This is a genomic window from Streptomyces sp. PL-29, assembly GCF_058344425.1.
This window is the reverse complement of the sequence record NZ_CP136996.1, coordinates 5,086,257-5,200,281: the sequence shown is the minus strand read 5'-3', so window position 1 is coordinate 5,200,281 and position 114,025 is coordinate 5,086,257. Positions and strand designations below refer to the sequence as shown.

Here is a 114,025-nt window from a genome sequence, read left to right as displayed (position 1 = left end):
GGGGCCAGGTGTTCGCCCAGCTTGCCGAGGTCCACCTCCCGGTCCCCGGGCACGCCCACGGCCACGATCTCGCCGTCGACCTTCACCAGGAGGTTCTTCAGGGTCGCCGAGGCGGGGACCCCCAGGTGCGCGGCGAGGGTCTCGATCGTCGGGGTGTCGGGGGTGTCCACCTCCTCCGGCGCCGGGTGCTCCCCGGAGGCGGGGGTCAGCGCGAAGGTCACGGCCTCCGTGTTGGCCGCGTAGGCGCAGGAGGGGCAGTCCACGAAGGTGTCCTCGCCCGCCTCGGCCGGGGCCAGGAACTCCTCGGACGCGGAGCCGCCCATCGCCCCCGACACCGCCGACACGATCCGGTGGTCCAGGCCCAGCCGCTCGAAGATGCGGACGTAGGCCTCGCGGTGGAGCCGGTAGGACTCCTCCAGTGCCTCGTCGGACACGTCGAAGGAGTAGGAGTCCTTCATCTGGAACTCACGGCCGCGCAGCACGCCCGACCGGGGCCGCGCCTCGTCGCGGTACTTGGTCTGGATCTGGTACAGCATGACCGGGAGGTCCTTGTAGGAGGTGCACTGGTCCTTCACCACCAGGGTGAAGATCTCCTCGTGGGTGGGGCCGAGCAGGTAGTCCGCACCCTTGCGGTCCCTGAGCCGGAACAGCAGGTCGCCGTACTCCGACCAGCGGCCGCTCACCTCGTACGGCTCCCGGGGCAGCAGGGCCGGCAGCAGCACCTCCTGGGCGCCGATGGCGTCCATCTCCTCGCGGACGATGCGGCTGACGTTGTCCAGGACCCGCTTGCCGAGCGGGAGCCACGTCCACACCCCGGCCGAGCTGCGCCGGACATATCCGGCGCGGACCAGGAGCCGGTGGCTGAGGGTCTCGGCGTCGGCCGGGTCCTCTCGGAGGGTCTTGGCCATGAGGCGGGACATGCGCTGTACGTGATGTGTGGACATCCCCGGAGCGTACCGGGGTCGCGGTGGAGCCCGATAAGCCGTTTCAGGGCCTGGTCAGCGGCAGGGTGGCACCCATGACCGCGTACGGGAGGCTCGCGCTCGGGAAGTGCACCCGGCGGGCGAGGTCGACATAGCCGAGGGACCGGTAGAGGCCGCGGGCGGGGCTCTCGGTGTCGATGGCGGAGAGGATCGAGCGGGGTTCGGCGGCGTCGTCGGTGAGGGCGGTGATCAGTGAGCGGCCGATGCCGTGGCCCTGGAAGCCGGGGTGGACGTGCAGCTCGGTGATGACGAAGGAGCCGTCGAGCCATTCCTCGTGGCCTCCGGCCCGCAGGTAGGGCTCGACGACGGTGGACCACCAGTGCGTGCGGTCGTTGGGCATCCCGTAGACGAATCCGGTGAGCGCGCCGTCCTCGGCGAAGGCCCCGAGCGCGCGGGCCCCCTTGCAGGTCATGTGGCGCTGGACGATGTAGCGCCGGATGCCGACCTCCTCCTCGCTCAGGCCGAAGGCGACGGCCTGCACGCGCAGGGCCTCGTCCACGCGGGCGGCGAGGTCGAGGGGGCCGATACGGACTCCGGAAGGCAGCATGCGGTGACCTTACTTCGCGGTAAGGGTGTGCCGGAATGCCCCGCCCCCGGTCTCCTCCCGGTTCAGAACAGCACGCTCATGAACGCACCGACCTCGCGGAAGCCCACCCGGTGGTACGCGGCCCGCGCCGCGGTGTTGAAGTCGTTGACGTAGAGGCTGACCACGGGCGCCACGTCGCGCAGCGCGTACGCGACGACGGCAGCCATTCCGGTCTCGGAATGGCCCCGGCCGCGGAACTCGGGGGCGACCCAGACGCCCTGGATCTGGCAGGCGCGGGAGGTGGCGGCGCCGATCTCCGCCTTGAAGACGATCTTGTCGTCCTCGACGCGGGCGAAGGATCGGCCGCCGGCGACGAGCTCGGCGACGCGGGCCTGGTACAGCAGGCCGCCGTCACCGGCCATCGGCGAGACGCCGACCTCCTCGGTGAACATCGCCACGCAGGCGGGCATGATCAGGTCCATCTCGTTCTTGCGGATCCGGCGGACCTGCGGATCCGGCTCGACCGTGGTGGACGGGTGCTCGATGACCATGAGGGGCTGGTGGGCGCGGACCTCGCGGGCCGGCCCCCAGCTGGGCTCCAGGAGCTGCCACAGCAGCCGGGTGGGCGCGGCGGGGCCGACGATCGAGGAGCAGCGGCGGCCGGTGCGGCGGGCCCGGTCGGCGAAGGCGCGTACCGCGTCGGGCTCGGCGCAGACGGGGACGAGGTTGGCTCCGGCGTAGCAGAGCGAGCGGAGCTCGCCGTCGGCGTACCAGCCCCACATCTCGCCTCCCAGACGCCAGGGGTCGAGTCCGGCGACCTGGACCCTGGAGGTGACGAAAGCGTTCTCCACCGGCTCGCGTCCGAGGACGTCGAGCGCAGCGTCGAGATCACTGGGTTCAAGGACCCGGGTGGTGGTCTGCGTCAACACTGGGGCCTCACCATGCAAGTCTGCTGATCTCCGCACTGTACCCGGCGGCACCGGACCGTGCCGCGTCCACGGGTCACGAAAAGGCCCCGGCCCCGCTCCCGAACTGCGGGAACGGGGCCGGGGCCGGACGACTGCGGCGCCCTCGCCGGACACCGCGGGCGGTGCGCCGGACCGGTGGTTCAGACGCCGATGGCGACGGTCGGCTCGCCGCTGGCGACGCCGTCGGCCTCCATCTGCGCCGCGATCTTCATCGCCTCTTCGATGAGGGTCTCGACGATCTTCGACTCCGGCACGGTCTTGATGACCTCGCCCTTCACGAAGATCTGGCCCTTGCCGTTGCCGGAGGCGACGCCGAGGTCGGCCTCGCGGGCCTCGCCCGGGCCGTTGACGACGCAGCCCATGACGGCGACGCGCAGCGGGACCTCCATGCCCTCCAGGCCCGCCGTGACCTCCTCGGCCAGCTTGTAGACGTCGACCTGGGCGCGGCCGCAGGACGGGCAGGAGACGATCTCCAGGCGGCGCGGCTTGAGGTTCAGCGACTCCAGGATCTGGATGCCGACCTTGACCTCCTCCGCCGGCGGGGCGGAGAGGGAGACGCGGATGGTGTCGCCGATGCCCTCGGAGAGCAGGGCGCCGAAGGCGACCGCGGACTTGATGGTGCCCTGGAAGGCGGGGCCGGCCTCCGTGACGCCCAGGTGCAGCGGGTAGTCACAGGCGGCGGCCAGCTGGCGGTAGGCGTTGACCATGACGACCGGGTCGTTGTGCTTGACCGAGATCTTGATGTCGCTGAAGCCGTGCTCCTCGAAGAGCGACGCCTCCCACAGCGCGGACTCGACGAGCGCCTCGGGGGTGGCCTTGCCGTACTTCTTCAGCAGGCGGGCGTCGAGGGAGCCGGCGTTGACGCCGATGCGGATCGGGGTACCCGCGTCGTTCGCGGCCTTCGCGATCTCCTTGACCTTGTCGTCGAACTGCTTGATGTTGCCGGGGTTCACGCGGACCGCGGCGCAGCCGGCGTCGATCGCGGCGAACACGTACTTCGGCTGGAAGTGGATGTCGGCGATCACCGGGATCTGCGACTTCTTGGCGATCACCGCGAGGGCGTCGGCGTCGTCCTGGGTCGGGCAGGCGACGCGGACGATGTTGCAGCCGGAAGCGGTGAGCTCGGCGATCTGCTGGAGCGTGGCGCCGATGTCGGAGGTGCGGGTCGTGGTCATCGACTGCACCGAGATGGGTGCGTCGCCTCCGACGGCCACGGAACCGACCTGGATCTTGCGGCTGACCCTGCGGTCGGCAAGCTTCGTCGGCACGGACGGCATTCCGAGAGAGATGGCAGTCATCTGCTGTGCAACCCCAAGGTGTGGATCGAGGTCCCGATATCGGCGGGCTCCAGGCTTCGAGATTACGCCAACCACGGCACGCCCCGTGCATCCGAGGGGGCGCACGGCCCGAACGTCGGGGGCCGGGCCCGATGTGTGCCCGGCCCCCGACGGCCCGTCGCGGTGTGCCGTGAGGGCTAGGTGATCTTGATGGGGTTCACCACGTCCGCGACCATCACCAGCAGGGTGAAGCAGATGAACAGGCCCGCGACCACGTAGGCGACGGGCATCAGCGTCGCCACGTCGAACGGGCCGGGGTCGGGGCGGCGGAAGATCCGCGCCACGCCCCGCCGGACCGACTCCCACAGCGCGCCGGCGATGTGCCCGCCGTCGAGCGGGAGCAGCGGCAGCATGTTGAAGAGGAACAGCGAGAGGTTGAAGCCGGCCAGCAGGTTCAGGAAGAACACCAGCTGGTGCTGTGCGGGAATGTCGAGGGCGAAGATCTCGCCGCTGACGCGCGCCGCACCGACGACGCCCATCGGGCTGTCCTGCTTGCGCTCGCCCCCGTTGAAGGCGGCGTTCCACAAGTCCGGGACCTTGGACGGCAGGGCGACCAGCGACTGCACACCGGCCTCCATCATCTCGCCCATGCGCTCGGCGGACTGGCCGAAGGACTGCGGTACGTAGCCGGAGGCGGGTGCGAATCCGAGGAACCCGGCGGTGACGTACTCGTCCTTGACGTACCTGCCGCTGCCGTCGGTCTTGGCGACCTTGTTCTCGATCAGGTTCGCGGTGAGGTCAAGGCGCTCCCCCGCGCGCACGACGGTGATGGTGGCAGGCCCCACGGTGGCGCGGATGTCCTTCTGCAGGGCCGACCAGTCGTCGACCGCGCGGCCGTTGAAGGCGACGATCTTGTCGCCGGCCTGGAGGCCCGCGGCCTTGGCGGGGGCGGCCGGGTCGCCGGGCCGGCAGGTGTCCCGCTTCTCGCTCTGCTGGATGACGCAGTCCGAGACGGTGGCGACCGAGGTGGTCTGGGTGTTCAGCCCGAAGGTCATCAGGGTGGTGAGGAAGATCGCCACGGCCAGGACCAGGTTCATGAACGGGCCGGCGAACATCACGATCACGCGCTTCCACGGCTTGCGCGTGTAGAAGAGCCGGGTCTCGTCGCCGGGCTGGAGCTCCTCGTACGCCGCCGAGCGCGCGTCCTCGATCATCGACCGGAACGGCGAGGTGGACCGGGCGGTGACCCTGCCGTCCTCGCCGGGCGGGAACATCCCGATCATGCGGATGTAGCCGCCCATGGGGATGGCCTTGATCCCGTACTCGGTCTCGCCCTTCCTCCGCGACCAGACGGTCGGCCCGAAGCCCACCATGTACTGCGGCACCCGAATGCCGAACATCTTGGCCGTGGAGAGGTGCCCCAGCTCGTGCCACGCGATGGAGACCAGCAGGCCGACCGCGAAGATCACGATTCCGAGCACCGTCATCAGAAGTGTCATGCGCGCGCCTCCGCGGCGGCCCGAGCCGCCATCTCCCGCGCCCGGGCCCTGGCCCAGGCCTCTGCTTCAAGGACGTCCCGCACGGTCAGGGAGGTTCCCGACTGCGGTGTCCCGTGCTCGTCGACCACGGCAGAGACCGTATCCATGATTGCTGTGAACGGCAGCCGACCGGCCAAGAATGCCTCGACGCACTCCTCGTTCGCCGCGTTGAAGACGGCCGGGGCGGTACCGCCGAGGGCGCCCACGTGCCGGGCGATGCCCACGGCGGGGAAGGCCTCGGTGTCCAGCGGGAAGAACTCCCAGGCGGAGGCCTTGGTCCAGTCGAAGGCGGGGGCGGCATCCGGGATCCGCTGGGGCCAGCCGAGGCCGATCGCGATGGGGCCGCGCATGTCCGGCGGGGTGGCCTGGGCGAGTGTGGAGCCGTCGGTGAACTCCACCATCGAGTGCACGTACGACTGCGGGTGGACCACGACCTCGATCTGCTCGAACGGGATGTCGTAGAGCAGGTGCGCCTCGATGACCTCCAGCCCCTTGTTGACCAGGGTCGCCGAGTTGACGGTGATCACCGGGCCCATGGCCCACGTGGGGTGGGCGAGCGCGTCCTCGACGGTCACCTCCGCCAGCTCGGCGCGGGTGCGGCCGCGGAAGGGGCCGCCGGAGGCGGTCACCACGAGCTTGCGCACGTCCGCGCGGGTGCCGGCGGCCAGCGCCTGGAAAAGGGCCGCGTGCTCGGAGTCCACGGGGATGATCTGGCCGGGCCCGGCCAGGGCCTTGACCAGCGGGCCGCCGACGATCAGCGACTCCTTGTTGGCCAGCGCCAGGGTGCGGCCGGCCCGCAGGGCGGCGAGGGTCGGCGCGAGGCCGATGGAGCCGGTGATGCCGTTGAGGACGGTGTGGCATTCGGAGGCGGCGAGCTCGGTCGCCGCGTCCGGCCCGGCCAGGATCTCGGGCAGTGTCTCGCCCGGGCCGTACTGGGCGCTCAGCGCCTCCTTCAGGGCCGGTACGGCGTCTTCGCGGGCGACGGCCACCTTCTCCACCCGCAGCAGCCGGGCCTGCTCGGCCAGCAGCGCCACCCGGCCGCCGGCGGCGGACAGGGCGGTGACCCGGAACCGGTCCGGGTTGCGCAGGGCGAGGTCGATGGCCTGGGTGCCGATGGAGCCGGTGGACCCGAGGATCACGATGTCCCGGCGGCCGGCCGCGGGGTCGAAGAGGAGGTGCGGGTCGGCGAGGGGGGCTGGACGGTCGCTCATGCCCCCCATTGTCGCGGCACGTCAGGGGCGGCCCGACACGGAGCCCCCTTCTGTGACGCGCAGGAGGAGGTGCGGGAGCGTTCCGGCGAAGTCGGGGAGCGTGCGGGCGGTGCGCCACCAGGCCTCCGGGTCCTCGCCGAGGGCGGCGGTGAGCAGCCGGTACGCCTCCGCGTGCGCGGCGAGGACGGCCTCCGGGTGGTCGTGCCGGTCGGGGCGGTCCACCTCGCCGAGCCAGTGGTCCTCGTCGAGGGCCCAGCAGGCCGGCAGCTTGTGCCGGATCACGTCGGTACCGGTGAGCAGGCCGCGGTCGAGGCAGTCGCGCACCCAGCGGATATCCTCCTCGGCGCTCTCCATGGGCACGGCCAGGCTCGCGAGGGCCAGTTCGCGCTCCACGTCCCCGGAGGGCTCGGCGGCCGTCGGGGCCAGGTGGCGCACGGCCCGGTCCAGCCCCGGGTCCGGCTCTCCCGTGCCGGCCGGTCCGGGCAGGGTCCCGTCGGCGACGCCCGCCACCAGGGCGGGCAGCGGTCCGCGGTACCCGGGGGCGTACCGCAGCAGCTCCGCCCACAGCCGCGGGTCGTCCCCCAGCGGGCGCAGGGCCCGCATCACGGCGGTCTGCATGCCTGCCTGTTCGGGCAGGGTCCAGCGCATGGAGCGGCGTTCGGGGAGGTGGCCGAGGAGCAGGGTGTGGCGCGCGGGGGCGACGTGGGCGACGAGTTCCTGGTGGGTGAGCCGGCCCATCCGTACGGCGCGGACGGCGGGCCGGTGCCAGGAGCCGCGGTCCGCGGGTGTCTCCGCGGCGGTGGCGAGCAGCCCGAGAACGGTCTCCCGGGGCAGGTCGGCCACGAGCAGCAGGGCCTCGACGGAGCCCACGGTCAGCGGCCGGCGGGTGTGCTCGGCGAGGAGCAGCCCGGGATCGGTCGCGTGGGGCAGCGCCAGGATGTCCAGCGGGACCCGCGGCCCGCGCCTGCCGTGCCGGCGCAGCAGGCCGGTCAGCTCGGCGGTGGCGAGGGGCCCTGCAGCGGGGTCCCGGCCGAGCTCGGCGCGCAGGACGGGCAGGAGTTCCGGCGGCGTGCGGCGGCGAGCGTAGCGGGCCGGCCCGGGCAGGCCGGGCAGCGGCCGGCCCAGGACCCGCGGGTTGCGGGCGATGTGGCCGCGGTCGTCCGCGCCGCCGTGGCGCAACAGCAGGGTGACGGTGGAACCCGCCAGCCATGCGTCGCGGCAGAGGTACTTCAGGGTCGGCCGGTCGAGGCGGCGGATCATGTCGACGACGACGTGGTCCGGTGCGTGGCGCAGGAGGTGCGCCACGCACCAGGCCAGCCGCCGGCTGGTGCGGTCCTGCTCGGCCGTCGGCATCGTTCTCGTCCGCCCTGTGCTGTGCGCGTACGCGTGCCGGATCCGCACGCGTACCCATCCTCGTACGTCTGTCCGACGTGCGGCGATGATCGCAGGTCAGCGGATGGGGCGGTGCACGTTTTTCCGGTTCGAGGGTCCGGGGGCGGCGTCCGCGATCCAGGGGCCGTCGTCCGAGGGATCGAGGACGCCCTCCTCCAGCCAGGCGTAGGTCCCGGACAGGACTCCGGCGACCACCTTGCGGTCGAGGTCGTCGGTGTTGGACCAGAGCCGCCCGAAGAGCTCCTCGACGCGCAGCCGGGACTGCTCGCAGAAGGCGTCGGCGAGCTGGTACGCCTCGCGGCCGTGCTCGCCCGAGGCGCGCAGGTGCTCGGCCCGGACGCAGGCCGCGCTCATCGCGAAGAGCTCGGCTCCGATGTCGACGATCCGGCCGAGGAAGCCCTGCTTGGTCTCCATGCGGCCCTGCCAGCGGGACATGGCGTAGAAGGTGGACCGGGCGAGTTTGCGGGCGCTGCGCTCCACGTGGCGCAGGTGGGTGGAGAGGTCGGGGTGGCCCGCGGGGTGGAAGGCCCGGTAGGTGCCGGGGACGTGGCCGGGTCCGGTGGCCAGCCGGGGCAGCCAGCGGGCGTAGAAGCCGGCGGCGCGGGCACCGGCCCTGGCCTTGTCGCCGAGTGCCTTCTCGGGGTCGATGAGGTCGCCGGCCACCGACAGGTGGGCGTCGACGGCCTCGCGGGCGATCAGCAGGTGCATGATCTCCGTCGAGCCCTCGAAGATCCGGTTGATGCGCAGGTCGCGGAGCAGCTGCTCGGCGGGGACGGCACGCTCGCCCCGGGCGGCCAGGGACTCGGCCGTCTCGAAGCCGCGTCCGCCGCGGATCTGGACCAGCTCGTCGGCCATCAGGCAGGCCATCTCGGAACCGTAGAGCTTGGCGAGGGCGGCTTCGATGCGGATGTCGTTGCGGTCCTCGTCGGCCATCTGGGAGGCGAGGTCGACGACCGCTTCGAGGGCGAAGGTGGTGGCGGCGATGAAGGAGATCTTGGCGCCGACCGCCTCGTGCCGGGCGACCGGCCGGCCCCATTGCTCGCGTACGCCGGACCATTCACGGGCGATCTTCAGGCACCACTTGCCGGCGCCGACGCACATGGCGGGCAGGGAGAGCCGGCCGGTGTTGAGCGTGGTGAGGGCGATCTTGAGCCCGGCGCCCTCGGCGCCGATGCGCTGGTCGGCGGGGACACGTACCCGGTGGAAGCGGGTGACGCCGTTCTCCAGGCCGCGCAGGCCCATGAAGGCGTTGCGATGCTCGACGGTGATGCCGGGCGAGTCCGCCTCGACGACGAAGGCGGTGATCCCGCCGCGGTGGTTCTCCGACTTCGGCACCCGGGCCATGACCACGAGCAGGTCCGCGACGACCCCGTTGGTGGTCCACAGCTTCACCCCGTCGAGGACGTAGTCGTCGCCGTCCGGGACCGCGGTGGTGGCCAGGCGCGCCGGGTCGGAACCCACGTCGGGCTCGGTGAGCAGGAAGGCGCTGATGGCGGTGGTGGCGCAGCGCGGCAGGTAGGCGTCCTTCTGCGCCTGCGTGCCGAACATCTTCAGGGGCTGGGGCACGCCGATCGACTGGTGAGCGGAGAGCAGGGCCCCGATGGCCGGGCTGACCGAGCCGACCAGAGCGAGCGCCTTGTTGTAGTACACCTGGGTGAGGCCGAGCCCCCCGTACTTGGGGTCGATCTTCATCCCGAGGGCGCCGAGCTCCTTGAGCCCTCGCACGGTCTCGTCCGGGATCTTCGCCTCGCGCTCGATGAGCGCGCCGTCGACACGGGTCTCGCAGAACTCGCGCAGCCGGGCGAGAAAGGCCTCGCCCCGGCGGACGTCCTCTTCGGCGGGGAGCGGGTGGGGATGGATCAGGTCGAGCCGGAACCGTCCCAGGAAGAGCTCCTTGGCGAAACTGGGTTTACGCCAATCCTGCTCCCGGGCCGCTTCCGCGACCTGTCGTGCCTCGCGCTCGGTCACCTTGGGCTGGGTGCCGCTGGGCTGTACGGGCTGTGTTGCGGACATGAGGGGACTCACCTCGCCGCTGGAGTCGGGGGTACCGGCCTCCTGGCCGGTGCTGCCTGTGAGTCGTACCCAAAGTGCGCGGAATGGAAAAGGGGGACGGCCGGAGCCCCCGCACAGTAGGCTCCGGCCGTCGGCTTTTCGGCGGTACGAGATCAGATGTCGAGGCCGGTCAGGACCAGGACTCGCTCGTACGTGTAGTCGTCCATCGCATAGCGGACGCCCTCGCGGCCCACACCGGACTGCTTGACGCCGCCGTACGGCATCTGGTCGGCGCGGTAGGACGGCGCGTCGCCGATGATCACGCCGCCGACCTCGAGCTCGCGGTGAGCGCGGAACGCGGTCTGGACGTCGTGCGTGAAGACACCGGCCTGCAGACCGAACTTCGAGTCATTCACCGCGGCGAAGGCCTCGTCGGTGTTCTCGACCCGCAGCAGGGTCAGGACCGGGCCGAAGACCTCCTCGGTGGCGAGCTTGACGCCGTCGGGGACGTTCGCGAGGACGGTGGGCTCGTAGGAGGCGCCTTCGCGCTTGCCGCCGGTGAGCAGCTTGGCACCGGCCGAGACGGCCTCGTCGACCCAGGACTCGACGCGCTGGGCCGCGGCCTCGGAGACGAGCGGGCCGACGTCGGTGGCGTCGTCGCCGGGGTCGCCGGTGACCTGGGCCTGGACCTTCGCAACGACCTTCTCGACGAGGCGGTCGTAGACGGAGGCGTCGGCGATGACCCGCTGTACGGAGATGCAGGACTGGCCGGCCTGGTAGTTCGAGAAGGTCGCGATACGGGTCGCGGCCCAGTCGAGGTCCGCCTCGGAGGACCAGTCGTCCAGGACCACGGCCGCGGCGTTGCCGCCGAGCTCCAGGGTGCAGTGCTTGTGGGGCACCGACTGCTGGATGGCGTACCCGACGGTGTCGGAACCGGTGAAGGAGATGACGGGGAGGCGCTCGTCCTTCACCAGGGCGGGCATCTTGTCGTTCGCGACCGGCAGGACCGACCAGGAGCCGGCCGGGAGGTCGGTCTCGGCGAGCAGCTCGCCCAGGATCAGGCCGGACAGCGGCGTGGCCGGGGCCGGCTTGAGGATGATCGGCGCGCCGACGGCGATGGCCGGGGCGACCTTGTGGGCGCACAGGTTCAGCGGGAAGTTGAACGGCGCGATGCCGAGGACCGGGCCCTTGACGAAGCGGCGGGTCAGCGCGAGGCGACCGACACCGCCGGCGTCGGTGTCCAGGCGCTGGGCCTCGCCGCCGTTGAAGCGGCGGGCCTCCTCCGCGGCGAAACGGAACACGGACACCGCACGGCCGACCTCGCCGCGGGCCCACTTGACGGGCTTGCCGTTCTCGGCGGAGATCAGCTGGGCGATCTCCTCGGTGCGCTCGATGAGCCGCTTGGAGACGTGGTCCAGGGCGGCGGCCCGTACGTGGGCGGGGGTTGCGGAGAACTCCGCCGTCACGGCGTACGCCGCGGCCACGGCCTCCTCGACCTGCTCGTCGGTGGGCACGCTGACGGCGGCGACCAGTCGACCGTCCCACGGGGAGTGGACGTCGAAGCTGTCCTCGCCGGTGGCCTGGCGGCCGGCGAGCCAGAAGGCGTGGGTGGAAGTCATGCGAATCCCGGCCCTTCGGAAGTGTGCGGTGGGTCCTGACCCCTCCACCGTAGGACTCCGCGGGGGATTCGGCGTTTGTCCGGCGTGTAGTACCGGTCGCCGGGGTCGCGCCGGTTTGTCACTGTCGCACCCGGCCGGGCTCCATGCGGGTCCTTAGCTCGGGGTGGAGGTGGCCTTGAGGGCGAGCCACAGTTCCATGCGGACGTCCGGGTCCTCCAGGGAACGGCCGAGGATCTCCTCGACCCGCTTCATCCGGTAGCGCAGGGTGTGCCGGTGCACGCCGAGGTCGGCCGCGGCCGCGTCCCACTGGCCGTGGCGGGAAAGCCAGGCCTGCAGGGAGGCCACCAGGTCCCCGCGGCCCGTCGCGTCGTGCTCCCGCAGCGCACGCAGGGTGCCGTCCGCGAAGGCCCGCACGGCGTCGTCGGCCAGTAGCGGCAGGACCGAGCCCGTCGCCATGTCCTCGTGCTCCACCAGCGGGCGGCCGCGCCGACGGGCCACCGCGAGGGCCTGGTCGGCCTGCTTCAGGGCGGCCGCGACGCCGCCCGGCCCGGCGGGTGCGGAAAGCCCGACCACCAGTTCGTCCGGCTCCGGTCCGGCCGCGTCGCGGCCGCGCCGGGCCTCCAGGGCCTCCGCGTGGACGGTGCACGCCCGTACGGCCGCGCCGGCGTCGGCGGCGAGGACCACCAGCCGCCCGGGCTCCGGTACCACCAGCAGCGCCTCCCCGGTGCGGGCGGCGGCGGACTCCACCGCGTCGGCCAGCAACGCCAGGCCCTCCGGCCGCGCCGTGCCCCCCAGCGCGGGCTCGGCCACGACCAGCCGGAACGGCGCGTCCAGCAGCGACCCGTACAGGTCGCCCGCCACCGCCCGGGCGTGGTCCGGCTCGTCGGCCAGCAGCATCCGCAGCACCGCCGCCCCCAGCCGGGACTCGGCGTCGTGCAGCGAGCGTGAGCGCTCGGTGGTGAGCGTCAGCAGCGCGACCGCGGAGTGGACGGCGTACCTCTCGGCCGTGCCCAGCGGGGCCCCCGTGCCGACGGCGAGCGCGCCCCGGGCCCGCCGGCCGGTGCCCAGGGACTGGAGCTCGACGCGGTCCTCGGAGCCTCCCACCACGGCGCTCGCGGGTGCGGGGCGTTCCCGCAGCCGCTCCACGTCCGGGGTCAGCCGGGCGGCGCGGCGCGCCGCCCAGTCGGGGGCGGCCGCCACGACCGCTCCGGAGGCGTCGTAGAGGGCCGCCCAGCCGTGCACGTGCGCGGCGAGCTTCGCGAGCAGTTCGGCGGGGCCGTCGACGGAGAGCGCGGCGCGGGTCAGTTCGCGCTGCGCCTCGAAACCGGCGGTCACCGCCCGGTACTGGTCGGCCGCGAGCGCCGCGGAGACGGCCTTGCTGATGGCGAGGAACGGCGTCCGGCGCGGCACCTCCAGCAGCGGCATGTCCTCGGCCCGCGCCGCTTCGACCAGCGCCTGGGGGACCGCCTCGTAGTTGACGCCGATCGCGAAGCCGATGCCGACCACTCCGGCCGCGGCGAGGCGGCGCACGTAGGCCCGCATCTCGTGCGGGTCGTCGGCGTCCAGCTTCATCGCCGTGATCAGGAGCAGTTCGCCGCCCTCCATATAGGGGACGGGATCGGCGAGTTCGCTGACGTGGGCCCAGCGCACGGGGGTGTCCAGGCGGTTCTCCCCCGCCCGGACGCCGAGCTTGAGCGCCGAGTGCTGGACGAGGGAGGCGAGGGTCAGCGGCATCGGTTACCAGGAGCCTTAGCGGGAGGGGACGGCGGGAACGCGGGAGCCGTCGACGCCTTTTCGCCGTGTCGTACGAACGACTCCCCTCGATTCTGCCACCTCGTACGGGTCGGGGCGCGGGTCAGGCCGTTCCGGACAGCCGGACCAGCAGCGGGGCCGCCCGCTCCCCCTGTACGGAGGTGAGCGAGAGCACCGCGTGTCCCGGTGGCACGGCGTGCGCCAGGTCCGAGGCCGACCACCGCTCCCGTTCCACCTGCCGCACGGTCACCGCGTCCGTGGTGACCGCCTTGCCGGTGACGAGCTTGCGGAAGGCGTGGATGGCCCGGGTCAGCGGCTGGTCGGCGAAGACCGTGCGGTGGGTGACGTCGCGCGTCTCCACCCACTCGGTGCCCCAGGCCTCGGCGAAGCGCTTGCCGTCCCAGGTGGTGACCCCGGAGAAGGCCATCCGGCAGCCGACCGCCCCGAGCAGGGGGGTGCGCAGCGGCTCCGGTACGTCGTCCAGCGAGCGCAGGGTGAGCAGGACGCCCGCGTGCGCCGAGCGCAGCCGCTGCACGCCGCGCACGGTCTCGGCGGTCAACGTGTGCGAGGCGTCGTCGAAGGCGAGGAACGCGAAGAGGGAGCGGTCGGCGCGGGCGGCCGCGGCGGCGTTGAACTGGGCGAGCAGCAGCCTGGCCAGCATCCGGGAGGCGTCGGCGTGCCCGCGTTCGGGCAGATCCACGCGGACCCGGATCGGGTGTTCCAGGGCGCGCAGCGAGAACGGCCGGCCGTGGCCCGTGGTGTCGAAGAAGCCGGCGAAGGCGGGCCGGTCCAGCAGCGCCACCCGGTCGGCGAGGGCCGGACCGGGGTCCCCGTGCGCCCCGTGCTGGCGGGCGCGGGCGTCGAGCTCGCGCAGCATGGTGTGCCGGGCCGCGCCGTCGGCGGCGAGCTCGCGGCGCAGCGCGTCGAAGGCGGCCGGGACCTGGTCGAGCAGCTCGCGCAGTTCGGGCACCGTCGGGAAGCGGTCGTACGCCGCGCGGAACGGCCCGAGCAGCTGGGCGAGGGCGGTCGCGGCCCGGCGTACGTCGATCCCGGGGACGTCCCCGACGAACGCCTCGGCGAGCAGGGTGGCGGCCTCGTCGGGATCGGTGGCGCCGCCGTAGAGGTCGAGGTCGTACACCGAGGCGGGGTCGCCGACCCGGACGACGACGTCGTAGGCGTCGTCGGGCCCGAGCTGGGCGCCGGCCGCGCCGACGGCGACGACGGCGGCCTGGCCGGCCAGCGCCTGGAGCGCGAGGGACTCCACGACGGGCCGCACCAGGTGCCGGGTCTTGCCGGTGCCGGACGGGCCGACGGCGAGCAGGGAGGTGCCGAGCACGTCCGGGTCGAGCGCCAGGGAGGTGCCGCGGCGGGCGTACGGGTTGCGGACCCCGTCCTCCACGGTGCCGAGCAACACCTGCCGGGCCAGCAGGTCGTGCCGGGCGGCCCGCACGGGCAGGTCCCGGTCGCCGGAGGGGTGCACGCAGGCCCCGGCGCCCTTGTCGCGGACGGAGTCGGCGAAGGCCCGCATGCGGGAAGGATCGACCCGCACGGAGTCCCAGGCCCGGCGGATGCGGGCGTAGTCCACGTCGTTCATCCGCCCGCCCCCGGCCTCCCCCTCAAGCCGGTCGGCCGCCTCCGCCAGCCCGGCGGCCCGCAGCTGCGGCCATCGCACGGGATCGTCCTCCCCGCCGGGCCGGGGGGCGTTCGGGTGCGGCCGGTCCTCGACCGCCGGTCCCGCCACGCCGCTGGCACCTGCAAGGCGGCGAATGAGGCCCACCGCGCCACCGAGGAGGGCGAAAGCCACGACGAGGACCACGTCGATCACGGTTCGGGCGGTGTCCACGAGGGCCCGGTTGGCCACCGGATCACCGTCGAAGCTGAGGAAGCCCTCCACCAGCTGCCGGACGGGCAGCTGGTAGTGGTGCACGAGGAGGATCGTCACGTAGGCGAGGGGAACCACCGCGAGGGCCCGCACGCCAGGGCCCCGCGCGACGACCAGGCGCGTCCAGACGGTCGGCCAGTTGCCCAGTCGGCCGAAGCCGTAGAGGAGCGCCGAGTCGAAGAGCAGCTCGTAGATCGGCTTGGCCTGCACGCCACCCGTCTCGGCGACGGGTTCGCCGTTCGCGGCCCACCAGCTGTCGGGCGTGAACAGTTTGAGCGGTGTGTCCCAGAAGGGGATGTAGGTGTTGCGCATGAGGGACCAGACGAGGACGCACCCCAGGAAGGAGATGAGCGCGCCGCTCACCAGGGCCCGGTCGGGCGTCCGCTCGGGCTCCACCGCCACCCGTGGGGTGTGGCCGTAGCGCCATACGCCCGCCTCGGCGGCCGGGCGCGGGGTGCTGATCCACTCGGCGAGAGCCGGCGTCCCTGCGGGGGCGCCGCCCGGGGCGTGGCGGGGTTTCGGAGGGTGTTCGGGGGATGCGGCAGGCCTCGGTACGTGACCCGCGCGGGTCACCTGTCCGTCATACGTGCCCTCGGTGTCCATGAACCCCTGCCCCCTGCCCATCCCTTGCCCTGCGGCGCTCAATCTAGTGCCCGGCCCGGGGCTTGGGGGCGTGCTGCGCCCTTACCCGGTCCCGATCCACCAGACACGTCCCGCCCCCTTCCTATGTCCGTCGCGGACAAGGACACGCCGAGATCACTACCGAACGGAGCATGCAGGACCCCCGCCCCCGGGCCTAGCCTGCGGACAAAGACACAAGTGCGTCCGAAAACACCCCCAGGAGCCCTCTATGACCGCTGTCCCGCAGGAGCGCAAGATCGTCACCGCGATCCCCGGCCCCAAGTCGCAGGAGCTGCAGGCCCGCCGCCTGCAGACGGTGGCCGGCGGCGTGGGCTCCGTGCTGCCCGTCTTCACGGCCCGCGCGGGTGGCGGCATCATCCAGGACGTCGACGGCAACCAGCTGATCGACTTCGGCTCCGGCATCGCCGTGACCTCGGTCGGCGCGTCCGCCGAGGCCGTCGTGCGCCGCGCCTCCGCGCAGCTCGCCGAATTCACCCACACCTGCTTCATGGTCACGCCCTACGAAGGCTACGTCGAGGTCTGCGAGGCCCTCGCCGAGCTGACCCCGGGCGACCACGCCAAGAAGTCGGCCCTGTTCAACTCCGGCGCCGAGGCCGTCGAGAACGCCGTCAAGATCGCCCGTTCGTACACCAAGCGCCAGGCCGTCGTCGTCTTCGACCACGGCTACCACGGCCGGACGAACCTCACCATGGCGCTGACCGCGAAGAACATGCCGTACAAGCACGGTTTCGGCCCGTTCGCCCCCGAGGTCTACCGCGTCCCGGTCGCCTACGGCTACCGCTGGCCCACCGGTGCCGAGAACTGCGGCCCCGAGGCCGCCGCCCAGGCAATCGACCAGATCACCAAGCAGATCGGCGCCGAGAACGTCGCCGCGATCATCATCGAGCCGGTCCTCGGCGAGGGCGGCTTCATCGAGCCGGCCAAGGGCTTCCTGCCGGCGATCGTGAAGTTCGCCAACGAGAACGGCATCGTCTTCGTCGCCGACGAGATCCAGTCCGGCTTCTGCCGCACCGGTCAGTGGTTCGCGTGCGAGGACGAGGGCATCGTCCCGGACCTGATCACCACCGCCAAGGGCATCGCGGGCGGCCTGCCGCTCGCCGCCGTGACCGGCCGCGCCGAGATCATGGACGCCGCCCACGCGGGCGGCCTGGGCGGCACCTACGGCGGCAACCCGGTGGCATGCGCCGGTGCGCTCGGCTCCATCGAAACCATGAAGGAGCTCGACCTCAACGCCAAGGCGAAGAAGATCGAGTCCGTCATGAAGGCCCGCCTGTCGGCCATGCAGGAGAAGTACGAGATCATCGGCGACATCCGCGGCCGCGGCGCCATGATCGCCATCGAGCTGGTCAAGGACCCGGTCTCCAAGACCCCGTTCCCGGAGGCGGCCGGCGCGCTCGCCAAGGCCTGCCACGCCGAGGGCCTGCTCGTCCTCACCTGCGGCACCTACGGCAACGTGCTCCGCTTCCTCCCGCCGCTCGTCATCGGCGAGGACCTGCTGAACGAGGGCCTGGACCTGATCGAGGCCGCGTTCGCGGCCATCGGCACGGACATCTGAGCCACGGTCGAGACGCGGCCTGCGGACCGCCCCACTCGAACGTGGGGAACGTACGAGCGCGGCGCACGCCCGAATACCGACGGTAACGGGCGGACGCTGTGAAGAAGCTGTGGGGGGCCGATGGCGGGAGCGCGTTCCCGCTGTCGGTCCCCCTTCCACTGCCGTACGGTTTCTGCAGATGAGTGAGACAGCCCGCTCCCGGGAGACCGGGGGCGATTCCGGTACCGGGCTTCCCCAGCGCCGTACCGGGCATGCGTTCGCGCACACTCCTCGCCGATCGGACGGCCGACCGCCCCAAACCCCCCGGGGCGTGCGGCAACCCGGTCCGGGCGGCCGTCCCGGAACCATCCCCCCTGTTCCGGGACGGCCGGCCACCCTTCTCGGCGTACTCGCCGCCTCCGCGCTCTGCGCGCTCCTCCTCGCCCTGGTCACCTGGCAGGTCCTGGTGCGGGGCCCCCTGCTGTCCTGGGACGCCCGCCTCAGCGGCGCGCTCGTGCGCACCGTCCCCGATCCGGTCACCGAAGCACTCTCCGACCTGGGGAACATTCCGGTCGCGCTGCCGGTACTGCTCCTCGCCGCCGGGTACGCCGCCCGGCGCGGGAACCGCCGCGGCGCCGCGGCCGCGGTGGCGGCGATGGCCCTGGTGCCGGCGCTCGTCGTCCCGCTGAAGGAGTGGACCGCCCGACCCGGGCCCCTGGAGCCGTGGGCCGCCGGCTACTTCCCCTCCGGGCACACCGCGACGGCCTTCGTGGCGTACGCGGGCGCGGCCCTGCTCCTGCGGCCGTACACGCGTCGGCGGTGGCCTGCGGCCGCCGCCCTCGTGCTGACGGGGGCGACGGCCACCGGGCTGGTGCTGCGGGGGTTCCACTGGCCGCTGGACGTCGCGGCCAGCCTGCTGCTCTGCACGCCGTTGCTGCTGGCGGTCAGCCGGTCCTGCCGTAGTACGCGTCGAAGTTCCGGCTGAACTCCCAGCCCCCGAAGCGGTCCCAGTTGACCGACCAGGTCATCAGGCCGCGCAGGCCGGGCCAGGTGCCGTGGGTCGGGTAGGTCCCGCAGTCGGTCTTCTTGGTCAGGCAGTTCAGCGCCTTGGCCACCTCGGCCGGCGGGGTGTGGCCGTTGCCCGCGTGGGTGGTGGCGGGCAGTCCGATGGCGACCTGGTCGGGGCGCAGGGCGGGGAAGAAGCGGGAGGCGTCGCCGGCGACCGGGAAGCCGGTGAGCAGCATGTCGGTCATGGCGATGTGGAAGTCCGCGCCGCCCATGGAGTGGTACTGGTTGTCGAGGCCCATGATCGGGCCGGAGTTGTAGTCCTGGACGTGGAGCAGGGTGAGGTCGTCGCGCAGGGCGTGGATGACCGGCAGGTAGGCGCCGGCGCGCGGGTCCTGGCCGCCCCAGGGGCCCGAGCCGTAGAACTGGTAGCCGAGCTGAACGAAGAAGGTCTCCGGGGCCATGGTGAGGACGAAGCCGGGGCCGTAGCGGGCCTTCAGGGCCTTGACGGCGGAGATCAGGTGGACGATCCCCGGGGTGGTGGGGTTGCGGAAGTCCGTGTCGCCGGAGGCCAGGGAGAGGGAGTGGCCCTCGAAGTCGATGTCCAGCCCGTCGAGCCCGTACTCGTCGATGATCTTGCCGACGGAGGAGACGAAGGTGTCGCGGGCGGCGACGGTCGGGAGCTGGACCTGGCCGTCCTGCCCGCCGATGGAGATCAGCACCTTCTTGCCCGCGGCTTGCTTGGCCCTGACCGCCGCCTTGAACTCCTCCGGGGATTCGACGTTCGGGCATTCCGCGACCGGGCAGAGGCGGAAGCGGATGTCGCCGGAGGTCACCGAGGTCGGTTCGCCGAAGGCGAGGTTGATGACGTCCCAGGAGGAGGGCACGTCGGCCATGCGGACATGGCCGGCGCCGTTGGCGAAGCTCGTGTGCAGGTAGCCGACGAGCGCGTGCTCGGGGAGCTCGCCGCCCCCGCCTCCGCCGCTGCCCGTCGTCACGGAGACGGGCGCGCTGAGCGGGGACTCCCCCGACGCGTTCACCGCGCGGACCCGGAAGGTGTAGGTGGTGGAGGCGGCGAGGCCGGTCACCGCCGCCGTGGCGGCGGCTGCCGGGAGGGGCGCGGCACCGTCCCGGTGGACGGTGTACGAGGTGGCGCCGGCCACCGCCGCCCAGGACAGCCGGACCGAGGTCGCCGAGGTCGCCGAGGCGGTCAGGCCGGTGGGGGCGGCCGGTGGCAGGGGCTGGCCGGGGCCTCCGGGATCGGGTCCGACCAGGGTGACGTCGTCGGTGACATGGGCGGGCTGGCCGTACCAGCCGTGGGTGTGGACGGTCACCGAGGTGGTGGACGGGCCGGTGCGGAAGGTGGCCGTCAGCTGCTTCCAGGCGCCGGGGCTCTGCGTCCAGGTCGATACGTCGGTGGTGCCGGTCCCGGTCGCGCCGAGGTAGACGTACGCGCCCTGCAGCCAGGCGCCGAGCGTGTACGTGGAGTCCGGCTTGACGGTGACGGTCTGGGAGCAGCGGGCGTTGTCCTGCCCCGTCGGGGTGGCCCGGAGGGCAGAGGTGCCGCCGTGGACGGGGGTGCTGACGGCCGTGCCGCTGCCGGCCGAGCAGTTCCAGCCGTCGAGTCCGGCTTCGAAGCCGCCGTTGCGGACGAGGTCGGCGTCCGAGGCCGCGGCCGGCGGGCCCGCGGCGAGGAAACCGGCCGCCGCGAGGGCGGCGGCCGTGAGGAAGGACCAGGCTCTGCGCACAACTGCCTCCAGAACATGGGGGGATGGAGCCAGGCTGCTGCGAACGGGAACAGCGGCACCCAACCTGGTCCAGACCAATCCCGTTGTCAACGGTTCCGGGCTTTCTCCCTCCCGCGTGCGGCCGCCTCGTGCATGGCGAGCTCCAGCAGGACCGGGTCCGTGAGGGTCCCCCGGCCGTCCGGGGGCACCGCCCAGCGCACTCCCCCGGTCGCCCGGCCCGGGTGGGGGACCACGATCCACGCCCCGTGCCCGACTCCCCGTACGCCCGTACCGATCCAGTGGGAGGCGGTGCCCGGGGGCACGAAGAAGCCCAGCCGCGATGCGCCGAAGTCGGCGAGCACCGGGCCGGGCCGTCCGGCCGCCGGATCGAGTACGCCGAGGGTGGCCCGCCCCAGCTCCCCCGGCAGGATCAGTACGTCCCAGAGCCGTCCCGCGGGCAGCAGTGCGACCCCGAGGGGGTTGCGCTCCCATGCCCTTCGGCTGGCGTCGGGATCCGGCGCCGCCGACGCCAGCCATGCCACCGCTGCCTTCTCCCCCGGGGTCGTCATCGCCCGGCCTCCGTTCCGTGTGGGTGAGGTGTCCTCACCCACAGAGAGCGGGGCCGGGGCCGGCGATGACGCGGGTTTCCCCACCCCATGGTGGTGAACCGGGTCACACGGCCGGCGGCGGCGGTGCGCTCCGGGCGCTCCGACCGGGGCGGCTCAGCTGTCGAAACCGAGGCCGAGCTTGTCCATCGCCTTCAGCCACAGGTTCCGGTGCCCGCCGCGGGCGTCCGCCCGAGCCAGCGACCACTTGGTGAGCGCGATGCCGGTCCAGGCGAACGGTTCGGGCGGGAACGGCATCGGCTTGGACCGGACCATCTCCAGCCGGGTGCGCTCGGTGGAGAGCCCGTCGAGCAGGTCGAGCATGACCTCCGCCCCGAAGCGGGTGGCGCCCACCCCGAGGCCGGTGTAGCCGGCCGCGTACGCCACCTTGCCGGAGTGCGCCGTCCCGAAGAAGGCGGAGAAGCGCGAGCAGGTGTCGATCGCACCGCCCCAGGCGTGGCTGAACTTGAGCCCCTCCAGTTGGGGGAAGGCGGTGAAGAAGTGCTCCGCCAGCCGGAGGTAGGTCTCCGGGCGGTGGTCGTACTCGGAGTCGAGCTTGCCGCGGTACGGGTAGATCGCGTCGTAGCCGCCCCACAGGATCCGGTTGTCCTTGGTGATCCGGAAGTAGTGGAACTGGTTGGCGCTGTCACCCAGGCCCTGGCGGTTCTTCCAGCCGACGGAGGCCAGCTGGGCCTCGTCCAGCGGCTCGCTCATCAGGGCGTAGTCGTAGACCGGGACGGTGAAGGGGCGGATCCGGCGGACCAGCGACGGGAAGATGTTGGTCCCCAGGGCGACCCGGCGGGCGAGGATCGTGCCGTAGGGGGTCTGCACGGTCATCCCGCGCCCGGCCGCGGCGAGCTTCAGGCCGCGCGTGTTCTCGTAGACCCGCACCCCGAGGTCCAGGCACGCCTGCTTGAGGCCCCAGGCCAGCTTCGCCGGGTTGAGCATGGCGACGCCGTCGCGGTCCCAGAGGCCGGCGAGGAAGGTCGGGGAGTCCACCTCGGCGCGCACGGCGTCCCGGTCGAGCCATTCGGAGCCGCCCGCCAGGCCCAGCCGGAGCGCCTCCTCGTGCAGTTCGCGCAGCTCCTCGACCTGGTGCGGCTCGGTGGCGACGTCGATCTCGCCGGTCCGCTCGAAGTCGCATGCGATGCCGTAGCGGGCGACCGCCTCCTCGATGGCGTCGAGGTTGCGCGCGCCCAGCTCCTCCAGCTTCGCCAGCTCGCCGGGCCAGCGGGCGATGCCGTTGCCCAGGCCATGGGTGAGGGAGGCGGCGCAGAAGCCGCCGTTGCGGCCGGAGGCGGCCCAGCCCGCCTCCTTGCTCTCGATCAGTACGACGTCCCGCTCGGGGTCGCGCTCCTTGGCGAGCAGCGCGGTCCACAGTCCGCTGTAGCCGCCGCCGATGACCAGCAGGTCGCAGCGCTCGTCGGAGGTGAGCGCCGGCTGCGGGGCGGGCTTGCCGGGGTCGTCCAGCCAGTACGAGACCGGCTTCGCTTCGGAAAGGGATTTCGCAACACTACGCATGGCGACTGGGGCCATGGCTTCCAACTCCCTACGGAACTGATGACATGCTCTTCCGAATTACTTCGGTTGTGCCTTCTTGCGGCGGTTGCCGACCGTCTGGCCGACGAGGACCACCAACACCGCGATGACGAACATCGCCGTGCCGATGACGTTGATCTGCACGGGGGTACCGCGCTGCGCCGATCCCCACACGAACATGGGGAAGGTGACGGTGTTGCCCGAGTTGAAGTTGGTGATGATGAAGTCGTCGAAGGAGAGCGCGAAGGAGAGCAGCGCGCCCGCCGCGATGCCCGGTGCCGCGATGGGCAGGGTCACCCTCAGGAAGGTCTGCACCGGCCCCGCGTAGAGGTCCCGGGCGGCCTCCTCCAGCCGCGGGTCCATGGACAGGACGCGGGCCTTGACGGCGGCGACGACGAAGCTGAGACAGAACATGATGTGGGCGATCAGGATCGTCCAGAAGCCCAGCTGGATGCCCATGTTGAGGAACAGCGCGAGCAGCGAGGCCGCCATCACGATCTCCGGCATCGCCATGGGCAGGAAGATCAGCGAGTTGACCGCGCCGCGCGCCCGGAACCGGTAGCGCACGAGCGCGAAGGCCATGGCCGTGCCCAGGGCGGTCGCCACGAGCGTGGACCACAGGGCGATCTGCAGTGAGAGCCCGAGGGAGCCGCACATGTCGGCGACGCCGCAGGGGTCCTTCCACGCGTCGAGCGAGAACTCCTGCCAGGCGTAGTTGAAACGCCCGGAGGGGTTGTTGAAGGAGAAGACGGTGACCACGACGTTCGGCAGGATCATGTACGCGAGCGTGCCGAGTCCGGCGATCACGACCAGATTGCGCCGCAGCCAGGCGAGGGGTGTGCGCATCAGACCAGGTCCTCCGTCCCCGCTCGGCGGATGTAGATGGTGACCATGATCAGCACGGTCGCCATGAGAATGAAGGACAGCGCGGCCGCCGTCGGGTAGTCGAGGATCCGCAGGTACTGCGACTGGATGACGCTGCCGATCATCCGGGTGTCTGTGGAGCCGAGCAGCTCGGCGTTCACGTAGTCGCCGCTCGCCGGGATGAAGGTGAGCAGGGTCCCGGAGACCACGCCGGGCATGGAGAGCGGGAAGGTCACCTTCCGGAAGACCGTGACGGGGCGGGCGTACAGGTCCCCGGCCGCCTCGTGGAGGCGGGTGTCGATGCGCTCCAGCGAGGAGTACAGCGGCAGGATCATGAAGGGGAGGAAGTTGTAGGTCAGGCCGCAGACGACCGCGAGCGGCGTGGCCAGCACCCGCTCCCCCTCGGTCATGCCGAGCCAGCTGGTGACGTCGAGGAAGCCGACCGCGTTGAGGCCCGCGACCACCGGACCGCCGTCGGCGAGGATCGTCTTCCAGGCCAGTGTGCGGATCAGGAAGCTGGTGAAGAACGGGGCGATGACCAGGACCAGCAGCAGGTTGCGCCAGCGGCCCGCCTTGAAGGCGATCAAGTAGGCCAGCGGGTACCCGAGCAGCAGGCACAGAGCGGTGGCGGTGCCCGCGTAGAGCAGGGAGCGCAGGAACTGCGGCAGGTACTCGGTGAAGGCGTCCCAGTACGTCCGGAAGTGCCAGGTGACCTCGAAGCCCTCTTCGAGGGAGCCGGTCTGCACCGAGGTGGAGGCCTGGTAGATCATCGGCAGCACGAAGAAAACCAGCAGCCACAGGATGCCGGGCAGCAGCAGCCAGTACGGGACCAGCCGCTTGCGCACGGCTGGCTTGTGGACCGGGGGTCCGGCGGGGGCGGGCGCCTGGGGCGGCGCGGCGGTGGCGGTCACGCGCTCTCCTCGACGGTCTCGATGCCCGCGTCGCCCATCGTCCCCGCGAGCATGGACTGGGCCGCGTCGAGTCCGAAGGTGTGCTCCGGGTTCCAGTGCAGGACCACCTCGGCGCCCGGCACCAGGCGGCTGTCGCGCTCGACGTTTTGGACGTAGACCTCGAGCTCGGGGCAGACGGGGCTGTCGACGACGAACTGCGTGGAGACCCCGATGAAGGAGGAGGCGGCTATCCGGCCGGTGATCTTGTTCCGGCCCGGCGCGACGGCGTTCTCCTCCTCGGCCGGGACCAGGGACACCTTCTCCGGGCGCACACCGACCAGCAGCTTCCCGCCGGCGCTGGGCGTGGTCGAGCATCGGGCGGCGGGCAGCCGCAGGGTGGTGCCGGAGGCCGAGACGACGACATCGGACCCGGCGGACTCCACGGCGGCCTCGATGAGGTTGGAGGTGCCCAGGAAGTTGGCGACGAAGGTGGTCCGCGGGTTCTCGTAGAGGTCGGCGGGGGCGCCGAGCTGCTCGACGCGGCCGCCGTTCATGACCGCGACCGTGTCGGCCATGGTCATGGCCTCCTCCTGGTCGTGCGTGACGTGCACGAAGGTGATGCCGACCTCGGTCTGGATCCGCTTGAGCTCCAGCTGCATCTGGCGGCGCAGCTTGAGGTCGAGGGCGCCCAGGGGCTCGTCGAGGAGCAGCACCTGGGGGTGGTTGATCAGGGCGCGGGCAACGGCGACGCGCTGCTGCTGGCCGCCGGAGAGCTGGTGGGGCTTGCGCTGGGCGAACTGGCCGAGCTGGACCAGCTCCAGCATCTCCTCGACCTGCTTCTTGACGGACGTGATGCCGCGGCGGCGCAGGCCGAAGGCGACGTTCTCGAAGATGCTCAGGTGCGGGAAGAGCGCGTAGCTCTGGAAGACCGTGTTGACCGGGCGCTTGTAGGGCGGCAGGTGGGTGACCTCGCGGTCGCCGAGGTGGACCGTGCCCGTGGAGGGCTCCTCCAGGCCCGCGATCATGCGCAGGGTGGTGGTCTTGCCGCAGCCGGAGGCGCCGAGCAGGGCGAAGAAGGAGCCCTGGGGAACGGTGAGGTCCAGCGGGTGCACGGCGGTGAAGGTGCCGTAGTGCTTGCTGATCCCGGAGAGGCGGACGTCGCCGCCTTCGGTCGTGTCAGTCATGGAGAGGTCCCGGGGTTGGGTGGGCGAAGAGGTCAGGAGGAGAAGGCGGGGCGGGCCGCGGCTCGCGGGCGCGGCGGGCAGCCGCTAGGCGCCGATGAGCTTGGCGAACTTCTCCTCGTAGGCCGTCTCTTCCTCGCTGGTGAGGGAGCGGAAGGCATGGGACTTGGCGGTCATCGCCTTGTCCGGGACGATCAGGGTGTTCTCTGCGAGCTCGGGATCAATCTTGGCGAGCTCCTCGCCCACGCCCTCGACGGGGCAGACGTAGCTGATGTACGCGGCGAGCTGCGCGGCGACCGGAAGCTCGTAGTAGTGGTCGATCAGACGCTCCGCGTTGGCCTTGTGCCGGGCCCTGACGGGGACCAGCAGGTTGTCGCTGGAGGTGATGTAGCCGGCGGCGGGGATCGCGAACTTGATGTCCGGGTTGCCGGCCTGGAGCTGGATGACGTCGCCCGCCCAGGCGAGGCAGGCCGCGAGGTCGCCCTTGTCGAGGTCGGAGGTGTAGTCGTTGCCCGTGAAGCGCCGGATCTGCTTCTTGTCGACGCCCTTCTGGAGCCGGCCCACCGCCTCGTCGAAGTCCGCGTCCGTGAAGGAGGAGGGATTCTTGCCCTGGTCGAGCATGGTCATGCCGACGCTGTCGCGCATCTCCGTCAGGAAGCCGACGCGCCCCTTGAGGGAGGGGTCGTCGAGCATCTGGGTGACGGAGTCCACCTTCTTGCCGCCGGTCGCCTTCTCGTTGTAGGCGATGACGGTGGATATGCCGGTCCAGGGGTAGCTGTACGCGCGCCCCGGGTCCCAGTCGGGGCTGCGGAACTGCGGGGACAGGTTGGCGTAGGCATGCGGCAGGTGCGAGGGGGCGAGCTTCTGGGCCCAGCCGAGGCGGATGATGCGCGCGGCGAGCCAGTCGGTGACGACGATCAGGTCGCGGCCGGTGTCCTGGCCGGCCGCGAGCTGAGGTTTGATCTTGCCGAAGAACTCGACGTTGTCGTTGATGTCCTCGGTGTACTTGACCTTGATCCCGGTCCGCTTGGTGAACTCCTCCAGTGTGGGGCGGGACTTCTCGTCCTCACTGGTGTCCATGTACTCGGTCCAGTTGGAGAAGTTGATCTCCTTTTCCCGGTCCGAGTGGTCGTCGGACGCCAGGGCTGCGTCCCCCTCCCGCTTGGCGGGCGGGATGCCGCACCCGGCGAGGGTGGCCAGGCCGCCGAGGGTGAGCGCTCCGACTCCGGATGCGCGCAGCAGCGAGCGGCGGGTGAGGGCGCCGCGCCCACTGGTGAGGCTGCGCCGCATCGCGGCGAGCTGCGCCTCGGAGAGGCGGTCGGGTTCGAACTGCTCCATGCGCTGAGGCCTTTCGGGAGGTGTACCGCTGGTCAGGCGGTGGTCGGCTGTCGGTCCCCGAAGATCGTGCGGTGCCAGTCCTTCGCGGCCACCGCAGTGTTGTCGTACATCACGTGCTTGACCTGCGTGTACTCCTCGAAGGAGTAGGCGGACATGTCCTTTCCGAAGCCGCTGGCCTTGTAGCCCCCGTGGGGCATCTCGCTGATGATCGGAATGTGGTCGTTGACCCACACGCAGCCCGCCTTGATCTCGCGGGTGGCACGGCCGGCCCGGTAGAGGTCGCGGCTCCAGGCGGAGGCGGCGAGTCCGTACGGGGTGTCGTTGGCGAGCGCGATGCCCTCGTCGTCGCTGTCGAAGGGCAGGACCACGAGGACGGGGCCGAAGATCTCCGACTGCACCACCTCGCTGTCCTGGGCGGCCCCGATGATGAGGGTGGGCCGGTAGTACGCGCCGTCGGCGAGCTCGCCACCGGGGATCTCGCCCCCGGTGACGACGGTGGCGTAGCCGCGGGCGCGCTCGACGAAGCCGGCGACGCGGTCGCGCTGGGCGTGCGAGACCAGCGGGCCGAGGTCGGTACCGGGTGCGAAGGGGTCACCGAGGCGGACGGTTTCCATCAGCTCGGCGACCCGCGCGACGAAGGCGTCGTGCAGGGGGCGCTGCACGTAGGCGCGGGTCGCCGCCGTGCAGTCCTGGCCGGTGTTGATCAGGGAGGCGGCGACGGCGCCGTGCGCGGCGGCCTCCAGGTCGGCGTCGTCGAAGACCAGGAAGGGGGCCTTGCCGCCGAGCTCCAGGTGCAGGCGCTTCACGGTGGCGGTGGCGATCTGCGCGACCCGCTTGCCGACGGCGGTGGAGCCGGTGAACGAGGTCATCACGACATCGGGGTGGCCCACCAGGTGCTCCCCCGCGTCACGGCCGGCGCCGGTCACGATGTTGATCACGCCGTCGGGCAGGCCCGCCTCCTTGGCCGCCTGGGCGAACATCAGGGAGGTCAGCGGGGTGAGCTCGGCGGGCTTGAGCACGATGGTGTTGCCCGCCGCGATCGCTGGCAGGATCTTCCAGGCAGCCATCTGGAGCGGATAGTTCCAGGGGGCGATGGAGCCGATGACGCCGATGGCCTCGCGGCGTACGTACGAGGTGTGGTCGCCCGAGTACTCGGCGGCGGCCTGCCCCTGGAGGTGCCGGGCGGCGCCCGCGAAGAAGGCGGTGTTGTCGATGGTCCCGGGGACGTCGAACTCGGTCGACAGCTTGATCGGTTTGCCGCACTGGAGCGACTCCGCGCGGGCGAAGTCCTCGGCCTGTCCGGCCAGTACGGTCGCCAGCCGGTGCAGGGCGTCCGACCGCTCGCCGGGGGTGGCACCGGCCCAGGCCGGGAAGGCGCGCTGGGCCGCGGCGACGGCCTCGTCGACGTCCGCGGTACTCGCCAGCTCGTAGGTCAGGACCTCCTCGCCGGTGGCCGGGTCGACGACGGTGTGTGACCGTCCGGAGGTTCCGGCCCGGAGCCGTCCGTCGATGTACTGCGCGCCGTCTGCGAAGCGGTCCTTGACCTGGAAGCGGTTGCCCATCACGCTCTCACGCTCTCCGTAGCTACAGTTCGAGCTAGAGCTCGAATTGAGTGCCGATCCTGGCAGAGGTGATGCCCTCGGCCAAGTGATTCCGTTGTTGCCATTTGATTACGCGACGGAATCGGTCGACCATGTGTCCAGGCACGCCGGAAATCCCGTACGAAGTGTCAGTGGCGGGTGCCAGACTCGCGTGCATGGAGATGATCGACGACCTGATCAAGCAGGTCAGCCGTGGTGAGAGGGTGAAGTACCTGCCGTTCTGGGGGCACCGGCCGCGGCCCGACGGCACGCTCGGTCCGAGCTGTCTGAGTCAGTGGTGGCCGTCTGCCTTCACTGTCGGTGACGTCCGTTATGCGACGGCCGAGCACTGGATGATGGCCGGCAAGGCCCGGCTGTTCGCGGACCCCGAGTCCGAGCGCGCCGCGGTGCGGGCCAAGAGCCCGGCCGAGGCGAAGAAGGTCGGTCGCCTCGTGCGCGGCTTCGACGACGCCGTATGGGAGCGGGAGCGGTTCGCCCTGGTCGTGGAGGGCAGCGTCCACAAGTTCGGCTCCGACCCGGCCCTGCGCGGCTACCTGCTGGGCACCGGGGACCGCGTGCTGGTGGAGGCGAGCCCCGTGGACCGGATCTGGGGCATCGGGCTGGCGGCCGACGACGAGCGCGCTCTGGACCCGGCCCGCTGGCGCGGGCTGAACCTGCTGGGCTTCGCCCTGATGGAGGCCCGGAAGCAGCTGCGCGAAGGCAGCGCGTGACGGAGCGTCGCCGGGTCGCCGCCGTGATCGTCCGGGACGGCTGCGTGCTCATGGTGCGCGAGCACGCCCTGGGGCCCGGGGGGCGCCATGACGGGGCCGAGTACTGGACGCTGCCGGGCGGCGGTCTGGAGGAGGGCGAGGAGCCCGAGGACGCGGTGCGCCGGGAGGTCGCCGAGGAGGTGGGACTGCGCGCCCTGGCGGTGCGGTTCGCCTACGCAGCCCCCTACCCCTCCGGCTGGACCTCCTGCTTCCGCGTGGAGGTCGCACCCGGCGATCCGGTCCTCGGCATCGACGCGGACCTGCAGTGCGACTGCCCCCGGATGGTCGGGCTGATCTGGGTCCCGCTGGCGCGCGGAACCGCCGAGGGCACGGCCATGGTGCCGACGCTGCTGATGGCCGCCGAGGTCTGACGCGGATGCAGCCGGACGGGCCGCCGACCGGCCCCGGCCTCAGACCCGTTCGCGAAGCCGCGAATCCGATGAGGGGGTCTCGCGTTTCGGGCTGTCGCCCCACTCGTCGTCGAAGGCCGGGGCGAACAGGGCGAACAGCATCAGCAGGCCCAGGACTATGCCGATCGCGCCCAAGATGATGCCGGCCAGCGCCACCCCGCCGTTGTCGGCCTCGCCCCGGTTGGCCTTGCCCTTGCCCAGGGCGCCGAAGACGACGGCCCCGATCCCGAGCGCCACCGCCAGGAAGCTGGTGACGCAGCCGACGACCGCGAGGATCCCCAGGACCAGCGCGGTGACGCCGAAGCCGTTGCTGGGCCGGTGCCCGTAGGCCGGGTACGCGCCGGGGTACGGGTATCCCGTCTGATGGGCGGAGTACGGGTATCCCTGCTGGGCGGCGGGGTACCCGGGATAGCCCGCGTCGCCGGGGTATCCGTAGCCGGGCGGGGCGACCGGATAGCCGTAGGCGGCCGGGGGCAGCCCGCCCGCCGGCGGGGTCGGGGGCGCCGCGTTGCCCGGCGCGGCAGCGGCCGTCCGCTCGCCGGGATGCCCGCCGGGTGTCAGCCGGTCCGGCACGGGCTGCGGGCCGGATACGCCCGGCGCGCCGTGGCCTGCCTTCGACGTGCCCAGGTCCACCGCCGGCCGCTCCGGCGGCGCCCAAGGATCCCGCGGCTCGGGACTGCTGTCGTTCATACGGAGCCCCCCTCTCTCGTACAGCCATGCTAAGCGCTGCCACGGACAGTCACGGCCGTGCCTACGATGAGGGCGACCTGCCCGCACCCCGCCCTCCGGAGGCACCCCCCATGACCGACCTGCACCCCTTCATCGCGGGGCTGCCCAAGGCCGAACTGCACGTCCACCATGTCGGCTCCGCCTCCCCGCGCATCGTGGCCGAACTCGCCTCCCGGCACCCCGACTCCAAGGTGCCCACGGACCCGGAGGCCCTCGCCGACTACTTCACCTTCACGGACTTCGCCCACTTCATCGAGGTCTACCTGTCGGTCGTCGACCTCGTGCGCACCCCGGAAGACGTCCGGCTGCTGACCTTCGAGGTCGCCCGCGACATGGCACGCCAGAACATCCGCTACGCCGAGCTGACCATCACCCCGTACTCCTCCACCCGCCGCGGCATCGAGGAGAAGGCCTTCATGGAGGCCATCGAGGACGCCCGCAAGGCCGCCGAGAAGGAACTCGGTGTGATCCTGCGCTGGTGCTTCGACATCCCCGGCGAGGCCGGCCTGGAGGCCGCCGCCGAGACCGCCCGGCTCGCCGTCGACCTGCGCCCCGAGGGGCTCGTCTCCTTCGGCCTGGGCGGCCCCGAGATCGGCGTCCCGCGCCCGCAGTTCAAGCCGTACTTCGACGCGGCCCGGGCCGCCGGCCTGCACAGCGTGCCGCACGCGGGCGAGACCACCGGCCCGGAGACCGTCTGGGACGCCATCCGCGAGCTGGGTGCCGAGCGCATCGGCCACGGCACGAGTTCCGTCAAGGACCCGGAATTGCTCGCGTACCTGGCCGAGCACCGGATCGCGCTGGAGGTCTGCCCGACCTCGAACAGCGCCACCCGCGCGGTGACCGACCTCGACCGGCACCCCGTCAAGGAGATGGTCGCGGCGGGTGTGCTCGTCACCATCAACAGCGACGACCCGCCGATGTTCGGCTCCGACCTCAACAACGAGTACGCGGTGGCCGCCCGGCTCCTCGACCTCGACGAGCGCGGGCTCGCGCAGCTCGCGAAGAACGCCGTCGAGGCCTCCTTCCTCGATGCGGAGGGCAAGGCGAAGCTCGACGCGGAGATCGACACGTACACGACGCGATGGCTCGCGCGCTGAAGTCCCCACGAGAATGGGGCCATGCGCACCCTGACTGCCGTCGGCCACCGCGGCGATCCCTACCGTGTCCGTGAGAACACCCTGCCTTCGATCCGCTCCGCCTTCGCCCGCGGGGCGGACGCGGTCGAGATCGACGTACGGCTGACCCGTGACGGGGTGCCGGTCCTGCTCCACGACGAGTCGCTCCGGCGGTTGTGGAACCACGACGTGCGCCTCGACGAGATCTCCGCGGCGCAGCTGGCGGACATGACGGAGGGCGCCGTTCCGATGCTGCGCGACGCACTGGAGGACACCGGGGCGGGCCGGCTGATGCTCGACCTCCCCGGCGCCACGCCGGAGGCGGTCCGCACCGTCGTGGGCCTGGTCCGGGAGTGCGGCGCCCGCGAGCGTACGTTCTACTGCGCGGGACCGGACTCGATGCTGGCGCTCCGCGCCGCCGACCCGGGCGCGGAGATCGCGCTGACCTGGACCACGCTGTCGCCGCCCCGCCGGGTCCTGATCGACGCGGTGGCCCCGCGCTGGCTCAACTACCGCTTCGGGCTGGTGAACCGGGAGCTGGCCGACGCCCTGCACCGGGACGGCCTGCTGGTGTCGGCCTGGACCGCCGATACCAAGCGGACGATGAAGCGGCTGATTGCCGCGGGGGTCGATGCGATCACTACGAACCGGGTGGACGCGCTGACGGCCGTGCGGGCCCGGTTCGGCCGGTGAGGGCCGCGCCGGGCCGGTGGGCCCGGCGGCTGCGCAGCGCCCCGTGCGGGTCGTGGACCCGGGCCTGACCGTGCCGGCCCCGCCGGCCGTCACCGTGCCGTTCGTGCCGCCACGGGAGCCCTGGGCCGACGATCGTCTGGCGGACGACACGGTGGCCCGGGGCAAGACCGTCGCCGTGGCGGCCTTCACGACGTAGCTGTGGCCTCCAGGCGCTTGATCATGCGGCGCAGGACCAGGAGGGGGATCACCCCGAAGACGCCGAACGACATGTCAATGACGCTCCACCAGAAGGGGATGCCCCGGATGGGCCCGCAGATCAGGGCGAGCGGAATCACTCCGGCGCAGGCGATCATGCCGGCCTCGACGATCCAGATGTTGCGGACGGGGTCTCGGTACACGCCGTAGAAGAAGACCGCGATGACGAGATGGGCAAAGGCGAGCCAGTCGTTCCCGTACAGCAGGAAGGGGTAGTCGGCATCGGCCCGGTCCAGCCCCTCGCCCACCCGTCGCAGCCAGGAGTTGTCGACCAGTGCGTTGCCCCAGCGGACTTCGCTGACCAAGGGGAAGGCCGTGATCCCGCTGAGGACGAGGCAGACGACGAAGAGGATCAGCCAGGCACGGATCCGCCGCTCAAGGGCGCTTTTCTCGCTCATGGAAGGAAGCCTACGCTTATTTTTGAACACGTTCAGCCCATGTGTTGAACCCGTTCAATCAGTGACAGGACCGTGACGACCGCGGCTCAGAGTCCGACGATCGCGTTCCACCGCCGGGCGAGGGAACGGCGCTCGGCCGAGGAGATGTCCCGGGCGACGGCGAGCCGCGCCCGCAGGTCGTCGTCGGGGAAGATCAGCGGGTTCTCGGCGAGTTCGGCGGTCTCCCGGTCGCCGGAAGCGGCCAGGACGTCCCGGGCCGCCGGCACGGGGCAGACGTAGTTGACGGAAGCGGCGAGCTGCGCGGCCACCTCCGGGTCGTAGTAGTGGTCGACCAGCGCCTCGGCATTGGCCTTGTGTCGGGCGAGGTTGGGCACGAGGAGGCTCTCGGCCCAGAGCTCACCGCCCTCCTCGGGGACGACGAATGCGATGTCCGGGTTGTCGGCCTGGAGTTGGATGGCATCGCCCGAGTACGCCTGGCAGGCCAGGACGTCTCCCTTGCTGAGGTCGGAGGTGTAGTCGTTGCCGGTGAAGCGGCGGATGTGCTTCTTCCTCACCAGAGCCTCCACGTGGTCGCACACCCGGTGGAAGTCGGATTCGGTCCAGCGCGTGATGTCGGCCCCGTTGCCCTGCATCAGCAGGGCGAAGGATTCGTCGAGCCCGGAGAAGAGCGTGACCCTGCCCGCCAGGTCGGGGCGCCACAGGTCCTGGACGGATCTGATCTCCCGCCCCAGAGCACGGCGGTTGTAGGCGATGCCGGTGATCCCCGACTGCCAGGGCACGGTGTGCAGCCGGCCCTCGTCGAAGGCGGGGGAACGCAGCTGCGGGTCGAGGTGGCCGACGACGTTGGGCTGCGCCGAACGGTCCATCTTCTGGGCCCAGCCCAGACGGACGAAGCGGGCGGCCATCCAGTCGCTGACCACGACCAGGTCGCGGCCGGTCTCCTGGCGGTTCATCAGGGCCGGGCTGACCTTGCCGAAGTACTCGTCGTTGTCGTTGATCTCCTCGGTGTAGCGGACCTCGATGCCGGTCCGCTCCGAGAAGGCCTCCAGCGTGGGGCGGCGCTCCCCGTCCTCCTCGTCGGTGTCGATGTAGAGCGGCCAGTTGGAGAAGGCGACGCTGCGGTCGCTCTCCGAGCGGTCGGGGCCCACGCGCCCTCCCTCGGGCACGTAGGCGGGGGGAACACCGCATCCGGCGAGGGCGGCCGACAGGCCCGCGGCACCGATTCCGGCGAGCGCGGCACGGCGGGAGAAGGCGAGTTGAGGCATGGGCACAGCCTCAGCGAACGCCGAAGGGGCGGGCAATAGACATGTTGTCTACTGCCCGCCCCTTCGACGCCCTGCTGTGATCGATGCTGCCGATCAGCCGTCGAGCGAGGTCATCACGTGCTTGATGCGGGTGTAGTCCTCGAAGCCGTAGGCGGACAGGTCCTTGCCGTATCCGGACTTCTTGAAACCGCCGTGCGGCATCTCGGCGACCAGCGGAATGTGGGTGTTGATCCACACGCAGCCGAAGTCGAGGTTCTTGGACATCCGCATCGCGCGGCCGTGGTCCTTGGTCCACACGGAGGAGGCGAGGGCGAACTCGACGCCGTTCGCGTACTCCAGGGCCTGGGACTCGTCCGTGAAGGACTGGACGGTGATGACGGGGCCGAAGACCTCGTTCTGGATGATCTCGTCGTCCTGCTTGAGGCCGGAGACCACGGTCGGGGCGTAGAAGTAGCCCTTCTCGCCGACCTGGTGGCCGCCCGCCTCGACCTTGGCGTGGGCCGGGAGCCGCTCGATGAAGCCCGCGACCTGCTGGAGCTGGTTCGGGTTGTTCAGCGGGCCGTACAGCACGTCCTCGTCGTCCGGCGCGCCGGTCTTCGTGTCAGCGGCGGCCTTGGCCAGCGCGGCCACGAACTCGTCGTGGATCGACTCGTGCACGAGCACGCGGGTGGCCGCGGTGCAGTCCTGGCCGGCGTTGAAGTAACCGGCGACCGCGATGTCCTCGACGGCCTTGGGGATGTCGGCGTCCTCGAAGACGACGACCGGCGCCTTGCCGCCGAGCTCCAGGTGGACGCGCTTGACGTCCTTGGAGGCGCTCTCGGCGACCTGCATGCCGGCGCGCACCGATCCGGTGATGGAGGCCATCGCCGGGGTCGCGTGCTCGACCATGGTCCGACCGGTCTCACGGTCGCCGCAGATGACGTTGAAGACGCCCTTGGGCAGGACCGAGTCGATGATCTCCGCCATCAGGACGGTGGAGGCCGGAGTGGTGTCGGACGGCTTGAGCACGACCGTGTTGCCCGCCGCGATGGCCGGGGCGAACTTCCACACGGCCATCATCATCGGGTAGTTCCACGGCGCGACCTGGGCACAGACGCCGACCGGCTCGCGGCGGATGATCGAGGTCATCCCGTCCATGTACTCGCCGGCCGAGCGACCCTCCAGCAGACGGGCCGCACCCGCGAAGAAGCGGATCTGGTCCACCATCGGCGGCAGCTCCTCGCTGGCCGTGAGGCCCAGCGGCTTGCCGGTGTTCTCCGACTCGGCGGCGACCAGCTCGTCGGCGCGCGCCTCGAAGGCGTCCGCGATCTTCAGCAGGGCCTTCTGGCGCTCGGCGGGGGTCGTGTCGCGCCAGCCGGGAAACGCGGCCGCGGCCGCGGCCATGGCGGCGTCGACATCGGCCTGGCCCGAGAGCGGGGCGGTGGCGTACACCTCGCCGGTGGCCGGGTTGACCACCTCGGTGGTCCGCCCGTCGGCGGCGTCCTTGAACTCCCCGCCGATGTAGTTGCGCAGACGACGCAGTTCGGTGGTCACTACAGCCACACTCCTGATCACATGTCCAACGATTGAGACGTTTACCAAAGCCTAGCCCCTTGGCGGAGGCTTTCGACAGACCCGGACGCCACCACCTACGAAATCAGTGAGATCAGAGTCGGAAGACAACGAATTTCATCGATTCCGTCTTGCGGAACAGACGACCCTCGTGCACAGTGAGGTCGTGGTCAGTCGAAGCGCAGATTCCAGGAACAGACAACCGTCCCCTTCGGTCGATGCTGTGTCCCTGGCGATCATCGAGCAACTGCAGGAGGACGGTCGCCGTCCCTATGCATCGATCGGCAAGGCCGTCGGCCTCTCCGAGGCGGCCGTACGCCAGCGCGTGCAGAAGCTGCTCGACCAGGGCGTCATGCAGATCGTCGCCGTCACCGACCCGCTCACCGTGGGCCTGCGGCGCCAGGCGATGGTCGGCATCAACGTCGAGGGCGACCTCGACCCGGTGGCCGACGCGCTGACCGCGATGGCCGAGTGCGAGTACGTGGTGATGACCGCCGGCTCGTTCGACCTGATGGTGGAGATCGTCTGCGAGGACGACGACCACCTGCTGGAAACGATCAACAAGAAGATCCGCACGCTCCCCGGCGTGCGGTCTACCGAAAGCTTCGTTTACCTGAAGCTGAAGAAGCAGACCTACATGTGGGGAACCCGATAACCGTGACCCAGGACCTGTCCAAGACCGCGTACGACCACTTGTGGATGCACTTCACCCGCATGTCGTCCTACGAGAACTCCCCCGTCCCGACCATCGTCCGTGGTGAGGGCACCTACATCTTCGACGACAAGGGCAAGCGCTACCTCGACGGTCTCGCCGGCCTGTTCGTGGTCAACGCCGGTCACGGCCGCAAGGAACTGGCCGAGGTCGCCTACAAGCAGGCGCAGGAACTGGCCTTCTTCCCCGTGTGGTCCTACGCCCACCCCATGGCCGTCGAGCTCGCCGAGCGCCTGGCCAACTACGCCCCGGGCGACCTGAACAAGGTCTTCTTCACCACCGGCGGCGGCGAGGCCGTCGAGACCGCCTGGAAGCTCGCCAAGCAGTTCTACAAGCTGCAGGGCAAGCCCACCAAGTACAAGGTCATCTCGCGCGCGGTCGCTTACCACGGCACCCCGCAGGGCGCCCTGTCGATCACGGGTCTGCCGGCCCTCAAGGCTCCGTTCGAGCCGCTGGTGCCCGGCGCGCACAAGGTGCCCAACACCAACATCTACCGCGCCCCGATCTACGGCGACGACCCCGAGGCCTTCGGCCGCTGGTGCGCCGACCAGATCGAGCAGCAGATCCTCTTCGAGGGCGCCGACACCGTCGCCGCCGTCTTCCTGGAGCCGGTCCAGAACGCCGGCGGCTGCTTCCCGCCGCCGCCCGGCTACTTCCAGCGGGTCCGCGAGATCTGCGACGAGTACGACGTGCTCCTCGTCTCCGACGAGACGATCTGCGCCTTCGGCCGCCTCGGCACGATGTTCGCCTGCGACAAGTTCGGCTACGTGCCGGACATGATCACCTGCGCCAAGGGCATGACCTCGGGCTACTCCCCGATCGGCGCCTGCATCGTCTCGGACCGCATCGCCGAGCCGTTCTACAAGGGCGAGAACACCTTCCTGCACGGCTACACCTTCGGCGGACACCCGGTGTCCTCCGCCGTGGCCCTCGCCAACCTCGACATCTTCGACAAGGAAGGCCTCAACCAGCACGTGCTGGACAACGAGAGCGCCTTCCTGCAGACGCTGCAGAAGCTGCACGACCTGCCGATCGTCGGCGACGTCCGCGGCAACGGCTACTTCTACGGCATCGAGCTCGTCAAGGACAAGGTCACGAAGGAGTCCTTCACGGACGAGGAGACCGAGCGCGTGCTCTACGGCTTCCTCTCCAAGGCGCTCTTCGAGAACGGCCTGTACTGCCGGGCCGACGACCGCGGCGACCCGGTCATCCAGCTGGCGCCGCCGCTGACGGCGGACCAGGGCACCTTCGACGAGATCGAGGGCATCCTGCGCTCGGTGCTCACCGAGGCCTGGACCAAGCTCTGACCGGTCCCTAGACAGCCCTCGGGCACGACCGTCGGCCAGCCCGGGGCGCGACCGTCCGAACACCCGGCCCGGATCCTCCGTTCGAGTGAGAACGCGGGGGTCCGGGCCGCGTGCTGTCAGCATTCAAGCGGTTCATCTCTTTACATCTCATTGCGGCGCCAGTGACCGGAAGGGCTCCGTTTCGTTCCCTCGGACGGAGGTGTACGCCATGGTGGCCCCACCGGAGAATGCCCCGCCGGACAACGACGTGCTCTGGGCTCGGTCCCTTCACTACGCGCACGACGGTGCGCCCGCTCTCGTCGGTGTCTCCCTCGGAGTCCGCCAGGGCGAGATCGTGGCCCTGACCGGACCCCGCGGCAGCGGCAAGACCACGCTGCTGCGCTGCCTGTCCGGGCAGCTGCTCCCCTCCGAGGGCGAGGTCTGGTTCAACAGCGTCCCCGTGCACACCCTGGGAGAGCTGTCCCGCGAGCGCCTGCGGCGCGACCGCTTCGGCTGGCTCGGTCCCGAACCGGGGCTGTTGCCCGAGCTGAAGATCTGGGAGAACGCCGCCCTGCCGCTGCTGCTCGCCGGGGCCTCCCACCGCAGCGCCAAGCACGCCGCCTGCGCCTGGCTCGACCGGCTCGACATCGGTGCCCTCGCTCGCAAGCGTCCGGCGGCCCTGACCCGGGCCGAGTGCCAGCGGGTCGCCCTGGCCCGGGCCCTGGTCCACGTGCCCTCGGTGATCTACGCGGACGAGCCCACGGCCCCGCTGCACCGGGCCGACCGGGCCCTGCTCCTGCGGGCGCTCACCACCGCGGCCCGCTCCCACGGGATCACCGTGCTGCTGGCCACCGGCGACGAGGCCACGGCGGCCGTCGCGGACCGCCGCCTGCCCCTGGTCGACGGCCACCTCACGGTGGACACCTCCGCGTCCCCGCTCCCCGACACTCCGGAGGGCCAGGCAGCGTGCTCGCTCTCCGCCTAGCCCGCGGCTCCCGGCCCCTCGTCCAGCTGCGGCGGCTGCTCGTCGCCACCGCCTCGGCCGGGACCGGGTTCCTGCTGCTCTACGTACTCGCCGGAGCCATGGCCCGGCCCGCCGGATCGTTCCCCCGCCTGCTGTGGGCGCTGGTCCCGCTGGCCGCGACGGTTCACTTCGCCGTCGCCGTCGCCCGGGCCGACCCGGCCACCCGGCCCCGCGCGGGACTGGACGCCGCCGGACTGGGACCCGTACGCCTGGCCCTGACCGCCGCGATCTCCACGGCCGTCGCCTGCGCCCTGGGCAGCGCCCTGGCCCTGGCCCTCTTCCTGCACCTGCGCGGGGACCTCTCCGGCCTGCCGTTCGACGGCTCCGGCGCCCTGCTCCTGCACGCCGAGCAGCCGCTGCCCGTCGCGTCCGCCCTGACGCTGCTGGCCCTCGTCCCGCTGACGGCGTCGGCCGCCACCGTCCTCGCGCTGCGTCCGCACCGGCAGCTGGCTCCGCAGACCGCCCTGCCCTGGGGCATCGCGCTCACCGCCTGCGGGCTCGCCACCGAGGCCTACGCCGGCCGGAACGGCGGCGGGGTCCTCGCGGGCTGGACGCTGACCGCCGCCGGGCTCGCCCTCGCGGGACCCGGTCTGGCCTACGCCTGCGGAAGCCTGGTGCAGGCCGTCCGCCCGGGCGCGCTCCGGCTACTGGCCGGACGGTCCCTGCAACGACAGGCCTCCCGCATCGGGCCGCCGCTGGGCGTGCTGTGCTCCGTGGCCGCCGGGGCCCTGACGGCCCTCGCCCTGCGGGACCGGGGCGGACTCCACGTGCCGCTCGGTCCGCTGGCCTGGCCGGCCGCCGCCTTGGTGGCGCTGTGCGCCGCAGCGACCCTTCTCACATCCGCCGTGGAAAGCCGCCGGACCGAGTCCGCCGGACGCGGGGCGATGCCCGATCCGGCAGCCCCCGCACGGGTCCTGCGTACCGCGGCGGGGCTGCGGGCCGCCGCGCTGGTGGCCGTGTGCGTACCGCTCACCTGGGGTGTGGCGCAGCTGACGTCGCTGGCGCTGACCCGCTGAGGGATCCAGCCCTTAGGGTGGGCCGAATGGTCAACGCAGACATCGAGATCGAGACGCTCGCCGAATTCGACCAGGTCGTGGCAGGCGGCTCGCTCAGCGGCTACCGGATCCAGTCGGTCAGCCTGCTGGACCGGACGTTCGCCCTGCTGGCCGCCGACACCTCGGCGGCCGTCTTCCTGGGCTGCGCGATGGAGCCCGATGCCTCGTCCAAGGTGCGCGCGGACGGCGCCCTGGTCTTCCCGCCCGTTCCCGACCTGCCCTTCAACCCGTACCGGAGCCTGCTCTACACGCCGGAGGAGCTCTTCGAGGGGCTGCCGGACGGCTACGAGGCGACCCCGGACGCCACGACGTACGCATGGTTCCAGGAGACCGCGGCCGACCGTGACGTCTTCTCCTCGATGCTGCGCTCCGTCCACGACGACGCGGTCTCCGACGCCCTCGACGAACACCTCGCCGCCGCCCGTGTGGTGGGTGTGATGGGCGGCCACGCCATGTCCCGGGGCAGTGCGGACTACCGCGACGCCGCGGAACTCGGCCGGACCCTGACCCGGTCCGGGCTGACCGTGGCCACGGGCGGCGGCCCCGGCGCGATGGAGGCCGCCAACCTGGGCGCCTACCTGGCACCGGCCCCGGACGAGGCCCTCGCGGAGTCCCTGGAACTGCTGGCCAAGGCTCCGTCCTTCGAGCCGTCGGTGTCCGACTGGGCGCGCGCGGCCTTCTCCGTACGGGAGCGCTGGCCCGGCGGCGGCGACTCGGTGGGCATCCCCACCTGGTTCTACGGACACGAGCCGCCGAACGCCTTCGCGGCGCACATCGCCAAGTACTTCGCGAACGCCACCCGGGAGGACGGGCTGCTGGCCCGGTCCACGGCGGGCGTGGTGTTCCTGCCCGGCGCGGCCGGCACCGTCCAGGAGATATTCGACGACGCGACGCCGAACTACTACGGATCCCGTGGCGAGCCGGCACCGATGGTCCTGGTCGGCCGCAGCCACTGGACCGAGCATCTGCCGGCCTGGCCCCTGCTGACGGCGCTGGCCCGGGGCCGGGCGATGGAGTCGCGGATCGCGCTCGTCGACTCGGTGGACGAGGTCCCCGACGTGCTCGCTTCGATGAGCTGAGCTCCACAGGCAACTTCCGGGCCCGTTCCCACGTCTGGCAGAGGTACCGCAAAACCTGCCAGACGTGAACGGAGCCATCGGTGCTCATAGGCTTGCTGACCGCTGTCGCGGCATCCATCTGCTACGGCACGGGATCCGTGCTGCAAGCCGTCGGATCGCGCCGTGCCGCCCGGACGTCCCCGGCCGCCGCCGGGGTGACCGCCCACGGCGGCCCGAATCTCTCGTCCACCGCGAAGGCGGCGATGACCTGGGAGTTCATCGTCGGAACCATCCTGGACTTCGTCGGCTTCGGGCTCGGTGCCCTGGCCGCCCGCCTCCTTCCGCTCTTCCTCTCCCAGACCGTGATCAGTGCCAACCTGGTCATCACGGCCGTCCTGAGCGTGAAGATGCTCGGCATCCGGCTGACCCGCCGGGAATGGGCCTCCATCGGTGTCGTGTGCACCGCGCTGGTGCTGCTGGCGACGGCGGCCGGCCACGAGGGCGGCCACCACGCGCCCATGTCCACGCACTGGTGGCTGCTGGGGATCACCGCACTGCTGATGGTGGGCGGCACGGTGGCCGTCCGCCTGTTGGGCGGCGGGGCCGCGATCCTGGCGGGCCTGCTGTCGGGGCTGGGATTCGGCGCGCTCGGCGTCGGCGTCCGCATCCTCGACGGCGTCGACCCGTTCGACCTCGGCACCCTCCTCACCGACCCGGCCCTCTACGCCATCCTGCTGGCCGGCGTCGGCGGCATGTACCTGCACACCGTCGCGCTGCAGATCGGCTCGGTGAACGGAGCCACCGCCGCCCTCGTCGTGGGCGAGACGGTCCTGCCCGGGGCGATCGGCGTGCTCTGGCTCGGTGACGCCTCGCGCCCGGGCCTGGCCTGGCTGGCGGTGGTCGGTTTCGTCATGGCCGTGACCGGCGCGGTGGCGGTGGCCTGGTACGGCAAGCACGAAGGCGCCGAGGAGCCGGCCCCGGTGCCGGAGCCGGAGCCGGTCGGCTGACGCCCGGTCCCCGCTCTCCCGGCCGGCCGTCACCCGGCCGGCCGTCCCCGGTGGTGGCACGGCAGCGTCTGCCGCTTGCTGGACCTGGGGAGAGAGTGAGGGACGTGTGGAACGCAGGACCGACCGGTTCAAGACACGGCGCGCGGCCGGAATGGCGGGAGTCGCCTTCGCCTTGCTGCTGGCGACGGCGATCGCCTTGATGCGGATCGCCATCCCCTCCGGCGGCGCCGACGCGACGATCGCCCCGGACCACCGCTGGGCCGTGCAGGTGTCGCTGGAGATCGTGCCCTTTGCGGGCATCTTCTTCTTGTGGTTCATGGGGGCCCTGCGCACGCACACCGGCGACGCGGAGGACCGTTTCGTCGCCACCGTGTTCCTCGGCAGCGGCTTCGTCTTCGTCGCCACCCTGTTCGCCGCCGCCGCGGCGGCCGGCACCGTGCTCAGCGAGGGGGCGCCCTCCGACTTCGGCCGCCATTACGCCTACACCCTCCTCGCGACCTACGCCATGCGGGTCGCGGCCGTCTTCGTCCTGGCGACCTCCACCATCGCGCGGATGCTCGGCGCCTTCCCCCGGCCGCTGACCCTGCTGGGCACGGTCATCGGGCTGGCCCTGATCGTGGTGGGTTCCGGCGTGCCCTGGTCCGAGCTGCTGTTCCCCGCCTGGGCGCTGATCGTCAGCGTGTACATCCTGCGCGCCCGCCGCGACACCGCACCCGCGGGTCCGGCCGGCCCGACAGACCGGTCGGACCCGCCCTGACCTGTGCCTGCACACCTCGGCAGGCGGCCGACGGACCCGACGTGCATGCTGGTGAAAGGGAGGGCACGGGGGGCGACGGGGACGCAGGAGCCGAGGGAAAGGCGGATCTGTCATGAGGCTTGTCGTCGACCTGAACCGCTGTCAGGGATACGCCCAGTGCGCCTTCCTCGCTCCGGACGTCTTCGCCATGCACGGCGACGAGTCGCTCCTCTACAACCCGGAGGCACCGCCCGAGCAGCGTGAGGACGTACTGCGCGCCGTGGCCGCGTGCCCGGTCCAGGCCATCCTCCTCGAACTCACGGACGAGGACATGGCGAACATGCCGGCCGCGGACGCCGCCGGTTCCAGCGCTCCCTCCGGAGGCCCGCGGTGACCACTGCCGGCGCACACGACGGCGCCCTGGAGCACCTCAAGCGCGAAGGCCGCATCGTCATCGTCGGCGCTTCGCTCGCGGGGCTCCGGGCCGCCGAGACCATGCGGGAGAAGGGGTTCGCCGGTTCGCTCACGCTGATCGGCGACGAACCCCACGAGCCCTACGACCGGCCCCCGCTGTCCAAGCAGGTCCTGCTGGGCAACGCGGTGGCGGACCACACGACGCTCCCCCGCCGCCGGGCGATCGACGCCGACTGGCGGCTCGGAGTGCCCGCGACGGGCCTGGACATGGCCGCCCGCCGGGTCCGGCTCGGCAACGGCGACGAGGTCGAGTACGACCGACTGCTGATCGCCACCGGCGTGCGCGCCCGGCCCTGGCCCAACGCGGAGGAAGCCTCCCTCGACGGGGTCTTCGTCCTGCGCACCCGCGACGACGCCGTGGGACTGCAGCGCGCCCTCACCGACAGCCCACGCCGGGTGGTCGTCATCGGAGCCGGGTTCACCGGGTCCGAGATCGCCTCCGCCTGCCGGGAACGCGGTCTGAACGTGACCGTCGCCGAACGGGGCTCCGCTCCGCTCGTCGGCGCGCTCGGCGGGGTGATCGGCGAGGTGGCGGCCGAGATGCACCGCGAGCACGAGGTCGACCTGCGCACCGGTGTCATGGTCACCGCCCTGGAGGGCGACCCCTCCGGGCGGGTCCGCGCCGCCCACCTGTCCGACGGCGCCACCGTCGAGGCGGACGTGGTGGTCGTCTCCCTCGGTGCGCAGCGCAACACCGAGTGGCTCGCCGGTTCCGGACTGGGCGCCGGCCCCCGGGGCATCGCCTGCGACGCGGGCTGCCGGGCCTTCGACGTCCGGGGCATCGTCACCGACGACATCTACGTGGCGGGAGACGTGGCACGTTCCCCGCACGCCCTGTTCGGCTACCAGTTCCTGTCCCTGGAGCACTGGGGCAACGCCGTCGCACAGGCCGACACCGCCGCGCACAACATGCTCAGCGTGAGCGCGGACCGCCGCCCCCACCTGTGGGTGCCGGCCTTCTGGTCCTCGCAGTTCGGCGTGAACATCAAGTCGGTCGGGGTGCCGCCGATGGGCACCGAGATCATGATCACGCAGGGCTCGCCGGCCGAGCGCCGGTTCGCGGCCGTCTACGGCTACCAGGGGCGGGTGATCGCGGCCGTGACCTTCGACAACTGCCGCTGGCTGCCGTTCTACGAGCACCAGATCGAAAGCACCGCGCCGTTCCCGCCGCCGTTCTCCACGGTGGACCGCAGGCCGGAGGGGAACAAGCCGGTACCGGCGGACTTCCCCGACCCCTCGGTGCCGACCCACGGCCCGACCATCACCCTCAGCGGCTACTCGCCGGCCGACCGCAAGATGACCTTCACCCCCGGGCGCTGACCGCGCCGCGACCGCCCCGAGGACCACGAGGACCCGTCATGACACAAGCCCTGCTGCGGGAGATCATCGACTACGCGAACCGGGCCGACCCGTATCCGCTCTACGAAGAGCTCCGCAAGACCCCGGTGTCCCACGATGGGGACGGTCCGTACGTGGTCAGCACCTACTACGAGATCCGGAGCCTGCTGCACGACCCGAGGATCAGCTCGGACGCACGCAACCTGAAGGCCACCGGTGACGATCCGCTGGGACAGTCGGCCGACGAGGAGGGGGCGGACCTGCCGCCCTCCTTCCTCAGGCTGGACCCGCCGGACCACGACCGCCTGCGGAGGATCACCAACCGTCCGTTCGGGCCGCCGCACGCCCCGCGCCGGGTGCACGACATGCGCGACGAACTCCACGGCCTCGTGGACGGTCTCATCGACGGCATCGGCACCTCCGGGACGCTGGACCGGGTCGACCTGGTCGACCAGTTCGCGTACCCGTTCCCGGTTTCGGTGATCTGCCGGCTGCTCGGAGTCCCGCGCGAGGACGAACCGCGCTTCCACGTCTGGGCGGACACCCTGGCCGCCAGCCTGGACCCCGATCCGGACGGGGACCCCGGCCAGCGGGCCAAGAGCATGACAGATGCCCGCATGGAGCTGGGCATGTACCTGGCCGGGCTGATCGAGGAGCGGCGCAAGAACCCCGGCGACGACATGCTGTCCCAGCTGGCGACCTCGGACGGCCCGGACGGCGCGATGACCACGATGGAGGCGCTCAGCACCTCCGCGCTGCTGCTGATCGCCGGTCACGAGACCACGGTCAACCTGATCACGAACGGGATGCTGACCCTGCTGCGCCACCCGGACGTCCTGCAGCGGCTGCGCGAGGACCCCGCCCTGTCGGTCCCGATCGTGGAAGAGCTCCTGCGGTACGAGCCGCCGGTGCAGCTCGTACCGCAGCGCTCCACGCTCTGCGACATCGAGGTCGCGGGGGTCTCCATTCCCAAGGGCGCCTCACTGTGGCTGGTCCTGGCGTCCGGCAACCGCGACCCGAAGCGCTTCGAGAACCCCGACCGCTTCGACCCCGACCGCAAGGACAACCAGCACCTCGGCCTCGGCAGCGGCATCCACAGCTGCTTCGGCGCCCCGCTCGCCCGGCAGGAGGCGCAGCTGGCACTGAGCGCGCTGGCCCGCCGACTGGACAACCCCCGGCTGCTGGAGGACCCGCCCCCGTACCGCCAGAACGCGGTGCTCCGCGGACCCCGGCACTTGCCCATCGCCTGCGACGGCATCCTGCCGAAGGCGGCCTGAGCCCGTCCTACCGATCGCCCGGCGGGAGGACGACCACCTCGGCGGGGGTGAAGGCCACGGCGACCCGGTCGCCGACGGCCGGGGCCCCCGCCAGTCCGCACTCCGCCTCCAGTACCGGGCCGCTCCCCGGCCGCAGCCGCAGGCCGACGTGCGTGCCGCGGAAGGTCCGGGACACCACCTCACAGCCCAGGCCCGCCTCCTCGCGGAGCACGACTCCCGCCGGGCGGACCAGCAGCCGCTGTTCCCCTTCGGGGGAGCCGGCCGGGACCGGGACCCGGCCCCACGCGGTCGCGGCGACCGCGCCCGTCACCGTCGCCGCGACCACGTTCTCGAAGCCCAGGAAGCGTGCCACGAACTCCGAGGCGGGCCGCTGCCACACCTCAAGTGGCGTTCCGGCCTGAGCGATCCGGCCATCCCGCATCACCACCACCCGGTCGGCCAGCGCGAAGGCCTCCCCCTGGTCGTGCGTGACGGCCAGGACCGTCGTGCCCAGGCGTGAGAACAGCCCTCGCAGCTCGACCACGAGCCGCTCCCGCAGCCCCCGGTCCAGCTGGCCGAGCGGTTCGTCGAGCATCAACAGCCGCGGCGAGGGCGCCAGGGCCCGGGCCAGCGCCACCCGCTGCTGCTCTCCCCCGGACAAGGAGGCCACGGCGCGGCCCTGTGCCCCGGGGAGCCCCACCAGTTCGAGCAGTTCGGCGACCCGGTCGGGGTACGTCCGGCGGCCCCCGGCACGGCCGCCGCCGCGCATCCGCAGGCCGAAGGAGACGTTCGCGCCGACATCGCGGTGCGGGAAGAGCTGGTGGTCCTGGAACATCAGGCCCACGCCGCGCCGGTGCACGGGTACGGCGGCCTGGTCGGCGCCGTCCAGCAGCACGCGTCCCCCGGACACCTGCTGGAGCCCGGCCACCACCCGCAGCAGTGTGGACTTCCCGCTGCCGCTCGGACCCAGCACGCACACGGTCTCGTGCTCGTCCACCGTCAGGTCCACGGAGTCGACGACCGCGCGCTCGCCGAAGCGGACCGACACCCCTTCCAGCTGAAGCAGGGTCATCAGAACTCTCCGGAGGTCTTGTCGGGACGCAGCCGCTCCAGCGCCAGCAGGGAGACCGCGCACACCAGCATCAGGATGGTGCTCAGGGCCATCGCCTGCCCGTAGTTCAGTTCGCCGGCCCGTCCCAGCAGCCGCGCCACGGCCACCGGCAGCGTCGGCCGGTCCGGCCGCGCGATGAAGACGGTCGCGCCGAACTCCCCCAGCGACACGGCGAAGGCGAACCCGGCCGCGATCAGCAGCGCCCGCCGCACCAGCGGCAGGTCCACCTCCCGCCAGGCGCGCAGCGGTGACGCGCCCAGCACGGCGGCGGCCTCCCGCAGCCGTCCGTCCACCGCGCGCAGTACCGGCAGCATGGTCCGTACGACGAAGGGCACGCCGACCAGGGCCTGGGCCAGCGGCACCAGGATCCACGAGGTCCGCAGATCCAGCGGCGGCTCGTCCAGGGTGATCAGGAAGCCGAAGCCGACCGTCACGGCGGACACCCCCAGCGGGAGCATCAGCATCGCGTCGAAGCCGCGTACGAAGCGGCCGCCGCGCCTGGTCAGGGCCGCGGCCGCGAGTCCCCCGACGACCAGGGCGACCGCGGTGGCGGCGAGCGCGTACTGCAGGGAGTTCCAGATCGCCTCCAGCGGCGGTACCAGGAAGGTGCCGCCGCCGGCGCCGGCGTCCTGCAGGGCCCGGTAGAAGCCGAGGCCGTAGCCACCGGGGGTGTCGAAGGACCGCTCGACGAGCACGGCCAGCGGCGCCACGATCAGCAGCCCGATGGTGAGCAGGACCCCGCCCAGGAGGGTGTGCTGCGCCCCACCGTGCGGCCGGTGCGCGGTACGGCCCGGGTCGACCAGGCGCAGTGCGGTCTCGCGCCGACGCACCGTCCAGGCGTGCAGGGCGAGGATCGCGCCGATGGCGGCGAACTGCACCATCGTCAGCACGGCCGCCGTCGGCAGGTCCAGCAGCTGCGCGGTCTGCCGGTAGACCTCCACCTCCAGGGTGGAGTAGGCGGGTCCGCCCAGGATCAGCACGACGCCGAAGGAGCTGAAGGTGAAGAGGAACACCATCAGGGAGGCCGCGGCCACGGCCGGGGCCAGCGCGGGCAGCGTCACCCGCCGCCAGGCGGCGAACCGGCCGGCGCCCAGCACCCGGGCGGCCTCCTCCTGGCGCGGATCGAGCTGGGCCCACAGGCCGCCGACGGTACGGACGACGACGGCGTAGTTGAAGAAGACGTGGGCGAGCAGGATCGCCCAGACGGTGGTGTCGAGCCGGACGCCCGCCAGCTCCTCCAGCATGCCGCCGCGCCCGAGCAGAGCGAGGAAGGCGGTGCCCACGACCACGGTCGGGAGCACGAACGGCACGGTCACCACCGCCCGCAGCAGCTGTTTGCCGGGGAACTCCAGGCGTGCGAAGGCGTACGCGCCGGGGAGCGCGATCAGCAAGGTGAGCGCGGTGGAGGCGAACGCCTGCCAGGTGGTGAACCAGAGCACGCCGGCAATGTCGGGCCGGGACAGGACCTCGCCGATCCGGCCGAACTGCCATCCGGTGTCGGTCTTGAGGCCGCGGCCGACGATCGCCGCGACGGGGTAGGCGAAGAACAGCCCGAAGAAGGCGAGGGGGGCGGCCATCAGGGCGAGGCGGACGGCGGTGGCCCGCCCGCTCCCGCCCCGCCCGGGTGCCCGCCCCGGTCCGGGGACCGGGGCGGCGTCGTCGGCCGACGCCGCTCCCGGCTCCTTCGTGGCGGCTACTTCACGACCAGTGCGGTCCATGCCTTGACCCACTGCTCACGGTTCTTGGCGATGGTCTCCGGTGCCACGTTCTCCGGCTTGTCGACCACCACGCCGTGCTTGGTGAACAGCTCCGGCAGCGCGGCGTCCTTGGTCACGGGGTTCACGAACATCTGGAGCGGCATGTCCTCCTGGAACTTCTTGCTGATCAGGAAGTCCACGAGGGCCTTGCCACCCTCCTCGTTCTTCGCGCCCTTGAGCAGGCCCGCGAACTCGGTCTGGCGGAAGCAGGTGCCGGTGGCGACGCCTGTGGGGGCCTCGGCCGGCTGCGGCTCGCCGTACAGCACCTCGACCGGCGGGCTGGAGGCGTAGGAGACGACCAGGGGGCGGTCGCCCTTGGCCTTCTTACCGCCCGCGGATCCGGAGAAGCGCTCGTTGTAGGCCTGCTCCCAGCCGTCGACGACCTCGACGCCGTTGGCCTTCAGCTTGCTCCAGTAGTCCTGCCAGCCCTCCTCGCCGTACTTGCCGACGGAGGCGAGCATGAATCCGAGGCCGGGAGAGGACGTCGCGGCGTTTTCGACCACCAGCAGGTTCTTGTACTCGGGCTTGGTCAGGTCGTCGAGCGTCTGCGGCGGGGCGATCTTCTTGTCGGCGAAGTAGGCCTTGTCGTAGTTGACGCAGATGTCGCCGGTGTCGACCGGGGTGACCCGGTGCTCGCTGTCGAGCACGTACTCGGGCTTCACGTCGGCCAGGCCCTTGGCCTCGTACGGGGTGAAGATGCCGTTGTCGAGGGCACGCGAGAGCAGGGTGTTGTCGACGCCGAAGAAGACGTCGCCGCGGGGGGAGCCCTTGGTGAGGATCTCCTGGTTCAGGGCGGCGCCGGCGTCACCGGACTTCAGCACCTTGACGGTGTAACCGCTCTGCTGCTCGAACTCCTTGAGGACCGACTCGGTCACGTTGAAGGAGTCGTGGGAGACGAGCGTGACGGTCTTGGACTTCGGGGCGTCGCTGGTGCCCGCGGCCTTGTCCTTGGCGTCGCCGCCGCCGCAGGCGCTGAGCGTGGTGACGCCCAGCGCGGCCGCGAGCGCAGCGCCCGCGATCTTCCTGGTGGTGCTCACTGGTGATTCCTCCTGGGATGACCAGGAGAAGACGCGGCCCTGCCCGGCGCTCTGTGGGAGCGGACGCCGGGCAGGGCGCAACAGCTTGAGTGGTGACCGAACTTCCTACCCCGAATGACCGGGGCGAGGTTCAGAGGGTCTGCGGATGACGGATACCGCACTCTCAGCGCTGTGGCGCTCCCCTGTCGGAATATGCAATTGGTTCGGCCACAGGGTACCTCGTGGCCGAATGGGACCGGTCAGAAGCGGACGTCAGCGCTCCGAAGCGGCCAGCTGGCCGCACGCGCCGTCGATCTCCTGGCCCCGGGTGTCCCGTACGGTCACGGGCACGCCGTGGCGGGCGATGGCCTCCACGAAAGCCTTCTCGTCCTCGGGCCGCGAGGCGGTCCACTTGGATCCGGGGGTCGGGTTCAGCGGGATCAGGTTGACGTGCACGCGCTTGCCCTTGAGCAGCCGTCCCAGGAGGTCGCCGCGCCAGGCCTGGTCGTTGATGTCGCGGATCAGGGCGTACTCGATCGAGATCCGGCGGCTGGACTTCTCGGCGTACTCCCAGGCCGCGTCGAGGACCTCGCGGACCTTCCAGCGGGTGTTCACCGGGACCAGGGTGTCGCGCAGCTCGTCGTCCGGCGCGTGCAGCGAGACCGCGAGGCGGCACTTGAAGCCCTCGTCGGCGAACCGCAGCATGGCCGGGACCAGGCCGACCGTGGAGACCGTGATGCCGCGCTGGGACAGACCGAGGCCGTCGGGCTCCGGGTCCGTGAGCCGGCGGATGGCGCCGACGACGCGGTTGTAGTTGGCCAGGGGCTCGCCCATGCCCATGAAGACGATGTTCGACAGCCGGGCGGGGCCGCCGGGCACCTCGCCGTCGCGCAGGGCGCGCATGCCGTCGACGATCTGGTGCACGATCTCGGCGGTGGAGAGGTTGCGGTCCAGACCAGCCTGGCCGGTGGCACAGAACGGACAGTTCATGCCGCAGCCGGCCTGCGAGGAGATGCACATGGTGACCCGGTCGGGATAGCGCATCAGCACGGACTCGACGAGTGTGCCGTCGTGCAGCTTCCACAGGGTCTTGCGGGTGGTGTCGTCGTCGCAGCTGATGTGCCGGATGACGCTCATCAGGTCCGGGAGGAGCTCCTGCTGGAGCTTGGTCCGGGAGCCGGCGGGGATGTCCGTCCACTCGGCGGGGTCGTGCGCGTAGCGGGCGAAGTAGTGCTGGGAGAGCTGCTTGGCCCGGAAGGGCTTCTCGCCGATGGCGGCGACCGCTTCGCGGCGCTCGGCCGGGGTCATGTCGGCGAGGTGCCGGGGCGGCTTCTTGGCCCCGCGGGGAGCGACGAAGGTGAGCTCACCCGGAGCGGGACGGGGGGCCATGCGGTACTCCTCAGTACGACGGGGTGGGGGTCACCCCGCGCGTGCAGGGCCGGTCCGCGGCTCGGCCGCTGGACGGAAAGGGCGCGCCGCGTACACGCGGCGCGCCCTCCAGGATAACCCGACCGGGACCGGTCAGCCGGTGCCGACGAAAGCAGCCAGCAGCAGCCACACCACCGGTGCGGTGGGCAGCAGCGAGTCCAGCCGGTCCATGATGCCGCCGTGCCCCGGCAGCAGGGTGCCCATGTCCTTGATGCCAAGGTCCCTCTTGATCATCGACTCGCCCAGGTCTCCCAGGGTGGCGCTGACCGCGACCGCGAGGCCGAGCAGCAGGCCCTGCCACCAGGCTCCGCCGTCGATCAGGAACTCCATGCAGAGCGCGCCGGCGGCCATGGCGAAGGCCACCGCGCCGAACAGTCCCTCGCGGGTCTTCCCGGGGCTGATGCGCGGCGCGAGCTTGGTCTTCCCGAAGCGCCAGCCGACCGCGTAGGCCCCGGTGTCGCTGACCACGGTCAGGAGCAGGAAGGTGATCACGCGCTGCGGCCCGTCGTCTGCGGTGAGCAGCATCGCGACGAAGGTGGCCAGGAAGGGCACGTAGAAGGCCGCGAAGGCGCCCGCCGTGACGTCCTTGAGGTAGTCCTCGGGGGGGTCGGTCATCCGCCAGACCAGGACGGCCAGCACGGTCAGCGCCATGGCCACCCAGGCGCCCTCGGCCCCCCGGACGTATCCGGCGATGACCATGGCCGCGCCGCCGACGGCGAGCGGGACCAGAGGGGCCTTGATGCCCTTCTTCTCCTGCAGCCGGGAGGTGAGCTCCCACAGGCCGACGACGACCGCGACGACGATCACGCCGACGAAGACGGCCTTGACGATCAGGAGCGAGGCGAAGATCACCGCACCGAGACCGACGCCCACCCCTATCGCGGCACGCAGATCCCGCCCCGCGCGCTTCTTCTGCGGCGGAGGGGAGGAGTCCTGCGGGTGCTCGGCATGCGGAGGCGGGGGGCTGGGCATGGGCTCCTGCGGCGGCGTATCGGCGCGGAAGGGGGAGCCGCCGTCCAGGGCGGCCCCCCGACCGCGTGCTTCCCGGTCGTCGAAGTCACGGCCGGCGGCATCGGGCACGATGGGCATGGGCCGAGTGTGCGGGCCCACCTGCGCATCGTATGCGGGACCCGCCGGAACCGGCTCCGGCTGCCAGGAAGAGTCGTTCATCAGACTTCGAGGAGCTCGGCTTCCTTGTGCTTGAGGAGCTCGTCCACCTGCGCGACGTACTTCGCGGTGGTGTCGTCGAGCTCCTTCTCCGCGCGACGGACCTCGTCCTCGCCCGCCTCCTTGTCCTTGACGAGCTTGTCGAGGGCGTCCTTCGCCTTGCGGCGGACGGAGCGGATGGAGACCTTGGAGTCCTCGGCCTTGTTCTTGGCGACCTTGATGTACTCCTTGCGGCGCTCCCCGGTCAGCTCGGGGAAGGTCACCCGGATGATGCGGCCGTCGTTGCTCGGGTTGACACCGAGGTCGGAGTCGCGGATGGCCTGCTCGATGTTGCGCAGCGCGGACGCGTCGAACGGCGTCACGATGGCCATGCGCGGCTCGGGAACCGCGAAGGAGGCGAGCTGGTTGATGGGCGTGATGGCGCCGTAGTAGTCGGCGACGATCTTGTTGAACATCGCCGGGTGCGCACGGCCGGTGCGGATCGCGGCGAAGTCCTCCTTCGCGACGACGACGGCCTTCTCCATCTTCTCCTCGGCCTCGAGGAGGATTTCTTCGATCACCACGTGCTCCTGCATGTCTTGAATGGATGGTTCAGGCGGGCGGGCGGGCCGGTTCGGGCCGCCCGGACCAGCAGCGAACTGCTCAGGCCCGGGGCTCTTCGTCGCTGACGAGCGTGCCGATCTTCTCACCCTTGACGGCGCGGGCGATATTGCCCTCGGCGAGCAGCTCGAAGACGAGGATGGGCAGCTTGTTGTCACGGCAGAGGGTGATCGCGGTGGCGTCGGCGACCTTGAGGTCGCGCGAGAGGACCTCGCCGTACTCCAGCGCGTCGAACTTCACCGCGTCCGGGTTCTTCTTCGGGTCGGAGTCGTAGACCCCGTCGACGCCGTTCTTACCCATGAGGAGGGCCTCGGCATCGATCTCCAGGGCGCGCTGGGCGGCCGTGGTGTCGGTGGAGAAGTAGGGCATGCCCATGCCGGCGCCGAAGATGACGACACGGCCCTTCTCCAGGTGGCGCACGGCGCGCAGCGGGATGTACGGCTCCGCGACCTGACCCATGGTGATGGCGGTCTGAACGCGGGAGTCGATGCCCTCCTTCTCCAGGAAGTCCTGGAGCGCGAGGCAGTTCATGACCGTGCCGAGCATGCCCATGTAGTCGGACCGGGCCCGGTCCATGCCGCGCTGCTGGAGCTCGGCGCCTCGGAAGAAATTGCCGCCGCCGATCACGACGGCGATCTCCGCGCCGTCGCGGACCACCGCGGCGATCTCACGCGCGATGGCGTGGACGACGTCGGGGTCGACGCCCAGTCCTCCGCCACCGGAGAAGGCCTCGCCCGACAGCTTCAGCATGAAGCGGCGGCCCTTCTTGAACTGGTCGCTCTTGTCGTCGGATGCGGTGTGGGGGTCCACGCCCTGATTCATGGAGATCTCCTCGTGCACATACGAAGAAGGCCATTGCCGGTGGGTCCTCGCGGTTCCCTCTACGGCAATGGCCTCCTCGTCAGATCTGCGGTCGTCTCGCGCAAGCGCGGACGACTGCTTCAGACCCTACCGGGGTCCGGTGTCCGTCGCGTACGGACGGACTCAGATGCCGACCTTGATGCGGGTGAAGCGCTTCAGGGTGACACCGGCCTCGTCCAGAACCTTCTGGACGGACTTCTTGTTGTCCAGGGCGTAGGCCTGGCCGAGCAGCGTGGCGTCCTTGAAGAAGCCGTTGACGCGACCCTCGACGATCTTCGCGATGGCAGCCTCGGGCTTGCCCTCCGCGCGGGTGACCTCTTCGGCGATGCGACGCTCGGACTCGACCTTGTCGGCCGGGACGTCCTCGGCGGACAGCCACTGCGGGGCGAACGCGGCGATGTGCTGCGCGATGCCGCGGGCGACCTCGGCGTTCTCCTTGTCGAGCTCGACCAGGACGCCGATCTGGAACGGCAGGTCGGGCATCGTGCGGTGCATGTACGCGGTCACGTAGCCGCCGGTGAACTGCGCGAAGCGGTCCAGGACGATCTTCTCGCCGAGGTTGGCGTTGGCCTCGTCGACGAAAGCGGTGACGGTCTTGCCGGGCTCGATCTCGGAGGCGAGCAGCGCCTCGATGTCGGCCGGGGAGGTCGCGGCGACGTGCGCGGCCAGCTGGTTGGCGACGGCCAGGAACTTCTCGCCCTTGGCGACGAAGTCGGTCTCGCACTTCAGCTCGACGATGACACCCGAGGTGTTGTCGTCGGCGATGAGGGAGACGACGGCACCGTTCTCGGCAGAACGGCCCTCGCGCTTGGCGACGCCCTTCTGGCCCTTGATGCGGAGGGCTTCCTGGGCCTTCTCGACGTCACCGTCGGCGTCCACGAGCGCGTTCTTGCAGTCCAGCATGCCGGCGCCGGTGAGCTCGCGGAGCTTCTTGACGTCAGCGGCGGTGTAGTTCGCCATGAGTCTGTGATTCTCTCTCGAAGTCGTAGATCTACGGGTGAACGGCGGAGGCGCCGCGCTCGTGGCGCGGCTCCCCCGCCGTCATCGTCCGTGCTGTGAGTGCCCGACGCGTGAACGCCGGGCGCTCGCAGTGGGTCAGGCCTGCTCGGCGTCGGCGGCCGGGGCCTCGGCAGCCGGGGCCTCGGCGGCCGGGGCGGCCTCAGCGGCGTCGTCGGCCTTCTTGTCACCCTCGAGCAGGTCGCGCTCCCACTCGGCGAGCGGCTCGGCGGCGGCCTTCTCGCCCGGCTTCGAGTCGCCGGTCGCAGCGCCGGAACGGGCGATGAGGCCCTCGGCGACGGCGTCGGCGATCACGCGGGTGAGCAGGGTGACGGAACGGATCGCGTCGTCGTTGCCCGGGATCTTGTAGTCGACCTCGTCGGGGTCGCAGTTGGTGTCGAGGATCGCGACGACCGGGATGTGCAGCTTGCGCGCCTCACCGACGGCGATGTGCTCCTTCTTGGTGTCGACGATCCAGACGGCGCTGGGAACCTTCGACATCTCGCGGATACCACCGAGGGTCTTCTCCAGCTTGGCCTTCTCGCGCGAGAGGACCAGGAGCTCCTTCTTGGTGAGACCCGAGGCGGCGACGTCCTCGAAGTCGATCGCCTCAAGCTCCTTCAGGCGCTGGAGGCGCTTGTAGACGGTGGAGAAGTTGGTGAGCATGCCACCCAGCCAGCGCTGGTTGACGTACGGCATGCCGACGCGCGTCGCCTGCTCGGCGATGGCCTCCTGGGCCTGCTTCTTGGTACCGACGAACATGATGGAGCCGCCGTGCGCGACGGTCTCCTTCACGAACTCGTAGGCGCGGTCGATGTACGACAGCGACTGCAGCAGGTCGATGATGTAGATGCCGTTGCGCTCCGTGAAGATGAAGCGCTTCATCTTCGGGTTCCAACGGCGGGTCTGGTGACCGAAGTGGACGCCGCTCTCCAGCAGCTCCCGCATCGTGACGACGGCCATGGCCATCTCCTTGGTTTCTCGGTTTGGTTCCTGACGCCCCACCGCGCCCTGCCCCCTTGAGGGGACCGAGAGACGCTGTCACCTGGCCGTTTCGGGCTGGTGCCGGGGCGTGCGAAGTCGACCCGGTGACCCGGATCGCCACAAGAAGTGTACGGGACCCGGCGGTATGCCGGGTGACGCCGTTGTCCACAGTGCCCGGACCGTCCACAGGCCGACCCGCCGCCCGGGCGGGTTGCGGGACGCTGCGGTGCATGACGACCCTGCTGCTCAGCCTGCTCCTGGCCCTGTCCCCGCTCCCGCCGGCCGCCCCCGCGGCCCGCCCGCTGCCCGCGCCGCTGTCGGTGCTGCGCTGGTGGGATCCGCCGCCGACCCCGTACGCGGCCGGCCACCGCGGGGTGGACCTGGCGGCCCCGGTGGGTGCGCGGCTGCGGGCGGTCACCGCCGGCCGGGTCCACCACGCGGGACAGGTCGCGGGCCGCGGGGTGCTCTCGCTGGCGTTGCCGGGCGGCCTGCGCACGACCTACGAGCCGGTCCGGCCGCTGGTCGCGGAGGGTGAGCAGGTCACGGCCGGGCAGGTGGTGGCGGTCCTTACGGAAGGGTCCCACTGTCCTGGGCCGTGCCTGCACTGGGGCCTGCTGGCGGGCGAGGTCTACCTCAACCCGCTGACGCTGCTGTCCCGGCCCACGCCACGCCTGCTACCGGGAGCGGCTCAGCCCCGGACGCCCCGCAGGGCGATGGCCAGGGCCGTCTCCGTGATGACCTCGGGATCCTCGGCGGCGCCCAGCTCGATGCGGCGCACGGCCGCGTCCACGACCCCCTGGAGCAGCATCGCGGCCAGCCTCGGCTGCTCCTGTCCCAGGGCGGCCAGCGCCTCGACGATCATCGCGATCAGCCCGCCGTGCGCGGCGCGGATCTTCTCCCGGGCTCCGGCGTCCAGCTCGCTGGCCGAGATCGCCACGACCGCCCGGTGCCGGCGGTCCCCCACCAGGCCCAGCTGGCTGCGCACGTAGGCCTCGACCTTCGCCTCCGGCGTGCCGGCCCGCTCCATCGCCGCCTCGATCTCGGCGGCCCACACGGGGAAGTCCACGGCGCACAGCTCTTCGACCACGGCCGCGCGGGAGCGGAAGTACTCGTACACGGAGGACCGGGCGAGCCCGGTCCGCTCCGCCAGGGCGGGGAAGGTCAGTGCCTCCGTACCGCCTTCGGACAGCAGGGAACGCGCGGCGTCCAAGAGGGCGCCGCGCTGCATCGACCGGTGCTCGGCCACGGAGGCCGCTCGAATCCTGGGCACACGTCCACTCTACGGAGGTACGGCGGGCTCACCGCCCCACATCCGCCAACTTCGCGCGCAGTTGCAGCACGGACTTGGTGTGGATCTGGCTGACCCGGCTCTCGGTGACGCCCAGCACGTTGCCGATCTCGGCCAGGGTGAGTCCCTCGTAGTAGTAGAGGGTCACCACGGTCTTCTCCCGCTCGGGCAGCGTGTTGACGGCCCGTGCCAGCAGGCGCCGCAATTCGCGGTCCTCGGCCACTTCGACCGGGTCGTCGGCGGCGGTGTCCTCCAGCGTGTCCATGAGCGAGAGGCGGTCGCCTCCCTCCCCGCCGACGTGCAGCAGTTCCTCCAGGGCCACCACGTTCGCCAGGGACAGCTGGCTGAAGACGGCGTGGAGGTCCTCCACACCGATCCCCATCTCCCCGGCGACCTCGGCCTCCGTCGGGGTGCGCCGCAGCTGGGCCTCCAGCGTGGCGTAGGCCCGCTCCACGGCCCGCGCCTTCTGTCGTACCGAGCGGGGGATCCAGTCCAGTGCCCGCAGTTCGTCGATCATCGCGCCGCGGATCCGAGTGATCGCGTACGTCTCGAACTTGATCGAGCGGTCGATGTCGAACTTCTCGATGGCGTCGATCAGCCCGAAGACCCCGGAGGAGACGAAGTCGGCCTGCTCCACGTTGGCCGGCAGGCCCACGCTGACGCGGCCGGCCACGTACTTCACCAGGGGCGAGTAGTGCAGGATCAGCTGCTCCCGCAGTCGTTCGTCACCCGAGTCCTTGTACGAGCGCCACAGCCCCTCCAAGGACGAGGGCGCGGTGGACCGCACGCTGCCGCGGGCAGCGGGGGGCACCGCAGCGCGGTCGGACCCTGAGGTGTGCTGGGGCATGCGTCGCCTTTGCCGGAGCCGGATTCCTTGGGAGCGTAGCGTGACGGAATAGTCGCGGTGCGCGAAGAGTACGGGATGGCGCGGGGGCCGGAGGGCGGCCCGGCTCGCGCGGGCGCCCCGGGACCGGCGCCTCGCGCACGGTCCCGGCGACCGCCACCGGGAGGACCGCGTCTGTCATCGCTTTCACTCTTTCACCGGAAGTGCCCAGGTCAACGAGCGCCTCGCCGTGGGACCGCGGATTGTGTGCCCTCTCCAGCGGTTCGTCCGGCCAACCGCCAGCCGTCGCCCTGCCGTTCGACGAACCCCAGAGAGTGAAGTTCGTACAGTCTGCCGATGACTTCATCGGTGCCGACGCCCGCGGCGAGTGCCAGCTCGGCCGCGGCCGCCGCGCGGCCGGCCGGGAGCGCTTCGAGCACGCGGGCCGTGTCCCGGTCCAGCAGGTCGCGGGCAAGCACCGGGCCGCGCCGATCAGGCGCCAGCTCCCCCATGGAGCCGACGAGTTCGACGACCTCCGCTGCGTCGGTGACCAGCAGGCCCTCTCCCCTCAGCAGCTCGTGCACACCGGCCGAGAGCCCGCTGGTGGCGGGTCCGGGGACACCCATGGTGAACCGCCCGAGCCGCTGGGCCCGCCGGGCGGTCACCAACGAACCGCTGCGGTGTGCGGCCTCCACCACGACGGTGCCGCGGGTGAGGGCGGCGATGACCCGGTTACGCAGGACGAACCGGCTGGGCGTGGGGTGGCTGCCGGGCGGCAACTCCCCCACGACCAGACCCTGGCCGGCGATCCGGCCGAGGAGCCCGCTGTGCCCGCGGGGATAGGCGACGTCCACCCCGCAGGCGAGCACCGCCGCCGTCGCGCCGCCGGAGGCGAGGGCTCCGCGGTGGGCGGCGCCGTCGATGCCGAAGGCCGCGCCGGAGACCACGACCCAGCCCCGCTCGGCGAGCCCGGCGGCCAGCGTCTGCGCCATGTGCGCGCCGTACGGGGTGCAGGCCCTGGCCCCGACCACGGCCACCGAACGCAGCGCCCAGGTGCGCAGGTTCGGCCGGCCCCGCAGCCACAGCCCGACGGGCCTTTCGTCCCCCAGGTCGTCCAACTGCGTCGGCCACTCCGCCGCACCGGGGAACACGAAGCGGGCCCCTGCCCGGGCGGCCAGCTCCAGGTCCCGCCGGGGGTCGGCCAGCGCCGCGCGCCTGCGGTATGCCGCGAGCCGCTGCGGACCCACCCCGGACGGCGGATGCCCCCACTGCGCCTCCGGCCCCGTCAGCAGCCGGAGCAGCCCCGCCGCGCCGTGCTCCCGGATCCAGCGCCCGCCGTGCGCGTCCCCGGGCTCCAGCACTCGGGTCAGCGCCGCGCGGGCCAGCGACTCCTCCTCGGTGCCGGTCATGTTCCGGCCCCCGTCAGCGACATGGCCCCGCGGGAGATGCCGGTGCGCAGTTCCAGCGCCACGGCCACGTCCGGCGCCTCGGGCCGGTCCCGCCCCCGCAGGTCGGCGACGGTCCAGGCGACCCGCAGGACCCGGTCCAGCCCGCGTGCGGTCAGCAGCCCCCGCTCCAGCTCCCGCTCGGCCTGCGCCGGCGCCCCCGGGGCAGCCCGCCAACGGGTCCTCAACTCGGTGCCGGGCACTTCCGAGTTGAGCCGCCACGGGGTGCCGGCGAGGCGGGCCCCGGCGCGCTCCCGGGCTTCCCGCACCCGGTCGGCGACCGACTCGCTGGACTCCCCCCGGCCGCCCCGCCCCAGCAGGTCGCCGCGGGTCACCGGCTCGACCTCCACCCGCAGGTCGACGCGGTCCAGCAACGGGCCGGACAGCCGGGCCTGGTAGCGCCGGACCGCCGAGGGCGGGCACTCGCAACCCGCTCCCTGCCGGGTGTGCCTCCCGCACGGGCAGGGATTCGCCGCGAGCACCATCAGGAACCTGGCGGGCAGCCGTACCACGCCGGCGGCGCGCGCGACGACCACGTGCCCCGACTCCAGGGGCTGGCGCAGCGCATCCAGGGCCTTGCCGGGGAACTCCGCGGCCTCGTCCAGTTTTCCGGCCTGTGGGAGTGCTGTTCGCGATGTCCGTGGAGGGCGGTGACCTGGGACGTCCCGACCTCGTTTGCCGACCGATGTCGTGATGTTCGCGATGTCAGCACAGTCGGCATGGAGGACACGTGGCACAGAGACTGTCAATGGGGCGGCTCAGGGTGCAGAAGGTGCAGCACCGGGACGGGAGCCGCTCGTACACCATCTTCGACTCGACGAGCGGGCTGCATCCGGCAGCGGAGCGGTACCTCGCCCCGTACGCGGGCAGGGGCTCGGACCGGACGTACGCGTATCTGCTCGTCGATCACCTGCGGTGGCTGGAGTATGAGGGGCTGACGCCCGAGGCCGTGGGCTTCCGGGACCTCCAGCGGTACATGAAGGCGGTCGGGGCAGAGGTCCCGATGCCGTACGGATCGCCGTGGCGGGTGGGCAAGCGCCCGTATCAGAACGATGCTCTGCGCGGTGCCGCAGCGTGTCTGAAGGGCTTCTACCTCAAGCAGGCCGAGCTGGGCATCAACGCGGCACTCGCCGAGGCCCTGGACCTGGAACGGCTGCCCACCCAGCGCGACAAGGACCGCGCGATGCTGGGGCACCTCACGCGGAGCATGGACGCGAACCCGCTTGCACCGAAGGAACTGCGACGCCGGCACAAGAAGATGCTCCCGGACGGGGGCCGCGAGGTCCTGCTGGAGGAGGTGAACTCGGCCCGCGACCGCATGACCGTGGAGTGGCTGAGCGACGGGGGCCTGCGCATCGGAGAGTTCTGCGGCCTCCACCTCGCCGATCTGCACCTGCGCGAGAACGCCGCCTGCGGCGAGTGCCGCACCCCTCACCTGCACGTCTGCCACCGCGACGGCCTGGTCACCGACGCCCGTGCGAAGACGAAGTGGCCCTGGGAGTTCGACGACGGAGTGATCCGGGGCGGGCTGATCAAGCGGGTCAGCCCGGCGATGATCCACTCGTACTTCGACTACATGATGAGCGAGTACCCGCGCGCCGCCGCGCACGGCATGCTGCTGGTTCAGCAGCACGGGCCCGCCAAGGGACTGCCCTGGGCCCCCGAGGGCGCCCGCAAGATGCTCAAGCGGGCCGGCTTCCGCGCCGGGCTGGGGCTGATCCGCCCGCACATGTTCCGCCACACCTGGGCGAACGCCGTCTTGGACGCCGCAGACGGCAACCTGATCATCGTCCGGGACGCCGGCGGCTGGGCCTCGACCCAGACGGTCGAGGACATCTACGCACACGTCGATGTCAACGACCCCGCCTTCAACTCGGCCCTGCTGACGGCATGGGGTGAGATGCAGTGAACGAGACCCTGCTGCCGCTGCACACCGTCACCGACCCGGCCCAGCGCCGGGAGACCCGTGACCGCCTGGAGCTGCTGACCGCCCTGCTCGGCGGCCCGCACGTCGAGCAGATCTTCCGCGAGGCACTGATCCACGTCCCCGCCGACCACCCGGTCTTCGGATGGCGATGCCGGGTGGAGGACTGCCCTCACTCCCGCACCAACGCCCGCGATCTGTGCCACCCCCACAAGATGGAGTGGGACCGCGGCCGCCAGGCCAACCCGCAGCTGACGCGCCGCGAGTTCCTGCGCGACGCGAAGCCCGCGAAGTTCTTCGACCGGTCGGGCGAGCCCCCAGCCTGCCGGGTCTGCCGGGTCCGTCCGGCCCGCCACCACGGACTCGAGCTGTGTCTGGCCCACAACGGCCGGTGGAAGAAGGCTTCCGCCACGGACCCGGACCTGGTCTTCGAGGACTGGCTCGCGACGCAGACCGAGCCGTTCCACAGCTACGGCAACTGCATCGTCATCTCTTGTCAGTCCCTGTCCAGCAGCCCCCTCGGGCTCTGCTATGTCCATGAGACCCGCTACGAGGCGGAGGGCCGGCCCGGTCACGCCATGCGGCCTCCGAGGTGGTTCAACCGCTACGAGAAGGTCGGCCGGCCCGTCCCGATCCTCTACGCGGACAAGGCCGCGTTCCTGCGCTGGTGCAAGACCACGCACCCGGTCTCGCGGGTCGGCACGATCAATCTCCAGGGGCTGCCGCCGCTGGTGAGGGCCGAGTTCCAGTGGACGCTGTTCGCCCACACCCAGCGGGGCGCCCACACCTACTGGCCGACCTGGTGGGTTCAGCAGCTGGTCAACGTGGTCCGTGAACGCCGCGTCGGCTCGCTGACCGAGATGGCCGCAGAACGCAGCCAGCTGGACTCCCGCAAGCGGTTCATCCTCCACGAGGCCCTCACCGAATTGCGGATCATCTACTTCACCACGGAGGAGACGAAGGAGGCCGGCTACATCGAGACCGAGCATTTCGGCGTCAAGTTCCCTCAGCGGCACAGCAATTGGGACCTCACGGACGTCCCTCAACGATGGTTGCGCGACCTGCTCTGGGAACACCTCGCCGACCGGCTGCGATCCGCGAAGGGGCCGCGCAGCACCGGCCCGCTCGACAACGACCGGCGGGCCTGCGTCGAGCTGGGCGCCTTCCTGGAGATCACAGCCCCCGAGCGCGGGCACGATCCGCGGCTGCTGGACGCGGAGCACATGGAACGGTTCGTCGCCGACCACAACCGGCGGATCCGGGAGAACCTGCCCGCCCTGGGCGTCCGCAGCCACAAGGGCAAGCCGAGCACGGTCACCGAGAACACCGGTCGCTTCATCTTCAACCACGCTCGGGCGATCTTGCGCTTCGCCCTGGACACCGGACGGGCCGAGGAGATCGGACTCTCGAGGAAGTTCATCGTCGCGCTGCCCACCGGCCGCACCCCCACCATCAAGGCCCGGCGCCCGTTTCCCGACCCGGTCGCCCGGGCCCTGGCCGACCAGACGAACCTTCAGATGCTGGCGGATGGCTACGACCCCAACAACCACGGGCTCCGCGACGCCTGGGAAGCCCTGGTGTTCACCGGCCGCCGCGCGAACGAGGTGCTGAAGCTGAGGCTGGACTGCATCGCGATCCACCGCCGCGTCCCGTTCCTCTGGCACGACCAGACCAAGGTCGGCAACCTCGACGAGGCGATCCGCATCCCCGAGACGCTCTACCTGCGGCTGCAGAAACGCCAGCAGATCACCCTCGAGCGATTCGAGGACCGCCACGGACGGCCGCCCACCGCCAAGGAACGGGCGGGCCTGGCCCTGTTCCCTTCCCGCAGCCGCAATCCGAAGGCCACAGTCTCGATTTCGTACACCTTCTTCCACACCGGCTTCAGCAGCTGGCTCGAAGATCTCGACATCGGCGCCTGGGTCCCTCACCAGGCACGTCACACGCTGGCCACCAATCTCCTCAAGCACGGCGCCGGCCTGCACCACATCAAGAAGTACCTCGGCCAGGTTTCTCAGCGGATGGCCGAGCACTACGCGAAGGTCGCCTCCTCGGAGATCGACGAGGTCCTGGAGCGGGTCTGGGTCGGCGGCCCGGGCTCGGCCAACCCGGGCAAGCTCCTCGTCTCCCCGGCCGAGGGCCTGACCAAAGCCGAGGCCGAGGCGATGGCCCTGGACCTGGCCCGCCGCAGCACACCGGCCGAAGGCGGCTTCTGCACTTTCCAGCCCGTGGTCCGTGGGGACGCTTGCCCCTGGAACCTCGACTGCCACAACTGCGACAAGTTCGTCATGTCCGGCGCCGACCTCCTCTACTGGCGTCGCAAGGCCGAACAGTGGCGAACCATGGCCGAACGCGCCCCCGACGACAAGACCGCCGACTACTTGCACGCCTACTTCGAACCCACCGCCCGCGCGATCGACGGACTGGAGAAGGCACTGGCCGGCCTCGGCCTGCTCGAAGACGCCCTCGCGCTGGACCTACGACGCCCTCAGGACTACTTCCACCGGCTCTGGAGCCTCGCCTTCAGGGCCAGCGACCTCGCCGACTCGCACGACGACACCAGCGACCTGCCGGAGATGACCGAATGACCTCGTCCGCCGTTCCCGCCACCCGCACCGCCCGAGCCCTGGAGGCCCGGCGACAGAAGACGGAAGCCGGCCTGGCCCGGATCAAGGACGTCCTGAACCAGATGATCAAGAGCAGGGCGCCGATCACGATGGCCGCAGTCGCGCGGGCCGCGGACGTCTCGCGAACCTTCCTCTACGAGCACGCCGACGCCCGAGCCCTGGTCGACGAGGCGATGAACCAGGCCGCCGGCAAGCGGGTCCAGGACCGGCAGACCGTCGAGGCCGAGCTCGAAGCGTCCTGGCGGGAGCGGGCCCTGAACACCGAGGCTGCCCTCAAAACCGCTCACGCCGAGATCCTCGCCCAACGCGACCAGATCGCCGGACTTCTCGGGCAGGTCCGGGACCTGCGGAGCGAATGGTCCCAGGAAGACATCGCCCGGATCATCACCGACAACGGAAACCTGAAGAAGCGTGTCCGCGAGCTGACGGCCGAGAGCAAGTCCCTGGCCGGGAAGCTGTCCGCCGCCCGCGACAACGTTCGCTTCGCCGACAAACGCATCTCCGACCTCGAAGTCCAGCTGGTCGACCGACCAGTGCCAGACGTGGACGGGCTCGCAGGCTGCAGGTAGAAAGCACGTGCTCCCACTCCGGCCACACGACCTCGCTGAGACGCCGCGACAGATCCCAAACGCCCCGGCGTGCGGCGAATTCCCTTAACCGGCACGGGCGTTGAGCCTATCCTTTAACGTCCAAGTTGCGGCGTTAAAGGATAGGCGTGGCATCGCAGCAGCCTCAGCCTCACGCCGGAGCAAGCAGATGGGAACCCTGAGCCGGCAGCATCGCTACTTGGACATTGCGAAGAACTTCATCCAGATCTCGCCGATCCTCACTAGTGGCGTAGATAACCTGACACCCACTGGCTGCCGCCCCCTCCAGTCGCCTAACGAAGGCAGCAAGACTTCTGCGATCGGTCTCCTGCTGGCGGGGTTCGTCGAGCATCAGCAGTTTGGCGTGACGGTTTCGTTGCGATGAAGTAGCCGCCTCGAAAAGGGACAGGTAGTAAGCCCACTTCGTTCGGATCATGTCCGAGGCGCTGATTCCCATCGATAGATCGAACGTTAGCTCCACCCCATCATTGACCGGGATGAGGGCTGATTCGTCGATCGACAAGTCGGAAGGAGGAACACTGCGTAGACCATAGTCCCGAACCTGCGCTTGGAAGCTGGAATTCATCCTTGAAACGATCTGCTGATCCGTCCGGCTAAGCGTTCCATCGCGCAGATCTGCCAGCCTGTCACGGACATCCTGCCAACGCTCGGCCAGTTCATCGAAGTACTCGTCAGCCTCGTCCGCCAGATCGAGCAAGCGCTGGGCTCTCTCGATGGAGGAGGTAAGGAGAATTTGCTGCTGGACTTGCGCTCGGCTCGGGACTGCTGAAGGACCAACTAGTTCATCTCGAAGTGCTCTAGCTTGCCGCATAGCTCCGTGCAGTGCGGCCTGAAGGGAACTCCGGTTTCGTTCGAGCCCTGCCCGGCGTCGTTCAGCACTCTGGGTCGCCGCGCGAACCGTTTCCCTCTCCGCTTCGATCTCCGCAATGGTTTGGTCAAGGTCGGCAGCGATTCCTGTTGCCGTTTCTCGCCCATCAAGTAGCTGGCCACAGGTCGGACAAACATCATTCGATACCGACGCGATACCCAGTGTGCTGCCAAGGCTGCGGAGTTTGCGGAGATCCGCGAGACGGTTCCGTTCCGCATCAAGACTGGCTGAGCGGGTGGCGAGAGCATCGGAATCGGTACGTGAGAGGTTCAACTGTTCGTCGATTAGCCGAATCCTGCCGCCGACGTCACGAATGGAATTTTCTGCAGCGGAAAGCTCTTCGCGGGCTTGATTTGTATGCTGTCCAGCCGGCTCGACACCGACACGTTCCAGGTCGCGTAGACGCTGGCGCCAGACGTCAATCTGCCGCTCCAGCAGGACCCACGATTCTTCCTCCATCACTTCGACAACACAGTGTTGGCGGCGTGCAGGAGTAACTGGACTGTCTTGATGCAGGAAGATTCGGCAGTTCAGACTTTTTGCTGCGTCACCGAGACGGTCGCTTGCCGATTGCCATCGCTTCTTGACGTCGTCTTCCTCAGTCTTCACCGCAGCCAGCGCGGTGAGTCGCTCCAAGGCAGACAGCCCGAGGACGTATTCGACGGAGCGCTTCAACACATCCCGGATCCCCAGGTATGTGGGCATGCGCGGGGCCACTCCAGACCAACCGGATTTCTGCTCCACATAGAACAGCGGGAAAAGAGCTTCGAGATATAGTGAAACTTCGGCCGAGTTGAACCCCGGGACGGTAGGGAGATCCCATCCCACGAATTCGGCCAACGCTCTATGGAAACCAAGCTCCCGCAAGGCAGCCCCGGGCTGCCGAACGAACATATCGACGCGGCTTGCCCTCTCGAGCTCCGCACGATTACTTCCCTGCCACGTCATGATTAGCGATGTGTCAATACCGTCACCGCGCACGAATCGCTTGCATCGCATGTAAGCACCTTGCTCATTGGCGATGGTCAGCGATACCCACGATTCGCGTACCGGCGAGCGTGTTCCATCCGGCCAATCTGCGAGCGTCAGGAGCGCCGGGCCAAACGGGGGCTTCCTACTCGAGGAGAACATCCCCTCGAGCCCTAGGGCGTAAATTACACCCTGCAGGAGGGTGGACTTACCGAAGCTATTAGGGGCCGCGATCACGTTCAACCCAGGCGCGAGGTTCGCCTCGTAGCGCAACATGCCGCGCTCGGTCCTTGACGAAATCTCTACACTGACAAGTCTAATTTTCACGCTCAAGCCCCCGATTCCCCGCGTCCAGCCGCCTTGACGATCCCTAGATTATCCCACATTCCCGAGGTCGTGATCGGTCTTAGCTGAGCCAGGAATCTCTTTTCTTCCTCTAGGAGTTCCTCATCGGAATTGAGTAGCGACAGGTATCTCTTCCCGAGCGACGTAAGCCCATACCGCACCTTCCCCTTCTGCTCAACAAGCCCATCAGCGTGAGCAATTTTGAGAGCATCTTCCAGCGGGGGAAAGAACTTTCGGAGAGGAGCCTTCTGCGGATCGCGGCTTCGCCATGTTGATAGGAACAGCTCGCTGCTGGCTCGTTCGCTGATTGCCCACAGAAGGCAGTTCAACTGCTCCACCGTCGCCGAGGTTCCTCTGCAACTCCCGAGAATCAGCACAATAGCAGTTACTCTCCACCCTGCTCGGCTCGTCGTAGGGACCGGGAGAGGGACACGATGCAACTCAACAGGTGTGAGAGGGTTACGATGCGGAAATTGCCTAAGCGTGACTAGGTCAGTCGACTGCTCTTCTTTATTAATGGACTCCAGAGGGATGCTGTCGGGAAGCGTCGACCACATTAAGCAGCCCTCCTGAAGCGCAGCGGGCAGCGGATGAGCCAGCTGGAGACTGCATGCCATGCAATCTCTTCACATAGGACGTTGGACAGACCGGGTGCGTCCTTTTTGAGACTCTCCGCCAATCGGCGAACCAGAGTTTCAATTACCTCGGTTCCGGGGCTTTCCATGGCAGAAACAGTCATCGTCAAGGTATTCAGGACAGACTTAAGCCTCCGCTCTACCGCTGCGTAAAGGGGCGGGTACTCAATCTTGAGTCGCTCCATCTGGGCTTGCCCTCGAAAGTAAACCCGAAGCATCCCGTCACGGTAGTCGGTAAGCCACTCTGGATCAGAGGCGAGAGAGGGCACGACAGAAAGTTTGGTAGCGACTCGGTCCGCTATCTCATTACCCTCGCCGAAGTTCCACAGCGTCTCATCTGGATCGGGAACGTCGAGGTGAAGTTCCGTCTCAACTTGCCCGACGAGGCGGGCACGCTCAGAAGCGAATTCCTCGTCAGTAATAACCAGCACCTTGAATTCGTCAGCCAACCACTTAGGGCGCGGCAGGATGGCTGACACGTCTTTCTTCTTCTTCTGCGCGTGCTCGACGAGCGATCGGCTGTCGAACTCGGGGGTCATGAGGACCCACGTATGCAAACGCACGTCTCCGAGAAGGCGGCAGGTGCCCTCGACATCGTCACAGAGGCGCTTAAGATCTTTTGTGATCTTGCGCTTCTGGGAGGTCGTCTGAGACTCCAGAGTGAAAGCGTCTTCCGGGACATAACACTGGTAGCCGACTCCGTCGAAGCGAAACGCCTCCAGGCCGCCGTCGCCGCCATCGCGGGCGGGAATGAACTGAATGTTCGAGTCGTAGCGCATCGACAGGAGGCGCCGACAGTAGGCCTCCCATTCGCCCCCGCTCCACTGCTCTCTGATCACTTGGGCACTCTAACTGCGCAACGGTGGGTGAATCCACGGGGTGACCACAGTCGATGCCGGCCCGCGAGCCTCGAGTCATCCACCCATCGAACGTACGAACGAACAGCCGAAAGAGTTGTACTAGCTCTGCTCCGTACGGATGACCCGCTGCTCGCTCGCCTCAACGTTGCGAACATGTCCGCTACGTTTGCTCGCAGGTCACCAGCGTCTGCGGCGATGCTCGGCCGGAAAACTTGAGGAAGAGCACGCCCCGGTGGGCCAGGGAGACCGCGCCGGGCCTGGGCGTCCCGGTCCCACCGCCCACCAGGGACTGCATGGTCGCCGAGTGGTGCGGGGCGCAGTACGGCGGTCGGGAGACCAGCGGCTCGCCGGGCGGCAGGATTCCCGCGACCGAGTGGACGGCCGTGACCTCCAGGGAGTCCTGGCGGGTGAGCGGCGGCAGGATCCAGGGCAGCCGCTCGGCCAGCATCGTCTTGCCCGCGCCGGGGGGACCGGTGAGGAACAGGTGGTGCCCTCCGGCGGCCGCCACCTCAAGGGCTCGGCGCGCCGTGTGCTGCCCCGTCACATCGGCGAGGTCGGGGACGTCGGTGCAGTCGCCGCCGCGGCGGCCCCGGGCGAGACCGGTGCCCAGGCCCGCACCGGGAACGAGCAGTCCGGCCGACATCGGGTCCGGGCGGCCGGACGGGTCCCCGGGATCTTCCTCGGGCAGCTCGCCGCCGGTCAGGACGGCGATCAGCTGCCGCAGGCTGCGCACGCCGAGCACCGAGACGTCCGGCACGAGCCCGGCCTCGGCCGCGCACTGCAGCGGCACGACCACCTGCCGGTGGCCGGCCTCGGTCGCGGCGAGGACCGCCGGCAGGATCCCCCGGACCGGGCGCACCCGCCCGTCGAGTCCCAGCTCGCCGATCAGCACGAGGTCGGCGATGGCGGCAGGGTCGACCACCCCGGCGGCCCCGAGCACCGCGATCGCGACAGCCAGGTCGAACCCCGCACCGGCCTTCGGGACGGAGGCCGGGCTCAGCCCGACCGTGAGCTTCTTCTGCGGCCAGTCCGCTCCGGAGTTGACCACGGCCGCACGCACCCGGTCCCGGCTCTCGACGAGGGTCTTGTCCGGGAGCCCCACCAGCGTGAAGGCCGCTACTCCCGGCTCCAGGTCGGCCTGGACCTCGACCACCACGCCGTCGACGCCCACCAGGGCCACGGAGCAGGCCCGCGCGAACCCCATCAGGCCACCCCCCTGACGTGTTCCACCAGGGGCGCGCCTCGGCGCGGCAGCAGCACGCCCACGAGGTCGATGCGGACGCCGCCCGGCGGTGGTCCGCCGTGGTCGGCGAGCCACCTCCCCGCGAGCCGCCGCAACCGGTCCGCCTTCGCGGTCCGGACGGCGGCCATCGGATGCTCGAAACCGCCCGTACGCCGGGTCTTGACCTCGCAGACGACGAGGGCGTCCCCGTCGCGCGCGACGATGTCGATCTCCCCGGCGCGGCAGCGCCAGTTCCGTGCGATCACGGTCATCCCGGCCTCGGTCAGCCGTCGTGCCGCGAGCTCCTCGCCGTACCGCCCCAGCGCCTGCCGTGCCGCGCTCTTCGCGTCCATCGGGCACCACCTCCGGCACCGACGGTCCCGCGTCCCCGCCCACCTTGTGGATCTTGGTGGACAACCCGGCGGCTGTGGACGCACCCGCCACCCTCCCGGGTGACCGGATCAGCTCCCGGGCAGTTCGAGGTCGCTCTTGTTGAGCTCCTCGATGTTCACGTCCTTGAAGGTCAGCACCCGTACCTGCTTCACGAAGCGGGCCGGCCGGTACATGTCCCAGACCCAGGCATCGGCCATCGAGACCTCGAAGAACACCTCGCCCTGGACCGAGTGCACCTGCATCTCGTAGTCGTTGGTGAGGTAGAAACGGCGTTCGGTCTCGATCACATACTTGAACAGCCCGACGACGTCGCGGTACTCCCGATAGAGCTTCAGCTCCATCTCGGTCTCGTACTTTTCGAGGTCCTCGGCACTCATGGCATGTTCCCCTTCAGCCGTGCGTCCCCCTATTGTGCGCCAGCGCCGTGCGCCCCTAAACGATTTCCGGGGCCAGGGTCACCGGCTCACCCGGAGGACCGTCGTCGAGCAGCGTGCGGAGCAGCTCGGCGAGTCTGGTCGGGTACACCGTCTCACGTGCCGCGAGAAGTTCCTCGGAGGTCCACCACCTGGCTCCGGTGACGCTGCGCCGCTCCAGCTCGGTGAGACCGCCCATCCGGATCGCGGTCCGGGTCGTCCGGGCCAGGAAGTACCACTCGTCCTGCTCCCAGCGCCGGCCGTCGAAGGGGAAGGAGCAGAAGCGGTGCCACAGCACCGGGCCCAGCTCCACCTCGGTGATCCCGGTCTCCTCCGCCAGTTCGCGCAGCGCGGCCTGCGCCCGGGTCTCGGTCCCCTCCAGTCCGCCGCCCGGGGTGAACCACCAGTCGTCGGAGGGGTCGGCCGGTTCGAAGCCGTGCAGCAGCAGGATCCGGTCCGCCGGATCCAGCAGGATCACCCGGGACACCTGGCGAGGGCGACGGCCGACGGCCGGTTCAGGCGGCACCGGCCCGCTCCCGCCGCCCACGCCCCAGGAACCGTACGAGGGGCCCGTACGCCGCCCCGAGCACCACCAGGGCCGCCCCGGTGACCACGGCCGCCGACTGGAGCCGCAGCGGCCCGTGGCCCGAGATCCCGCCGGGCAGGGCCGCGTACGTCTTCGGCCGCTCCAGCATCGCCACGGACGGCCAGACCAGGGCGTCGACGCGGGCCGTGACGGCCGACCGGGGCACCGTTCCCTGCCCGGCCTCCTGGAGGTGGGCCCGCGAGTCCAGCGAGGCCGCGCGCCGGTCGCCCAGGAGGAAGAGGTTCCCCTCGGGAACCGTCACCTCGAAGGGGGTCCCGGCGGGGGGCACCTGGCCGGGCGGCATGGCCAGGCCCGTGTCCGGCCGGCTGGTGTCGGCGTAGGACTCGTCCAGCGCGGTGCCGTTCACGGTCAGCTCGCCGCCCGGGCCGCAGCACTTCACGGTGTCGCCGCCCACGCCGACGACCCGCTTGACCATGGGCAGATCACTCCACGTCGAATCGTTGAAGACGACCACGTCCCCGCGGCGCACCTCGGCGCCGCCGACGCGCTGCGCCAGCACCCGGTCGCCCGGGCTCACCGTCGGCATCATCGAGTCGGTCGGAACCGTGTAGGGCCGGTAGACGAACGCCCCCCACACGAAGCCGCCAAGGAAGAGCACGAAGCCGACGGCCACGACGATCCCGGACAGCACGTTCCCGGGACCGCCGCGGCCGTCCTTGCCACCGCGTATCGCTTCTGTTCCGCCCATTGCAGCGCCCCCACATCGGGATCGTCGACCTGGGCGCACCCTACCCGTCGGTACGGCCGCCGGTCAGCTTCCTGCGGCGCCACATCACGACCGGAACCGCTCCGGCGAGCCCCAGCGCGGCCGGGCCGAGCCCGACCGGCGCCAGTCCGGCGGCCCCGAGGCCGAGCGCGGTGGCCGCGGCCTGGTTGCCGATGCCCGGCTGGTCGAAGGTGTCCGGGACCGGCAGGGTGGACCAGCGGGTGACCGGCCACGCGATCACGACGGCCCGGCCGACGACCTTGTCGACCGGCACGAAGCCCCCGGTGGAGTCCTGCATGTGGTAACGGGAGTCCTGGGAGTTCTGCCGGTGGTCGCCCATCACCCAGATCTTGCCCTCGGGCACCTTGAGCGGCCCGAAGGGGGCGTCGTCGCACGGGGTGTTTCCGGGGTAGATGTACGGCTCGTCGAGCGCCTTGCCGTTGACGACGACCGGTCCGCCCTTCTTGCACTCGACCGTGTCGCCGCCGATGGCGATGGTGCGCTTGATCAGGTTCTTCTCGGAGGCGTCCGGCATCAGGCCGATCTTGCTGAGGATCTGCTGCGCGAGGTTCGGCTCCGGAGTGGGCTCGCCCGAGAGCCAGTCCGCCGGGTCGTGGAAGACCACGACCTCGCCGCGCTCCGGCTCGGAGCCGAACCACGGGGTGAGCTTGTCGACCAGCACGCGGTCCCCGCGCTGCAGGGTGTCCTGCATCGAGTCGGAGGGGATCGAGAACGCCTGGACCAGGAAGGTCTTGATCAGCAGGGCCAGCAGCAGGGCGATGCCGATGAGGAGCGGCAGCTCCTTCCAGAAGGAGCGCTGCGGGTTCTCCAGAGCACCGTCCGCGTCGGCCTCGCGCGCGACGGCGTCGTCCGGCCGCTCCTCGCCCTCGTCGCGTCCGGACCGCGCGCCTACCGCCACGTCCCCCACATCCACTCCTCACTCACGTTCGCCGCCCGCGCCGAACCGGACACGGGCCCTCCCCTCCCTTAACGAGCGGGAGTTCCCTAGGGCTCGGGAGACCGAGGACACACTATGCGAACGGCGTGCCGGCACGGCGCCGTCTGCGACCGCGTCTCTCACGGCGTGCCTGATCGGGCACCATGCGGAAGGTCGCGGGCTGCTCCAGACGGGTCCAGTGTCCGAAGGGCCAGGCGATCACCACGGCCTCTCCCACCACCCCCTTCTCGTCGATGGTGCCCTCGAAGGCCTCGTCCAGGTGGAAGCGGGAATCGGCCGAATTCGCTCGGTGGTCGCCCATCACGAAAAGCCGTCCGGCCGGCACCCGTACCTCGAAGGGGATGTCGGAGGGGGAGTTGCCGGGGTTCACGTACGGCTCATCGAGCGGCGAGCCGTTGACGGTGACCCGGCCCCGCGCGTCGCAGCACTTGACGGTGTCGCCGCCGACGCCGATGACGCGCTTGATGAGATCTTGCTCGTCGGGCAGCAGGCCGATGAAGGTCAGGGTCTGCTTGATCTGCTTGACCACGATGGGGTCCTGGGCGGGCCGGGCGGCCTCGCCCTTGAGCCAGCCTCCGGGATCCTCGAACACGACGACGTCGCCGCGCTCGATCTTGGAGCCGAACCACGGGGTCAGCTTGTCCACGAGGACCCGGTCGCCGATCCGGATCGTCTGCTCCATCGAGCCCGACGGAATGAAGAAGGCCTGCACCAGGAAGGTCTTGAGGAGCAGCGCTATACACAGCGCCACCACCACGAGCAGCGGCAGTTCGCCCGCCCGGCGGGTGCGCCGGCGCCGCTTGACCCTGCGGGCCAGCCGGCGCCGTTCGGCCCGGCCGCCCTCCACCACGACCGGCTCCGGCTCCGGCTCGGGCTCGGGCCTGCGCTCGGGTCGGCCCTTGGGCCGTCCCCGGCTACCCATGGCCGCCGCCGACGGAACCCCACCGCGAAACCGGCCAGCCGATCCAGTCGACCCGCCCGATCACCTTCTCCACCGGCACCATCCCCCCGCCCGGTTCCCCCAGATGGTCCCGCGAGTCCCGGGACTGGGAACGATGATCGCCCATCACCCACAGGGTTCCCAGCGGCACGACGATCCGGAAGGGCACCTTCGAGGGAGCGTCCCCCGGGTACAGGTACGGCTCGTCCAGCGGGACGCCGTTGACCGACACCCGGCCGGCCGCGTCGCAGCAGACCACGTCGTCACCGCCCACACCCACCACCCGCTTCACGAAGTCGGTGTCGGAGGGCTCCGCCAGCCCGAGCGCGGAGGCGGCCCCCCGGACCAGCTCACCGACCGGGCCGCCGCCTGCGGGCGCCCGTACAAAGGAGCCCGTGCCGTCGAACACCACCACGTCCCCGCGACGAGGCTGATCGCCGAAACGGTACGCCAGCTTGTTGACCAGCACCCGGTCGCCGACCTGGAGGGTGCGCTCCATGGAACGGCTCGGGATCAGGAAGGGCTGGACGACGAAGTTGCTGAGCAGCAGCAGGAAGACCGTGCAGATCGCACCGAGCGCCGCCGGCCGGCGCCAGCTCGGCCGGCGCCCGGCGGACCGGTCCGGGTCGGGCCCCGCCGAGGGCGCCCCGCCGGCCGTCCGGGAGAACGCAGAACGCGGCCACCCCTCCCCCTCGGAGGGGGAAGAGTGACCGCGCTGCGTGTGAGGTGCTTCGGTGTCCATCGGGGCGAGCCTATCCGGCCGCCGCCGGACACCGGAGGCGACCTTACTTGTCGCGCTTCTCCTTGATCTTCGCGGCCTTGCCGCGGAGCTCACGGAGGTAGTACAGCTTCGCACGGCGGACGTCACCGCGGGTGACGAGCTCGATCTTCTCGAAGATCGGGGAGTGGACCGGGAAGGTACGCTCCACGCCGACGCTGAAGGAGACCTTGCGAACGGTGAAGGTCTCGGAGACACCGGCGCCCTGGCGGCGGATGACGACACCCTTGAACTGCTGGATACGGGAGCGGTTGCCCTCGATCACGCGGACGTGCACGTTGATCGTGTCACCCGGGCGGAAGGCCGGGACGTCCGAGCGGAGCGCGGCGGCGTTGACGCCATCGAGCAGGTGAGACATGTTCTTCGTCTGCTTTCTTCGCACGACGCCACAGGTCGCCGGTGCGGGTTTCCGTAGAGAATTCGGGAGCCGTGCGTCTCGGCGGCCGACGGTCCCCCTGTGGCAGGGGCGTCCGGCGAGCACACAGCAGCCGCCTATTCTTCCACGGCCTGCGGCCTGCGCCAAAATCGGCCGTCCGGCGACGGCTGCCAGCCCAGGATGGAGAGGATCTCGCGGTCCTTCTTGTCGAAGGCCGAGGAATCGCACCGCTCGATCAGGTCGGGGCGGTTGCTCGCGGTCCGGCGGAAGGCCTCGTCCCGGCGCCACCGGGCAATCTTGCCGTGGTGGCCGCTGAGCAGCACGTCGGGGATGTCCCGGCCGCGCCAGACCGGCGGCTTGGTGTAAACGGGGCCCTCCAGCAGGTTCGCCATCTCGCCGGGCGCGAAGGAGTCGTCCCGGTGCGACTCGGCGTTGCCGAGCACGCCGGGCAGCAGCCGCGCCACGGCCTCGGTGACGACCAGGACGGCCGCCTCGCCGCCGGCCAGGACGTAGTCGCCGATGGAGACCTCGTAGACCGGCATGCGCGTGGCGTACTCGTCCATGACGCGGCGGTCGATGCCCTCGTAGCGGGCGGGCGTGAAGATCAGCCACGGCCGCCCGGAGAGCTCGACGGCCAGTTCCTGGGTGAACGGGCGGCCGCTGGGCGTGGGGACCACCATGACGGGGCCGTGCGCGCCCGCCTCGTAGCCGTCGGCCAGCGCCTCGTCCAGCGCCTCGCCCCACGGCCCGGTCTTCATGACCATGCCGGGCCCGCCGCCGTAGGGGGTGTCGTCGACCGTGTTGTGCCGGTCGTGGGTCCAGTCCCGCAGGTCGTGGACGTGCACGTCGAGCTGTCCGCGGGCGCGCGCCTTCCCGACGAGGGAGACGTTCAGCGGTTCCAGGTACTCGGGGAAGATCGTGACGACGTCGAGCCGCATCAGGCGTCGCCCTCGGAGCGCGCGGCCTCGGCGTCACGGGCGGAGGCGATCTCGGCGCGGTCGTCGATCAGCCCGGGCGGCGGGGTGATGACGCAGCGCTGCTCCTCCAGGTCGATCTCGGCGACGATCTCCTCGACGAAGGGGATCATCACCTCGGTGCCGTCGGGGCGCTCGACGATGAAGAGGTCCTGCGAGGGCAGGTGGGAGATCTCGGTGATCCGGCCGATCCCGGTGCCGTCTTCGAGCACCACGTCCAGGTCCATGAGCTGGTGGTCGTAGTACTCGTCCTCCTCCTCGGGCAGCTCCGCCGGGTCCACGTCGGCGATGAGGAGGGTGTTGCGCAGGGCCTCCGCGGCGGTGCGGTCCTTGACGCCGGCGAACCGCAGCATGAGCCGGCCGCTGTGCACCCGGCCCGTCTCGATGGTCAGCGGGCCCGCCGAAGCCGGTTCGGTGCGCAGCACGGCGCCGGGGCTGAGCCGCAGTTCCGGCTCGTCCGTGCGCACCTCGACGGTGACCTCACCCTTGATGCCGTGGGCGCGGCCGATCCGCGCGACTACCAGCTCCACTGTCTGTTGCCTCTCCTGTTCAGACGACGACGGGCCGGGGCGGGCACACGTGCCCTCCCCGGCCCGTGCCGGTGATTCAACTGCTCAGCGGACCTGGTCTACGTCGACGAGGTCGACGCGGATCCCCCGGCCGCCGATGGCGCCCACGACGGTGCGCAGGGCACGTGCGGTGCGGCCGTTGCGGCCGATCACCTTGCCGAGGTCGTCGGGATGGACCCGGACCTCGAGCACCTGCCCGCGGCGCAGGTTGCGCGAGGCGACCTGCACTTCATCGGGGTTGTCCACAATGCCCTTTACGAGGTGCTCAAGAGCCTCCTCGAGCATGCTCAGGCCTCGGTCGACTCGGCGGCGGCGTCAGCCTCGTCCGCCTTCTTGTCGGCCTTCTTCTTCTGCGTGATGGCCTCGCCCTTGCCCTCGCCGATGCCCTCGAGGGCCTTGGCGAACTCGTCGAAGGAACGACGCTTGTCTTCCTTCGTGGCCGGCTGCAGCAGCGGCGCGGGGGCCGGGAGGCCCTTGTGCGCCTGCCAGTCACCGGTGAGCTTCAGGATGGCCAGGACGGCCTCGGTCGGCTGGGCGCCGACGGAGAGCCAGTACTGGGCGCGCTCACCGTTGACCTCGATGCGCGACGGGTTGTAGGTCGGCTGGTAGATGCCGATCTCCTCGATCGCGCGGCCGTCCCGGCGGGTGCGGGCGTCGGCGACGACGATGCGGTAGTGGGGAGAGCGGATCTTACCGAGGCGCTTGAGCTTGATCTTGACTGCCACTGGAGTGGTGTCTCCTGAACTTGACGTGGTGGGGCACATGAGATGCCACGTGGGGTTGCGGTACTCGGGTGCCCGATGGACGCGTCAGCCGGAGGAGAGAGGGGTCCTATGCGACTGTCGAGTACAGCTAGCCATTGTGCCATACGCCTGCGGCGCGCTCGGCCGACGGGGAGGATCACTCCGGCCGGACGAGCCCGCACGTCACGGCCGGGCTGCGCGCGCCGGCCGCCCACAGCGTCAGGAGGCCGCCGCGACGGCGACTTCGGGGATGCGGAAGGGCTTCATGCAGCCGCCGCACACGATCGGTGCCTGGGCGAGCACGGAAGGGACCACCCGCACGTTGCGCCCGCAGTCGCAGACCGCCTTGACGCGCACGCCGCCGCCGGAGGAACCGTGCCGGGCGGCGGGCCCGCGGAAGCTGCGCTTGGTGTCGGCGGCGGTGGCGGCCGTGTGCGCCTTCAGCGCGCGCTGCAGCCGCTCCATGGTCGGGCGGTAGCGCCGCTTCGCCTCGGGATTGAGGGTGACCAGGGAGAAGCCGCTGCTGGGATGCGGCTCGTCGGAGTGGTCCAGCCCCATCTCCTCGGCGATCGCGAGGAACCGGCGGTTGTGGTAGCGGCCTGCGCGCGAGGTGTCGCGGACACCGCGGGCGGCCGCGATGCCGTGGACTGCCTCGTGCAGCAGTCGCTCGAAGGAGAGTTCGGCGCCGCAGGCGGACGACGACTCTCCGATCAGGGACTCGGGCGCGGCAAGGTCGGGCAGCTCGGGGTGGTACCGCTGAATGTCGGCCCACGCCTGCGCCAGCTCTGCGGCGAGAACAGGTGGTGTCGTGCTCACGTCGTGACAACGAGCCGGGGTGCCCGGGTGTTCCGATTCCGGGCCATTCCAAATTTTTTGCACGTACCAGTCAGTTCAGCCTCATGCGTCCCGACGAGGACGGGTGCGCCGAACCCAGGAGGAGTCGGTACGTAACGACGACCAGAAAGGCACCGGCCCCGGCGCGCGGCACCAGCCGCGCGCCGGGGCCCGGAAGCCTCCGGCGGCAGGATCAGTACGCGCGCGCCACGATGGCGAGGTTACCGGGAGCGTCGTCGGCGTCCGGCACGGACCCGTCCTCGGCGACCAGGCAGCGCACGGAGACGGCCTGCTCGGCCAGCTTCGCCTCGCCCTCCGGCCCGAGGTCCGCCCACGGGATGCGCGCCCAGCCGCCGGCCACGGCGGCCTCCGCGGCCTCCTCGATGGTCGCGACGTCCGAGGTGCGTGCCTCGCGGCGCTCGCGGGACTCGCGCAGCAGCTGCGCCTGGTCCTCGTCGAGCACCTTGGGCAGCAGGTCGGCGAGCGCGTCGATCTGCACCGGGGTCTTGCCGCCCGGGATCCGGCGGGCCAGCATCGCGGTGCCGGCCTCCAGGTCGCGGGGACCGATCTCGATGCGGACCGGCACGCCCTTGAGCTCCCAGTCCACGGCGCGGCGGCCGAAGGGGGTGTCGACGCGGTCGTCGACCTGCACGCGAATGCCTGCGGCCTTCAGTCGGTCGCCCAGCTCCCGAACCTTGGCGACGGCCTCGTCGCCCTTGATCGCCATGACGACGACCTGCACGTGGGCCAGACGCGGCGGGACGCGCAGCCCGTTGTCGTCGCCGTGGGACATGATCAGACCGCCGACCATGCGGGTCGAGACGCCCCACGAGGTCTGCCAGACGAGTTCCTGCTTGCCTTCCTTGGACAGGTACTGCGTGTTGAAGGCCTTGGCGAAGTTGGTGCCGAGCTCGTGGCTGGTGCCCATCTGCAGGGCCTTGCCGTCACCCATCATGCCTTCGAGGGTGAGGGTGTTGATGGCGCCCGCGAAGCGCTCCTTGGCGGTCTTGCGGCCGAGCACGACGTCGATGCCGAGCACGTTCGTCATGAAGTCGCCGTAGACGTCGCGGTGGATGCGGGCGGCGTAGTCGCGGGCGTCCTCGTAGGTGGCGTGGGCCGTGTGGCCCTCCTGCCAGAGGAACTCGCTCGTGCGGAGGAACACGCGGGGGCGCATCTCCCAGCGGACCACATTGGCCCACTGGTTGATCAGCAGGGGCAGGTCGCGGTAGCTCTGGACCCACTTGGAGAAGTAGTCGTTGATGATCGTCTCGGAGGTGGGCCGGACGACGACCGGCTCCTCGAGCTCCTTGCCGCCGCCGTGCGTGACGACCGCGAGCTCGGGGGCGAAGCCCTCGACGTGCTCGGCCTCCCGAGTCAGGTACGACTGCGGGATGAAGAGGGGGAAGTACGCGTTCTGGGCGCCCTGGTCCTTGATGCGGGCGTCCATCTCCTGCTGCATCCGCTCCCACAGGCCGTAGCCGTACGGTCGGATGACCATGGTGCCGCGGACCGGACCGTTGTCGGCCAGCTCGGCCTTGTTGATCAGATCCTGGTACCAGCGGGGGAAATCCTCCGCCTGCGGGGTGAGAACGGGTGCCTTTGCCATGCCGCGAATCGTACGGCGCCCGGCACGGGATGCGTGAATCGGGTGCCGCGCTCCTCTGGACGCGGGAGCGAATGGGGAGTTCTCTGGCAACGGGGGCTGGGGGGCGAGACGGAATCAGGAGCGCTCTTTCGATGACACCGACGCCGACCGCGACGCTCGTCGCCCGGGACTGGGCGGAGATCCAGGAACGGATGCTGGTACCGCTGTACGAGGCGGTCTTCGACCGGATCGAGGTCGGGCCGGGTGACCGGCTGCTGGGCCTCGGCTGTGGGGCCGGCCTGGCCCTGCTGCTGGCGTCCGCGAGGGGAGCCGCGGCCACGGGCGTGGAGGCGGATCCGGCCCGGCGGGCGCTGGCCCGTGAGCGGCTTCTGGAGGTGCTTGCGGCCCCGCCGTCGGCGTCCTCGGTACCCCGCCCCTACGACGCCCTGCTGGCCTTTTCCCCCGACCCGGCGGCCCTGGCCTCGGCACTGCCGGCCGTCAGACGCGGCGGCGCCGTGGTGCTGGCCGACTGGGGTCCGGCCGAGCGTTGCACGGTGCCCTCGGTACTGGGAGGCGGTCCGGCGCCCGGGGACCTGGACGCGGTCGTGGAGCGCGCCGGGCTGCGGCCGGACGGGTCGGGGCGGGTGTTCTGCCCCTTCGGCTACGCGGACGTGGACAGCGCGGTGCGCGGGCTGTTGTCGACCGGGCTCTACGACGGGGCGTCCGACGCGGCGCTCGTCGAGAAGGAGCTCGCCGAAGTGCTTCACCCGTTCGAGCGATCCGACGGCACCGTGTGGCTGCCGAACATCTTCCGGTACGTGATCGCCCGGGTGGCCTGAGGGCCGGCCGGCGGCAGGGACGCCCCGCCCTCCTGCCCGATGGAGACGGAAGGGCCCCGGCCGTGCGGGCGGCTGCCCGTACCCCGGCCGGGGCCCTCGTCGCGGTGGTCGGCGGCCGGCTGCGCCTGCTGCCGCCTGCTGCGCGCACCTACTTCATGAACTTCTTGAACTCGTCCGGAAGGTCGAAGTCCTGACCATCCTGACCGCCGGCGGGAAGGCCGAAGGGGTTGGACGCGGCGGCCGGGTCGATCGCCTGCGCGCCCTGCTCGCGGCGGGCCGCGGCAGCAGCCTCCTCCTGCTTGCGCTTCATCGGGTTGCCGCTCTTGCGCTTGCCCTTGGCCTGCTTGACCTGCTTCTTCTGCCGGCCGGGGCCGCCGCCCATCCCGGGGATGCCCGGCATGCCGGGCATCCCGCCGCCGCCCTGGGCCATGCGGGACATCATCTTGCGGGCGTCGAAGAACCGCTCGACCAGCGACTTGACGGCGCTGACCTCGGTGCCCGAGCCCTTGGCGATACGGGCGCGGCGCGAGCCGTTGATGATCGTCGGGTCCTGGCGCTCGGCCGGGGTCATCGACTTGATGATCGCCGCGGTGCGGTCCACGTCCCGCTCGTCGATGTTGTTGATCTGGTCCTTGATCTGCCCCATGCCGGGCAGCATGCCGAGCAGCTTGGAGATGGAGCCCATCTTGCGGACCTGCTCCATCTGGGCCAGGAAGTCGTCGAGCGTGAACTCCTTGGGGCCCTTGGCGAGCTTGGCCGCCATCTTCTCGGCCTCGGCCTGCGAGAAGGTCTTCTCGGCCTGCTCGATGAGGGTGAGCATGTCACCCATGTCGAGGATCCGACCCGCCATGCGGTCGGGGTGGAAGGCATCGAAGTCGTCGAGCTTCTCGCCGTTCGAGGCGAACATGATCTGCTTGCCGGTGACGTGCGCGATGGAGAGCGCGGCACCACCGCGGGCGTCGCCGTCGAGCTTGGAGAGCACCACGCCGTCGAAGCCGACGCCGTCGCGGAAGGCCTCGGCGGTGTTGACCGCGTCCTGGCCGATCATGGCGTCGACGACGAAGAGGATCTCGTCGGGACTGACGGCGTCGCGGATGTCCGCGGCCTGCTGCATCAGCTCCTGGTCGATGCCGAGGCGGCCGGCGGTGTCGACGATGACGATGTCGAACTGCTTGGTCCGCGCGTACTCGACGGAGTCCTTCGCGACCTGGACCGGGTCGCCGACGCCGTTGCCCGGCTGAGGGCCGTAGAAGGCCACGCCCGCGCGGTCGGCGACGACGGAGAGCTGGTTGACCGCGTTCGGGCGCTGGAGGTCGCACGCGACGAGGAGCGGGGTGTGGCCCTGCCCCTTGAGCCAGAGGCCGAGCTTTCCGGCGAGGGTGGTCTTACCGGCGCCCTGGAGGCCGGCGAGCATGATCACGGTGGGGGCGGTCTTGGCGAAGCGCAGCCGCCGGGTCTCGCCGCCGAGGATGGTGATGAGCTCGTCGTTGACGATCTTCAGGACCTGCTGGCCCGGGTTCAAGGCCTTGCTGACCTCTTCGCCGCGCGCGCGTTCCTTGACGTTCGCGATGAAGGAGCGGACGACCGGGAGGGCGACGTCGGCCTCAAGGAGGGCGATACGGATTTCCCGGGCCGCTGCGTCGATGTCAGCCTCGGACAGCCGGCCTTTGCCGCGCAGGCCCTTGAAGGTATTCGCCAAGCGGTCGGAGAGCGTATCGAACACGGTGGTCGCGATTCCTCGGGTCGGGGGCGTTGTGGTCGTCCCCCAGGGTATCCGCCCGCGCCGTCCGTCCGGCCCGGCGGGCGGGTTTCCCTCCGGGGCGGGGGTCCGGGATGCCTCCCGGACCCCCGCCGCGTCAGGAGAGGGCGGACGTCACGGCGGCCGCCAGGGCGGTCGCCGCCGCGGGGTCGAGGGGCTTGCCCTCGGGGGTGGTCACGTACAGCGTGTCCACCGCATTGGCGCCCAGCGTGGAGACATGGGCACTGCGCACCCGGACACCCGCCGCTTCCAGGGCCCGGCCGATCCGGTGCAGCAGGCCGACGGCGTCCGGCGCGCGCACCTCCAGCACCGTGGCCAGCGAGGAGACGTCCGGGACCACCGTGACCCGGGGCGGCGGCGGGACGACCCCGCGCCGGCGCGGGTAGGCCGCCTCGCGGTCGGCCAGTTTCGCCGGGACGTCCAGCGAGCCGTCCAGCGCGCGCAGCAGGTCGGTGCGCAGCCGGGCCGCCTCGGGCAGCGCCCCGTACTCGGCCGCCACCCGCCACCGCAGCACGAGGACCTGGCCGAGCCGGTCCGGGAGTTCCACCGAGCGCAGGTCCGCGGCCCGTACGGTGAGCCGGTGCAGGGCCAGCACCCCCGCCGCGGCGGGCAGGACGCCCGGCTGGTCGGGCACCGCCACCACGAGCTCGACGCCGACCGCGTCCTCCTCCTGGCGGGCGTGGAGCGCCAGCACCGGCTCGCGGGTGCGCAGGGCCTCCACCGCCAGCCGTTCCTGCTCGGCGCTCGGGATCTCCGCCTCCCGCTCGGCGGGCGGCGCGCCGCGCAGCACGGCGGCGACGCGTGCGACGAGGTCCGCCACGAGCGAGCCGCGCCAGGCGCTCCACGCGGCCGGGCCGGTGGCCAGGGCGTCCGCCTCGGTCAGGGCGTGCAGTATCTCCAGCGTGCCCACCGAGCCGACGGCCTCGGCGACGGAGCGGACGGTGGCGGGGTCGTCCAGGTCGCGGCGCGTGGCGGTGTCGATCAGCAGCAGGTGGTGGCGTACGAGGGCGCCCAGCACGGCGACGTCCTGGGCGTCGAAGCCCACCCGTGCGGCGACGTCCCGGGCGATGGTCTCGCCGGCCAGCGAGTGGTCGCCCGGCCAGCCCTTGCCGATGTCGTGCAGGAGGGCGGCCGTCAGCAGCAGGTCGGGGCGGCCCACCCGGCGGGTGAGGGCCGCAGCCTGCACCGCCGTCTCGATCAGGTGCCGGTCCACGGTCCAGGTGTGGACGGGGTTGCGCTGCGGGCGGCAGCGCACCCGCTCCCAGTCGGGCAGCAGCCGGGTGATCAGCCCTTCCGCCTCCATGGCTTCCCAGACGGCCACGGTCGGCTCCCCCGCGCCCAGGAGCGTGAGCAGTTGCTCCCGGGCCTCGGCCGGCCAGGGCACCGGCAGCGCCTTCCCCTGCTGCGCGAGGCGGCGTACGGCGTGCGGTGACACCGGGAGCCCCGCCTGCGCGGCGGCCGCGGCCAGCCTCAGGGGCAGTACGGGGTCCCGGTCCGGGCGGGCGGCCAGGGCCAGGACGGCCTCGCCGTCGGACTCCACGACGCCTTCGGCCAGGGGCGCCCGGGTGGCGGCGGGGGCGCTGCGGCCGGGCAGCAGTCCGCGCAGCCGGGGCCGGGCGGCGCGGGCCCGCAGCACCCGGCCGACCTCCCGCCAGGTCACGTCGCCGGCGTACGCGACCACGCGCGCGGCCTCGTACACCTCGCGCAGCAGGGCGTCGGCGTCGAGGAGCCCGAGCTGCGCGGCGACCTGGTCCTGTTCCTGGAGCGAGAGCCGGTCGGTGGCCCGGCCCGTGACCAGGTGGAGGGCGTCGCGGGCGTCCAGGAGGCGCCGGCGGGCCTCGGCGAGGCCTTCGCGGGGGGCGTCCGCCAGCCAGGAGGCGGCGACCGCACGCAGCGCGGTGGCGTCCCGGAGCCCGCCGCGGGCCTCCTTGAGATCGGGTTCGAGCAGGAAGCGGAGTTCCCCGGCCCGCTCGGCCCGCTCGCGGCACAGGGAGTGCAGCTCCGGGAGCCGTTTCGGCGCCTGGTTGCGCCAGTCGGCCAGTACGGAGGTCCGCAGGCCGGCCAGGAGCCCGGCGTCGCCCGCGACCGTCCGGGCATCCAGCAGGCCGAGGTGCACCTTCAGGTCCTCGGCGGCCGTCCTGCGGGCCTCGGCGGGGGTGCGTACCGAGTGGTCGAGGGCGACGCCGAGGTCCCACACCGGGTACCAGAGGCGGTCGGCCAGTGTGCCGAGCGCCCGGGGCTCGGCCTTGCCGTCGTGCAGCAGCAGCAGGTCGAGGTCGCTGCGGGGGGAGAGTTCGGCCCTGCCGTAGCCGCCGACGGCCACGAGGGTGGCGCCGCGGACGCCGGTCTCGCGTGCGGCGGTGGCGAAGAGGGCGTTCAGCCATTCGTCGGTCAGCCCGGCCAGGGCGGAACGCCGCGAGGGCCCGGACTGCGACTCCTCCTGGAGGAGTCGCAGCCGGGCCGCGGCGTATCCGCTGGGTCCCGAGTCGGCCGTGTGGTCGGTGGTGTCTTCGACGCTCGTCACCCAGGAGCTCCCGTTGTTAGAGCGCGTCCGCGCCGCGCTCGCCGGTGCGGACCCGGACGACCGAGTCCACGGGGACGCTCCACACCTTGCCGTCACCGATCTTGCCGGTGGACGCCGCGCTCACGACGACCCGGATGAGCTCTTCGGCGTCGGAGTCGTCGACCAGCACCTCGATGCGGATCTTGGGGACGAGGTCGACCTGGTACTCGGCGCCCCGGTAGACCTCGGTGTGGCCGCGCTGCCGGCCGTAGCCGCTGGCCTCGCTGACCGTGAGGCCCTGCACTCCGAAGGCCTGGAGTGCCTCCTTGATCTCGTCCAGCTTGTGCGGCTTGACGATCGCGGTGATCAGCTTCATGCGTCAACCTTCTTGCTCGCGGCGGAGGTGGTGGGGGCGGCGGTGCTCCGCGCGGCGGCTCCGCCACCGGCTCCGCTGAAGTCGTATGCGGTCTCGGCGTGTTCGATCTGGTCGATGCCGGCGACCTCGTCGTCCTCGGAGACCCGCATCCCGATGGTCTTGTCGAGGAGGAGGGCGAGCACTGCGGATGCCACCAGAGAGTAGGCGAGGACGGAGAAGACTCCGACGGCCTGCTTGCCGAGCTGCTCCAGGCCGCCGCCGTAGAAGAGGCCGGCCACGTCGGACTGGACCCCGCCGGTGGCGAAGAGGCCGACGAGCAGGGAGCCGGCGACACCGCCGACGAGGTGGACGCCGACGACGTCCAGGGAGTCGTCGTAGCCGAACTTGTACTTCAGGCCCACCGCCATGGCGCAGAGCACACCGGCGATGGCACCGACCGCGATCGCTCCGAGCGGGCTGACGGCGCCGCCCGCGGGGGTGATGGCGACGAGGCCGGCGACCGCGCCGGAGGCGGCGCCGAGGGTGGTGAAGGAGCCGTGGCGCAGCTTCTCGTAGGCGAGCCAGGCCAGCATGGCGGCGGCGGTGGCGACCTGGGTGTTGACGAACATGACCGCGCCGACGCCGTCGTCGTTGCCGAGCCAGGAACCCGCGTTGAAGCCGAACCAGCCGAACCAGAGGAGGCCGGCGCCCAGCATCACGAGGGGGAGGCTGTGCGGGCGCATCGGGTCCTTCTTGAAGCCGACGCGCTTGCCGATGACCAGGATCACGCCCAGGGCCGCGGCACCGGCGTTGATGTGGACGGCGGTGCCACCGGCGAAGTCGATGACGCCCATCTCGAAGAGCCAGCCGCCGGCGCCCCAGACCCAGTGGGCGACGGGGAAGTACACGACGGTGACCCACAGCGCGGTGAACAGGACCCAGGCGCTGAACTTCACGCGGTCCGCGAGGGCGCCGCTGATCAGGGCCGGGGTGATGACGGCGAACATCAGCTGGAAGACGGCGAAGACGTACACCGGGATGGTGTAGCCGTCCCAGAGCTCGGTGATCCCGATGCCGCTCAGGCCCACGTAGTCGGAGTTCCAGCCGATGAGGGATCCGGCATCGGTGCCGAAGGCGAGGCTGAAGCCGTAGAGCACCCATAGGATCGTGACGATCCCCAGGCTGATGAAGCTCATCATCAGCATGTTGAGGCTGCTCTTGACGCGGACCATGCCTCCGTAGAAGAAGGCGAGTCCCGGAGTCATCAGCATGACCAGGGCGGAGCAGATGAGCATGAACCCGGTGTTCGCGGCAGAGAGCGTCGGGGCGTCTGCCGCGAGGGTCGTGATGGCTGATGCCATCGGCGTCTCCTCGTCGTCGGTACGTTCGCGTGCGGGCGATCGTGAGAACCTGAGCGGCGGCAACAGGAACTGGCCGGTTATTGGCCATGAGATTCGCGCAGGCCGGTTTCCGGCGGCGCCGCTCGGTGTTTCGCTCCGATGACGAAGAGGTCTGCCGTGTTACGGCGCCATGAACGACCGGGATCGCGCACGGGCGGACCACGGCGAAGGGCGTCCGCCTCCGCCTGAGGGGCGGCGGTCCGATCGCGGGAGGAGTGCTGCGACCGGCCGCGGCAGTGACCCGGACGTCCTGGCTGGGGGAGCCTGATCGGGCTTCACGGGGTGACTGCCGCGGCCGGAGCCTGGGGGCGGCCCGGGGGCCGTCAGACGGCCTCCGCGGCCTCGGGGAGCCGTGAGGCGAGGTGGTCGGTGAGCCGGACCACCTCTGCGACGTCGCCGTATGCACGGGCGGCGCTGTCGACGGTCTTGCGCAGGCGGGTGTTCACCCGCTCCGAGCGCACCTTTCCCGCCACGTCGAGGGCCCGGTCGACGAAGACGGCGGCCTGCTCCGGCTCGCGCTGGAGCAGGTGGACGGTGGCCATGCCGATGAGGTTGAGGGCGTAGGACCGCTGGTGTTCCTGGTCCTTCCCGAAGAGCTCGACGGCCCGCTCCATGACGGGCTCGGCGAGGGAGGCGTACATGGGGCTGCGTCCGGCGACGTAGGCCAGGTCCCGGTACGAGTGGGAGTTTTCGCCGTTCAGCTCGGCCTCGGAGAAGAAGCGGATCCAGTCGGGCTCCGGCTCGTCCGCGAAGCCGACGTCGCCGAAGGTGTCCTCGGCCATCCGGACGGCCCGCTTGCAGCGGCTGGGCTGGCCCATGTTGGCGTACGCGCGGGCCTCCATCGCATACAGCATGGCCTGGGTGCGGGGGCCGGCGCAGTCGCGGCTGCCGTACTGCGCGAGGTGGATGAGTTCGAGCGCGTCCTCGGGGCGGCCGAGGTGGATCATCTGGCGGCTCATCCCGGAGAGGATGTACGAGCCGAGCGGCTTGTCCCCGGCCTCCTTCGCGGCGTGCAGCGCGAGGACGAAGTACTTCTGCGCGGTGGGGTGCAGGCCGATGTCGTAGCTCATCCAGCCGGCCAGCTCGGCGAGTTCCGCGGCGACCTTGAAGAGCCGCTTCATGACCGGGGCGGGGTGGTTCTCCTGGAGCAGGTCGGTGACCTCGTGGAGCTGGCCCACGACGGCCTTGCGGCGCAGCCCGCCGCCGCACTGGGCGTCCCACTGCCGGAACATGACGGTGGTGGCGTCGAGGAGGTCGAGCTCGGGTTCGGAGAGCCGGGGCGGGCGGTGGCCGCCGAGGGCTCCCGTCGGCCCCGCCCCGCGCGGTCCCGGGTCGGCGGCCGGGGCCGGTACGAGCCAGCGCTGCATGGGCTCGATGAGGGCGGGGCCCGCGGAGAGCGCGAGGGAGGGCCCGAGGAAGCCGCGGCGGGCCAGCATCAGGTCGCTGCGGGAGAACTCGCCGAGCAGTTCGACGGTCTGCGGGCCGGCCCAGGGCAGGTCGACCCCGGAGACGGAGGGGGTCTGGTGCGCGGTGCGCAGCCCGAGCTGTTCGATGGCGACGACGGAGCCGAAGCGCTCGGAGAACAGCTCGGACAGGATCCTCGGCACGGGCTCGCGGGGCTGCTCACCGTCCAGCCAGCGGCGCACCCGGGAGGTGTCCGTGCTGATGTGGTGGGCGCCCATCTGCCGGGCCCGGCGGTTGACCTGCCGGGCGAGCTCGCCCTTCGACCAGCCGCTGCGGACGAACCACGAGGTCAGCTGTTCGTTGCGCGCAGCAGCATCGTCGATCGTTCCGCTTGCGCCGTTGCCGCTCACTGGAACGCCCCCATCTGCTCAGTCTTCTCCCTACGAAACCCTGGCCGGGAAGCCGGGCGTCACCACAGACCTTCACAGGTCCTTCACCCATTGCCTCCGGCATACCCACGTGTGGGCCCGCCTCGGGGTTCGTGCACCGAAAGTAATCCTACGATCACCCCTGCGGCGAGGTCGTTCGCGGAAACGCCACCATTCGCCACCCCTTCGAATGAACGCGCCACCGGCCAGGCGCGATTCACTTGACAGGAAGGCGAAACGGACCGGTTGGACTGGAGTGCGCTCGGGGCGCGCGTGGCGAGGAGTGCGCCGGGCGGGCAGCACCGGGCACTCCCCCGCCGCCCTGCGGCGGAGGTCCGCGGGGCGGCGCGGCGGGCTCCCCGGCTCCCTCACCGCAGGCGTCGTAACCACCGACGCGTCCGACCCGTTGGAGGGGGCATGGGCATGGGCATGGGCTTCACGATCGGCAGCAGCCGCGGCACCAAGGAGTTCCGTTCCGGTACCCGGCGCCGCGGCCGGACCTCGGAGTGCACGACGGTGGCGGAGTACACCGGGCTGTGGGGCTGGGACGTGGTCCCCGGGGCGCGCGCGGCGGCGCCCTCCCGCGACTGCTCCTGCGGGGACGGCCGGTGCGCCGCACCCGGAGCGCATCCGCTGGCCTTCGCCCCCACGGTCCCGGCCGGCGCCACTCTGGACGAGGTCACCGAGGCCTGGGGCGACTGTCCCGGCGCGGCGGTCATGCTCCCGGTGGGCCGCGCCTTCGACGTCATCGAGGTCTCCGAGGAGGCCGGGCGGCGCGCGCTGGTGCGGCTGGAGCGTATGGGCCTGCCGCTCGGCCCGGTCATCGCCACCGCGGACGGCCGCGCGCAGTTCTTCGTCGCTCCCGGGGCGGCGGCGGAGCTGCCGCAGCTGCTGTACCGGATGGGCTGGGACGACGCCGACCTGGACCTGCACGCCCTGGGCCCGGGGGCCTTCGTGACGGCCCCGCCATCGGACCGGGGCGGGCTCGGCCGGGCCCGCTGGCTGCGGCCGCCCGCCCTCGACTCGGCGGGCGGCCCGCCGCAGGCACGGCTGCTGCTGGGCACCCTGGCGTACATCTGCCACCGGTTCCGCCGCTGAGAGGCCCCGTACGCGCCGGTGCCCCCGCGTTCCTCACGGAAGGCGGGGGCACCGGTGTCTGCGCGGGCGGTGCTCAGTCGCCGATCAGGGCGTCCACGAACGCCTCGGGCTCGAACGGAGCCAGGTCGTCCGCACCCTCGCCGAGACCGACGAGCTTGACCGGGACGCCCAGTTCGCGCTGGACGGCGACGACGATGCCGCCCTTGGCCGTGCCGTCGAGCTTGGTGAGCACGATGCCGGTGATGTCGACGACCTCGGCGAAGACACGCGCCTGGGTCAGGCCGTTCTGCCCCGTGGTGGCGTCCAGGACCAGCAGGATCTCGTCCAGCGGGCCGTGCTTCTCGACGACGCGCTTGACCTTGCCGAGCTCGTCCATGAGGCCGGTCTTGGTGTGCAGTCGGCCGGCGGTGTCGATGAGCACGACGTCGGCACCCTCGGCGATGCCCTCCTTGACCGCGTCGTAGGCGATCGAGGCCGGGTCGCCGCCCTCGGGGCCGCGGACGGTACGGGCGCCGACGCGCTCGCCCCAGGTCTGCAGCTGGTCGGCGGCCGCGGCGCGGAAGGTGTCGGCCGCGCCGAGCACCACGCTGCGGCCGTCCGCGACGAGCACCCGGGCCAGCTTGCCGGTGGTGGTGGTCTTGCCGGTGCCGTTGACGCCGACGACCATGATCACGCCGGGGGTGTCCTCGCCGCTCTCCGTCTTCACGGCCCGGTCGAAGTCGGTGCCGACCAGGGTCAGCAGCTCTTCCTTGAGCAGGGCGCGCAGATCGGCCGGAGTGCGGGTGCCGAGGACCTTGACCCGCTCACGGAGCCGCTCGACGAGCTCCTGGGTGGGCACGACGCCGACGTCGGCGACGAGGAGGGTCTCCTCGATCTCCTCCCAGGTGTCCTCGTCGAGGTGCTCGCGCGAGAGCAGCGTGAGCAGTCCCTTGCCGAGGGAGTTCTGCGAACGGGCGAGACGCGCGCGGAGCCGGACCAGGCGGCCGGCGGCGGGCTCGGGCACCTCGATCTCGGGCGCGGCCGGGACCGCCTCCGGCTCGGCGGCCGGCGCTTCGACGGGAGCCCCGGCTCCCGGGAGCCCGACCTCCTCGATCGTGCGGCGCGGCTCTTCCGCCGTCTCTACGGCGTCCTCCCCCACCTGCGGCTCGGCGGGCGGGGCAGTAATGGTCGGCGTGCTCTGCGGTGCCGGGGGCGGCAGCTGCTTCTTCTTGCGGCTGCTGACCACGAGCCCGCTGATCACGCCGACCGCGACCAGGGCGATGACTACAGCAAGGATGAGGATGTCCATAACCCCCCCAGTATCGGCCACGGCCACCGCGGAGCCGGGAACCCGGGCTCGCGGGCCGGGGACAAGCCCTGTCTGCGGTTTCGGCTCCGCGGCCGCGCCGACGGGTGGCCCTGCCCGCACCCCCTCGGGGAGCAGCCGCGCGAGTGCCGGCCGGGCCGCCGGAACCGTTCCCGGCGCGAGGGCGGCTGCGCCGGTCCGGCCCCGGCCCCGGAGCCGGGGGCCGCTCGCGGGACACCTGTCCAACTGACAACTCGTCAGCTAACGTCCTCTCCACCGCTCCACCCCGTCCGGCGAAGGGGGACTCCGCCATGCCCATCACCGTGGCCCGGTTCAATCTGGTCGACCCGAACGGCACCCCCGAGTCCCTCTCGGCCCGCTACAGGGCCGCGCTGGAGATGGCGCGCTACGCGGACGACCGCGGAATGGACACCGTCCAGACCGAGGAGCACCACGGCACGGACAACAACTGGCTTCCCTCCCCCTTCGCCTTCGCGGGCGCGGTCTTCGGCGCGACCCGTCGGATCACCGTCACCGTGTCGGCGGTCATCGGCCCGCTGCACGACCCGTTGAAGGTCGCCGAGGACATCGCCGTACTGGACCTGCTGAGCGGCGGGCGCCTGGTGACCGTCGCGGGGATCGGCTACCGGCCCGAGGAATACGAGCAGCACGGCGTGGAGTGGGGCCGGCGCGGCAGGCTCCAGGACGAGCTGCTGGAGACCCTGCTGAAGGCGTGGACCGGCCGGCCGTTCGAGTTCCGCGGCCGCACGGTACGGGTCACCCCGACTCCCCTCACCCGGCCGCACCCGCTGCTGCTGGTGGGTGGCAGTTCGGAGGCGGCCGCGCGCCGCGCCGCCCGGCTCGGGCTGCCCTTCTTCCCCAGCGCGCACCTGCCGGAGCTGGAGGCGTACTACACGGCGCGGCTGGCGGAGTACGGCACGGAGGGCTTCTGCATGATGCCCGCGGCCGAGACCCCGCTGCTGCACGTCGCGCAGGACCCGGACCGGGTGTGGGCCGAGCACGGTGAACACTTCCTGCACGAGGCCGGGACGTACGCGTCCTGGCAGTCGAAGGACATCCGCAGCGCCGTGCGGTCGTCCGCCCGCTCGGTGGCGGAGCTGCGCGCGGAGGGCGTCTACCGGGTGCTGACCCCGGACGAGGCGGTCGCATACGGCCGGAGCGCCGGCGCGGCGGGCAACCTGGTGCTGCACCCGCTGTGCGGGGGGATGCCGCTGGACGAGGGCTGGCGCAGCCTGCACCTGCTGTGCGAACAGGTACTGCCCCGGCTCAGGGGCTGAGCCGGGGCAGTACCGAGGAGACGGGGTGGTGGCGGGGATGGTTACCCCATCTCCTCCAGCGCCTTGCCCTTGGTCTCCGGCACCCATTTGAGGACGAACGGGATCGAGAGCAATGCGAAGACGGTGTAGATCACGTAGGCACCGGACAGGTTCCAGTCCGAGAGGGACGGGAACGAGACGGTGATGACCCAGTTGGCGATCCACTGGGCCGAGGCGGCGACGCCGAGCGCCGCGGCACGGATGCGGTTCGGGAACATCTCGCCGAGCAGCACCCAGACGACCACGCCCCAGGACAGAGCGAAGAAGAGCACGAAGGCGTGTGCGGCAACCAGGGCCACCGTGGCCTGGGCGTCGGGGAGGGTGATGTCGTCCCCGGTGCCGGTGGTGAAGGAGAACGCCCACGCGCACAGGCCGAGGGAGACGGCCATGCCCGCCGAGCCGATGAGGGCGAGCGGCTTGCGGCCGATCCGGTCCACGAAGATCATCGCGATCACCGTGCCGACGATGTTGATGATCGACGTGGTAAAGGAGTAGAGGAACGAGCTGGTCGGGTCGATGCCGACCGACTGCCACAGCGAGGAGCTGTAGTAGAAGATCACGTTGATGCCGACGAGCTGCTGGAAGAGCGAGAGGCCGATGCCGATCCAGACGATGGGCAGGAAGCCGAAGCGGCCGCCGAGCAGGTCCTTGAAGGTGGACTTGTGCTCGGAGTGCATCGCGTGCTCGATCTCGCGGACGCGCCCGTCCAAGTCGGCCCCGGAACCCTCGACCTCGGCCAGCACCTTCCTGGCGTCGGCGGTGCGGCCGACGGAGACCAGGAAGCGCGGGGACTCCGGGATGACGAAGGACAGCAGCCCGTAGAGGACGGCCGGGACGACCATGACGCCCAGCATCCACTGCCACGCCTCCAGGCCGCCGATGTCGCCGCGCTGGTCGCCGTCGGCGAGGTTGAGGATGCCCCAGTTGACGAGCTGGGAGATGGCGATGCCGATGACGATGGCGGCCTGCTGGAAGGAGGCGAGCCGGCCGCGGTAGGCGGGCGGGGAGACCTCGGCGATGTAGGCGGGACCGATGACGGAGGCCATGCCGATGCCGAAGCCGCCGATCACCCGCCACATGGCGAGGTCCCAGAGGGCGAACGGCAGGGCCGAGCCGATGGCGCTGGCGGTGAAGAGGACGGCCGCGATCTGCATGCAGCGGATTCGGCCGATCCGGTCGGCGAGTCGCCCCGCGGTGGCGGCGCCGATGGCACAGCCGATCAGCGCGGCGGCGATCACCTGGGCGAGCGCCTCCGAGCCGACGTCGAAGCGTTCCCGGATGGCGACGACGGCGCCGTTGATGACGGAGCTGTCGTACCCGAAGAGGAAGCCGCCCATGGCAGCGGCCGCGGTGATGAAGATGACGTGGCCGAGGTGGTCGGGCTGGGGCGAGGATCCGCCGCCGGACGCCGGGGACTGCGCAGTACTGCTGGTCAAGGTGTGCTCCGTGGGGGTTTCGTCCGTCCTTACAGTGGCGCACAGTTCAAGATCGGGCACCACCCGAAGTCGGGGGACAGCGGAGCGAGCCTATTCGTTCAATTTCTGAAGTCAAGGCCAGGGATGAAGCGCACAGGAAGCACAGAGCGGTCATCAAGAATTCACTTCTTGAACTAAACGCTCGTCAGCGGAGCCGCTGGCTGATGACCTTGGAGACGCCGTCGCCCTGCATCGATACGCCGTAGAGCGCGTCCGCGACCTCCATCGTCCGCTTCTGGTGGGTGATCACGATCAGCTGTGAGCTCTCCTGGAGTTCCTCCATGATCCGGATCAACCGCTGCAGGTTGGTGTCGTCGAGGGCGGCCTCGACCTCGTCCATGACGTAGAACGGGCTGGGGCGCGCCTTGAAGATCGACACCAGCATGGCCACGGCCGTCAGCGAACGCTCGCCGCCGGAGAGCAACGACAGGCGCTTGACCTTCTTGCCCGGCGGGCGGGCCTCCACGTCCACCCCCGTCGTGAGCATGTTGTCCGGGTCGGTCAGCACCAACCTGCCCTCGCCGCCCGGGAACAGGCGCGCGAAGACCCCCTCGAATTCTCGGGCGGTGTCCCGGTAGGCCTCGGTGAACACCTGCTCGACGCGCTCGTCGACCTCCTTCACCACGTGAAGGAGATCGGCCCGTGTCTTACGGAGATCCTCCAACTGCTCGCTGAGGAACGCGTGGCGCTCTTCCAGCGCCGCGAACTCCTCCAGGGCCAGTGGATTGACCTTGCCGAGCTGCTGGTACGCCCGTTCGGCCGCCTTGAACCGCTTCTCCTGCTGCGCCCGGACGAAGGGGCCCGGCCGGTTGCGGGGGTGCTCGGGGTCCTGCGGGAGCTCCTCGCCGTCCGCCGGCGGGGACGGGGGCACCGGCTGGTCCGGACCGTACTCGGCCACGAGCGCACGGGACTCCATGCCGAACTCCTCCAGTGCCTTGGCCTCCAGGGCCTCGATGCGCAGCCGCTGCTCGGCGCCGAGGACTTCCCCGCGGTGAACGGAGTCGGTGAGTTTGTCGAGCTCGCCCTTCAGGTCACGGCCGTCGTTGCGCGCGTCGGTGAGCTCGCGCTCACGCAGCCCCTTGGCCCGCTCGGCCAGGGCCCGCTCCTCATCGGCCCTGCCCAGCGAGACCTCCACATGGGCGAGGAGCTGGCGGGCCCCCTCGGCCACCGCGCGGGCCACATCCGCCTCGTGGCGCCGACGGGCCCGGCGGCGCTCGGCGCGGGCCCGGGCCTCGCGTTCGGCACGGGCCGCCCGGTCGAGGGAATCGGCCCGGCCGGCGAGTCCCTTGACCCGCTCCTCGTGGGTGCGCAGCTGGAGCCGGGCCTCCATCTCGGTCTGGCGGGCGTTGGCCCCGTCGGCCGCGAGCCGGTCCCGGCGGGAACCGTCGGGCTCCTCCTCCACCGGCATCTCCTCGGCCACGGCGAGCCGCTCCGCGCACTCCTCGACCTCGGTCAGCGCCTGCTCCAGGGCGTCCTGGGCCTTGGCCGCGGCGGCGGCGCCCCGCTCGGCCTCGCCGGCCGCGCCCTTCGCCTGCCCGGCGAGCCGCCCGAGCTGCTGAGCCACCCCGGCACGGGCCTGCTCCGCGGCCCGCCGCCGCTCGGCGAGTTCCTCGACCAGGGCGGCCGCGTCCTGCCGCCGGGACTGCGCGGCGGCCTGCGCGGCGGCAAGCTCCGTGCACCGCCCGCCCAGTACGGCCAGCTCCGCCGCAGCCTCGTCGACGGCGGCCTGCACCTCGATCAGGCTGGGCGCTCCGGCAGATCCGCCCTGCGCGAGGTGCGCACCGAGGAGGTCGCCCCCGACGGTCACGGCCACCGCGTCGGGGCGCCGGGCGACCAGCGCCTCGGCCTCGTCGAGCGTGTCGACGACGACGTGGTCGCGCAGCACCCATGCCAGCGCCCGCTGCACCTCGGCGTCCCCGGACACCAGCGCGGCGACCGGTACGGGCGCGGTCACCGCGTCCGAAGCGGGGGCCTGGTGGGGCACCCCCGCCCCGTCCGGCACGGACGCGTGCCCGCCGCCCCCGCCCGCGCGGGCCGCGGGGACGGGCCCCGGGCCGCACTCCTCGTCGACGGCCTCCGCCGCAGCCGTCGGCGTCACCCGTGCGCCCGGTCCGGGACGGCCCCCGTCGGCGCCGGCAGCGCCGAGCCCGCCGCCCCGGCCCGGCCGGAGGGCGGCACCGCCCGCACCCGGGAGGGCAGCACCGTCCGGCACTCCGGGACCCTCGGTCCCGCCCGGTAGGACCGCCGGTGGGGCGATCAGGAGCGTGGCACGCCCCGCGTCCGCGTCGCGCAGGTGGCGGATGGCCCCGGCCGCCGCCGACGGGGAGGCCACGGCCAGCGCGTCCGCCGCCGAGCCCAGCGCGGCGGCCACGGCGGCTTCGTACCCCGGGGTCACCGTCAGCCGCTGCGCGGCCGGCCCGAGCACGCCGGCCAGCCGCTCCCGGGCCGCGAGCAGCGCTCCGGTGCCGTCCTTGCGACGCAGCCCCAGGGCCAGCGCGTCCCGCCGGGCCGACACCGCCGCCCGGGACCGCTCCGCCGCCGCCAGCGCCTCGCGCGCGGCGCCGAGCGCGGCTTCGGCCTCCTTCAGCTCTGCCCGCGCCGCCTCGTGGTCCGTCTCCGCCGACGGGTCGTCGAGCCCGCCGACCTCCTCCGCCAGTGCCTCGTACTCGGCCTGCGCGGCTTCGGCCCGGCGCTGCGCCTCGTCCCGGGCCAGGGCGAGCCGGTCGATCTCCGCCTGGGCCGCCCCGGCCCGCGAACGGGCCGCGCCGAGCCGCCCGGTCAACCGGGCCAGCCCCTCGCGCCGGTCGGCGATGGCCCGCGCGGCGTCCCGCAGTCTGCGCTCCTCCTCGGCCAGCTCCCGCTCCAGCTCGGCACGGTGCCCGGTGGTGTCCTCCAGGGCCCGCGAGGCCGCCTCCAGAGCGGCCGTCAGCTCCGCCTCCTGCTCGCGGATCCGCTCGGCCTCCCGCTCCAGGTCCTCGGGGTCGCGGCCCCGGCGCTCCTCCTCCACGGGCGCCGTCGCGCTCTTGATCCGCGCGTCGGCGAGGGACGCGGTGCCCCGTACCCGTTCGGCGAGCTGCGACAGCTCGTACCAGGTCTGCTGCGCCCGCTGGAGCCGCGGCGCGAGTTCCCTGACCGCCTGCTCCAGTTCGGCCTCGCGCCGCAGTGCGTCCGCGAGGCGGGCTTCGGCGGCCTCCTTGCGCTCCTTCAGTGCCGCTTCGTCCGCGATCTCCGCTGCGAGCGCCCGCCGCAGGGCGACCAGGTCGTCGGCGAGCAGGCGCAGCCGCGCGTCGCGCAGGTCGGCCTGGATCACGGCCGCCCGTCGGGCGACCGCCGCCTGCCGCCCCAGGGGCTTGAGCTGCCTGCGCAGTTCGTCGCCGAGGTCCTGCACACGGGCGAGGTTGGCCTGCATCGCATCGAGCTTCCGCAGCGCCTTCTCCTTGCGCTTGCGGTGCTTCAGTACGCCCGCCGCCTCCTCGATGAAGGCGCGGCGGCCCATGGGGTCGGCGTGCAGGACGGAGTCCAGCTGGCCCTGGCCGACGATGACGTGCATCTCGCGGCCGATACCGGAGTCGGAGAGCAGCTCCTGGATGTCGAGCAGTCGGCAGGTGTCACCGTTGATCTGGTACTCGCTGCTGCCGCCGCGGAACATGATCCGGGTGATGGTGACTTCGGCGTAGTCGATGGGCAGCGCGCCGTCGGAGTTGTCGATCGTCAGAGAGACCTCGGCACGCCCGAGCGGCGGGCGGCCGGTGGTCCCGGCGAAGATGACGTCCTCCATCTTCCCGCCGCGCAGGGACTTGGCCCCCTGTTCGCCCATGACCCAGGACAGCGCGTCGACGACGTTGGACTTGCCCGAGCCGTTCGGACCCACGACGCAGGTGATGCCGGGTTCGAAGCGCAGGGTGGTGGCCGAGGCGAAGGACTTGAAGCCACGCAGGGTCAGGGACTTGAGGTGCACGCCGCCGGACTCTACCTTTCACGTTCGGTTTCACCCGTGAAGGTGCAGGGCACGACTGACGTCGAAGGCATCAGGCCCCCCGCCCGGCCCTGTGGTCCCTGATGCGGAGCCCAAAGGAAGAAGGGACGCCGAAGCGTCCCTTGCAGATCATGCCGGGCTGGATACGAGCGACGAGTGAGCGCGGATCAGGTGAGCGCAGGCTCCGCCTGGGGTACGTCGATGTCGATGCTGTCCAGCAGCGAGTCTCCGTCGTGCTGAGCGGCGGCCGCGTTCAGCGCGTCATTTTCGGACTGAATCCGTACGAGCTCGGACTCGAGGTCCTGGACGCGCTGCTGAAGCCGTCGCATCTCGGCGAGGAGTCGCGGGTCGGAACCGCCGACGTAACCGAGAAGCGCCTTTGCCATGATGGATGGTCCTCCACACTGAGTGACCGACCGAAGCGGTGTGGGTCGTGAGGGAATCGCACCCGCGGATGTCCGGCAGCGACGGTCAGTCACTGCGCTTACTACTGCCAGCACTGCCAAACAGCTCAGGTGCGCGGGGCTTCCAGCGTCTCACCAAAAAGTTTGACGGTCAACACGATCACGCCCCGTATCGGCGGGCAGCCCGGCCCTCGCAAGGGGCGTGGAGATCATCCTTGCCTCCGAGCCTTCCATGGATCGCCCCCGCCGGCAACGCGTCGACGGCGAATGCCCAGTTCCGACCGGGTCCGGGCGATCAGAGATGTGATGAGTTCATGATCAGTCGATCCCTCACCGCATCCCGAACCCGTCGTAGCCACCGCGCGGTGTGCCCCAGATCTCTGTCACCCCGTCCACCCGGCCGGGCGTGTCGGGGGAGCGCAGCCAGTCCAGCAGCCGGTGGCAATTCTCACGTTGACCTTCGGCCACCACCTGCACCCGCCCGTCGTCGAGGTTGAGGGCGAAGCCGACCATCCCGCCGATCTCCATGGCGTTCTCCCTGGTGAACCAGCGGAATCCCACTCCCTGCACCCGGCCGCGCACCCAGGCGGTCAGGCGGACGTCTTCATTCATGCGTGAACGCTAACCGGGCGCGAACTTTCCGGTCACATCGCCCCCAGGGCCCCATGGCGTACAGTCGCGCACCAATGAACTCACCCATTTGGGTGGGTAAGGGACGATCTTGATCCGGCCAGGAAGGGCACGACACCGATGGGACGTCACGGACTCCACGCCGCGCCGCGCCGCGGCGGCAAGCACGGCACCGCCCTGCGCACCGGCCTGCTGGGGGTCTCGGTGGCCGTCGCCCTCGGCACCGCGGCCGTCACCACCGGCATGGTGCCGGTCGGCGCCTCGTTCCCCTATGTGGGTGTCAGCGGTACGGAAGCCACCGCCGCGAAGTCCGGCGCGGCCCAGGCCGCGCCGGACCCCGACGCCCCTTCCGTGATCGACCGGCAGGGCGGCCTCGCGAGCCTGTCCGGCCGCGGCGCGGCGACCAGCGGCGCACCCACCGCCCCCGCGACCCCGGCTGCCCCATCCTCCGCACCGGCCTCGCCCTCCCCTTCAGACTCACCCTCGGTTTCGGCACCGCCGACCCGCTCCGAGCCTGCTCCGCCGAAGGCCTCCTCCGGCGCCACCCCGCCGTCCGCCTCGCCGAGCACCACAGGCCGGACCCCGGCCGCACCGACGCCCGCCCCGGAGCGGACCCAGGCGCCGGCACCCGCCGCGCCGACCCCGACCCCCACCCCGACGGCGACCCCGACCGCGACCGCGCAGGCACCCACGGCGCCGGCGCCCGCAGCCACCGCGACCCGGCCGAGCCTCGACACCCACTCCGCCGAGGAGGCGGCCGTGGTGACCCTGGTGAACGAGGAGCGCGCCCGGGCGGGCTGCGGCCCGGTCCGCGCCAACCCACCACTGGCGGCCCTGGCCGGCGCCTTTAGCCAGGACATGGCCAAGCGCGGCTTCTTCGGCCACGAGGACCCCGACGGCAACACCCCCTGGGACCGCGCCACCGCGGCAGGCCTCTCGGGCCTCGGCGGTGAGAACATAGCCCGCGGCCAGGGCGACGCGGAGTCCGTGATGAACGCCTGGATGAACAGCCCGGAGCACAGGGCGAACATCCTCAACTGCGAGTTCCGCACGCTGGGTGTCGGCGCCCACTTCGCCGCCGGCGGGCCTTGGTGGACCCAGGACTTCGGCCTCTGACCCGACCCTGCGAGGCGGGACGGCGGGGCGGCCGACTCCGGGGGGATCAGGCCTCCGGGGGGATCAGACGGACGCGGCGGCCAGGGCCGCGCGGCCCGCGACGACGACGCGGGTGTGCTCGGCCACCCGGCGGCCCAGGTGCTCCGCGGTCGCGATGTCGGCCTTGTGGACGGCGTCCGCACCCTCGTCGGAGTTGGACTGGGCGGCCGCGCCGGAGAAGAAGCCCAGGCGGTTGAGGTCGTTCTCGGAGGCCGTGCTGGCGTTCCAGCCCGGCTTCAGACCCAGGTTGACCCAGTTCATGCCGTGCTGTGCGGCCAGCACCTGGAAGAACTGCAGCGTGTGCAGCTTGTCGCCGCTCTTCGAGGCGGAGTTGGTGAAGCCCGCCGCGAGCTTGTCCTGCCAGGCGTCACCGAACCAGCGCTTCGAGGAGGCCTCGGCGAAGACGTGGAAGGCACCCGAAGCGGTGCCCATGTACGTCGGGGAACCGAAGACGATCGCGTCGGAGGCGTCGAGCAGTTCCCACTGCGCGTCGTCGATCTCGTCGACCTTGATCAGGTGGACGGTCGCCCCGGCCTCGACGGCGCCGTTGCGGACCGCCTCGGCGACGACGGCGGTGTGGCCGTAGCCGGAGTGGTAGGCGATCGTGACGACGGGGGTGTGCGTGGTACCGGACAAGGCTGATCTCTCCTTCGGAAAGGCGTGCGCCGCAGCACGGGACGTGCCGCGACGGAAGAAGAGAATCACTAACTTTCAGAAAGCGCAACCTGCCAGTTAGCGCTGGCTGCGGGTACGCTTGTCCCATGGAGACCCCTGTCTGTACCGAAGCCGAGCACGGCGACCTGCCGTTCGACGTGTTCGCCCGCTCCTGCCCGTCCCGCGAGACGCTGGAACACGTCACCGGCCGCTGGGGCAGCCTCACCGTGGGCGCCCTGCGCGAGGGACCGGTCCGCTTCAACGAGCTGCGCCGCCGGGTGGAGGGCGTGAGCGAGAAGATGCTGTCGCAGACCCTGCACGCGCTGGAGCGCGACGGAATCGTCCACCGCGAGGCCCAGCCGACCAACCCGCCGCGCGTGGACTACGAACTGACCCCCCTCGGCGTCGAGGTGGCCGACCGCCTCCTGGCCCTCATCCACCACCTGGAGGGGAGCATGCCGGCGGTGCTGTCCGCCCGCGACTCCTACGACGCGGCTCGCGGCGGGCGCTGACAGCGCGGGCAGAAGTAGCTCGACCTGTTCATCCAGGGCCTGCGCCGCATCGGGGTGCCACAGCGGCGGCAGGGTTCGTCCTCGCGTCCGTAGGCGTCGAGCGACCGATCGAAGTACCCCGACTGCCCGTTCACGTTGACGTACAGGCTGTCGAAACTCGTGCCTCCCACGGCGAGGGCCGCGTTCATGACGTCGCGGACGTGCCCGAGGAGTTCCGCGCTCCGGGGGCGCGTGAGGTTCGCCGTCGGGCGCTCGTAGTGCAGCTTCGAGCGCCACAGCGCCTCGTCCGCGTAGATGTTGCCGACCCCACTGATCAGCGACTGGTCCAGCAGCGCCCGCTTGACGGTGGTCCGCCTGGCGCGCAGCGCGAGGTGGTAGGCCGCCTCGTCGAACAGCGGGTCCAGGGGATCGCGCGCGATGTGCGCGATGACGTCGGGCAGACCCTCGGCGCTGTCGGCGACGGTCTCGTGCAGCGACAGACCGCCGAAGGTCCGCTGGTCCACGAAGCGCAGCTCCGTCCCGGCGTCGTCCCCGAAGCGCAGCCGGATCCGCAGGTGCTTCTCGTCGGGAGCGTCCTCGGGCTGGACGAGCAACTGGCCGCTCATGCCCAGATGCCCGAGCACCGACAGGTCGCGCCCCGCCAGCGGCAGCCACAGGTACTTCCCGCGCCGCTGCGGCACCCCGAGGGTCTCCCCCCTCAGGCGGGCCGCGAAGTCGGCACCGCCGCCCGGATGGCGCCTCACCGCACGCGGGTGCAGGACCTCGACGGCCTCGACGGTCCGTCCGGCGACCCAGCGCTCCAGCCCCCGCCGTACGACTTCGACTTCGGGCAGCTCAGGCACGGGGAACCTCCGGTGGATGCGGATCTGGGCGCTGCCGCGAGCGTACCGGCCGTCCGGGAACGGCAACGCCCGCCCCTGCAGCGCAGGGGCGGGCGAGGAGATGCCCGAAGGAAGGTCAGGCGTCCGGCGCCGGATCGGCGGGCGTCGGCGCCCCGCCGTCCGCGGCCTCGGCCGGAGCCGGGCCCTGTGCCGGAGCGGCGGCCGCTGCCGCCGCGGCCCGCTCGTCCGCCGCAGCGCGGATCCCGCGCCATGCGGACTCCGCGGCCTGCTGTTCCGCTTCCTTCTTGCTGCGGCCGGTGCCGGTGCCGTACGAGACACCACCGACGCGGGCGGCAGCAGTGAAGGTCTTCTCGTGGTCCGGACCGGTCTCGGTGACCAGGTACTCCGGCACGCCAAGACCTTCGGCCGCCGTGAGCTCCTGGAGGCTGGTCTTCCAGTCCAGGCCGGCCCCGAGGTTCGAGGACTTCTCGATGAGCGGGTCGAAGAGCCGGTGGACCAGCTCCGAGGCCGCGTCGAGACCCTGGTCGAGGTAGACCGCGCCGATGACCGCTTCAAGGGTGTCGGCGAGGATGGAGGCCTTGTCCCGGCCGCCCGTGCCCTCTTCGCCCCGGCCGAGCCGGATGAAGGAGCCGAGGTCGAGGCCGCGCCCGACTTCCGCCAGTGCGCGCGAGTTGACCACCGCGGCCCGAAGCTTGGCCAGCTGGCCTTCGGGGAGGTCCGGGTGGGTCGTGTACAGCGTGTCCGTGACCACCAGGCCCAGCACGGAGTCCCCGAGGAACTCCAGGCGTTCGTTGGTGGGCAGGCCGCCGTTCTCGTACGCGTACGAGCGGTGGGTCAGTGCACGCACCAGAAGGGCGGACTCGAGTCGGTACCCGAGCCGCCCTTCCAGAAGCGTGTGGGACGAGGCCGCGTTGTTACTGTCTGCCTGCTTCTCAGCTTTGGACAGCTCAGACATTGCGCCTCTCACCAGCCGCTCAGACCTCGAGGACCTGGCGCTTGTTGTAGGTGCCGCAGCTCGGGCACGCGATGTGCTGGAGCTTCGGCTCCTGGCAACGCTCACACGAAACCAGGGTGGGGACCGCAGCCTTCCACTGCGACCGGCGGTGGCGCGTGTTGCTGCGCGACATCTTCCGCTTCGGAACAGCCACGGCTACTTCTCCTGCTTCTCGGCGGCGCTCTGAACGTCGTCAGATGCAGTGCCGCTCATGTTGTCCTTCTCGCCGTCCTGATCGGTAACGACGAGTTCCTGCAAAGCCGCCCAACGGATGTCGACGGCGTCGTGGTGGTGGTCCGGGTCGTCGTTGAGGCTGAGCCCGCAATCGGGGCACAGTCCCAGACAGTCCTCCCGGCACACCGGCTGCATCGGCAGTGCGAGCACCACCGCATCACGCAGCACGGGTTCGAGGTCGAACAATCCGTCCTCGAGGAAGAGCGTGTCCTCGTCGTCCTCGGCGTCGTCGGCCGGCTCCGCTTTGGCGCGGCCCCGGTCGTCGGCGTCAGGGTACGAGAACATCTCCTGGAAGTCCGCCTTGAGCTCGCGCCCGACGGCCTCCAGACACCTTACGCACTCCCCCGTCGCCGATGCACGGACGGTGCCTGTGACAAGCACCCCTTCCATGACCGACTCAAGGCGGAGGCTGAGCTTCACCGGAGCGCCTTCCGGCACTCCGATCACGCCGGCCAGACCAAGGTCCGCCGGTGCGTCGATCTCACGGGACAGCCGCTGCATGGCACCAGGACGCCGACCCAGCTCGTGCGTGTCGAACACGAGGGGGTTGCGGTGGTCGAGGCGGGTATTCAGGGCCGTTCCTGCTTTCACAGATCGCTGAAGATCAAAGATTCCGCCGCTCAAGGGCAGCATGGATCGCGACGCATACGCGCGACCGAACAGCCAGGATACCCGGACCGGGGCCGTGCGCCCAATCCGGTGTCAGCGGCCCTGTTCGTACTGGCGCAGCTGATCCAGGTTGATCATGCTCGTGTCGAAGAAGCTGGTCTCATCGAGCGAGGGCTGCTCGGCCTGCTGATGCTGCTGGTGCTGCTGGTGCTGCTGCGGCTGGTGATAGCCGGCGTAGGGGTCGGGCTGCTGCTGGTAGGCGGCGTACGGGTCCGGCTGCTGCTGGTAGCCCGCGTACGGGTCCGGGTAGGGCGCGGCATAGGCCGCCGCGGTGGAGCCGGTGCCCGCACCGGGGTAGGCGTCCTGCTGCTGGGCGGCGGGCTGCTGGTAGCCGTACGCGTCGTAGGGGGACTCCGGCTGGGCCGGTACGGGCGGCTGCACGTGAGCGGGCTCCGGCTCCGCGAGGCCCGCCAGGAAGTCGGAGTCGCTCGCCGAGCGGGACGGCTGGCCCGCGGCCGCGTCCTGGGCCGCCATGTGCACGCCCAGGTCGTCCGTCGGGACCCGGCCGAGCAGCTTCTGGCGGCCGCGGCCCACGGCCTCCAGGGTCTTGGAGAGCACCGCTTCGAAGGTCGCCAGCTTGGTGTCCACGTACGCGTCCGCCTGCTGCCGCTGCGTCTCGGGGTCGTGGCTGCGCTCGGGGGCGTCCGCGTCCGGGTAGCCGTCCTCGTCCAGACCCGGGCCGCGGCCCAGCAGCTTCTCCCGGCCCCGGTCCACCGAGCCGATCGTCTTGGTCAGCACGACCTCGAAGTTCGCGAGCTTGCTGTCGACGTAGTCGTCGGCTTCAGCCCGGATCTCCTCGGCCTCCCGGCGGGCCTCCTCCACGATGCGGTCGGCCTCGGCCTGCGAGCGCCGCGCGATCTCGGTGTCGGCGATCAGCGATCCGCGCTGGTCGTGGGCCGCGTCGATGATCCGCTCCGCCTCCCGGCGGGCCTCCTCCACCATCTGCTCCCGGCCGCCGAGCAGCTCCTGGGCCTGCGCGAGCGAGCCGGGGAGCGCCTGGCGCACCTCTTCGAGCTGGGCGAGCAGCTCGGCGCGGTTGATCACGCAGGAGGCGGACATCGGCATGGACCGGGCGCCGCCGACGGCTGCGACGATCTCGTCGAGCTTCTTCTGCACGTCCATGGGGGCTCGCACTCTCTCGGCCTCAGGCGGTTCCCGAGACGGACGGGTCGACTGTAAGGCCAGCGGGCGGGCCCCCGACACCGGCTGACGCTTCGTCAGCAGATCAGCGCTCGCGCAGCCGCTCCAGGAGCGCCGCGTGCACGTGTGCCGGCAGCAGGTGGGCGACGTCTCCACCCCAGGCCGCCACTTCCTTAACCAGCGAGGAGGACAGGAAGCTGTAGGAGGGAATGGTCGGGACGAACAGTGTCTCGACGCCCGACAGCCCCAGGTTCATCTGGGCCATCTGGAGCTCGTAGTCGAAGTCGCTGACCGCGCGCAGGCCCTTGACGATGGCCGGGATGTCCCGCTGCTTGCAGAAGTCGACGAGCAGTCCCCGGAAGGCCTCCACCTGGACGTTTCCGTAGTCCACCGTCGCCTCGCGGATCAGCTCGATCCGCTCCTCGACCGTGAACAGGCCCTTCTTCGACTCGTTGATCCCCACGGCGACGTGCACGACGTCGTACAGCCTGGAGGCGCGTCCGATGATGTCGAGGTGTCCGTTGTGGATGGGGTCGAAGGACCCCGGACAGACGGCGCGGCGCAACTGAACTCCCTCGTTCATGAGTCTTCGCGGGTGAAGGCGGCGCGGCCGTACCACAGGGTGCCCTCGCCGTACGTCCGCGACCGGAGCGGCTCGAAGCCCTCGGGCCACGGAAAGGCGCCGCTCCTCGTGCTGCGCTCCACGGTGACGAGCGCGCCGTCCGTGATCCAGCCATTGGACCGGAGTGTGAGCAGGATCTCCCGCAGGTCCGCGCTGTCCACCGCGTACGGCGGGTCCAGGAAGACGACGTCGTACGGGTCCCCGCCCGCGCGAGCGGCCACGATCTGCTCGGCCCTGCCGGCCCGGAACTCGGCCCCGGGCAGGCCCAGCGTCCTGATGTTGTCGCGGATCGCCTTGGCGGCCTTCGGGTCCGACTCGACCAGGAAGGCGTGGTCCGCGCCTCGGGAGAGGGCTTCCAGGCCGACGGCGCCGGAGCCGCCGTACAGGTCGAGCACCCGTGCCCCTTCGACTCCGTGCAGCGACTCCCAGGTGGAGAAGAGGCCTTCGCGCATCCGGTCCGAGGTCGGCCGGGTGCCGGTGCCGGGGGGCACGGCCAGCCGTCGCCCGCCGGCGCTGCCGGCGATCACGCGGGTCATCTGGGGTCCTTCGGTACGGCGGCAGGGGCAGCCGGGCGGTCCGCCGCGGCACTCCAACGATAGGTCGTACCGCTCAGCCCTTCTCCAGGTACCGCTCGCGCTCGGTGTCGAGGAGGGCGTCCAGCGCGGTCCGCAGGCCCGGCAGCCGCTCCAGAGCGGGGTCCGCGGCCACCACCCGGGTGGCTTCGTCCCGGGCCTGGGCGATGACCTCCTCGTCGTCGATGACGGCGAGCATGCGCAGCGAGGAGCGAACCCCCGACTGGGCCTGGCCCAGGACGTCGCCCTCGCGGCGCTGTTCGAGGTCGATCCGGGAGAGCTCGAAGCCGTCGAGGGTGGCGGCGACAGCGGCCAGCCTGGCCCGGGCGGGGCTCGCCTCGTGCATCTCGCTGACCAGCAGGCACAGGCCGGGGGCGGAGCCGCGTCCGACGCGACCGCGCAGCTGGTGGAGCTGGGAGACGCCGAACCGGTCCGCGTCCATGATCACCATGACGGTGGCGTTGGGGACGTTCACGCCGACCTCGATGACGGTGGTGGCGACCAGCACCTTCACCTCGCCGGCCGTGAACCGGCGCATGACGTCGTCCTTGTCGGCGGGGTCCATCCGGCCGTGCAGCACCTCGACGCTCAGGCCGGCCAGCGGGCCCTGGCCGAGCTGCTCGGCGATCTCCAGGACGGCGAGCGGCGGCCTCCGGTCGGCGTCGTCTGCGGCCTGCTTCTTCCTTGGGTCGTCCTCCCCGTCCCCGATGCGCGGGCAGACCACGTACGCCTGGTGGCCCTTCTCCACCTCCTCGCGGACCCGCTCCCAGGCCCGGGCGAGGAAGTGCGGCTTGTCCTTGGCCGGCACCACATGGGTGGCGATCGGCGAGCGCCCGGCGGGCAACTGGTCGAGGACGGAGGTCTCCAGGTCGCCGAAGACGGTCATGGCGACGGTGCGCGGGATCGGGGTGGCGGTCATCACCAGCAGGTGCGGTGGCTGCTTGCCCTTGGAGCGCAGCGCGTCGCGCTGCTCCACGCCGAAGCGGTGCTGCTCGTCCACGACGACCAGGCCGAGGTCGTCGAACCGCACTTTGTCCTCGATCAGCGCGTGCGTGCCGATGACGATCCCGGCCTCCTTGGTGACCAGGTCGAGCAGGGCCTGCCGGCGTGCCGGCATCCCCATCGACCCGGTGAGCAGCACGACCTTGGTGCCCTGTTCGCAGCCGCCGAGCATGCCGCCTTCGGCCAGTCCGCCCATCATCTCGACGATGGAGCGGTGGTGCTGCTGGGCGAGCACCTCGGTGGGCGCGAGCATCGCCGCCTGCCCGCCGGAGTCCACGACGGCCAGCATCGCCCGCAGGGCCACCATCGTGTTGTGCGTCACGGTGAAGTGGTCCGTCACGTACGCGTGGCTCGGATGCTCGACCCGGATGCACTGCACCGGCTTGGGGCCCACGTGCTCCACGGCCCGGATGGCGCGCCGCCGAATGCCGGACTCCGGCCGCGGCCGCATGCGGGCCACCTCGCGTCGCAGCCGGAACGGCTCGAACTCGTCGGGCAGCGCCACGGAGACGCCGGACACCGCCTCACCGGGCAGCACCCGGGCATCTCCGCCGAGGGAGCGCACGAGCCAGGCCACGTCCTGTGCCAACCGGAGGGAGGCGGAGCGGAACGAGATGCCCGCTCCGTCCGCTTGTACCGTCCCGTCCGCGTCCATGAGGCCTTGCACGACCGCAAGGCGGTCCTTGACCGGTGCGTTCTTGTAGACGTCCGGAACGAAGATGTCGTGCGGGGCCACGCCCCGCAGCCCCAGGTCCCGTACCGCCCGGCCGACCGGACCGGGCCCGGCGGCCGCCTCGTGGTGCGGGGCGAGCGCGGCCTCGGCCGCCGCCAGGATCTCCCGGTCCGCGGTGGACAGGTCCAGGTCGTGCCGGAAGGAGCCGGCTCCGAGGAGCACGCCCGTCAGGTAGGGATCGAGGGGCCGGCGGTCACCGTTCCCGAGATCCACGGGAACGGCCACCGGCAGGTACCACCTGGCAGAACCGTCGGCCTCGTGGAGGTCCGCCCTGATCTCCCTCGTGGTCAGCACCGCGGGTTCCTGGCCGCGGCGCCATCCGCGGCTCGTGCCGACGATCCACAGGTGTTCGTCGTCGCACTCGACAGTGCTCCCGTCCGAGAGCACCACCCGCCACACCTCGCGCTCCCCCTGCGGGAAGACTGCCCCCACGCGGGCGGTCTCACCGGATGGCACCACCACCTCGTCCCCCACCCCGATGTCTCCCATCGGCCGGAAACCCGTGGGGGTGAGCACCAGTGAATCGAGGGGCTGGGCCTTGCCCGAGCCGACCTCGCCCTGGAGGAGACGGTGCATGGGGTGGCTGGTGGCGAGGTCGTCGAAGATCTCCTTCGAGACCTTCTGCTGGCCCTCGGTGAGGGTGAAGGGCAGGGTGGCGTCGAAGGCGTCGAGCAGGCCGCCGGGGGCGGGGCGGCGCGGTACGGCCGGGAGCTGGGCGTCGGCGTGGCGGCGGCGGGCCAGGGCGACCTGGAGGACGAAGGCCTCGTCCCACTTCAGTCGCTGCCGGGCGTCCTCGATGTCGGCCTTGGCGGCCGGCCGGTGAATCTTCAGCAGGGCTTCGGGGAGCGGGAGCAGCCCGCGGCCCTCGCGCAGGGCGGGCGGCAGCGGGTCGACGACCTCCCTGGCGCTGGGCAGCACGGCGTCCACGCATTTGGCGATCTTCCAGGATTCCAGCTTCGCGCAGGCCGGGTAGATCGGGATCAGCTGGTTGGCGAAGGCGGTGGCGGCGTCCCGGTCGGAGGCGTCCGCGCCGAGCGGTTCGTACGCCGGGTGCGCGAGTTGGAGCTTGCGGTTGAACAGGGAGACCTTGCCGGCGAACATCGCGCGGCTGCCCGGGAGCAGTTCCTTGTGCGGCTTGTGGACGCCGGCGCCGAAGAAGACCAGCTGGAGCCGGCCGCTGCCGTCGGTGATGGTCACCTCCAGCCGCTTGCCCCGGCCCCCGTTGAAGGTCAGGACGCGGGCGTCGGCGACCTGCGCGACAACGGTCACGTGCTCGTCGATCTGGCCGGCGAGCTCGGCCAGCGGGGTCAGCTCGCCGCGCTCGGCGTACCGCCTCGGGTAGTGGTGGAGCAGGTCCAGGGCCGTGTGCAGGCCGAGCTGCTCGGCCAGCACCTTGGCGGTGGCGGGACCGAGTGTCTTCTTGAGGTCTTCGTCGAGCGCGGGCACGTGTTCCATTGCACACCATGGCGCTGACAAGCCCGCTATTCCACCCCGATGAGGAGCGGCGCCGAGTACCGACCGCCCCGGTAGGTGACGGTGTCCACCGCCAGGTGCCCGGACTGCACGTGGGCCTGGAGGTGTTCGGCGACGGCGTCCGGCACCTCCGGACCGAGGACCAGGGTGACGAGTTCGCCGCCGGAGCCGAGCATCCGGTCCAGCACCGCCACGGCGGTCTCGGCCAGGCCCGCTCCGATCACGGCGACGTCGCCGTCGATCAGACCGAGCACGTCTCCGGCCTGGCAGATACCGGCCGAGGTGAAGGACTGGCGTTCGGCGACGGCCAGTTCCCCGTAGCGGGTGGCGCCGGCGGCCGCGGTCATGGCGACCACGTCCTCGTCGAAGCTGCCCTGCGGGTCGTGCACGGCGAGCGCGGCCAGGCCCTGGACGGCGGAGCGGGTGGGGATCACCGCGACGCGCACGCCCTCGGCACGGGCCTGTTCGGCGGCGGTGGCCGCGGCCGCGCGCAGTTCCGCGCGGCCCGGCAGGAGCACCACCTCGCGGGCGTGGGCGCGGCGTACGGCGTCGAGGAGCTCGGCAGCGGCCGGGACCTCGCCGGGGCGCACGAGCACGGTGGTCGCGCCGGCCCCGGCGCACAGGTCCACCAGTCCCTCGCCGGGGACCAGGGCAACCACGGCGCGCTGGGCGCGCTCGCCGCGGCCGCGGCGGCGCTCGTCGCCGAAGTGCGTGATCCGGATCCGGTAGGGCCGTCCGGCGACGACCCCGGCCTCCACGGCCGCACCGGGGTCGTCGACGTGGACGTGGACGTTCCACAGCCCGTCGCCGCCGACGACGACCAGAGAGTCGCCGAGGCCGTCGAGCTGTGCGCGCAGTTCCGCGACCGCCGCGTCCGAGGCCTCCAGCAGGTAGATCACCTCGTACGCGGGCCCGTCCTCGTGCTGTTCGCAGGGGTCGGTCGGCCGCGGGCCGGACACCGCGGGCCGGCCGGCCGCCGGTTCGGCGGCCGGCTCCTGGCCGGACAGGGCCTGCCAGAGGGCGCCGAGCACGGCGACCAGTCCGCAGCCTCCGGCGTCGACCACCCCGGCCCGGCCCAGCGCGGCGAGCTGCCCGGGGGTCTCGGCGAGTGCGGCGCGGGCGCCGTCATAGGCGGCGCGGGCCACGTCGGCCGCGGTACCGGCGGCCTCCGAGGCCGCTTCGCCGGCCCGGGCGGCGGCGCCCGCGACGGTGAGCATGGTGCCCTCCACCGGATGGGCGACGGCCGCGTACGCCTCTTCCGCGGCCCGGCTGAGTGCGCGGGCGAGCAGCCCGCCGGGGCCGGTCCGCCCGTCTCCGGACTCGGCCTCGGGCTCGGCGCCGAGTACGTCGGCCACTCCGCGCAGCAGCTGCGCGAGGATCGTCCCGGAGTTCCCCCGGGCGCCGACGAGCGCGCCGTGCGCCCAGGCCCGTACGGCCTCGGACAGGGTGGTCGGCGCCACGGTCCGGCCGGCCGCGTCCCCGAAGGTGTCCGCCAGCGCGCGGTCGGCGGACTCGGCGGTGAGGTAGAGGTTGGTGCCGGTGTCCGCGTCGGCGACCGGGTAGACGTTGATCGCGTCGATGTCCTCGCGGGCCCGCCCCAGCGCGGCCAGGGCGAGCGAGCTCCAGGTGCGCACTGCCTCGGCGTCGAGCTCGTCTGCGGGCTGCGGCTGCGGCTCGTGCGGCACCGGGCGTTCCTCCTTGTGCGGGCCAGGGTTCACCGCAGGGTAACGAAGGACCGCGCTCCCGGGGCCGGGACCGCGGGGCGGGGTTGCCGGCCGCCATGGTAGTTTTCTTGGACGGGCGCAGTCGTTGTATGCTGCTCCGGTTGCCCGATGAGAGTCGGGTCTTTCCCCGGCAAACCACTTCAGACCTCTGATCCGGTGCGCCGGATTCACTGTAATTGCATCTGAAGTCTTTGGAGTGACCTGTGGCTGCCAACTGCGACGTTTGCGCCAAGGGGCCGAGCTTCGGCAACAACATCTCCCACTCGCACCGCCGCACCTCGCGTCGCTGGAACCCGAACATCCAGCGCGTTCGTGCCGTGGTCAATGGGACGCCGAAGCGCCTCAACGCCTGCACCTCGTGCATCAAGGCCGGCAAGGTCTCGCGCTGACGCCCGTCGTAGCGCAGCCCCTTCCGGTTGCCAAGAAGGCCGGTTCACCTCTGGTGAGCCGGCCTTTTGCCTTGTCCGGGGGGTTCCGGAGGCCGCAATCCCGGGGGCCGGGGCAGGATCACCGCAATCGCCAGGCGTGATCCACCGGGCCGATGCCCCCGCCGAGTGCGAAGCCGCCGGCGATGCCGCCCGTCACGTACTCCTTGGCGGCCGTGACGGCTTCCGGGACCGACAGGCCCTTGGCCAGGCCGGCCGCGATGGCGCTGGCGAGGGTGCAGCCCGTCCCGTGGGTGTGCCGGTTGGAGTGCCGAGGAGCGCGCAGCCACCGTTCCGTGGCGCCGTCGGTGAGCAGGTCCACGGCCTCGTCGCCGTGCGCCGCGAGGTGCCCGCCCTTGATCAGCGCCCAGCGGGGTCCGTGGCCGAGGATCGCGTCGGCGGCACGGCGCATGTCGTCCTCGCTCTTCACCACGATGCCGGTGAGCTGGGCGACCTCGTCCAGGTTGGGCGTGGCCACGGTGGCCCGCGGCAGCAGCTCCGTGCGTACGGCGTCCAGCGCTGAGGCGGCGAGCAGGGCGTCCCCGTGCTTGGAGACGCCGACGGGGTCGACGACGGCCGGGGCCGCGGTGTCGGCCAACAACGCGGCCACCGTCTCGACGAGCAGGCTGGAGGAGAGCATGCCGGTCTTCACGGCGTCCACGCCGATGTCGTCCACGACGGCCCGGTACTGGGCCGTGACGGCCTCGGCGGGCAGCTCCCAGGCTCCCCGTACCCCGAGTGAGTTCTGCGCGGTCACGGCGGTCACCACGCTCATGCCGTGCACGCCGAGCGCCAGCATGGTCTTGAGGTCGGCCTGGATGCCCGCGCCGCCGCCGGAGTCCGATCCGGCGACGGTCAGGCACAGCGGCGGTGCCGTGTTCACGTCGTGCCGTCCTGGGCGACCGGGTCGGCTCCGAAGTGGTCCCAGCCGCCGGTGCTGGTCCAGGGCGCGCCGTCGACGGTCACCTGGGGCAGGGCCGAGCGGTTGAGGACCTCGCCGATGACCTTCCAGCGCGCGGGGAGCTTCACGTCGGGCGGGAAGGTCGCCACGATCGCGTGGTCCTCTCCCCCGGTGAGCACCCACTGCAGCGGGTCCACGCCGACGGCCTGGCCGATGTCGTGCATCTGCGTCGGGATGTCGACGGCGGCCGAGCGCAGGTCGATGCGTACCTTGCTGGCCTCGGCGATGTGCCCGAGGTCGGCGATCAGGCCGTCGCTGACGTCGGTCATGGCACTGGCGCCGAGCCCGGCGGCTGCGGGACCGGCGTGGTACGGCGGTTCGGGACGCCGGTGGGCCTCCACGAACGCCCGCGGGGAGCGGAAGCCGCGCGAGAGCACGGCGAAGCCGGCCGCGGACCAGCCGAGCCAGCCGGTGACGGCGACGACGTCGCCGGGCTGGGCGCCGGAGCGCAGGACCGGCTCGTGGTTGCGCAGGTCGCCGAGAGCGGTGATGGAGACGGTGATGGTGTCCCCGCGGACCACGTCCCCGCCGACCACGGCGGCGCCGGCGACCTGGCACTCGTCGCGGATGCCGTCCATGAGCTCGGTGGGCCAGGTGACCGGGAGTTCGGCGGGCACGACGAGGCCGAGCAGCAGCGCGGTCGGCACCGCGCCCATGGCCGCGATGTCCGCCAGGTTCTGCGCGGCGGCCTTGCGGCCGACGTCGTAGGCCGTGGACCAGTCGCGCCGGAAGTGCCGGCCCTCCAGCAGGATGTCGGTGCTCGCCACGACGCGCCGGTCGGGGGCCGACACCACGGCGGCGTCGTCGCCCGGTCCGAGCCGGACCGCCGGGGTGGTGGTGAGCCGTGAGGTGAGCTCCCTGATCAGCCCGAACTCCCCCAGCTCGCCGACAGTGCCCTTCATCGCTGTGCCCCTTCTTGCCCAGTCCGCTTGCGGTCGCGAGCCGTCACAGCTCTGGGTACCGTCAACAGATACGTCAACTTGTGCTCTCCGTACGCCCCGCTGTGCGTGGCGCCGGGCCCGCAGGTCTCCCCGTGGCGCACGGCGACGCGGTACCGTGGCGTCCCTTCTTCCCCCGGCCCTGTCCATCGTGTGGGGTCCACCCGAAGATTAGGGGAAATGATCCTCGTGGCCGCCCTGGAGGTTCCGTGGTACAGGCGTACATCCTCATCCAGACCGAAGTGGGCAAGGCGTCGTTCGTCGCCGAGTCCATCGGCCAGATCCCGGGGGTGATCCAGGCCGAGGACGTGACAGGTCCGTACGACGTGATCGTGCGCGCCCAGGCCGACACCGTGGACGAGCTCGGCCGCATGGTCGTGGCCAAGGTCCAGCAGGTGGAGGGCATCACCCGCACCCTGACCTGTCCGGTGGTCCATCTGTAGCCCCCGTCTACTCTTGGCCGGTGATGTCCCTCCACCGCCGGCCCGTCCGTGTCCTGGCCATGCCCGTCGCCCTGGTCCTGTCCGCCCTGGCCGCATGTACCCCGGGCGACACCGAGGCCCGGGTGGAACCGCCACCCGCACCGCCGGCCGACGTCGCGGGGTTCTGTGCGGCACTGCACAAGGAGCTCCCGGAGACGGTGGCCGGCCTGGCCCGGACCCGGACCGAACCGGAGTCCGACCTGACCGCCTCGTGGGGCGGCTCGGCGATCGTACTGCGGTGCGGGATCGCCAAGCCTCCCAAGATGCTGGATCCGAAGCAGGAGGGCGTCCATGTGAACGACGTGGCCTGGCTGCTGGAGAAGCTCGGCGACGGCGGTTTCCGTTTCACCACCGGGCTGCGGCTGGCCTACACGGAGGTCCGGGTCGACGAGGAGCATGCCACGGACGCGGGGATGCTCGTCGGTCTGTCCACGGCCATCGCCGCGACCGTGCCCGAGGGCATCGCCTCCTACTGAGCTCCGGCACGCCGCCGCCCGCCGCCCGCCCTCGTGCAAGGCGGCCGGCGGGCGGCGGTACGCGGTGCTAGCGCAGCCCCGTGGAGCGGCGCAGGGCGGCCTGGATCAGGCGGTCCACCAGCTCGGGGTACGCGACGCCGGACTTCTCCCACATCAGCGGGTACATCGAGATCGGCGTGAAACCGGGCATGGTGTTGATCTCGTTGATGACGAATTCGCCGTCCTCGGTGAGGAAGAAGTCGGCCCGCACGAGGCCCTCGCAGGACGCCGCCTCGAAGGCCTCGACCGCGAGCCGCTGCACCTCGGCCGTCTGCTCCGGGGTGAGCGGGGCGGGCACGATCCCGGAGGCGGAGTCGATGTACTTCGCCTCGAAGTCGTAGAAGTCGTGGCTGGACACCGGCGGGATCTCGGCGGGCACGCTCGCGCGCGGCCCGTCCTCGAACTCCAGGACGCCGCACTCGATCTCGCGGCCGCGCAGCAGCGCCTCCACGATGATCTTCGGGTCGTGGCGGCGGGCCTCCCTGACCGCGGCCTCCAGACCGGAGGCGTCGTCGACCTTGGTGATGCCGATCGAGGAGCCGGCCCGGGCGGGCTTCACGAAGAGCGGCCAGCCGTGCTCGGCGGCGAAGTCCAGGATCCTGGCCGTGGCGGCCTCCCGGTCGGCTTCCCACTCGCGGGGGCGGATGGTCACGTAGGGGCCGACGCGCAGCCCGAAGGACGTGAACACCCGCTTCATGTAGTCCTTGTCCTGCCCGACGGCGGACGCGAGGACGCCCGAGCCGACGTACGGGATGCCGGAGAGCTCCAGAAGGCCCTGGAGGGTGCCGTCCTCGCCGTAGGGGCCGTGCAGCACGGGGAAGACGACGTCGACCTCGCCCAGGGCCTTCGGGACGGCTCCGGGCTCGGTGTAGACGACCTGGCGGCTGGCCGGGTCGAC

104 protein-coding genes and 2 pseudogenes (2 of these 106 only partly in view) are annotated in these 114,025 nt (G+C 71.3%); 29 read left to right on the top strand and 77 right to left on the bottom strand.

Going from position 1 to position 114,025, the window contains the following annotated elements; translation table 11 throughout:
- The 11 genes from R4Z63_RS24075 to R4Z63_RS24025 all read right to left on the bottom strand — a co-directional run.
- Nucleotides 1-944: the 5' portion of a proline--tRNA ligase gene (locus tag R4Z63_RS24075; RefSeq protein ID WP_384449890.1), read on the bottom strand. Its footprint begins 760 nt before the window's first position; the window shows 944 of its 1,704 coding nt (coding positions 1-944); the start codon lies at nt 942-944; its stop codon lies beyond the left edge, outside the window.
- 43 nt (nt 945-987) lie between these two features.
- Entirely contained in the window at nt 988-1,530 is a 543-nt protein-coding gene (locus R4Z63_RS24070; RefSeq protein ID WP_384449893.1) for a GNAT family N-acetyltransferase, read from the bottom strand.
- A 62-nt stretch (nt 1,531-1,592) separates the two neighbouring features.
- Entirely contained in the window at nt 1,593-2,438 is an 846-nt protein-coding gene (locus tag R4Z63_RS24065; RefSeq protein ID WP_172671404.1) for a GNAT family N-acetyltransferase, read from the bottom strand.
- 179 nt (nt 2,439-2,617) lie between these two features.
- On the bottom strand, nt 2,618-3,775 hold the full coding sequence (gene ispG / locus R4Z63_RS24060; RefSeq protein ID WP_030767370.1) for a flavodoxin-dependent (E)-4-hydroxy-3-methylbut-2-enyl-diphosphate synthase: 1,158 nt from the start codon (nt 3,773-3,775) through the stop codon (nt 2,618-2,620).
- A 176-nt stretch (nt 3,776-3,951) separates the two neighbouring features.
- Entirely contained in the window at nt 3,952-5,253 is a 1,302-nt protein-coding gene (locus tag R4Z63_RS24055; RefSeq protein WP_384449898.1) for a M50 family metallopeptidase, read from the bottom strand.
- Nucleotides 5,250-6,512, bottom strand: coding sequence for a 1-deoxy-D-xylulose-5-phosphate reductoisomerase (dxr, locus tag R4Z63_RS24050; RefSeq protein WP_384449900.1), 1,263 nt, complete (start codon nt 6,510-6,512; stop codon nt 5,250-5,252). Before dxr ends, R4Z63_RS24055 begins: the two co-directional genes overlap by 4 nt.
- Before the next feature lie 12 nt (nt 6,513-6,524).
- Nucleotides 6,525-7,856, bottom strand: a complete 1,332-nt coding sequence (locus tag R4Z63_RS24045) for a hypothetical protein (protein ID WP_384449904.1) — start codon at nt 7,854-7,856, stop codon at nt 6,525-6,527.
- Between the two features lie 96 nt (nt 7,857-7,952).
- The gene (locus R4Z63_RS24040; RefSeq protein ID WP_384449907.1) at nt 7,953-9,908 is read right to left on the bottom strand and encodes an acyl-CoA dehydrogenase family protein; all 1,956 of its coding nucleotides are present in this window, start codon (nt 9,906-9,908) and stop codon (nt 7,953-7,955) included.
- Between the two features lie 152 nt (nt 9,909-10,060).
- The gene (locus R4Z63_RS24035) at nt 10,061-11,506 is read right to left on the bottom strand and encodes an aldehyde dehydrogenase family protein (RefSeq protein ID WP_037928478.1); all 1,446 of its coding nucleotides are present in this window, start codon (nt 11,504-11,506) and stop codon (nt 10,061-10,063) included.
- A 153-nt stretch (nt 11,507-11,659) separates the two neighbouring features.
- Nucleotides 11,660-13,240, bottom strand: coding sequence for a PucR family transcriptional regulator (locus R4Z63_RS24030; protein WP_037928475.1), 1,581 nt, complete (start codon nt 13,238-13,240; stop codon nt 11,660-11,662).
- A 121-nt stretch (nt 13,241-13,361) separates the two neighbouring features.
- The gene (locus R4Z63_RS24025; protein WP_384449912.1) at nt 13,362-15,743 is read right to left on the bottom strand and encodes an ATP/GTP-binding protein; all 2,382 of its coding nucleotides are present in this window, start codon (nt 15,741-15,743) and stop codon (nt 13,362-13,364) included.
- Nucleotides 15,744-15,990: 247 nt separating this feature from the next.
- Between R4Z63_RS24025 and gabT the strand changes: the two genes are divergently transcribed.
- Nucleotides 15,991-17,337, top strand: a complete 1,347-nt coding sequence (gene gabT, locus R4Z63_RS24020; RefSeq protein ID WP_384449915.1) for a 4-aminobutyrate--2-oxoglutarate transaminase — start codon at nt 15,991-15,993, stop codon at nt 17,335-17,337.
- 178 nt (nt 17,338-17,515) lie between these two features.
- Nucleotides 17,516-18,301 (top strand): phosphatase PAP2 family protein, encoded by a 786-nt coding sequence (locus tag R4Z63_RS24015; protein ID WP_384449918.1) that lies wholly within the window; start codon nt 17,516-17,518, stop codon nt 18,299-18,301.
- Here R4Z63_RS24015 and R4Z63_RS24010 read toward each other — a convergent pair.
- The 8 genes from R4Z63_RS24010 to R4Z63_RS23975 all read right to left on the bottom strand — a co-directional run bounded on the left by R4Z63_RS24010 (nt 18,261) and on the right by R4Z63_RS23975 (nt 28,027).
- Nucleotides 18,261-20,069 (bottom strand): chitinase, encoded by a 1,809-nt coding sequence (locus R4Z63_RS24010; protein WP_384449921.1) that lies wholly within the window; start codon nt 20,067-20,069, stop codon nt 18,261-18,263. The two genes, R4Z63_RS24015 and R4Z63_RS24010, sit on opposite strands and share 41 nt — an antisense overlap.
- Before the next feature lie 86 nt (nt 20,070-20,155).
- Nucleotides 20,156-20,617: a bifunctional DNA primase/polymerase gene (locus R4Z63_RS24005; protein ID WP_384449924.1), complete on the bottom strand. Its 462-nt coding sequence runs from the start codon at nt 20,615-20,617 to the stop codon at nt 20,156-20,158.
- A gap of 153 nt (nt 20,618-20,770) precedes the next feature.
- A complete protein-coding gene (locus R4Z63_RS24000) occupies nt 20,771-22,189 on the bottom strand; it encodes an NAD(P)/FAD-dependent oxidoreductase (protein ID WP_037928456.1) in 1,419 nt (472 codons plus the stop codon).
- Nucleotides 22,190-22,231: 42 nt separating this feature from the next.
- A complete protein-coding gene (locus R4Z63_RS23995) occupies nt 22,232-23,038 on the bottom strand; it encodes an ABC transporter permease (RefSeq protein WP_384449927.1) in 807 nt (268 codons plus the stop codon).
- Nucleotides 23,038-23,967 (bottom strand): ABC transporter permease, encoded by a 930-nt coding sequence (locus R4Z63_RS23990; protein ID WP_037928450.1) that lies wholly within the window; start codon nt 23,965-23,967, stop codon nt 23,038-23,040. The genes R4Z63_RS23995 and R4Z63_RS23990 overlap by 1 nt, the downstream gene beginning before the upstream one ends.
- Entirely contained in the window at nt 23,964-25,130 is a 1,167-nt protein-coding gene (locus tag R4Z63_RS23985) for an ABC transporter ATP-binding protein (protein WP_384449930.1), read from the bottom strand. The genes R4Z63_RS23990 and R4Z63_RS23985 overlap by 4 nt, the downstream gene beginning before the upstream one ends.
- A gap of 84 nt (nt 25,131-25,214) precedes the next feature.
- Nucleotides 25,215-26,465, bottom strand: coding sequence for a polyamine ABC transporter substrate-binding protein (locus R4Z63_RS23980; protein WP_384449933.1), 1,251 nt, complete (start codon nt 26,463-26,465; stop codon nt 25,215-25,217).
- Nucleotides 26,466-26,497: 32 nt separating this feature from the next.
- Nucleotides 26,498-28,027, bottom strand: coding sequence for a gamma-aminobutyraldehyde dehydrogenase (locus R4Z63_RS23975; RefSeq protein WP_037928439.1), 1,530 nt, complete (start codon nt 28,025-28,027; stop codon nt 26,498-26,500).
- Nucleotides 28,028-28,221: 194 nt separating this feature from the next.
- Here R4Z63_RS23975 and ybiA point away from each other — a divergent pair, with 194 nt between their 5' ends.
- On the top strand, nt 28,222-28,776 hold the full coding sequence (gene ybiA / locus R4Z63_RS23970) for a riboflavin biosynthesis intermediates N-glycosidase (protein WP_052031271.1): 555 nt from the start codon (nt 28,222-28,224) through the stop codon (nt 28,774-28,776).
- Nucleotides 28,773-29,186 (top strand): NUDIX domain-containing protein, encoded by a 414-nt coding sequence (locus tag R4Z63_RS23965; RefSeq protein ID WP_384449936.1) that lies wholly within the window; start codon nt 28,773-28,775, stop codon nt 29,184-29,186. Before ybiA ends, R4Z63_RS23965 begins: the two co-directional genes overlap by 4 nt.
- Nucleotides 29,187-29,225: 39 nt before the next feature.
- Here the strand turns inward: R4Z63_RS23965 and R4Z63_RS23960 are convergent, their stop codons facing one another.
- Nucleotides 29,226-29,915, bottom strand: coding sequence for a DUF4190 domain-containing protein (locus tag R4Z63_RS23960; protein WP_384449939.1), 690 nt, complete (start codon nt 29,913-29,915; stop codon nt 29,226-29,228).
- 110 nt (nt 29,916-30,025) lie between these two features.
- Here R4Z63_RS23960 and R4Z63_RS23955 point away from each other — a divergent pair, with 110 nt between their 5' ends.
- The 3 genes from R4Z63_RS23955 to R4Z63_RS23945 are packed head-to-tail and all read left to right on the top strand — an operon-like array spanning nt 30,026 to nt 31,958.
- Nucleotides 30,026-31,051 carry an adenosine deaminase gene (locus R4Z63_RS23955; protein ID WP_384449942.1) on the top strand — a complete coding sequence of 342 codons (1,026 nt, stop codon included), beginning with the start codon at nt 30,026-30,028 and terminating at the stop codon, nt 31,049-31,051.
- A gap of 21 nt (nt 31,052-31,072) precedes the next feature.
- Entirely contained in the window at nt 31,073-31,762 is a 690-nt protein-coding gene (locus tag R4Z63_RS23950) for a glycerophosphodiester phosphodiesterase (protein WP_384449945.1), read from the top strand.
- A gap of 52 nt (nt 31,763-31,814) precedes the next feature.
- Entirely contained in the window at nt 31,815-31,958 is a 144-nt protein-coding gene (locus R4Z63_RS23945; protein WP_384449948.1) for a hypothetical protein, read from the top strand.
- On the opposite strand, the gene R4Z63_RS23940 is transcribed toward R4Z63_RS23945, so the two are convergent.
- The 3 genes from R4Z63_RS23940 to R4Z63_RS23930 form a co-directional block, all read right to left on the bottom strand.
- Nucleotides 31,948-32,415, bottom strand: coding sequence for a hypothetical protein (locus tag R4Z63_RS23940; protein ID WP_037928429.1), 468 nt, complete (start codon nt 32,413-32,415; stop codon nt 31,948-31,950). The two genes, R4Z63_RS23945 and R4Z63_RS23940, sit on opposite strands and share 11 nt — an antisense overlap.
- A gap of 86 nt (nt 32,416-32,501) precedes the next feature.
- Nucleotides 32,502-33,680: a polyamine ABC transporter substrate-binding protein gene (locus R4Z63_RS23935; RefSeq protein WP_384449951.1), complete on the bottom strand. Its 1,179-nt coding sequence runs from the start codon at nt 33,678-33,680 to the stop codon at nt 32,502-32,504.
- Between the two features lie 93 nt (nt 33,681-33,773).
- Nucleotides 33,774-35,213, bottom strand: coding sequence for a gamma-aminobutyraldehyde dehydrogenase (locus tag R4Z63_RS23930; protein WP_384449954.1), 1,440 nt, complete (start codon nt 35,211-35,213; stop codon nt 33,774-33,776).
- A gap of 169 nt (nt 35,214-35,382) precedes the next feature.
- On the opposite strand from R4Z63_RS23930, the gene R4Z63_RS23925 reads away from it, so the two are divergent.
- From R4Z63_RS23925 to R4Z63_RS23880, 10 genes are all read left to right on the top strand, one after another.
- Nucleotides 35,383-35,886, top strand: a complete 504-nt coding sequence (locus R4Z63_RS23925) for an Lrp/AsnC family transcriptional regulator (RefSeq protein ID WP_007266859.1) — start codon at nt 35,383-35,385, stop codon at nt 35,884-35,886.
- A complete protein-coding gene (locus tag R4Z63_RS23920) occupies nt 35,871-37,250 on the top strand; it encodes an aspartate aminotransferase family protein (RefSeq protein WP_384449957.1) in 1,380 nt (459 codons plus the stop codon). Before R4Z63_RS23925 ends, R4Z63_RS23920 begins: the two co-directional genes overlap by 16 nt.
- A 208-nt stretch (nt 37,251-37,458) precedes the next feature.
- Nucleotides 37,459-38,214: an ABC transporter ATP-binding protein gene (locus R4Z63_RS23915; protein WP_037928417.1), complete on the top strand. Its 756-nt coding sequence runs from the start codon at nt 37,459-37,461 to the stop codon at nt 38,212-38,214.
- Nucleotides 38,196-39,269, top strand: a complete 1,074-nt coding sequence (locus tag R4Z63_RS23910) for a hypothetical protein (RefSeq protein WP_384449960.1) — start codon at nt 38,196-38,198, stop codon at nt 39,267-39,269. Before R4Z63_RS23915 ends, R4Z63_RS23910 begins: the two co-directional genes overlap by 19 nt.
- Nucleotides 39,270-39,295: 26 nt before the next feature.
- Nucleotides 39,296-40,387, top strand: coding sequence for an LOG family protein (locus R4Z63_RS23905; protein ID WP_384449963.1), 1,092 nt, complete (start codon nt 39,296-39,298; stop codon nt 40,385-40,387).
- An 80-nt stretch (nt 40,388-40,467) separates the two neighbouring features.
- The gene (locus R4Z63_RS23900) at nt 40,468-41,373 is read left to right on the top strand and encodes a DMT family protein (RefSeq protein ID WP_384449966.1); all 906 of its coding nucleotides are present in this window, start codon (nt 40,468-40,470) and stop codon (nt 41,371-41,373) included.
- Between the two features lie 106 nt (nt 41,374-41,479).
- A complete protein-coding gene (locus R4Z63_RS23895) occupies nt 41,480-42,130 on the top strand; it encodes a hypothetical protein (protein WP_384449969.1) in 651 nt (216 codons plus the stop codon).
- A gap of 112 nt (nt 42,131-42,242) precedes the next feature.
- Nucleotides 42,243-42,503, top strand: a complete 261-nt coding sequence (locus tag R4Z63_RS23890; RefSeq protein ID WP_052031269.1) for a ferredoxin — start codon at nt 42,243-42,245, stop codon at nt 42,501-42,503.
- The gene (locus R4Z63_RS23885; RefSeq protein ID WP_037928401.1) at nt 42,500-43,903 is read left to right on the top strand and encodes an NAD(P)/FAD-dependent oxidoreductase; all 1,404 of its coding nucleotides are present in this window, start codon (nt 42,500-42,502) and stop codon (nt 43,901-43,903) included. The genes R4Z63_RS23890 and R4Z63_RS23885 overlap by 4 nt, the downstream gene beginning before the upstream one ends.
- A 38-nt stretch (nt 43,904-43,941) precedes the next feature.
- The gene (locus R4Z63_RS23880; protein WP_384449973.1) at nt 43,942-45,198 is read left to right on the top strand and encodes a cytochrome P450; all 1,257 of its coding nucleotides are present in this window, start codon (nt 43,942-43,944) and stop codon (nt 45,196-45,198) included.
- A 7-nt stretch (nt 45,199-45,205) separates the two neighbouring features.
- On the opposite strand, the gene R4Z63_RS23875 is transcribed toward R4Z63_RS23880, so the two are convergent.
- The 9 genes from R4Z63_RS23875 to rpsB all read right to left on the bottom strand — a co-directional run bounded on the left by R4Z63_RS23875 (nt 45,206) and on the right by rpsB (nt 55,076).
- Nucleotides 45,206-46,249, bottom strand: a complete 1,044-nt coding sequence (locus R4Z63_RS23875; protein ID WP_384449976.1) for an ABC transporter ATP-binding protein — start codon at nt 46,247-46,249, stop codon at nt 45,206-45,208.
- Nucleotides 46,249-47,865: an ABC transporter permease gene (locus tag R4Z63_RS23870; protein WP_037928395.1), complete on the bottom strand. Its 1,617-nt coding sequence runs from the start codon at nt 47,863-47,865 to the stop codon at nt 46,249-46,251. The genes R4Z63_RS23875 and R4Z63_RS23870 overlap by 1 nt, the downstream gene beginning before the upstream one ends.
- A gap of 116 nt (nt 47,866-47,981) precedes the next feature.
- Nucleotides 47,982-49,082 (bottom strand): thiamine ABC transporter substrate-binding protein, encoded by a 1,101-nt coding sequence (locus tag R4Z63_RS23865; RefSeq protein WP_384449979.1) that lies wholly within the window; start codon nt 49,080-49,082, stop codon nt 47,982-47,984.
- 252 nt (nt 49,083-49,334) lie between these two features.
- Nucleotides 49,335-50,450, bottom strand: a complete 1,116-nt coding sequence (rlmN, locus tag R4Z63_RS23860) for a dual-specificity RNA methyltransferase RlmN (protein WP_037928391.1) — start codon at nt 50,448-50,450, stop codon at nt 49,335-49,337.
- Nucleotides 50,451-50,582: 132 nt separating this feature from the next.
- Nucleotides 50,583-51,659: a phosphatidate cytidylyltransferase gene (locus R4Z63_RS23855; RefSeq protein WP_384449983.1), complete on the bottom strand. Its 1,077-nt coding sequence runs from the start codon at nt 51,657-51,659 to the stop codon at nt 50,583-50,585.
- Complete coding sequence (gene frr, locus R4Z63_RS23850) at nt 51,659-52,216, bottom strand: ribosome recycling factor (RefSeq protein ID WP_030028670.1); 558 nt, start codon at nt 52,214-52,216, stop codon at nt 51,659-51,661. Before frr ends, R4Z63_RS23855 begins: the two co-directional genes overlap by 1 nt.
- Nucleotides 52,217-52,298: 82 nt before the next feature.
- Nucleotides 52,299-53,078, bottom strand: coding sequence for a UMP kinase (pyrH, locus tag R4Z63_RS23845; RefSeq protein WP_384449986.1), 780 nt, complete (start codon nt 53,076-53,078; stop codon nt 52,299-52,301).
- Between the two features lie 162 nt (nt 53,079-53,240).
- Nucleotides 53,241-54,077: a translation elongation factor Ts gene (gene tsf / locus R4Z63_RS23840; protein WP_037928386.1), complete on the bottom strand. Its 837-nt coding sequence runs from the start codon at nt 54,075-54,077 to the stop codon at nt 53,241-53,243.
- A 135-nt stretch (nt 54,078-54,212) separates the two neighbouring features.
- A complete protein-coding gene (gene rpsB, locus R4Z63_RS23835; protein WP_384449990.1) occupies nt 54,213-55,076 on the bottom strand; it encodes a 30S ribosomal protein S2 in 864 nt (287 codons plus the stop codon).
- A 251-nt stretch (nt 55,077-55,327) separates the two neighbouring features.
- Here rpsB and R4Z63_RS23830 point away from each other — a divergent pair.
- Nucleotides 55,328-55,726: pseudogene (locus tag R4Z63_RS23830) on the top strand (M23 family metallopeptidase); the annotation flags it as partial.
- A gap of 59 nt (nt 55,727-55,785) precedes the next feature.
- On the opposite strand, the gene R4Z63_RS23825 reads toward R4Z63_RS23830, so the two are convergent.
- The 4 genes from R4Z63_RS23825 to R4Z63_RS23810 all read right to left on the bottom strand — a co-directional run bounded on the left by R4Z63_RS23825 (nt 55,786) and on the right by R4Z63_RS23810 (nt 59,390).
- Nucleotides 55,786-56,343, bottom strand: coding sequence for a TetR/AcrR family transcriptional regulator (locus R4Z63_RS23825; protein ID WP_037928381.1), 558 nt, complete (start codon nt 56,341-56,343; stop codon nt 55,786-55,788).
- Nucleotides 56,344-56,395: 52 nt separating this feature from the next.
- Complete coding sequence (gene whiG / locus R4Z63_RS23820) at nt 56,396-57,232, bottom strand: RNA polymerase sigma factor WhiG (protein WP_037928379.1); 837 nt, start codon at nt 57,230-57,232, stop codon at nt 56,396-56,398.
- 209 nt (nt 57,233-57,441) lie between these two features.
- On the bottom strand, nt 57,442-58,617 hold the full coding sequence (dprA, locus tag R4Z63_RS23815; protein ID WP_037928376.1) for a DNA-processing protein DprA: 1,176 nt from the start codon (nt 58,615-58,617) through the stop codon (nt 57,442-57,444).
- Nucleotides 58,614-59,390 (bottom strand): ATP-binding protein, encoded by a 777-nt coding sequence (locus tag R4Z63_RS23810; protein WP_491522586.1) that lies wholly within the window; start codon nt 59,388-59,390, stop codon nt 58,614-58,616. The genes dprA and R4Z63_RS23810 overlap by 4 nt, the downstream gene beginning before the upstream one ends.
- Between R4Z63_RS23810 and R4Z63_RS23805 the strand changes: the two genes are divergently transcribed.
- The 3 genes from R4Z63_RS23805 to R4Z63_RS23795 are packed head-to-tail and all read left to right on the top strand — an operon-like array spanning nt 59,384 to nt 63,773.
- A complete protein-coding gene (locus R4Z63_RS23805) occupies nt 59,384-60,562 on the top strand; it encodes a tyrosine-type recombinase/integrase (RefSeq protein WP_491522585.1) in 1,179 nt (392 codons plus the stop codon). The two genes, R4Z63_RS23810 and R4Z63_RS23805, sit on opposite strands and share 7 nt — an antisense overlap.
- Nucleotides 60,559-63,165, top strand: a complete 2,607-nt coding sequence (locus R4Z63_RS23800; RefSeq protein WP_491522584.1) for a tyrosine-type recombinase/integrase — start codon at nt 60,559-60,561, stop codon at nt 63,163-63,165. Before R4Z63_RS23805 ends, R4Z63_RS23800 begins: the two co-directional genes overlap by 4 nt.
- Entirely contained in the window at nt 63,162-63,773 is a 612-nt protein-coding gene (locus R4Z63_RS23795; protein WP_381432242.1) for a DUF6262 family protein, read from the top strand. Before R4Z63_RS23800 ends, R4Z63_RS23795 begins: the two co-directional genes overlap by 4 nt.
- Before the next feature lie 169 nt (nt 63,774-63,942).
- Here R4Z63_RS23795 and R4Z63_RS23790 read toward each other — a convergent pair whose 3' ends face one another.
- From R4Z63_RS23790 to proS, 18 genes and pseudogenes are all read right to left on the bottom strand, one after another.
- Complete coding sequence (locus tag R4Z63_RS23790) at nt 63,943-65,925, bottom strand: ATP-binding protein (protein ID WP_491522583.1); 1,983 nt, start codon at nt 65,923-65,925, stop codon at nt 63,943-63,945.
- 53 nt (nt 65,926-65,978) lie between these two features.
- Nucleotides 65,979-66,332, bottom strand: coding sequence for a hypothetical protein (locus tag R4Z63_RS23785; RefSeq protein WP_381432245.1), 354 nt, complete (start codon nt 66,330-66,332; stop codon nt 65,979-65,981).
- Between the two features lie 218 nt (nt 66,333-66,550).
- A complete protein-coding gene (locus R4Z63_RS23780; protein ID WP_085478682.1) occupies nt 66,551-67,468 on the bottom strand; it encodes a hypothetical protein in 918 nt (305 codons plus the stop codon).
- A gap of 217 nt (nt 67,469-67,685) precedes the next feature.
- Nucleotides 67,686-68,693, bottom strand: a pseudogene (locus R4Z63_RS23775) (ATP-binding protein); the annotation flags it as partial.
- Nucleotides 68,693-69,064, bottom strand: coding sequence for a YraN family protein (locus R4Z63_RS23770; RefSeq protein WP_037928370.1), 372 nt, complete (start codon nt 69,062-69,064; stop codon nt 68,693-68,695). The gene R4Z63_RS23770 and the pseudogene R4Z63_RS23775, both read right to left, overlap by 1 nt.
- Before the next feature lie 108 nt (nt 69,065-69,172).
- Entirely contained in the window at nt 69,173-69,481 is a 309-nt protein-coding gene (locus R4Z63_RS23765) for a DUF2469 domain-containing protein (RefSeq protein WP_005311352.1), read from the bottom strand.
- Nucleotides 69,482-69,536: 55 nt separating this feature from the next.
- On the bottom strand, nt 69,537-70,043 hold the full coding sequence (locus R4Z63_RS23760) for an NUDIX hydrolase (RefSeq protein ID WP_384449998.1): 507 nt from the start codon (nt 70,041-70,043) through the stop codon (nt 69,537-69,539).
- The gene (gene lepB / locus R4Z63_RS23755; RefSeq protein ID WP_384450001.1) at nt 70,033-70,812 is read right to left on the bottom strand and encodes a signal peptidase I; all 780 of its coding nucleotides are present in this window, start codon (nt 70,810-70,812) and stop codon (nt 70,033-70,035) included. Before lepB (R4Z63_RS23755) ends, R4Z63_RS23760 begins: the two co-directional genes overlap by 11 nt.
- A 40-nt stretch (nt 70,813-70,852) precedes the next feature.
- Complete coding sequence (gene lepB / locus R4Z63_RS23750) at nt 70,853-71,749, bottom strand: signal peptidase I (protein WP_078557034.1); 897 nt, start codon at nt 71,747-71,749, stop codon at nt 70,853-70,855.
- A gap of 112 nt (nt 71,750-71,861) precedes the next feature.
- A complete protein-coding gene (gene lepB / locus R4Z63_RS23745; protein ID WP_384583263.1) occupies nt 71,862-72,710 on the bottom strand; it encodes a signal peptidase I in 849 nt (282 codons plus the stop codon).
- Nucleotides 72,703-73,470 (bottom strand): signal peptidase I, encoded by a 768-nt coding sequence (lepB, locus tag R4Z63_RS23740; protein ID WP_384456581.1) that lies wholly within the window; start codon nt 73,468-73,470, stop codon nt 72,703-72,705. Before lepB (R4Z63_RS23740) ends, lepB (R4Z63_RS23745) begins: the two co-directional genes overlap by 8 nt.
- A 43-nt stretch (nt 73,471-73,513) precedes the next feature.
- Complete coding sequence (rplS, locus tag R4Z63_RS23735) at nt 73,514-73,864, bottom strand: 50S ribosomal protein L19 (RefSeq protein WP_030823745.1); 351 nt, start codon at nt 73,862-73,864, stop codon at nt 73,514-73,516.
- Between the two features lie 134 nt (nt 73,865-73,998).
- Complete coding sequence (gene trmD, locus R4Z63_RS23730; RefSeq protein ID WP_384456584.1) at nt 73,999-74,820, bottom strand: tRNA (guanosine(37)-N1)-methyltransferase TrmD; 822 nt, start codon at nt 74,818-74,820, stop codon at nt 73,999-74,001.
- On the bottom strand, nt 74,820-75,386 hold the full coding sequence (gene rimM, locus R4Z63_RS23725) for a ribosome maturation factor RimM (protein WP_037928351.1): 567 nt from the start codon (nt 75,384-75,386) through the stop codon (nt 74,820-74,822). The genes trmD and rimM overlap by 1 nt, the downstream gene beginning before the upstream one ends.
- Before the next feature lie 84 nt (nt 75,387-75,470).
- Nucleotides 75,471-75,710 carry an RNA-binding protein gene (locus tag R4Z63_RS23720; RefSeq protein ID WP_030011889.1) on the bottom strand — a complete coding sequence of 80 codons (240 nt, stop codon included), beginning with the start codon at nt 75,708-75,710 and terminating at the stop codon, nt 75,471-75,473.
- A 2-nt stretch (nt 75,711-75,712) separates the two neighbouring features.
- The gene (rpsP, locus tag R4Z63_RS23715) at nt 75,713-76,150 is read right to left on the bottom strand and encodes a 30S ribosomal protein S16 (protein ID WP_031148712.1); all 438 of its coding nucleotides are present in this window, start codon (nt 76,148-76,150) and stop codon (nt 75,713-75,715) included.
- 237 nt (nt 76,151-76,387) lie between these two features.
- On the bottom strand, nt 76,388-76,984 hold the full coding sequence (locus R4Z63_RS23710) for a hypothetical protein (RefSeq protein ID WP_037928343.1): 597 nt from the start codon (nt 76,982-76,984) through the stop codon (nt 76,388-76,390).
- A 211-nt stretch (nt 76,985-77,195) separates the two neighbouring features.
- Nucleotides 77,196-78,608 (bottom strand): proline--tRNA ligase, encoded by a 1,413-nt coding sequence (proS, locus tag R4Z63_RS23705; RefSeq protein ID WP_384456606.1) that lies wholly within the window; start codon nt 78,606-78,608, stop codon nt 77,196-77,198.
- Between the two features lie 131 nt (nt 78,609-78,739).
- Here proS and R4Z63_RS23700 point away from each other — a divergent pair, with 131 nt between their 5' ends.
- A complete protein-coding gene (locus R4Z63_RS23700; protein ID WP_384456603.1) occupies nt 78,740-79,426 on the top strand; it encodes a methyltransferase type 11 in 687 nt (228 codons plus the stop codon).
- Nucleotides 79,427-79,574: 148 nt separating this feature from the next.
- Here the strand turns inward: R4Z63_RS23700 and ffh are convergent, their stop codons facing one another.
- The 5 genes from ffh to nsdA form a co-directional block, all read right to left on the bottom strand.
- Entirely contained in the window at nt 79,575-81,149 is a 1,575-nt protein-coding gene (ffh, locus tag R4Z63_RS23695; protein WP_491522582.1) for a signal recognition particle protein, read from the bottom strand.
- Between the two features lie 133 nt (nt 81,150-81,282).
- Nucleotides 81,283-83,709: a [protein-PII] uridylyltransferase gene (locus R4Z63_RS23690; protein ID WP_384450518.1), complete on the bottom strand. Its 2,427-nt coding sequence runs from the start codon at nt 83,707-83,709 to the stop codon at nt 81,283-81,285.
- Nucleotides 83,710-83,725: 16 nt separating this feature from the next.
- Entirely contained in the window at nt 83,726-84,064 is a 339-nt protein-coding gene (locus R4Z63_RS23685) for a P-II family nitrogen regulator (RefSeq protein WP_037928327.1), read from the bottom strand.
- The gene (locus R4Z63_RS23680; protein ID WP_384450513.1) at nt 84,061-85,404 is read right to left on the bottom strand and encodes an ammonium transporter; all 1,344 of its coding nucleotides are present in this window, start codon (nt 85,402-85,404) and stop codon (nt 84,061-84,063) included. Before R4Z63_RS23680 ends, R4Z63_RS23685 begins: the two co-directional genes overlap by 4 nt.
- A gap of 362 nt (nt 85,405-85,766) precedes the next feature.
- Complete coding sequence (gene nsdA / locus R4Z63_RS23675; RefSeq protein WP_037928321.1) at nt 85,767-87,257, bottom strand: transcriptional repressor NsdA; 1,491 nt, start codon at nt 87,255-87,257, stop codon at nt 85,767-85,769.
- A gap of 447 nt (nt 87,258-87,704) precedes the next feature.
- On the opposite strand from nsdA, the gene R4Z63_RS23670 reads away from it, so the two are divergent.
- On the top strand, nt 87,705-88,373 hold the full coding sequence (locus R4Z63_RS23670; RefSeq protein WP_384450522.1) for a bifunctional DNA primase/polymerase: 669 nt from the start codon (nt 87,705-87,707) through the stop codon (nt 88,371-88,373).
- Nucleotides 88,374-88,446: 73 nt separating this feature from the next.
- Here R4Z63_RS23670 and ftsY read toward each other — a convergent pair whose 3' ends face one another.
- Nucleotides 88,447-89,661, bottom strand: a complete 1,215-nt coding sequence (gene ftsY / locus R4Z63_RS23665) for a signal recognition particle-docking protein FtsY (protein WP_037928316.1) — start codon at nt 89,659-89,661, stop codon at nt 88,447-88,449.
- Nucleotides 89,662-89,969: 308 nt separating this feature from the next.
- On the opposite strand from ftsY, the gene R4Z63_RS23660 reads away from it, so the two are divergent.
- Nucleotides 89,970-90,956 carry an LLM class flavin-dependent oxidoreductase gene (locus R4Z63_RS23660; protein WP_037928313.1) on the top strand — a complete coding sequence of 329 codons (987 nt, stop codon included), beginning with the start codon at nt 89,970-89,972 and terminating at the stop codon, nt 90,954-90,956.
- A gap of 41 nt (nt 90,957-90,997) precedes the next feature.
- Here the strand turns inward: R4Z63_RS23660 and R4Z63_RS23655 are convergent, their stop codons facing one another.
- The 4 genes from R4Z63_RS23655 to R4Z63_RS23640 form a co-directional block, all read right to left on the bottom strand.
- Entirely contained in the window at nt 90,998-92,431 is a 1,434-nt protein-coding gene (locus R4Z63_RS23655) for a sugar porter family MFS transporter (RefSeq protein WP_037928308.1), read from the bottom strand.
- A 184-nt stretch (nt 92,432-92,615) separates the two neighbouring features.
- Entirely contained in the window at nt 92,616-96,428 is a 3,813-nt protein-coding gene (locus tag R4Z63_RS23650; protein ID WP_384450508.1) for an AAA family ATPase, read from the bottom strand.
- A gap of 185 nt (nt 96,429-96,613) precedes the next feature.
- Nucleotides 96,614-96,832, bottom strand: coding sequence for a hypothetical protein (locus tag R4Z63_RS23645; RefSeq protein WP_030032603.1), 219 nt, complete (start codon nt 96,830-96,832; stop codon nt 96,614-96,616).
- Nucleotides 96,833-97,180: 348 nt separating this feature from the next.
- Nucleotides 97,181-97,462: an acylphosphatase gene (locus R4Z63_RS23640; protein WP_037928303.1), complete on the bottom strand. Its 282-nt coding sequence runs from the start codon at nt 97,460-97,462 to the stop codon at nt 97,181-97,183.
- Between the two features lie 138 nt (nt 97,463-97,600).
- Between R4Z63_RS23640 and R4Z63_RS23635 the strand changes: the two genes are divergently transcribed.
- A complete protein-coding gene (locus R4Z63_RS23635; RefSeq protein ID WP_384450504.1) occupies nt 97,601-98,596 on the top strand; it encodes a CAP domain-containing protein in 996 nt (331 codons plus the stop codon).
- A gap of 63 nt (nt 98,597-98,659) precedes the next feature.
- Here the strand turns inward: R4Z63_RS23635 and R4Z63_RS23630 are convergent, their stop codons facing one another.
- Complete coding sequence (locus tag R4Z63_RS23630; protein ID WP_384450501.1) at nt 98,660-99,271, bottom strand: flavodoxin family protein; 612 nt, start codon at nt 99,269-99,271, stop codon at nt 98,660-98,662.
- A 125-nt stretch (nt 99,272-99,396) separates the two neighbouring features.
- Between R4Z63_RS23630 and R4Z63_RS23625 the strand changes: the two genes are divergently transcribed.
- Entirely contained in the window at nt 99,397-99,801 is a 405-nt protein-coding gene (locus R4Z63_RS23625) for a winged helix-turn-helix transcriptional regulator (RefSeq protein ID WP_384450498.1), read from the top strand.
- Here R4Z63_RS23625 and mutM read toward each other — a convergent pair.
- The 9 genes from mutM to R4Z63_RS23580 form a co-directional block, all read right to left on the bottom strand.
- Complete coding sequence (gene mutM / locus R4Z63_RS23620) at nt 99,774-100,643, bottom strand: bifunctional DNA-formamidopyrimidine glycosylase/DNA-(apurinic or apyrimidinic site) lyase (RefSeq protein ID WP_037928719.1); 870 nt, start codon at nt 100,641-100,643, stop codon at nt 99,774-99,776. The genes R4Z63_RS23625 and mutM overlap by 28 nt on opposite strands.
- Before the next feature lie 115 nt (nt 100,644-100,758).
- Nucleotides 100,759-101,598: a ribonuclease III gene (gene rnc / locus R4Z63_RS23615; protein ID WP_384450494.1), complete on the bottom strand. Its 840-nt coding sequence runs from the start codon at nt 101,596-101,598 to the stop codon at nt 100,759-100,761.
- Between the two features lie 19 nt (nt 101,599-101,617).
- Nucleotides 101,618-101,791 carry a 50S ribosomal protein L32 gene (rpmF, locus tag R4Z63_RS23610; protein ID WP_003965982.1) on the bottom strand — a complete coding sequence of 58 codons (174 nt, stop codon included), beginning with the start codon at nt 101,789-101,791 and terminating at the stop codon, nt 101,618-101,620.
- Between the two features lie 2 nt (nt 101,792-101,793).
- Entirely contained in the window at nt 101,794-102,504 is a 711-nt protein-coding gene (locus R4Z63_RS23605) for a YceD family protein (RefSeq protein ID WP_052031266.1), read from the bottom strand.
- A gap of 69 nt (nt 102,505-102,573) precedes the next feature.
- Complete coding sequence (locus R4Z63_RS23600; protein ID WP_384450490.1) at nt 102,574-103,662, bottom strand: ATP synthase subunit B family protein; 1,089 nt, start codon at nt 103,660-103,662, stop codon at nt 102,574-102,576.
- 103 nt (nt 103,663-103,765) lie between these two features.
- Nucleotides 103,766-104,245 carry a pantetheine-phosphate adenylyltransferase gene (gene coaD, locus R4Z63_RS23595; RefSeq protein WP_201773417.1) on the bottom strand — a complete coding sequence of 160 codons (480 nt, stop codon included), beginning with the start codon at nt 104,243-104,245 and terminating at the stop codon, nt 103,766-103,768.
- Between the two features lie 14 nt (nt 104,246-104,259).
- On the bottom strand, nt 104,260-104,838 hold the full coding sequence (gene rsmD / locus R4Z63_RS23590; RefSeq protein ID WP_037928281.1) for a 16S rRNA (guanine(966)-N(2))-methyltransferase RsmD: 579 nt from the start codon (nt 104,836-104,838) through the stop codon (nt 104,260-104,262).
- A 73-nt stretch (nt 104,839-104,911) separates the two neighbouring features.
- Entirely contained in the window at nt 104,912-108,064 is a 3,153-nt protein-coding gene (locus R4Z63_RS23585; protein WP_384450486.1) for a helicase-related protein, read from the bottom strand.
- A gap of 26 nt (nt 108,065-108,090) precedes the next feature.
- A complete protein-coding gene (locus R4Z63_RS23580) occupies nt 108,091-109,767 on the bottom strand; it encodes a DAK2 domain-containing protein (protein WP_384450483.1) in 1,677 nt (558 codons plus the stop codon).
- Between the two features lie 242 nt (nt 109,768-110,009).
- On the opposite strand from R4Z63_RS23580, the gene rpmB reads away from it, so the two are divergent.
- Nucleotides 110,010-110,195, top strand: coding sequence for a 50S ribosomal protein L28 (gene rpmB / locus R4Z63_RS23575; RefSeq protein ID WP_007266795.1), 186 nt, complete (start codon nt 110,010-110,012; stop codon nt 110,193-110,195).
- 118 nt (nt 110,196-110,313) lie between these two features.
- Here the strand turns inward: rpmB and thiD are convergent, their stop codons facing one another.
- Both thiD and R4Z63_RS23565 read right to left on the bottom strand, forming a co-directional pair.
- Nucleotides 110,314-111,114, bottom strand: coding sequence for a bifunctional hydroxymethylpyrimidine kinase/phosphomethylpyrimidine kinase (gene thiD, locus R4Z63_RS23570; protein WP_384450478.1), 801 nt, complete (start codon nt 111,112-111,114; stop codon nt 110,314-110,316).
- Nucleotides 111,111-112,094, bottom strand: coding sequence for a thiamine-phosphate kinase (locus R4Z63_RS23565; protein WP_037928267.1), 984 nt, complete (start codon nt 112,092-112,094; stop codon nt 111,111-111,113). The genes thiD and R4Z63_RS23565 overlap by 4 nt, the downstream gene beginning before the upstream one ends.
- A gap of 245 nt (nt 112,095-112,339) precedes the next feature.
- On the opposite strand from R4Z63_RS23565, the gene R4Z63_RS23560 reads away from it, so the two are divergent.
- Both R4Z63_RS23560 and R4Z63_RS23555 read left to right on the top strand, forming a co-directional pair.
- Nucleotides 112,340-112,573 carry an Lrp/AsnC family transcriptional regulator gene (locus R4Z63_RS23560; protein WP_030028650.1) on the top strand — a complete coding sequence of 78 codons (234 nt, stop codon included), beginning with the start codon at nt 112,340-112,342 and terminating at the stop codon, nt 112,571-112,573.
- Nucleotides 112,574-112,596: 23 nt separating this feature from the next.
- On the top strand, nt 112,597-113,088 hold the full coding sequence (locus R4Z63_RS23555; RefSeq protein WP_384450473.1) for a DUF3515 family protein: 492 nt from the start codon (nt 112,597-112,599) through the stop codon (nt 113,086-113,088).
- 67 nt (nt 113,089-113,155) lie between these two features.
- Here the strand turns inward: R4Z63_RS23555 and R4Z63_RS23550 are convergent, their stop codons facing one another.
- On the bottom strand, nt 113,156-114,025 hold the 3' portion of the coding sequence (locus R4Z63_RS23550) for a D-alanine--D-alanine ligase family protein (protein ID WP_037928262.1). Its footprint extends 288 nt past the window's final position; 870 of the gene's 1,158 nt are visible here — the last part of the coding sequence; the start codon falls outside the window, past its right edge; the stop codon is at nt 113,156-113,158.

Bases quoted from the DNA above. Each gene is read 5' to 3' on its own strand.
- R4Z63_RS24070 (WP_384449893.1), bottom strand. From the start codon at position 1,530: ATGCTGCCTTCCGGAGTCCGTATCGGCCCCCTCGACCTCGCCGCCCGC.
- ispG (WP_030767370.1), bottom strand. From the start codon at position 3,775: ATGACTGCCATCTCTCTCGGAATGCCGTCCGTGCCGACGAAGCTTGCC.
- R4Z63_RS24055 (WP_384449898.1), bottom strand. From the start codon at position 5,253: ATGACACTTCTGATGACGGTGCTCGGAATCGTGATCTTCGCGGTCGGC.
- dxr (WP_384449900.1), bottom strand. From the start codon at position 6,512: ATGGGGGGCATGAGCGACCGTCCAGCCCCCCTCGCCGACCCGCACCTC.
- R4Z63_RS24045 (WP_384449904.1), bottom strand. From the start codon at position 7,856: ATGCCGACGGCCGAGCAGGACCGCACCAGCCGGCGGCTGGCCTGGTGC.
- R4Z63_RS24040 (WP_384449907.1), bottom strand. From the start codon at position 9,908: ATGTCCGCAACACAGCCCGTACAGCCCAGCGGCACCCAGCCCAAGGTG.
- R4Z63_RS24035 (WP_037928478.1), bottom strand. From the start codon at position 11,506: ATGACTTCCACCCACGCCTTCTGGCTCGCCGGCCGCCAGGCCACCGGC.
- R4Z63_RS24030 (WP_037928475.1), bottom strand. From the start codon at position 13,240: ATGCCGCTGACCCTCGCCTCCCTCGTCCAGCACTCGGCGCTCAAGCTC.
- R4Z63_RS24025 (WP_384449912.1), bottom strand. From the start codon at position 15,743: ATGGACACCGAGGGCACGTATGACGGACAGGTGACCCGCGCGGGTCAC.
- gabT (WP_384449915.1), top strand. From the start codon at position 15,991: ATGACCGCTGTCCCGCAGGAGCGCAAGATCGTCACCGCGATCCCCGGC.
- R4Z63_RS24015 (WP_384449918.1), top strand. From the start codon at position 17,516: ATGAGTGAGACAGCCCGCTCCCGGGAGACCGGGGGCGATTCCGGTACC.
- R4Z63_RS24005 (WP_384449924.1), bottom strand. From the start codon at position 20,617: ATGACGACCCCGGGGGAGAAGGCAGCGGTGGCATGGCTGGCGTCGGCG.
- R4Z63_RS24000 (WP_037928456.1), bottom strand. From the start codon at position 22,189: ATGGCCCCAGTCGCCATGCGTAGTGTTGCGAAATCCCTTTCCGAAGCG.
- R4Z63_RS23995 (WP_384449927.1), bottom strand. From the start codon at position 23,038: ATGCGCACACCCCTCGCCTGGCTGCGGCGCAATCTGGTCGTGATCGCC.
- R4Z63_RS23985 (WP_384449930.1), bottom strand. From the start codon at position 25,130: ATGACTGACACGACCGAAGGCGGCGACGTCCGCCTCTCCGGGATCAGC.
- R4Z63_RS23980 (WP_384449933.1), bottom strand. From the start codon at position 26,465: ATGGAGCAGTTCGAACCCGACCGCCTCTCCGAGGCGCAGCTCGCCGCG.
- R4Z63_RS23975 (WP_037928439.1), bottom strand. From the start codon at position 28,027: ATGGGCAACCGCTTCCAGGTCAAGGACCGCTTCGCAGACGGCGCGCAG.
- ybiA (WP_052031271.1), top strand. From the start codon at position 28,222: ATGGAGATGATCGACGACCTGATCAAGCAGGTCAGCCGTGGTGAGAGG.
- R4Z63_RS23960 (WP_384449939.1), bottom strand. From the start codon at position 29,915: ATGAACGACAGCAGTCCCGAGCCGCGGGATCCTTGGGCGCCGCCGGAG.
- R4Z63_RS23955 (WP_384449942.1), top strand. From the start codon at position 30,026: ATGACCGACCTGCACCCCTTCATCGCGGGGCTGCCCAAGGCCGAACTG.
- R4Z63_RS23950 (WP_384449945.1), top strand. From the start codon at position 31,073: ATGCGCACCCTGACTGCCGTCGGCCACCGCGGCGATCCCTACCGTGTC.
- R4Z63_RS23940 (WP_037928429.1), bottom strand. From the start codon at position 32,415: ATGAGCGAGAAAAGCGCCCTTGAGCGGCGGATCCGTGCCTGGCTGATC.
- R4Z63_RS23935 (WP_384449951.1), bottom strand. From the start codon at position 33,680: ATGCCTCAACTCGCCTTCTCCCGCCGTGCCGCGCTCGCCGGAATCGGT.
- R4Z63_RS23915 (WP_037928417.1), top strand. From the start codon at position 37,459: ATGGTGGCCCCACCGGAGAATGCCCCGCCGGACAACGACGTGCTCTGG.
- R4Z63_RS23905 (WP_384449963.1), top strand. From the start codon at position 39,296: ATGGTCAACGCAGACATCGAGATCGAGACGCTCGCCGAATTCGACCAG.
- R4Z63_RS23890 (WP_052031269.1), top strand. From the start codon at position 42,243: ATGAGGCTTGTCGTCGACCTGAACCGCTGTCAGGGATACGCCCAGTGC.
- R4Z63_RS23880 (WP_384449973.1), top strand. From the start codon at position 43,942: ATGACACAAGCCCTGCTGCGGGAGATCATCGACTACGCGAACCGGGCC.
- R4Z63_RS23875 (WP_384449976.1), bottom strand. From the start codon at position 46,249: ATGACCCTGCTTCAGCTGGAAGGGGTGTCGGTCCGCTTCGGCGAGCGC.
- R4Z63_RS23870 (WP_037928395.1), bottom strand. From the start codon at position 47,865: ATGGCCGCCCCCCTCGCCTTCTTCGGGCTGTTCTTCGCCTACCCCGTC.
- rlmN (WP_037928391.1), bottom strand. From the start codon at position 50,450: ATGGCCCCCCGTCCCGCTCCGGGTGAGCTCACCTTCGTCGCTCCCCGC.
- R4Z63_RS23855 (WP_384449983.1), bottom strand. From the start codon at position 51,659: ATGAACGACTCTTCCTGGCAGCCGGAGCCGGTTCCGGCGGGTCCCGCA.
- pyrH (WP_384449986.1), bottom strand. From the start codon at position 53,078: ATGAATCAGGGCGTGGACCCCCACACCGCATCCGACGACAAGAGCGAC.
- tsf (WP_037928386.1), bottom strand. From the start codon at position 54,077: ATGGCGAACTACACCGCCGCTGACGTCAAGAAGCTCCGCGAGCTCACC.
- rpsB (WP_384449990.1), bottom strand. From the start codon at position 55,076: ATGGCCGTCGTCACGATGCGGGAGCTGCTGGAGAGCGGCGTCCACTTC.
- whiG (WP_037928379.1), bottom strand. From the start codon at position 57,232: ATGCCCCAGCACACCTCAGGGTCCGACCGCGCTGCGGTGCCCCCCGCT.
- dprA (WP_037928376.1), bottom strand. From the start codon at position 58,617: ATGACCGGCACCGAGGAGGAGTCGCTGGCCCGCGCGGCGCTGACCCGA.
- R4Z63_RS23795 (WP_381432242.1), top strand. From the start codon at position 63,162: ATGACCTCGTCCGCCGTTCCCGCCACCCGCACCGCCCGAGCCCTGGAG.
- R4Z63_RS23790 (WP_491522583.1), bottom strand. From the start codon at position 65,925: ATGTTGCGCTACGAGGCGAACCTCGCGCCTGGGTTGAACGTGATCGCG.
- R4Z63_RS23770 (WP_037928370.1), bottom strand. From the start codon at position 69,064: ATGGACGCGAAGAGCGCGGCACGGCAGGCGCTGGGGCGGTACGGCGAG.
- R4Z63_RS23765 (WP_005311352.1), bottom strand. From the start codon at position 69,481: ATGAGTGCCGAGGACCTCGAAAAGTACGAGACCGAGATGGAGCTGAAG.
- lepB (WP_384450001.1), bottom strand. From the start codon at position 70,812: ATGGGCGGAACAGAAGCGATACGCGGTGGCAAGGACGGCCGCGGCGGT.
- lepB (WP_384583263.1), bottom strand. From the start codon at position 72,710: ATGGGTAGCCGGGGACGGCCCAAGGGCCGACCCGAGCGCAGGCCCGAG.
- lepB (WP_384456581.1), bottom strand. From the start codon at position 73,470: ATGGACACCGAAGCACCTCACACGCAGCGCGGTCACTCTTCCCCCTCC.
- rplS (WP_030823745.1), bottom strand. From the start codon at position 73,864: ATGTCTCACCTGCTCGATGGCGTCAACGCCGCCGCGCTCCGCTCGGAC.
- trmD (WP_384456584.1), bottom strand. From the start codon at position 74,820: ATGCGGCTCGACGTCGTCACGATCTTCCCCGAGTACCTGGAACCGCTG.
- R4Z63_RS23720 (WP_030011889.1), bottom strand. From the start codon at position 75,710: ATGCTCGAGGAGGCTCTTGAGCACCTCGTAAAGGGCATTGTGGACAAC.
- proS (WP_384456606.1), bottom strand. From the start codon at position 78,608: ATGGCAAAGGCACCCGTTCTCACCCCGCAGGCGGAGGATTTCCCCCGC.
- R4Z63_RS23700 (WP_384456603.1), top strand. From the start codon at position 78,740: ATGACACCGACGCCGACCGCGACGCTCGTCGCCCGGGACTGGGCGGAG.
- R4Z63_RS23685 (WP_037928327.1), bottom strand. From the start codon at position 84,064: ATGAAGCTGATCACCGCGATCGTCAAGCCGCACAAGCTGGACGAGATC.
- R4Z63_RS23680 (WP_384450513.1), bottom strand. From the start codon at position 85,404: ATGGCATCAGCCATCACGACCCTCGCGGCAGACGCCCCGACGCTCTCT.
- R4Z63_RS23670 (WP_384450522.1), top strand. From the start codon at position 87,705: ATGGGCTTCACGATCGGCAGCAGCCGCGGCACCAAGGAGTTCCGTTCC.
- ftsY (WP_037928316.1), bottom strand. From the start codon at position 89,661: ATGGACATCCTCATCCTTGCTGTAGTCATCGCCCTGGTCGCGGTCGGC.
- R4Z63_RS23660 (WP_037928313.1), top strand. From the start codon at position 89,970: ATGCCCATCACCGTGGCCCGGTTCAATCTGGTCGACCCGAACGGCACC.
- R4Z63_RS23645 (WP_030032603.1), bottom strand. From the start codon at position 96,832: ATGGCAAAGGCGCTTCTCGGTTACGTCGGCGGTTCCGACCCGCGACTC.
- R4Z63_RS23640 (WP_037928303.1), bottom strand. From the start codon at position 97,462: ATGAATGAAGACGTCCGCCTGACCGCCTGGGTGCGCGGCCGGGTGCAG.
- R4Z63_RS23635 (WP_384450504.1), top strand. From the start codon at position 97,601: ATGGGACGTCACGGACTCCACGCCGCGCCGCGCCGCGGCGGCAAGCAC.
- R4Z63_RS23625 (WP_384450498.1), top strand. From the start codon at position 99,397: ATGGAGACCCCTGTCTGTACCGAAGCCGAGCACGGCGACCTGCCGTTC.
- rnc (WP_384450494.1), bottom strand. From the start codon at position 101,598: ATGTCTGAGCTGTCCAAAGCTGAGAAGCAGGCAGACAGTAACAACGCG.
- R4Z63_RS23605 (WP_052031266.1), bottom strand. From the start codon at position 102,504: ATGCTGCCCTTGAGCGGCGGAATCTTTGATCTTCAGCGATCTGTGAAA.
- R4Z63_RS23600 (WP_384450490.1), bottom strand. From the start codon at position 103,662: ATGGACGTGCAGAAGAAGCTCGACGAGATCGTCGCAGCCGTCGGCGGC.
- rsmD (WP_037928281.1), bottom strand. From the start codon at position 104,838: ATGACCCGCGTGATCGCCGGCAGCGCCGGCGGGCGACGGCTGGCCGTG.
- R4Z63_RS23585 (WP_384450486.1), bottom strand. From the start codon at position 108,064: ATGGAACACGTGCCCGCGCTCGACGAAGACCTCAAGAAGACACTCGGT.
- R4Z63_RS23565 (WP_037928267.1), bottom strand. From the start codon at position 112,094: ATGAAGGGCACTGTCGGCGAGCTGGGGGAGTTCGGGCTGATCAGGGAG.
- R4Z63_RS23555 (WP_384450473.1), top strand. From the start codon at position 112,597: ATGTCCCTCCACCGCCGGCCCGTCCGTGTCCTGGCCATGCCCGTCGCC.